General features: G+C 42.1%; 84 protein-coding genes, 1 rRNA gene, 1 pseudogene and 2 CRISPR repeat arrays. Of the genes and pseudogenes, 43 read left to right on the forward strand and 43 right to left on the reverse strand.

The genetic code is table 11. From position 1 onward, the window contains the following. Nucleotides 1–475 (forward strand): zinc ribbon domain-containing protein (locus H6G32_RS12615; RefSeq protein WP_190458678.1); only part of this gene is annotated, 475 nt, incomplete at its 5' end. A 13-nt stretch (nt 476–488) separates the two neighbouring features. On the opposite strand, the gene H6G32_RS12620 is transcribed toward H6G32_RS12615, so the two are convergent. Next, nucleotides 489–719 carry a hypothetical protein gene (locus H6G32_RS12620; RefSeq protein WP_190458680.1) on the reverse strand — a complete coding sequence of 77 codons (231 nt, stop codon included), beginning with the start codon at nt 717–719 and terminating at the stop codon, nt 489–491. An 80-nt stretch (nt 720–799) separates the two neighbouring features. Here H6G32_RS12620 and H6G32_RS12625 point away from each other — a divergent pair, with 80 nt between their 5' ends. Beyond that, on the forward strand, nt 800–1972 hold the full coding sequence (locus H6G32_RS12625; RefSeq protein WP_190458682.1) for a sigma-70 family RNA polymerase sigma factor: 1173 nt from the start codon (nt 800–802) through the stop codon (nt 1970–1972). Between the two features lie 77 nt (nt 1973–2049). After that, the gene (locus H6G32_RS12630) at nt 2050–3195 is read left to right on the forward strand and encodes a DUF1822 family protein (protein ID WP_190458684.1); all 1146 of its coding nucleotides are present in this window, start codon (nt 2050–2052) and stop codon (nt 3193–3195) included. 189 nt (nt 3196–3384) lie between these two features. On the opposite strand, the gene trpC is transcribed toward H6G32_RS12630, so the two are convergent. After that, nucleotides 3385–4260, reverse strand: a complete 876-nt coding sequence (trpC, locus tag H6G32_RS12635; protein WP_190458686.1) for an indole-3-glycerol phosphate synthase TrpC — start codon at nt 4258–4260, stop codon at nt 3385–3387. A gap of 127 nt (nt 4261–4387) precedes the next feature. Next, nucleotides 4388–4666 carry a HetP family heterocyst commitment protein gene (locus H6G32_RS12640; RefSeq protein WP_190458688.1) on the reverse strand — a complete coding sequence of 93 codons (279 nt, stop codon included), beginning with the start codon at nt 4664–4666 and terminating at the stop codon, nt 4388–4390. 1509 nt (nt 4667–6175) lie between these two features. Between H6G32_RS12640 and H6G32_RS12645 the strand changes: the two genes are divergently transcribed. Both H6G32_RS12645 and H6G32_RS12650 read left to right on the forward strand, forming a co-directional pair. Beyond that, the gene (locus H6G32_RS12645) at nt 6176–7354 is read left to right on the forward strand and encodes a sensor histidine kinase (RefSeq protein WP_190458690.1); all 1179 of its coding nucleotides are present in this window, start codon (nt 6176–6178) and stop codon (nt 7352–7354) included. A 96-nt stretch (nt 7355–7450) separates the two neighbouring features. Beyond that, nucleotides 7451–8320 carry a response regulator transcription factor gene (locus tag H6G32_RS12650; protein ID WP_190458692.1) on the forward strand — a complete coding sequence of 290 codons (870 nt, stop codon included), beginning with the start codon at nt 7451–7453 and terminating at the stop codon, nt 8318–8320. Nucleotides 8321–8332: 12 nt separating this feature from the next. Here H6G32_RS12650 and H6G32_RS12655 read toward each other — a convergent pair whose 3' ends face one another. The 4 genes from H6G32_RS12655 to H6G32_RS12670 form a co-directional block, all read right to left on the reverse strand. Further along, complete coding sequence (locus tag H6G32_RS12655) at nt 8333–8713, reverse strand: DUF3082 domain-containing protein (RefSeq protein WP_242046576.1); 381 nt, start codon at nt 8711–8713, stop codon at nt 8333–8335. 13 nt (nt 8714–8726) lie between these two features. Continuing rightward, nucleotides 8727–9677: a 4-(cytidine 5'-diphospho)-2-C-methyl-D-erythritol kinase gene (gene ispE, locus H6G32_RS12660; RefSeq protein WP_190458694.1), complete on the reverse strand. Its 951-nt coding sequence runs from the start codon at nt 9675–9677 to the stop codon at nt 8727–8729. A 19-nt stretch (nt 9678–9696) separates the two neighbouring features. Further along, on the reverse strand, nt 9697–10512 hold the full coding sequence (rsmA, locus tag H6G32_RS12665) for a 16S rRNA (adenine(1518)-N(6)/adenine(1519)-N(6))-dimethyltransferase RsmA (RefSeq protein ID WP_190458697.1): 816 nt from the start codon (nt 10510–10512) through the stop codon (nt 9697–9699). Nucleotides 10513–10653: 141 nt separating this feature from the next. Continuing rightward, nucleotides 10654–14277 carry an NB-ARC domain-containing protein gene (locus H6G32_RS12670; protein WP_190458699.1) on the reverse strand — a complete coding sequence of 1208 codons (3624 nt, stop codon included), beginning with the start codon at nt 14275–14277 and terminating at the stop codon, nt 10654–10656. Nucleotides 14278–14575: 298 nt separating this feature from the next. Here H6G32_RS12670 and H6G32_RS12675 point away from each other — a divergent pair, with 298 nt between their 5' ends. Continuing rightward, nucleotides 14576–15142: a hypothetical protein gene (locus H6G32_RS12675; RefSeq protein ID WP_190458701.1), complete on the forward strand. Its 567-nt coding sequence runs from the start codon at nt 14576–14578 to the stop codon at nt 15140–15142. Nucleotides 15143–15415: 273 nt separating this feature from the next. Here H6G32_RS12675 and H6G32_RS12680 read toward each other — a convergent pair whose 3' ends face one another. Then, nucleotides 15416–17656 (reverse strand): PAS domain-containing sensor histidine kinase, encoded by a 2241-nt coding sequence (locus H6G32_RS12680; protein ID WP_375539798.1) that lies wholly within the window; start codon nt 17654–17656, stop codon nt 15416–15418. 407 nt (nt 17657–18063) lie between these two features. Between H6G32_RS12680 and H6G32_RS27275 the strand changes: the two genes are divergently transcribed. Continuing rightward, nucleotides 18064–18195 carry a hypothetical protein gene (locus tag H6G32_RS27275; protein ID WP_309232585.1) on the forward strand — a complete coding sequence of 44 codons (132 nt, stop codon included), beginning with the start codon at nt 18064–18066 and terminating at the stop codon, nt 18193–18195. 68 nt (nt 18196–18263) lie between these two features. Further along, the gene (locus tag H6G32_RS27280) at nt 18264–18599 is read left to right on the forward strand and encodes a hypothetical protein (protein ID WP_309232586.1); all 336 of its coding nucleotides are present in this window, start codon (nt 18264–18266) and stop codon (nt 18597–18599) included. 196 nt (nt 18600–18795) lie between these two features. Here the strand turns inward: H6G32_RS27280 and H6G32_RS12690 are convergent. The 3 genes and pseudogenes from H6G32_RS12690 to H6G32_RS12700 all read right to left on the reverse strand — a co-directional run bounded on the left by H6G32_RS12690 (nt 18796) and on the right by H6G32_RS12700 (nt 21281). After that, nucleotides 18796–19260, reverse strand: a pseudogene (locus tag H6G32_RS12690) (AAA family ATPase). A gap of 45 nt (nt 19261–19305) precedes the next feature. Then, nucleotides 19306–20595 carry a glucose-1-phosphate adenylyltransferase gene (locus tag H6G32_RS12695; RefSeq protein ID WP_190458706.1) on the reverse strand — a complete coding sequence of 430 codons (1290 nt, stop codon included), beginning with the start codon at nt 20593–20595 and terminating at the stop codon, nt 19306–19308. 233 nt (nt 20596–20828) lie between these two features. Beyond that, a complete protein-coding gene (locus H6G32_RS12700) occupies nt 20829–21281 on the reverse strand; it encodes a DUF29 domain-containing protein (RefSeq protein WP_190458830.1) in 453 nt (150 codons plus the stop codon). A 580-nt stretch (nt 21282–21861) separates the two neighbouring features. On the opposite strand from H6G32_RS12700, the gene H6G32_RS12710 reads away from it, so the two are divergent. Together H6G32_RS12710 and H6G32_RS12715 are read left to right on the forward strand one after the other, a co-directional pair. Beyond that, nucleotides 21862–23028: an ATP-binding protein gene (locus tag H6G32_RS12710; RefSeq protein ID WP_190458710.1), complete on the forward strand. Its 1167-nt coding sequence runs from the start codon at nt 21862–21864 to the stop codon at nt 23026–23028. Next, a complete protein-coding gene (locus H6G32_RS12715; protein ID WP_190458712.1) occupies nt 23025–23717 on the forward strand; it encodes a DUF4276 family protein in 693 nt (230 codons plus the stop codon). The genes H6G32_RS12710 and H6G32_RS12715 overlap by 4 nt, the downstream gene beginning before the upstream one ends. Before the next feature lie 15 nt (nt 23718–23732). On the opposite strand, the gene H6G32_RS12720 is transcribed toward H6G32_RS12715, so the two are convergent. Continuing rightward, nucleotides 23733–24074, reverse strand: coding sequence for a XisI protein (locus H6G32_RS12720; RefSeq protein ID WP_190458713.1), 342 nt, complete (start codon nt 24072–24074; stop codon nt 23733–23735). Between the two features lie 125 nt (nt 24075–24199). Here H6G32_RS12720 and H6G32_RS12725 point away from each other — a divergent pair, with 125 nt between their 5' ends. Together H6G32_RS12725 and H6G32_RS12730 are read left to right on the forward strand one after the other, a co-directional pair. Then, the gene (locus tag H6G32_RS12725) at nt 24200–25624 is read left to right on the forward strand and encodes a glycoside hydrolase family 13 protein (protein WP_190458714.1); all 1425 of its coding nucleotides are present in this window, start codon (nt 24200–24202) and stop codon (nt 25622–25624) included. A 199-nt stretch (nt 25625–25823) separates the two neighbouring features. Continuing rightward, the gene (locus H6G32_RS12730; protein ID WP_242046577.1) at nt 25824–26189 is read left to right on the forward strand and encodes a hypothetical protein; all 366 of its coding nucleotides are present in this window, start codon (nt 25824–25826) and stop codon (nt 26187–26189) included. 27 nt (nt 26190–26216) lie between these two features. Here H6G32_RS12730 and H6G32_RS12735 read toward each other — a convergent pair whose 3' ends face one another. The 8 genes from H6G32_RS12735 to H6G32_RS12770 all read right to left on the reverse strand — a co-directional run bounded on the left by H6G32_RS12735 (nt 26217) and on the right by H6G32_RS12770 (nt 34631). Continuing rightward, nucleotides 26217–28763 (reverse strand): U32 family peptidase, encoded by a 2547-nt coding sequence (locus tag H6G32_RS12735; protein ID WP_190458719.1) that lies wholly within the window; start codon nt 28761–28763, stop codon nt 26217–26219. Nucleotides 28764–28853: 90 nt separating this feature from the next. Next, complete coding sequence (locus H6G32_RS12740) at nt 28854–29501, reverse strand: DUF3226 domain-containing protein (protein WP_190458721.1); 648 nt, start codon at nt 29499–29501, stop codon at nt 28854–28856. A 2-nt stretch (nt 29502–29503) separates the two neighbouring features. After that, entirely contained in the window at nt 29504–30649 is a 1146-nt protein-coding gene (locus H6G32_RS12745) for an AAA family ATPase (protein WP_190458723.1), read from the reverse strand. Between the two features lie 152 nt (nt 30650–30801). Beyond that, nucleotides 30802–31347 carry a hypothetical protein gene (locus H6G32_RS12750; protein WP_190458725.1) on the reverse strand — a complete coding sequence of 182 codons (546 nt, stop codon included), beginning with the start codon at nt 31345–31347 and terminating at the stop codon, nt 30802–30804. Between the two features lie 257 nt (nt 31348–31604). Then, nucleotides 31605–31898: a hypothetical protein gene (locus H6G32_RS26775; RefSeq protein ID WP_242046578.1), complete on the reverse strand. Its 294-nt coding sequence runs from the start codon at nt 31896–31898 to the stop codon at nt 31605–31607. A 240-nt stretch (nt 31899–32138) separates the two neighbouring features. Beyond that, nucleotides 32139–32756, reverse strand: a complete 618-nt coding sequence (locus H6G32_RS12760) for a Uma2 family endonuclease (RefSeq protein WP_190458727.1) — start codon at nt 32754–32756, stop codon at nt 32139–32141. Between the two features lie 92 nt (nt 32757–32848). Beyond that, nucleotides 32849–33979 (reverse strand): aldo/keto reductase, encoded by a 1131-nt coding sequence (locus H6G32_RS12765; RefSeq protein WP_190458729.1) that lies wholly within the window; start codon nt 33977–33979, stop codon nt 32849–32851. 154 nt (nt 33980–34133) lie between these two features. Continuing rightward, a complete protein-coding gene (locus tag H6G32_RS12770) occupies nt 34134–34631 on the reverse strand; it encodes a bifunctional nuclease family protein (protein WP_015208932.1) in 498 nt (165 codons plus the stop codon). Nucleotides 34632–34972: 341 nt separating this feature from the next. Between H6G32_RS12770 and H6G32_RS12775 the strand changes: the two genes are divergently transcribed. Next, the gene (locus H6G32_RS12775; protein ID WP_190458732.1) at nt 34973–35653 is read left to right on the forward strand and encodes a riboflavin synthase; all 681 of its coding nucleotides are present in this window, start codon (nt 34973–34975) and stop codon (nt 35651–35653) included. A 143-nt stretch (nt 35654–35796) separates the two neighbouring features. On the opposite strand, the gene H6G32_RS12780 is transcribed toward H6G32_RS12775, so the two are convergent. Next, on the reverse strand, nt 35797–37419 hold the full coding sequence (locus H6G32_RS12780; protein ID WP_190458734.1) for a M23 family metallopeptidase: 1623 nt from the start codon (nt 37417–37419) through the stop codon (nt 35797–35799). A gap of 91 nt (nt 37420–37510) precedes the next feature. Next, nucleotides 37511–38347 (reverse strand): biotin--[acetyl-CoA-carboxylase] ligase, encoded by an 837-nt coding sequence (locus H6G32_RS12785; protein ID WP_190458736.1) that lies wholly within the window; start codon nt 38345–38347, stop codon nt 37511–37513. A 74-nt stretch (nt 38348–38421) separates the two neighbouring features. Between H6G32_RS12785 and pgeF the strand changes: the two genes are divergently transcribed. Continuing rightward, nucleotides 38422–39198 (forward strand): peptidoglycan editing factor PgeF, encoded by a 777-nt coding sequence (gene pgeF, locus H6G32_RS12790; RefSeq protein WP_190458738.1) that lies wholly within the window; start codon nt 38422–38424, stop codon nt 39196–39198. 139 nt (nt 39199–39337) lie between these two features. Here pgeF and H6G32_RS12795 read toward each other — a convergent pair whose 3' ends face one another. Then, nucleotides 39338–40201: a class I SAM-dependent DNA methyltransferase gene (locus H6G32_RS12795; protein ID WP_190458740.1), complete on the reverse strand. Its 864-nt coding sequence runs from the start codon at nt 40199–40201 to the stop codon at nt 39338–39340. A gap of 538 nt (nt 40202–40739) precedes the next feature. On the opposite strand from H6G32_RS12795, the gene H6G32_RS12800 reads away from it, so the two are divergent. Beyond that, the gene (locus tag H6G32_RS12800) at nt 40740–41144 is read left to right on the forward strand and encodes a diadenylate cyclase (RefSeq protein WP_190458742.1); all 405 of its coding nucleotides are present in this window, start codon (nt 40740–40742) and stop codon (nt 41142–41144) included. Between the two features lie 427 nt (nt 41145–41571). Here H6G32_RS12800 and csaB read toward each other — a convergent pair whose 3' ends face one another. Beyond that, entirely contained in the window at nt 41572–42615 is a 1044-nt protein-coding gene (gene csaB, locus H6G32_RS12805) for a polysaccharide pyruvyl transferase CsaB (protein WP_190458744.1), read from the reverse strand. Nucleotides 42616–42670: 55 nt separating this feature from the next. On the opposite strand from csaB, the gene H6G32_RS12810 reads away from it, so the two are divergent. From H6G32_RS12810 to hisA, 3 genes are all read left to right on the forward strand, one after another. Further along, nucleotides 42671–43009 (forward strand): DUF2499 domain-containing protein, encoded by a 339-nt coding sequence (locus tag H6G32_RS12810; protein ID WP_190458746.1) that lies wholly within the window; start codon nt 42671–42673, stop codon nt 43007–43009. Continuing rightward, nucleotides 43006–43299 (forward strand): DUF3593 domain-containing protein, encoded by a 294-nt coding sequence (locus H6G32_RS12815; RefSeq protein WP_190458748.1) that lies wholly within the window; start codon nt 43006–43008, stop codon nt 43297–43299. Before H6G32_RS12810 ends, H6G32_RS12815 begins: the two co-directional genes overlap by 4 nt. Before the next feature lie 71 nt (nt 43300–43370). Further along, nucleotides 43371–44144, forward strand: a complete 774-nt coding sequence (gene hisA, locus H6G32_RS12820; RefSeq protein WP_190458750.1) for a 1-(5-phosphoribosyl)-5-[(5-phosphoribosylamino)methylideneamino]imidazole-4-carboxamide isomerase — start codon at nt 43371–43373, stop codon at nt 44142–44144. A gap of 379 nt (nt 44145–44523) precedes the next feature. After that, a CRISPR array of direct repeats spans nt 44524–46447; the repeat unit is 37 nt; unit sequence GTTTCAATCCCTAATAGGGATTTTGATGAATTGCAAC. A 493-nt stretch (nt 46448–46940) separates the two neighbouring features. Here the strand turns inward: hisA and H6G32_RS12825 are convergent. Continuing rightward, nucleotides 46941–48020, reverse strand: a complete 1080-nt coding sequence (locus H6G32_RS12825) for a hypothetical protein (RefSeq protein ID WP_190458752.1) — start codon at nt 48018–48020, stop codon at nt 46941–46943. A gap of 64 nt (nt 48021–48084) precedes the next feature. Beyond that, nucleotides 48085–49068, reverse strand: coding sequence for a hypothetical protein (locus H6G32_RS12830; RefSeq protein WP_190458754.1), 984 nt, complete (start codon nt 49066–49068; stop codon nt 48085–48087). A 430-nt stretch (nt 49069–49498) separates the two neighbouring features. On the opposite strand from H6G32_RS12830, the gene H6G32_RS12835 reads away from it, so the two are divergent. The 5 genes from H6G32_RS12835 (at nt 49499) to H6G32_RS12855 (ending at nt 55155) form a co-directional block, all read left to right on the forward strand. Continuing rightward, the gene (locus H6G32_RS12835) at nt 49499–50251 is read left to right on the forward strand and encodes a response regulator transcription factor (protein WP_190458832.1); all 753 of its coding nucleotides are present in this window, start codon (nt 49499–49501) and stop codon (nt 50249–50251) included. A 54-nt stretch (nt 50252–50305) separates the two neighbouring features. Beyond that, entirely contained in the window at nt 50306–51637 is a 1332-nt protein-coding gene (locus H6G32_RS12840; RefSeq protein WP_190458755.1) for a sensor histidine kinase, read from the forward strand. A 29-nt stretch (nt 51638–51666) separates the two neighbouring features. Next, complete coding sequence (gene phoU / locus H6G32_RS12845) at nt 51667–52335, forward strand: phosphate signaling complex protein PhoU (protein ID WP_190458757.1); 669 nt, start codon at nt 51667–51669, stop codon at nt 52333–52335. A 498-nt stretch (nt 52336–52833) separates the two neighbouring features. Next, on the forward strand, nt 52834–53442 hold the full coding sequence (locus tag H6G32_RS12850; RefSeq protein ID WP_190458759.1) for a Crp/Fnr family transcriptional regulator: 609 nt from the start codon (nt 52834–52836) through the stop codon (nt 53440–53442). A 135-nt stretch (nt 53443–53577) separates the two neighbouring features. Then, nucleotides 53578–55155 (forward strand): iron uptake porin, encoded by a 1578-nt coding sequence (locus H6G32_RS12855; RefSeq protein WP_190458761.1) that lies wholly within the window; start codon nt 53578–53580, stop codon nt 55153–55155. 71 nt (nt 55156–55226) lie between these two features. On the opposite strand, the gene H6G32_RS12860 is transcribed toward H6G32_RS12855, so the two are convergent. Next, nucleotides 55227–55487, reverse strand: a complete 261-nt coding sequence (locus H6G32_RS12860) for a hypothetical protein (RefSeq protein ID WP_190458762.1) — start codon at nt 55485–55487, stop codon at nt 55227–55229. A 209-nt stretch (nt 55488–55696) separates the two neighbouring features. Here H6G32_RS12860 and H6G32_RS12865 point away from each other — a divergent pair, with 209 nt between their 5' ends. The 4 genes from H6G32_RS12865 to H6G32_RS12880 all read left to right on the forward strand — a co-directional run bounded on the left by H6G32_RS12865 (nt 55697) and on the right by H6G32_RS12880 (nt 60616). Beyond that, nucleotides 55697–56299 carry a DUF3318 domain-containing protein gene (locus H6G32_RS12865; protein WP_190458763.1) on the forward strand — a complete coding sequence of 201 codons (603 nt, stop codon included), beginning with the start codon at nt 55697–55699 and terminating at the stop codon, nt 56297–56299. 8 nt (nt 56300–56307) lie between these two features. Beyond that, nucleotides 56308–57471, forward strand: coding sequence for a pyridoxal phosphate-dependent aminotransferase (locus H6G32_RS12870; RefSeq protein WP_190458765.1), 1164 nt, complete (start codon nt 56308–56310; stop codon nt 57469–57471). A gap of 676 nt (nt 57472–58147) precedes the next feature. Then, nucleotides 58148–59941: a WD40 repeat domain-containing protein gene (locus H6G32_RS12875; protein WP_190458767.1), complete on the forward strand. Its 1794-nt coding sequence runs from the start codon at nt 58148–58150 to the stop codon at nt 59939–59941. Nucleotides 59942–60055: 114 nt separating this feature from the next. Next, complete coding sequence (locus H6G32_RS12880; RefSeq protein ID WP_190458769.1) at nt 60056–60616, forward strand: Uma2 family endonuclease; 561 nt, start codon at nt 60056–60058, stop codon at nt 60614–60616. Nucleotides 60617–60688: 72 nt separating this feature from the next. Here the strand turns inward: H6G32_RS12880 and ftsH are convergent, their stop codons facing one another. Further along, a complete protein-coding gene (gene ftsH / locus H6G32_RS12885) occupies nt 60689–62626 on the reverse strand; it encodes an ATP-dependent zinc metalloprotease FtsH (protein WP_190458771.1) in 1938 nt (645 codons plus the stop codon). Between the two features lie 74 nt (nt 62627–62700). Then, a complete protein-coding gene (locus H6G32_RS12890; RefSeq protein ID WP_190458774.1) occupies nt 62701–63369 on the reverse strand; it encodes a DUF1614 domain-containing protein in 669 nt (222 codons plus the stop codon). A gap of 278 nt (nt 63370–63647) precedes the next feature. On the opposite strand from H6G32_RS12890, the gene H6G32_RS12895 reads away from it, so the two are divergent. The 3 genes from H6G32_RS12895 to H6G32_RS12905 all read left to right on the forward strand — a co-directional run bounded on the left by H6G32_RS12895 (nt 63648) and on the right by H6G32_RS12905 (nt 66238). After that, a complete protein-coding gene (locus H6G32_RS12895; RefSeq protein ID WP_190458834.1) occupies nt 63648–63839 on the forward strand; it encodes a hypothetical protein in 192 nt (63 codons plus the stop codon). A gap of 95 nt (nt 63840–63934) precedes the next feature. Next, entirely contained in the window at nt 63935–65068 is a 1134-nt protein-coding gene (locus H6G32_RS12900) for an AI-2E family transporter (RefSeq protein ID WP_190458775.1), read from the forward strand. A 423-nt stretch (nt 65069–65491) separates the two neighbouring features. Then, on the forward strand, nt 65492–66238 hold the full coding sequence (locus H6G32_RS12905) for a DUF7873 family protein (RefSeq protein WP_190458777.1): 747 nt from the start codon (nt 65492–65494) through the stop codon (nt 66236–66238). Nucleotides 66239–66867: 629 nt separating this feature from the next. On the opposite strand, the gene H6G32_RS12910 is transcribed toward H6G32_RS12905, so the two are convergent. Then, the gene (locus tag H6G32_RS12910; protein ID WP_190458779.1) at nt 66868–67869 is read right to left on the reverse strand and encodes an AlbA family DNA-binding domain-containing protein; all 1002 of its coding nucleotides are present in this window, start codon (nt 67867–67869) and stop codon (nt 66868–66870) included. Nucleotides 67870–68114: 245 nt separating this feature from the next. Here H6G32_RS12910 and H6G32_RS12915 point away from each other — a divergent pair, with 245 nt between their 5' ends. The 3 genes from H6G32_RS12915 to H6G32_RS12925 all read left to right on the forward strand — a co-directional run bounded on the left by H6G32_RS12915 (nt 68115) and on the right by H6G32_RS12925 (nt 70897). Beyond that, complete coding sequence (locus H6G32_RS12915; RefSeq protein ID WP_190458781.1) at nt 68115–68750, forward strand: type I restriction endonuclease subunit R; 636 nt, start codon at nt 68115–68117, stop codon at nt 68748–68750. Nucleotides 68751–68798: 48 nt separating this feature from the next. Further along, entirely contained in the window at nt 68799–69626 is an 828-nt protein-coding gene (locus tag H6G32_RS12920; RefSeq protein WP_190458784.1) for a DUF4351 domain-containing protein, read from the forward strand. A gap of 101 nt (nt 69627–69727) precedes the next feature. Further along, nucleotides 69728–70897: a homocysteine biosynthesis protein gene (locus tag H6G32_RS12925; protein WP_190458786.1), complete on the forward strand. Its 1170-nt coding sequence runs from the start codon at nt 69728–69730 to the stop codon at nt 70895–70897. An 82-nt stretch (nt 70898–70979) separates the two neighbouring features. On the opposite strand, the gene H6G32_RS12930 is transcribed toward H6G32_RS12925, so the two are convergent. Next, the gene (locus H6G32_RS12930) at nt 70980–72023 is read right to left on the reverse strand and encodes a hypothetical protein (RefSeq protein WP_190458788.1); all 1044 of its coding nucleotides are present in this window, start codon (nt 72021–72023) and stop codon (nt 70980–70982) included. Between the two features lie 379 nt (nt 72024–72402). Between H6G32_RS12930 and H6G32_RS12935 the strand changes: the two genes are divergently transcribed. Continuing rightward, a complete protein-coding gene (locus H6G32_RS12935; RefSeq protein WP_190458790.1) occupies nt 72403–73329 on the forward strand; it encodes a tetratricopeptide repeat protein in 927 nt (308 codons plus the stop codon). Between the two features lie 16 nt (nt 73330–73345). Here the strand turns inward: H6G32_RS12935 and H6G32_RS12940 are convergent, their stop codons facing one another. Continuing rightward, the gene (locus tag H6G32_RS12940; protein ID WP_190458792.1) at nt 73346–73966 is read right to left on the reverse strand and encodes a TMEM165/GDT1 family protein; all 621 of its coding nucleotides are present in this window, start codon (nt 73964–73966) and stop codon (nt 73346–73348) included. Between the two features lie 462 nt (nt 73967–74428). After that, a complete protein-coding gene (locus H6G32_RS12945) occupies nt 74429–75268 on the reverse strand; it encodes a prephenate/arogenate dehydrogenase (protein WP_190458794.1) in 840 nt (279 codons plus the stop codon). A gap of 81 nt (nt 75269–75349) precedes the next feature. Between H6G32_RS12945 and H6G32_RS12950 the strand changes: the two genes are divergently transcribed. From H6G32_RS12950 to H6G32_RS12960, 3 genes are all read left to right on the forward strand, one after another. Next, on the forward strand, nt 75350–76912 hold the full coding sequence (locus H6G32_RS12950) for a pentapeptide repeat-containing protein (protein WP_190458796.1): 1563 nt from the start codon (nt 75350–75352) through the stop codon (nt 76910–76912). Nucleotides 76913–76984: 72 nt separating this feature from the next. Next, on the forward strand, nt 76985–77578 hold the full coding sequence (locus H6G32_RS12955) for a DUF1517 domain-containing protein (RefSeq protein WP_190458798.1): 594 nt from the start codon (nt 76985–76987) through the stop codon (nt 77576–77578). Between the two features lie 70 nt (nt 77579–77648). Beyond that, the gene (locus H6G32_RS12960; protein WP_190458800.1) at nt 77649–78530 is read left to right on the forward strand and encodes a hypothetical protein; all 882 of its coding nucleotides are present in this window, start codon (nt 77649–77651) and stop codon (nt 78528–78530) included. Between the two features lie 195 nt (nt 78531–78725). Next, nucleotides 78726–80159: direct repeats of the CRISPR family, unit length 37 nt; unit sequence GTTTCAATCCCTAATAGGGATTTGGATGAATTGCAAC. Nucleotides 80160–80475: 316 nt separating this feature from the next. Here H6G32_RS12960 and aroF read toward each other — a convergent pair. The 5 genes from aroF to H6G32_RS12985 all read right to left on the reverse strand — a co-directional run bounded on the left by aroF (nt 80476) and on the right by H6G32_RS12985 (nt 84400). Beyond that, entirely contained in the window at nt 80476–81534 is a 1059-nt protein-coding gene (aroF, locus tag H6G32_RS12965) for a 3-deoxy-7-phosphoheptulonate synthase (RefSeq protein WP_190458802.1), read from the reverse strand. 376 nt (nt 81535–81910) lie between these two features. Next, nucleotides 81911–82381, reverse strand: a complete 471-nt coding sequence (locus tag H6G32_RS12970) for a PAM68 family protein (RefSeq protein WP_190458804.1) — start codon at nt 82379–82381, stop codon at nt 81911–81913. 12 nt (nt 82382–82393) lie between these two features. Then, nucleotides 82394–82663, reverse strand: coding sequence for a 30S ribosomal protein S15 (gene rpsO, locus H6G32_RS12975; protein WP_015208748.1), 270 nt, complete (start codon nt 82661–82663; stop codon nt 82394–82396). 281 nt (nt 82664–82944) lie between these two features. Continuing rightward, entirely contained in the window at nt 82945–83799 is an 855-nt protein-coding gene (locus H6G32_RS12980; RefSeq protein WP_190458806.1) for a cyanophycinase, read from the reverse strand. Between the two features lie 397 nt (nt 83800–84196). Next, the gene (locus tag H6G32_RS12985) at nt 84197–84400 is read right to left on the reverse strand and encodes a hypothetical protein (RefSeq protein WP_190458808.1); all 204 of its coding nucleotides are present in this window, start codon (nt 84398–84400) and stop codon (nt 84197–84199) included. 325 nt (nt 84401–84725) lie between these two features. Here H6G32_RS12985 and H6G32_RS12990 point away from each other — a divergent pair, with 325 nt between their 5' ends. Next, nucleotides 84726–86636 carry an acetate--CoA ligase family protein gene (locus tag H6G32_RS12990; protein WP_190458810.1) on the forward strand — a complete coding sequence of 637 codons (1911 nt, stop codon included), beginning with the start codon at nt 84726–84728 and terminating at the stop codon, nt 86634–86636. Nucleotides 86637–86718: 82 nt separating this feature from the next. Here the strand turns inward: H6G32_RS12990 and H6G32_RS12995 are convergent, their stop codons facing one another. From H6G32_RS12995 to H6G32_RS13005, 3 genes are all read right to left on the reverse strand, one after another. Next, nucleotides 86719–87759 carry a 3-deoxy-7-phosphoheptulonate synthase gene (locus H6G32_RS12995; protein WP_190458813.1) on the reverse strand — a complete coding sequence of 347 codons (1041 nt, stop codon included), beginning with the start codon at nt 87757–87759 and terminating at the stop codon, nt 86719–86721. A gap of 398 nt (nt 87760–88157) precedes the next feature. Beyond that, complete coding sequence (locus H6G32_RS13000) at nt 88158–89816, reverse strand: alpha-amylase family glycosyl hydrolase (RefSeq protein ID WP_190458815.1); 1659 nt, start codon at nt 89814–89816, stop codon at nt 88158–88160. A gap of 572 nt (nt 89817–90388) precedes the next feature. Continuing rightward, entirely contained in the window at nt 90389–90766 is a 378-nt protein-coding gene (locus tag H6G32_RS13005) for a DUF1823 family protein (protein WP_190458818.1), read from the reverse strand. A gap of 298 nt (nt 90767–91064) precedes the next feature. Between H6G32_RS13005 and H6G32_RS13010 the strand changes: the two genes are divergently transcribed. Then, nucleotides 91065–91361: an acylphosphatase gene (locus H6G32_RS13010; protein WP_190458836.1), complete on the forward strand. Its 297-nt coding sequence runs from the start codon at nt 91065–91067 to the stop codon at nt 91359–91361. Here H6G32_RS13010 and H6G32_RS13015 read toward each other — a convergent pair. Further along, the gene (locus H6G32_RS13015; RefSeq protein WP_190458820.1) at nt 91351–92343 is read right to left on the reverse strand and encodes a zinc-dependent alcohol dehydrogenase family protein; all 993 of its coding nucleotides are present in this window, start codon (nt 92341–92343) and stop codon (nt 91351–91353) included. The genes H6G32_RS13010 and H6G32_RS13015 overlap by 11 nt on opposite strands. 94 nt (nt 92344–92437) lie before the next feature. Between H6G32_RS13015 and H6G32_RS13020 the strand changes: the two genes are divergently transcribed. Next, complete coding sequence (locus tag H6G32_RS13020) at nt 92438–92605, forward strand: hypothetical protein (RefSeq protein WP_190458822.1); 168 nt, start codon at nt 92438–92440, stop codon at nt 92603–92605. 93 nt (nt 92606–92698) lie between these two features. Here H6G32_RS13020 and H6G32_RS13025 read toward each other — a convergent pair whose 3' ends face one another. Continuing rightward, entirely contained in the window at nt 92699–93484 is a 786-nt protein-coding gene (locus tag H6G32_RS13025) for a dienelactone hydrolase family protein (RefSeq protein ID WP_190458824.1), read from the reverse strand. 233 nt (nt 93485–93717) lie between these two features. Here H6G32_RS13025 and H6G32_RS13030 point away from each other — a divergent pair, with 233 nt between their 5' ends. From H6G32_RS13030 to H6G32_RS13040, 3 genes are all read left to right on the forward strand, one after another. Further along, nucleotides 93718–94317: a tRNA-(ms[2]io[6]A)-hydroxylase gene (locus tag H6G32_RS13030; protein WP_190458826.1), complete on the forward strand. Its 600-nt coding sequence runs from the start codon at nt 93718–93720 to the stop codon at nt 94315–94317. Nucleotides 94318–94337: 20 nt separating this feature from the next. Beyond that, nucleotides 94338–94742: a VOC family protein gene (locus tag H6G32_RS13035; protein ID WP_190458828.1), complete on the forward strand. Its 405-nt coding sequence runs from the start codon at nt 94338–94340 to the stop codon at nt 94740–94742. Between the two features lie 544 nt (nt 94743–95286). Continuing rightward, nucleotides 95287–95398, forward strand: a 16S ribosomal RNA gene (locus H6G32_RS13040); the annotation flags it as partial.

Here is a 95398-nt window from a genome sequence, read left to right on the forward strand (position 1 = left end):
ACATCAAATTGGTGTAGTGGTATTTGGGTGGAATCAGGGACAAAGACAAGAAGCGCAGTTAGGTAGAACAACGCAATCATTTGTGCAGATACCAACCGCCAAACTCAAAAAACGAGTTAAACAGTTATGCGAGTACCACGGCATCAAATTTGTAGAAACTGAAGAATCCTATACCAGTAAAACTAGTTTTTTAGATGGTGATTTTCTACCTACTTTCGGCGCAAAACCTGAAGGGTGGAAACCAAGTGGAAAACGAGTAAAACGCGGTATGTTCCGCACAGGAAAAGGACTATTTATTAACGCTGATTTAAATGGTGCAGCGAATATACTTCGCAAGGTAGAGACACAATTAGGACTCGTCCTAGTCAAGGTCTGTAGGCAAGTTTTGACCCTTGCTACCAGATTTCGTATCTGGGAAACCAAAACTAAAAAGCGAAGTGGTACGGCTTCAGCCTACGACGTAGCATCAGTTTAGAATCCCCGTGTCTTTAGACCGGGGAGAGGTCAACTTCACTAAATTTAACGCAGCGAATCCCCAAGCCAGCACGCTTATCTAGGGGTTTCACAATGTAGGTACGAAGATGAGAACCACAACTAAAGCTTGGTGCTTGAACTAGTTGCAAATTTTGTAATTTTGGGACTTGGGCAAAAACACTAGTGCCAGCAGTTAGGGCAAGCATACTACCAATTGCAGCGGATTTGATTGTTAGGCTAAACATAATAATCTTTCAGTGTAGTAAAGTTTGTGGAGGCGTCATAAATGCCTTCTTTTCTTCTATAGGTAGGCTGTCAATTTTTTATGCACCCCCGGAAAAATATCATTGAAATTTTTTCGACTTTTATGCAATTTGCTGGAGACCGCTTCAGTAATTGGGCGACTGAATCTAGGTTGCGTCGCAGTATCCAAAGTTGTATCACCCGGACTCCACAAGAGACTTCGGAATATTTTTGGGTGTTATATTGGTATAAGTTTTCCCAAGTAAGGGAAACTCAGTCTCTGGCTCAAGAACATCTGACTGCTTACTTACAGGAGACCTGTTATTGGGCATCACAAAAAACTGTTCTTGGTTTGGCTAGCACTCAATACCAAATATCAGACTGTTTTCAGATTGCGATCGCTAAAGTTGATAAAATCCTCAAAAATTTTAACCCCAATCAAGGCTTTAGCCTGAAAAGCTATGCTAGCGCGATCTTTGGTAGTGTAGTCCGCGAAACTCTGCGTCAACGCCATGAAGTTGATATCTGTACAGATTGGGGACTGTTACGAAAGATAACTAAAAAGCGCTTGGTAGAGTCTTTGCAAACTTTGGGTTTATCTCCAAGGGAGATTGAGGCTTATGTCCTCACTTGGAACTGTTTTAAAACCCTTTATATCCCCACTACAACTGGTACTTCTCGCCAACTTTCTCGCCCAGATGAGGAAATTTGGAATGCGATCGCCAAAGCTTACAATACACAAAGTCATCAGCAAGTAAACTCCCAAACCCTAGAAAAATGGCTGCTAAATGCTGCCAAAGCTGTACGCAAGTATCTTTATCCCACCCTAGCTTCTCTAAACACCCCCAAAGGTGCAGATGACTCATCGGAGTGGATGGATAATCTACCGGGGATAGAAGAGTCTCTAGTCAATGAAATCATCGCCCAAGAAGAAGCAGAAACTAGAACTTCTCAGCAAACTGAGATTAACCAGATTTTAATTGGGGCGATCGCCCAACTAGAGCCAGAATTACAGCAAATTTTGCAACTATACTACTCTCAGGAGCTAACTCAAGACAAAATCGCCAAACAACTACAAATGCAGCAGTATACTGTCTCCCGGCGGTTGAAAAAAGCCCAAGAAACATTACTCCGGTGTTTAGCGAACTGGAGTCGAGACAAGCTGCATATTTCCATTACCCCAGACCTACTCAAAAGCATTAGTACAGTGATGGAGGAATGGCTGAACAATTACTACAGTTCATCTTCTCACTAAAACAGATATTCCTGTCTGTTGTGCCGGGGATTCTGTTCTGTTTTTAGCCCTGGTGAACCCCTTTCCCCGAAGTACCTATGACCGTATTTACTTTTGCTAACCCCACTGATCTAATTTTAGAAATCCCCTCCATCACCCAAAATCAAGCTTTTTCTGGGGCACATTCTCGTTATCAAGCCTATATTAATCAACTTTGCCTTTTGGCTGTTTTGCCGTGGTTCCAAGAGGAATTGACGCCGCAAGTCAAAGTCTGGCCAAGTACCGCGGCTTTATCCAGTTTTTGGGAATTAGTAAATGGAAGCGCTCTGATATTAGATGCAACTCGATTTGTCTTGGTTCCTAGTGAAGACATTGATTTGGGCGAATTGCGAGTACCTCAAGAATGGGTAGATATTCCCGGTTGGGCGGGTGATTATTATTTAGGGGTGCAAGTAGAACCTGATGATGGCTTTGTCAGGGTTTGGGGCTACTGCACCCATGGACAGCTGAAGACTCAGGGCAGTTATGATTCTAGCGATCGCACTTATTGCCTAGATGCTAGTGAGATGATCAACGACATTAATGTTTTAACCGTGGGTTTACAACTTTGCCCAGATGCCGCTACACGTAACCCTATTGAACAAATACCACCCTTACTACAACCACAAGCCCAAAACCTAATTACCCGGTTAGGAAATCCAGAAATCATCACACCCCGTCTAGCTATTCCTGGGACATTATGGTTGGGGTTAATGGCACATGGGGGCTGGCGACAAAGCTTATATCAACGACGCTTGGGACTTCCAGAACAATGGTCAGTGATGCAATGGTTGCAAAGTGGTGTTTCCCAAGTTGCAGACACTGTTGGTTGGGGACGCTTAAATTGGCAACAGACTGCTGCTGGGGCGCGGAGTGTGTCAGAAGTTGAAATCAGACATCCCCTGTTTCGCCAAATAGCGATCGCTGGTCAGTTATATGAAATGCTGATTACACCACTTGCTGAACCAGAAGCAGGGGTTTGGCGCTTTGAATTGCGTCACGTCACTGTAGGTGCGGTGATTCCTGGTGGTTTTAAACTCAGACTACTCACCGAAGATTTACAACCCTTCCCCAACAACGAAGCTATTGCTACAACAGCCGTAGATGCACTTTTCATAGAAGTTGCTTTAGAATTAGGCGAAGGCATAGTTTGGGAAATAGAACCCCTACCGGAAAACTATGACCGCGAAATTCTCAAATTTTAATAGAATAGGACTTACGCACTGTACTCTCTTTACCCTCTTTTCAAGCTTTTTCGATGGGTCTCTTTACGCATCCTAGGCGTAGTGTGCGTTCCCTAACGCACAATTTATAGGACTTTCAATGAATAAAATCGATAAACATATTTACCATTTTTTGTCAATGCGTAAGTTCACTAGAATTAGAAAGAAAAACTAACTGGCCTTCATTCCTTTTTTCAAGAGCTCCGGGGAATCAGGTTTTAATAGACTACGCACAGCCTGCTCTAAATCCTGTTGTTGCAGCAAAGGCTCTCCTATCACCACTGCATTTATTCCAGCCTCAGCCATTAGGGATAAATCAGCTGGTGTATGCAGCCCAGATTCGCTGACTACAAGAATACCCAAGTTTTTTAGTTGCGATCGCCTAGCTGCCATCAATTGCTGAGTAATGCTAATATCAATGCTTAAGTCTCCGAGACGACGGTTGTTAATTCCTATTAAGCGTACGTCTTCCAGTTTGAGCAACCGATCCATTTCAGCCAAGCTATGGACTTCAATCAGAGCATTCATCCCCAAATAGTGAATCACACGCAAAAAGTTTTGGATTTCCCGATCTGTGAGAATAGCAGCGATTAACAACACCGCATCTGCCCCCGCAGCCCGTGCTAAATAGATTTGGCAGGGATCAAGGATAAAATCTTTACACAGTAACGGTAATGCCACCCGATGGCGAATCACACGCAGATGATCAAAACCACCCTGAAAGAATTTTTGGTCAGTAAAAACAGATATACAAGTCGCCCCACCACGATCATAAGCTTGTGCGATCGCTACAGGATCAAAGTCTGCCCTAATAATTCCTTGGTTTGGTGATGCTTTTTTAACCTCTGCAATCAGGCTAGGTTGGTAAGGACTCTGCTGCAAAGCAGTGAAAAAATCTCTTACAGTTGGGGCAGCAGTTAACTGGCGTTGTAAAGAGGCCAAAGACATCTCTTGCTGTATTTGTGCAACTTCTTGCTTTTTCTGCCACACAATCTCTTTGAGGATGGGTTGCAGACTAGCATTAGGGATAGTAATTGGGTAAGTCATAAGCTACTAGGGGTGGGGCAAATTATGAATTATGAATTATGAATTATGAATTATGAATTACGAAATTTCATCCTTCATTCTTTCCTTATGGAACTTTGTAAGCAACTTCCTCAATTATTGGTACTTTTCATAAACGCAGCCAGTTTGGCTTGAGATCAAAAATTTTCACCTTCTTAGTATCAGTTTGATTTAACTTAGAACTCTCAACTAGACAGTTACTTTTAACTAATCGGATGTAGGTGCGGTAGGGTATATAGTCCATAGGATTATAGCCACCAAAACGGAGAATTAATACACAGGCCCAGGAGTACTTACCAGCGATAATAGCTTTGATGATTTGTTCTATTTCTTCAGTATTATTTTTCTTACCGAGTTGTGGTTCATAACCAGTAATGTTTTGAGTCATAGTATGCACTCCTTTCTAGTAAATTAAAATCAGTTAATGTCTTGCTTTCTTTTCTCCTTTGTTTCTGGGATATAGCAAAAAGAAAATTTTTCCACCATAGCACACTTAAAGAAGCATAAGACACAGCTTAGACAAGTATCTGCTTTTACATAGACAAATTAAAGAATTCTTCCCGGTTTATGTTTGTTTATGTTGAAAGTAGGGGTAGGTTTAACTAGCTAGTGCAGCATTTTCATTTGCCTAATAGATATCTAGTCAAACCCACCCATACAGATTAACCGTATTGCAGAAGCAGCTTCTTCGTTAAGCCTACTCAAAGTTCAGGTGCGGATATATGAACTATTTTTTGCTATATATATCTATTCTTTCGCTCTTGAGCTTTTTTTGCCCGTTAACTCCCAGAGCCTCCTCCCAAATGGTAGTCAGATAAGCGTGAACTCCACTTACCAAGAAAAGGTTTAAAGTAATCCTGATATTTTTTTCGGTCAAAAAATAATCAAGTATGTTTTTTAGCAAATAACTGATAGAAGATGATGCCACATTGGCAATCACAAATATTAGAATATGGCTGTTATATTTTTTACCTTTGTTGTACTCATTGCTTACCTATTTAGTTAAGTTGATCAATCTATATCTAGAGACAGTTGCGCTGGAAAACACTAACAGATTTACTGGTACATATTATTTAAATAAAAGTATAAAATACTGCAATATTTTCAGGTGGGGTCTTGAGACTAAACCTGCCTCAACTATAGCTTTCGTGTTGTTTAACACATGAAGTCTTAACCGTTTATCTTCCTTTTGGTAGATGACTCAGTATTATCCAGGTAATGTCTAAAATAAATGTATTTCTTTTGACGGATGACTCAGCATATTCTTCTGTAGTTAAATCCCTGAAAGAGCAAATTCAGGAAAGTTAAGTTAATAAATCATGGTTTGCCTATTAAAGCCAGGAGTAGGCAGCAAAATCCATCTAAATCAGAATTGACAAAATGAATTAAGTCTGAATAAAAGCGTGAATAATCTTGATGGTCTTGACTACATTAGATTGAAAAGCTTATTAGTTATGTGCTGGAACAAAATCTTGAGAGGCAAATTACGTAATTATCCGGTGAAAATCTTCTAGTGCCAAATGAATCAAAGCTAAAATGAGCATATTTTCTGAAGTTATCAAAGGGTTAATAATACAGGTATAACAGTAGATTAAATAACATATTTAGCCTATAAAATCAGGGCTAAATTCTTAGAGAACAAGGGTTTAAGTCCGTTGCTTAAAGCTAGATTTTGATATCTATAATAAACTGCTTTAGTTGACAAAAAATACCACTAATGTTTCTATGCAACCAAAGTGAAAATCTTCACTTTTTATTGGTAGAATCAATTTTATTGAAATCTGATTTAATTTAATTACATTTTTTATGTATTAGCACAATAATGATTTTAAGCAGTTGTGATTATCATCTCAACAATAGCTATAGTGCCGATTGATTACTAGGAGTGATTAGGGATATGAATTCTGACGACTATACGTTAGTTCAATCCAACTCTCAATTGGCGCCACAGCCAGAAGTAGAGTTGAAATTTTCTGAGTTCCTGATCAATCAAGCTGTAGATGCTGCCTTCTGCTTGGGAGCAAATGGGAGGTTTCTTTATGTCAATGATGCTACCTGTCAAATGACGGAATATTCCCGTCAGGAATTACTTTCCATGACGTTGCCTGACATAGATATAGACTTTTTGCTACAGGATTGGTCAGAAAAATGGCGATATCTAGTGACCAATAAATCACAGAGTTCCCTCACCTTTAAATCTCGCTATCAGACAAAGAGAAAGCGGATATTGTTTGTGGAAGTAGTCATTACCTATGTAGAAGCTCAGGGTAGACAATTTAGCTGTGCTTTTGCCCGTGAAAAAAATATTGATCTTACCAATTACAAACAGTCAGAATCAGAACTGCACCAAGCTTTAGAACAAGAAAAACAACTAAGCGAACACAGAGCACATTTTGTTGCTATGGTCTGCCATCAATTCCGCACACCACTGAATATTGTTTCTTTTTCTAATAGCTTACTTAAACGAGATATCGACGAATGGAGTGAGGAAAAAATCCGACCATTACTAGATCACATTCAAACAGCTGTCGAACAACTCAGTCAGATGTTGGATGATATTTTATTTTTAACGAAAGCAGAAGCTGTCAAACTCTATTTTGAGCCAAAGCCGCTTGATTTGCTTCAATTCTGCGATGATTTACTGGCACAAATACGGATGAGCAGTAGCCATAGCTCTATCAAATTTATCAATTTAGGTAACTGTTTAATAGCCTGGATGGATAAAAAACTGCTGGAACCTATTTTGAATAACTTGCTTGACAATGCAATTAAGTATTCTCCCCTCGGCAGTGTGATTGAGTTAAAACTTGCTTGTGAGCATGGGAAAGTAATTTTCCAGGTGAAAGATCCGGGGATTGGTATTCCCGCTGTAGATCAACAAAGACTTTTTGAACCATTTTATCGGGGTAGCAATATTGCTCATATTCCTGGTATTGGACTAGGACTATCGATTGTCAAAACTCTTGTGGATTTACATGGCGGTCAAATTACCGTGGCAAGTGAAGTTGGTGTAGGCACTACGTTTACTGTAATGCTGCCATCAATTAAATCAACTTCTAGTAGTTATGAGTCTTAAGTTGTCACAACTATGGTGATGCTCATTATGCTTCTAATTAATACTCAGCACAGACTTTGGTAATCATTAAGAGCCAAAAAATCTAGTGATGGAAAAATGATGCACGAATCGTCGAAAAAAATTCTTGTAATTGAAGATGATGCTGTTACCCGCAATCTCTTCTTAGACTGTCTTCAAGCTGAGGGTTTCGACGCCATAGGCGCCGAAAATGGTCTAGTTGGTATTCAGCAAGCACAGGTGCATTTACCTGATTTGGTGATTTGCGATATTCTGATGCCGGATTTGGATGGTTATAGCGTTCTGAATATACTGCGGCAAGATCCGCTAACAGCAATTATTCCCTTTATTTTCTTGACTGGCAGCAATGCTAAGGCAGCTGTTCGCAAAGGTATGGAGTTGGGAGCTGATGACTATCTTACCAAACCCGCTACTGTAGATGAGTTGCTCAGAGCGATCGCTATCCGATTAGAAAAGCAATCTCTTCTCAGGTACTGGTATGCTACTACTTCTCATCAAGCATTAGAACCACTAATCTCATCGGTAACTCCAGAGTTAATTTTTCCATCAGTTCCCCACCTCAAAGAAGTTTTTAACTTTATTGAAGCTCATTATCACCAAGGAATTACTTTGTCTGATGTGGCTGAAGCTGTGGGTTATTCACCAGCTTACTTGACTAACCACGTGGCTAAACAAACGGGAGATACTGTAAATGGCTGGATCGTCAAGCGTCGAATGGCAGCAGCACGCCCTTTACTCATCAGTACTAACCAAACAATCGAGCAAATCGCTACAAAACTGGGCTATCAAAATGCCTGTCATTTCTCCCGTCAGTTTCGTCAACACCACGGGCTATCCCCGAAAATTTGGCGAAAGCAGCAACTGCTTCAAGTTGGCATCAGCCCCAAAATGCAATTGATTAAAAGTCGCTCTCAGCTGGTAAACCCTGTACCTTTAAGTCAGGCTTAATTTTCACCACGCCTAAGAAAGTTCGTTTGTGGATTCTTCAGCAATCCCCGTGTCTTTAGACCGGGGAAGGTTAATGCTCTTAGGCTTGTTTAACTGTTGCAGTAACAATTGTACCGCCAAGGCTAACAAACCAACAGCAACTAGACCAAATATCCCAGTACCTAAGGCCACTACGCCCACAACTAGGGTACGCACCGCAGAGCCAATATTAACCACCATTGGGTTATTTGAATGGATGGGTTTGGTAGCAAAAGTTGTGGCGATCGCAATCATCAGAGAATACATGGCAAATCCTAGCCCCCCAGAAAATGCTGCCCCAGTTACACAGCGTAAAGGAGTTGGTGGCACTTGTCCGGAAGTATCTGTTTGTGGGGTTGTGTTGAGTTCACTCATATAAATTTAGATTTTAGCTTGATGCCAGGTGAATTCCATCTGTAGTCGTCCGCGTCACAAACAATTCTAAATCCTCGTCGGGAATTGCCTGGCGTACATTTAGCTTGATTGCTTCTGCTTGTTGTATCGATTCGGCGATCGCAAACACTGTCGGCCCGGAACCAGACATCATTGTTCCTAAAACCCCTGGTTGAGTGGCAAATAATTCCCGTAGTTGCAAGACTTGGGGATAAGCTGGCAATACGACCCGCTCTAAATCATTGTGTAGTTTTTGGGCGATTTCTGCCACGTCTTGATGGAGGATTGCTTTGACGATCTCTCCTGAATGGACTGCACTGGCACGGGCTGCCAAACTGTCGCTATCTCTAATATAAGTGCTGCCAAACTGCTGCCGATAGGTTTTGTACGCCCAAGGAGTGGAAACTTCCAGGCTACGGTATTTTGCCAATACTATATATATGGGAGCTAAATTTGGCAGGGGAGAAAGTTGTTCACCTCTACCTGTAGCGATCGCCGTTCCCCCAGCGATACAAAATGGCACATCTGAACCGAGAGTAGCACCCAGTTCTTCTAGTTCTGGCTGAGTTAATCCTAGTTGCCAGAGTAAATCTATCCCCACCAATACGGCTGCGGCATTTGTCGAACCTCCAGCCAACCCAGCAGCAACCGGAATTTGCTTTTTGATGGTAATCTCTACACCGCCATAATTGCTAAAGGCGTCAGGAAATTGCTTTGCCATGAGTTCGGCTGCCCGGTATGCCAGATTACTTTTATCTGCCGGTACTTGGGGGTGGTTGCAGTAGACGCGGATATTGTCAGTGCTGAGGGAACGCAATTCAATTTGGTCGGCAAGGTCGATGCTTTGGAGTATCATCACTAACTCATGATATCCATCGGAGCGATCGCCAATGATTTCCAAGTACAAGTTGATTTTAGCAGGGGCAATTAAACTGTAAGAACGCATTTGCAGTGCTGGGTGATAGTTACTCACAGGTGAGTAAATTAGCGAGAGTTACCCATTGGTTAACGCTGAGGTCTTCAGCGCGTACCTGGGGATTGATTTCTAATTGTTCCAGTAATTGAGTCAGGCGATCGCGATCAACAATCGATTGCAAATTATTTCGTAACATTTTCCGTTTAGCCCCAAACCCCAACTTAACTAAATTCTCGAATTTTTTGGGATCATGGGCGGGAATTTCGATAGTTTGGGGACGCAAGCGCACCACTGCGGAATCAACTTTTGGTGGTGGTTGGAATGCAGCTGCGGGGACTGTGCAAATGAACTCGCATTTTGCCAAATATTGCACCCGCACCGACAGCGCCCCAAAGCTTCTTGACCCTGGGTTAGCATATAACCTTTCGGCTACTTCTTTTTGCACCAGCAGCACTATAGAATCATAAGGCTCTGGGTTGGGATGAGCGATCGTACCCAGCAGTTTTTCGATAATCGGCCCGGTGATATTGTAGGGAATATTCGCAACAACTTTATTTTGCTTGTGGAAATTGGGGAATGCTGCTAAGTGAGAAGCTAAATCTAGGGTGAGAAAGTCTCCTTGTAGGAGTAAAAAATTTTCTGTCTTACCTAGTTGCTTGGCTAATAGTTTGCACAAGTCATAGTCAATTTCTACAGCAACCAGAGATTTCACCGCTGGTAGTAACCGCCGAGTGAGAATACCAGTACCCGGCCCTATTTCCAAAACGCCATCATCTTTTGTACACTCTGCTGCCTTAATAATTGCATCGAGTGCCTTTTCACTTTTGAGCCAATGTTGAGCAAATTGCTTACGCGGTTGAACCATCTATATCTCTATTTTTTAGCTGTTTATCAAAATCCGTTTCTTCTGTTTTATATCATGTCCGGCTAATTAGTTATGATTCCTACATCTGTGCAAAAACAGGGTTTCCCCCTGCAAGAAAGCAAGAAAGCAAGAACTGTGGTCTTAATGATAAGTCTTTAACTGGACACGATATGATGCCCCCAAAGCTTTTAAAGTTGCTACCTCTGCTTCAGTCAATCCTGTCACCCCATTAATCATCATGCCTTCGTATGGACGGGCAGGTCTCAAAGTTTGCCGAGATTCTCCTGTAGTCATATCCCAACAGTTGATTGTTTCATCCCAACTACCACTGAGGAGATTTTGAGCATCTGGGGACAGATTAAGCGACCAGACCCAATGGAGATGATTTTGTAGTGTCGTCAGGCAGTCTCCAGAATCTACATTCCAAATTTTGATGGTGCGATCGCTACTACTGCTAATCATCTGGCTGCCATCGGTGGTGAACAGAATACAGAGTACCTGGCTGGCATGACCAGAGAATGTACGCAAACACTGCCCTGTGTCGATATCCCACAGTTTGACTGACGTGTCATCACCACCAGTGGCAAGGTACTGATTATCTGGACTGACGGCAACTGCCCAAACGCGGTTGGAGTCTGCCTCCCAAGTATGAAGACATTTGCCTGTTTCTATATCCCAGCGTTTAACTATCTTTTCATAGCCACTGCTGAAGAGAGTTTTTCCGTCATGGCTAAAGGTGACTCCCAGCACAGAACCAGGATGTCCCAGCAATGTTTGTAAACATTCACCAGAATGCACATCCCATATCTTGATTGTATGGTCGTAGCTGGCACTGGCAAGAATGTTACCATCTGGACTGAAAGCAACTGCCCAGACCCAACTCCCATGACCATACAAAGTGTTGAGGCATTGTCCTGTATGGGGATTCCAAAGTTTAATAGTGCGATCTCCACTGGCACTGGCAAGAAACTGTCCATTGGGACTAAAGGCAACAGAGAAGACACGATTGCTGTGTCCATGTAATACGCGAAAAGGCTGGAGGTCAGCTGTTAAGTTTTGGGCGGCATTGAGATTTAGATCCCAGAGTTTAATTGTCTGGTCTTCGTGTCCACTGGCAAGTAAGTTTTGCTGGCAACTGTGGGTGATGCCTGCGGCGAGGAAAGCTAAGGCATAAATAGCATTGCTGTGTCCTTGGAAGGTTTTGGTACACTGTCCCGTCTGAAGTTCCCAAACTCTAGCCGCGTGGTCATCTCCACCACTAGCAATTAAGTTTCCTTGAGGGTGAAAAGCAACTGACCAAATTCGATTTGTATGTTTTTCTAGGGTATCTACACATGAACCAGTGTCTATGTCCCAAATCTTCACGGTTTGGTCATAGCTACCACTTGCCAGCAGATTATCCTTAGGGCTGAAGGCTACTGAAGTCACGACTCCTGAGTGTCCCTGCAAGGTCTTCAAACAGATTCCAGTATGTAGATCCCACAATTTCACGGTTTGATCAAAACTGCCACTTGCTAAGATTTGCCCTGTGGGACTAAAGGCGATCGCTTTTACCCAGTGCTGATGTTCCTCCAAGGTTTGCACACAGCATCCAGTTGGCAACTCCCATAACTTGATGGTGTTATCTTCACCAGCCGTTGCTAAGATTTGACCTGTGGGATGAAAAGCGACACTCCACACACAAGCATGATGTCCGAACAGAGTTTGCACACATTTGTCTGTGGCTAGATGCCAGACTTTAACTGTGTGGTCATAGCTACTACTAGCAAGGAATTGACCATCAGGACTAAAGGCGATCGCTGTAACAATGCTACTGTGTCCATACAGCGTTTTGAGACATTCTCCTGTGGCAGTATTCCAAAGTTTAATTGTATGATCCTGACCGCAACTAGCTAAAACTGGATGCACAGGGCTAAAAGCCAGATTCCAGACCCAACTGTTGTGTTCTTTACAGCTAAGGAGTTGTTTACCGTTGCTGATATCCCAAATATGAATATCACCATTTGTATCACTGGTAGCAAGGCAGCGCCAATCTGAACTGAAGACAACGCTAGTAATGCCACCAAAGGTTGCAGCAAAAACACAATCTCGAAACCTGGCTTGGGTAAAGTTGACCTGATGTAAATTGAGCGATCGCAAATCGCAGTTACGGATATTGAGACGCGAAAAGTCATACCCAGTTAAATCGGTTTCTAATTGTGCCAGTAAATTCAGCAGATTGCCGCCACCATACCCAACTGGATCTATAGGTTTATTTTGGAGCTTTCTAATTAGTTTGCCGACTTTATCCTCAAGCTGATGGGTAGAGCCAAAGGTTATTTGTAGTTGATCTAAGATAGGCCGCACAATCAGATCAATTTGACTGTCGCGGATGTATTCTTTGGCCTGGGCTGGCATCAAAGCATGGGTCAGCAGGTATTGCGGTGATTCTGTCACTATTTCCTGGCAGACTTGTTCAATAAAGCAGTCTGTTACGTATTCCATTACAACAGGTTGCTGTGTAAATGCCGAAGTATTGCTTTCTATCAAGCTACGCCAGAGTAAAGACTCTAGCACTTCCATTAAGTTAGACTTGGGCATTGTTGGTGTAAAGGCTGTTTGTAACTCTGCTACAGAAACCTTCTCCCGGTTAATTGCCAGCCAGTACATCACTTGCTGCTCTGAGGTGGAGAGTGTTTTGAATTGCTGCTCTAAAAGATTGCCAATGCCTTTAAATACGGTTGTGCCTTCAGTAAAAAAACGGGTGATGTTGCCTTCATGTAAGTCACGAATAGAGGTGGCGGCAATTTTCAAAGCTAGTGGATTACCACGGTAACACTCAACCAGTTGGCGGGTTTCATTTTCAGTGCCTAATAGCCCTTTGAGTGTGAGAATTGTTTGTCCGGCTGCGACTTCTAATCCTGATAAAGCAAGGGTACGAACTGGCAAACCATCACCTTCCAAGGCAGCGATTTCATCAGGTTTTTCCCGGCTGGTGAGCAGAAGACAGCTTTGATGTTGAGTTTCTCCTAATCGCCACAGGAGTTCGCTGTAGGGTTCGTAACCTTCACGGTAACAGCCTGTCCGTTTACCTTGCTGTAATAGCGTGTCGAAATTATCCAAAATTACCAAGCATCGAAATTTGCGGAGGTACTCGATTAAATAAGTAATTTGCTCATGAGAGTCAGCGGGCAATGTGGTAACTTGCTGATGAGAAAGAATTTTGATGCAGTCCGTCACCTTGTCGTGAAAAAAAGGAGCGTGACGCAGCGATCGCCAGATGACATATTCAAATTTTCCCTGCAATTGTTCTGCTAGCTTTACCGAGAGTGCGGTTTTGCCCATACCACCCATACCCAGCAGTGTCACCACACGACAGCGATTTTTAACAATCCATTGGCTAAGGGTTTCTAATTCACTAGTACGTCCACAGAATTGAGAAACGTCGATAGCTTCTCCCCAGTTGGTGTAGTTCGTCAAGGGTTGAAGGTTTAAGGTTGAGGAGGCGTTTGTGTCCTTTTGTGGCTGTAGGGTTCGCTGTAGGGTTCGCTTCAGTATTCCATGCAAATTATTTTTGGTTACTTTTTCGCCCAAAGCTTGAGAGAGCGATCGCCACAGGGAAGAGCCAACGTCTTTGATGTGACCGGGGTCGTAATCAGATTCTACAGCCATTTCTAAGTACGTCTGTCCTGCCCAAGATTGACGAAACACAATCTCTTGAACTTTTGTTAAGCGTCCCCGTTGTAATAATTCCTCGACTAGTGCGATCGCTTCTTCAACCGTCATTTATCCACGTAGAACTAAATTAACTATGATATTGGCATCATCAGCTTTGTTTATTAAAAAAGTTTACGTAAATCTATCAAAAAGATCCGACCTTTCTCCGACTTTTTCCGACCGTCAAATTTTCTACTAAGCAGTAGAGTATTGAGATAAGCAGTATTCATGTCCCCAACTTCTTAGAGAGGATATGGGAGAAGCAATCGCTTTCACTAACTAATAACTTGGTAATTCACAGTATTTTCGGAAAAACAAGCATATGAAATTTTTAAGAACTTTTGCAACTGTTGGAGTTGTTTCTCTAATGGCAACTACAGCAGTAGTGGCTTTACCAAATAGTACTTCTGCTTTAGGGCAAGCTACACTTGGAGTTGACATATTACGTTCTAATTTTTCTAGTCTTCAACTCACAGACAACATACTCACAAGTTCACGTCGTGAAAAATTATTACTAGCACAAAGTCAGCGTTTTCCACTGCGCGGCTCTAGGTTCACAGAGCTTGGCGATCATCGTCGAATGGAGACTCAAATTACAATTTCCAATAACGGTCGCATAGATGGTGTGACCAGAATTTGGACTGACAAACAGTGGAAAGGATTTACTGGTTCTGTTGTTGTTGCCATCACTGATAGCGCTGGAAATCGTTTATATATAACTAATCCTCAAAGTTGGGGTGTAGATTGTAAGCGTTGTCCTGGACCAAGTAATCGAACTCAGGGATGGGCTGATACTATTCCTTCCAATGTTCTTAAAAAGGTAGGTGGTTATGCTATTATCCACGCTACTAGTCCAAGAGATAGATGGCGGTCTTGGCTAAGTAGTGCCAAAGAAGCTGTAACAGAAATTAAAGGTATTTACAGTCAGTTTTAGAGCCAGTTGAGCAACACAGTAATGTAGGTTGGTTAGAGCGATCAGACTTTTGATAACAGGATTATTTTAGGCGATCGCAATGATTTCGAGTTGAAGTGCAATAGATGAGTCTTCAGATCCCCGACTTCTTGAAGAAGTCGGGGATTTAGGGGAAGCGCAGTTGATATTTGATATGGAAGTTTTAACTAATTTGGGGTCTACCGATACTTTTATACAAAAACCGGGAAAGCTTTATCCTTAAAGGTTTTTTTAAACTGACATACTTTTTTGATATTACTTGTGAACTACTGACTGAGTAATGGGAATCTCAATCACAAACATTGCTCCTTCTCCAGGTTTCGAGTGACAATATAATTTACCACAATGTTTGTCCACGACAATCTGGTAACTGATAGAAAGTCCCAGTCCTGTGCCTTTGCCCACATCTTTAGTAGTAAAGAAAGGGTCAAATAGTTTGGAAATTACTTCTTTGCTAATCCCTACACCATTATCCGATATTTTGATTGATATCCAGTTGTCATTGAAAACTTCAGTTTGAATATAAATTTGTCTTTTGCCCTCCAGACATAGCTCTTCCAAAGCTTCAATAGCATTGCTTATAAGATTCATAAATACCTGATTTAGTTGACCAGGATAGCAATCAACAGGGGGAAGTTTGCCATACTCTTTAATCACCGAAATTTCTGGATGGTTTGGTTTAGCTTTCAAGCGGTTTTGTAGAATCATTAAAGTACTGTCAATACCTTCATGGATGTCCACCCGCTTGAAATCAGCTTCATCTAAGCGGGAGAAATTCCGCAGTGACAGGACAATTGCCCGAATGCGATCAGTTCCTACGCACATAGACTGAATAAGTTTGATTAGATCCTCTTTGAGAAAATCAAGGTCGATAGCTGCGATTTCTGCTTTAATCTCTTCTGGGGGATTGGGATAGTATTTTTGATAGAGTTCGACTAGTCTCAACAAATCTCTGGTATATTCACTGGCTGGAACCAGATTGCCATGAATGAAATTGACTGGATTATTAATCTCATGGGCAACACCTGCAACCATACTACCTACTGAAGACATTTTTTCACTTTGAATCAGTTGAGCTTGGGTCTGTTGCAGTTCACGCAGAGTACGCTCTAAATTCTGGGCTTGTTGTTGCAATTGAATTTCGGCTTTCTTGCGGTCAGTAATATCAGTTGACACACCAAGAATTTGCCTGATATTTCCGTCATCAGTGCGGCTGAACACAGTCTCCCGACTGTAGAACCAGCACCATTCACCATTTGCTTGTCTCACCCGAAATTCAAGCTCAAAAATCTCACCATCCTTGGCAGTAATAAATTTTTGTTGGTGAATTAGAATTTTTTCTTCATCATCTGGATGAGTAATATTGGCAAGAATTTGTGGCCCCATGTATTGAATTTCTTTATCAGAATAGCCGAGAACAGTGCCAAGTTGATGATTCGCGTAAACGTTGCACTGTTCTTGTAGGTCGAAGATGTAGAGAATATTTGGAGAAGAGTCGGCAATACGTTGAACAAAGTGCTGGCTTTGTTTGAGTGCTTCTTCTGCTTGTTTACGTTCTGTAATATTAAATGTTGTCCCCACCAGTCGATAAATTTGACCCGCGCTGTTTTTTAGGGGATTTATTTTAGTCATCCACCAAGTATCTTGACCACGGAAAGGTAAACATTCTTCATAGGTAATGCTTACACCGGCTTCTATGCAGCTTTTGTATCGCTGTATTACTGATGCACCGCCAACAGATCCTTGCACATCTACAGGAGTTTTACCAATGGCTTCTTCTTTACTAACTCCTGTTGCTTCCTCTGCCGATGTGTTCCAGCCAGAATAACAAAATTCACCATTTTCCAAAACATCGACCACGAATATTACTTGAGCAAAACCATCATAAATACTGCGGAAGAACTGCTCTTGCTCTTCAAGGTGAGCTTCAGGGAGTTGGCGTTGGCCTAGGGCAGCTTGCTGTTCAGTAATATCAAACAAATGATATGCTTTGGCTTCTAGCTCGTCATTCAGTGGTTTTATTGCTGTTTCTGCCGGTTTGCAAGGGGTAATTACTTCGGTCAAAATGATGATCCCGCCGATTTCACCAGACTTTTCATACCAAGGATTGATCTCCCACTTCACCGAATCAGTTGTTCCGTCTCTACGAGAAAAGGTATCTTCTTCAGATTTTTCGATGGCTCCCGCCAAACAGCGTTGGTGAATGTCCCGCCAATACTGGGAAATCTCCGGAAAAACTTCATAATGAGAGCGACCGATAAAGTCTTCCTCACCCAAGCCGTAATCTTGCTTCCAGCGGCGACTCGCCAAGATGTAGCGCATTTGACAGTCAAATATAGCGATCGCAGCAGGGGTGTATTCTATGAATAAGCCCATCTGCTCTTGGTCATATTTCAGGGTGGTCGAGGTCTTGGTCTCACCTAAACTGCTAACTAGCTGACGTAGTTCTACCAGTTCTTGTTGAAGAGACTCGTAAGTATTTTTATCTAGAGTCATGAGATCACTATCCATAGTTTCGTCGTTTACCCACCAGGGATCTGAAGTTGACAGCAGTTATATTTTTCCCCATGACTTCCAGTAACCAACATTAATAGCTGAGGCGCACTTAAAAATGGGATGCTCCCCAACTTAACTCAATGATGTGGATGGCATAGAGGAATTTAAGTTCTATATATATTGGTTTTGGAAATAGCCTGTATATATAAATAAACAAGTAGAGTTTCGCAAAAATTAGACAAATTTTAAAATTTTTTGCCGAATTGATAGCGGCAACACTAAAGCTGATACCATAAGCATTATTTTTAACAAAATTATGAACACACACAAAAGATACATATCATATTTTTTTATTGTGACACTTTTTGCTGGACTGGGCAGTTGCAGTTCTAGCCCTACCTCTCCTAATGTTGACAGCGAAGCACTTGCGCCTGCAACAACACCAAACAGCTTATCCTCACCAAGCCCAAGTCCAAGCCCAAGCCCAAGTCCAAGCCCAAGTCCAAGCCCAAGTCAAAAAGCAACCATACCTCAACTGAGGGCTAAATCTGCCCAGCAAAATACACTTTCTGCATCTACTCAAGCTACTAGTAGCAAAACTACAAATGTGACTTTATATACAAGCGATACTCAATGTCAAGAACTAATTCCACAGCAAGCTTCAGTGCCAGCGGAGGAACCCATAAAAGCTACAGTGGTTAAAATCTTAGAGCAACGAGACACAAGCGATTTTAGCTTGTCTGGGTATCGTGTCAATGTCAAAAAAGGCGTAGCTACAGTAGATTTACGAGTATCTCCTGAATCAAAGCGGCAATTAGCTTCTCTTTCTAGTTGTGAGCAGTTTGCTCTGTTTGGTAGTCTGCGCAAAACTCTCACAAGTAATGTCCAATGGAATATTAAAGAGGTGAATTTCACCGAGGGAGGCAAAGAAATTACTTTTTAAGTTTTTGAGATATCGGTATGAGAAAAGCTGGAAACATATTGCCATCCTTACAAGAATCTAATGAATGGTAGTTATCAGGATTTAAATTATATCAAGGGCATAGGCGCTCATGCTGCACCTGCTCTTCGGCCAATTGTGAATATCCCTGGGGAAGTTGTGCAGATCCTCCGTTTTTTAATTGTTTGTACTAAATTAGCTAGCTACAGTGAAGGTGAATCAGGCTGTCTAGTCCTTCTTCCAGACTGGGGGGAGCATCCTGGAGTTGGCGATGCATTCGCCAGATAATTTCTTCAGGAACCTGGCGAACACGCCTTTGATTGCGTGCCAAACACAGCCAAACTGGCGTTCTCACCCACACCCCCGTAATATCAGTAAAGCCGAAATCGCGGGCTAAGGTGATGAGTTGACGGCGATAGCGCCTTTGGGCGTTGGTGGCGTCAAAAATTGCTGGTCTACCTGCGGTGATAACTTGCTGAAATTGCCGCTCTATTTCCCGTCAAATCAGTAGCCATGAACCCTGAATAGCTTCTGAACCGAACAGCTGCCCCCGAATGACATCTGTAGAAATTAGCTGCATTTGGGGGCATTCTGCCAGTAATTGTTTTGTCAAAGTTGACTTACCGCTACCAGGAAGACCAATCAGCAATAGGAGTTTAGTCATTTGTCCTTTGTCCTTAACTAATGACTAATGACTAATAACTAATGACTAAATGATGGTTCCATCGGGGATTACAGCATTTTTCAGCACAACGACAATGCCACTGCGAATGTAAAAACCTTGACTTTCGCGTTCGGCTTCTTGCACGTTATCTTTATTGATGATTTTGACATCATGACCGATGCGGGCATTTTTATCGATGATGGCACGGCGAATTAGAGTATCCGTACCGATGCCTACAGGAATGTCATTTTTTTCTATGCTGCACTGGCGTTCTACAGAGGGTTGGTAAAAATCTGCTCCCATAAGTAGGGATTCTTCGATAATACAGCCAGATTCAATTCGCGATCGCACTCCCAAAACAGAATGCTGAATGCGGCAATTTTTCAAAATGCAACCTTCGCCAATAATCGATTCTGTAATCTGGCACTCTAACAGCTTAGTCGGCGGTAAGTACCGTGGGCGGGTGTAAATTGGTGCTTCTTCATCGTAGAAGCTAAAAGGTGGTAGGGGTTGCTGAGTCAGTGCTAAATTTGCATCATAAAATGCTTCGATAGTACCTATGTCTTCCCAGTAGTCATTAAACAAGTACGCTTGAACGTTGTAATCCTTGGCAGCATCAGGAATAATTTCCTTACCAAAATCAGTCCGTTCTAAAGATTCTTTCAACAATTTGATCAAAACATCTTTTTTAAAGACATAAATCCCCATCGAGGCGATGTAGGGCTGCTGTTCGGCTTGTTCTGGGGTCAAACCCAACACAGTCGTATCAACCCGCATTTTGTCTAAAGCTTCGCCTTTGGGTTTTTCGCTAAAGTCGATTACCCTACCAGACTCATTGATTTTCATCAAGCCAAAATCTGAGGCGCGGCGATTGTCTATGGGGATGACTGAGAGAGTAATATCAGCATTGGTTTCCCTGTGACGCTGGATAAACAGGCGGTAGTCCATGCGGTACAGGTGATCACCTGAGAGGATCAGAAATTCGTCTATATCCCAATCCTGCAACATCCAGATATACTGACGCACAGCATCGGCTGTACCTTGGAACCAGTTGGGATTTTCTGGTGTTTGTTGTGCAGCTAAAATTTCCACAAACCCCTCGCTGAAGCCGCTAAAGTTGTAAGTACGGGCGATGTGGCGATTTAGGGAAGCTGAGTTAAACTGTGTCAGAACGTAGATTTTGAAAATTTCTGAATTGATGCAGTTGCTAACAGGGATATCTATCAAGCGGTACTTTCCTGCCACTGGGACTGCTGGTTTAGCACGGAGTTTGGTTAGCGGATAAAGCCGAGTACCCGCACCCCCACCAAGAATGATTGATAATACTTTTTTCACAAAATTTCTCCCGACTGCCTTTCAACTCTCCCCTTCAGTTTAGGACTGTATGTGGCAGCTGATAAGGGGGGATCAAAGATTCTCAGGGATGAATTTTCCAGAATACTGCTGGTGATGAACAGCGCTGCTAATAAGTCAGAATATAGAACATTTGTATTAATTGCTAGAAAAAATGGGGTGTGCTTACCCTGAGTGCGGGGGCTTTGCGCGATATCGCTAGTCTAAGAGAGGGTTTACTGAGGTAAAAGCTCATCATTTATGACGAATGGCACATCGTATGGACAAATCAGCGGAAAGGACTCCACTGGTAAACCAGTTTCAGCTTTTGCTTGCTTAACCGCTTGTGTATAACACTCTGTAAAGACGCTCTCCAGATAAGATTTAAGACTAGGAGAATCACCGAGAGCTTCTTGGACACGTCTACGATGTTCAATGATGCTTCCTTCCCAACTACCGCTTCTCTTCTCAGGCTGAAACTGCCATTTAAGCAAATGCACCAGAATGACAATAAGATTACTCTTCAGACTCTTGCGCTCACTCCTTCCCATATCGGCAATTTCTTCGATGAGGTTCTCCCAGTCCACATTTGCGTAGTCCTGACTTTGCAATTTTGCCACAGTTGTTTCTATCCATTGCAAGTAGTCAGTTTCATATAGGGTTTGGGAATGCGTCTTTAGGGAAGACATGGCAGTTTCTATAGGTTTTACTTTGATTCTAGTTCTAGCGAGTGCGATCGCTCCACAAATCATAACGCTGATGAAGTTGGGTATCCCTGTACTCAACTTACTAGCTTATCTATAAGTGCGGGGTGGGGGAATCGAACCCCCAGCGTTGACTCTTGGCTTGTTGGTAAGGAACCTCTTTTAGACCTAACGGTGTTCCCAGTACACTTGGAGTTAAGTCACCAGACCTCCGCAGCAACGCTACCCCGCATGAACCGACAATCGTATAGGTAGCAGGTACAATCATAAGAACTTCCTTAATGTTCACGACGAACAAGTCCCAATACTGCACTGCTGAAACACCCTTGAGTACCTGTAGAAGAACCCTCAGACCCAAGATAGTTGGAAGGCATAGACACCATCCACCCACATATAGTAAAAAATTTTATCATGGGAGTTAGGTTTGGGCAAATGTTCCGATTAGAATGGCGATCGCTACCCAAACATACTAATGCTTTCCCATAGCATTAGAATTAGTATGATTATTGCTAATGGGCTGTACTAAGCTCTAGTAACCTTAATTCAGCGTAATCAGTAAAACTATATGAAATTAGATTTTGTAGAATATTGTGAAGATAAAGGTAAGCCAAGCGAGTGGCGTTTAGAAGGTTGTCAATTAGGTAATGTAAACTTAATTGTTGGGAAAAATGCCTCTGGTAAATCAAGAATTCTTAAAGCTATCAACTTTCTATCAATTTTGCTATCTCGTGACGTATTTATTTTTCCTAGCTGTAAGTTCAGTGAGTGGATATTAACTTTCGATTCTCATAATCAGGAAAGTAAGAAAGTTTATAAATTGGTACTTAATAACGGTCAGGTAATCGAAGAGAGTTTTAGTATTGGCTCTAAGAATTACCTGGATAGAAAAGAATCGGGTGAGGGCAAAGTTTGGGCTGAAAAATTAGGTCAATATATCGATTTTCAAACTCCTGTTGATGGAGTCACTGCTTTCAAACGGAGAGATTCTATCCAACATCCTTTTTTTGATGAAATTTATAATTGGTCTAATTCATTAAGATACTATCAGTTTGGCACATATTTAGGGAAAAATTATTTTCTTTCTAACTCTAATAGAGACGAGATGGAATTAGAATTAAAAGACCAAGATAGAGTAATTGATATATTCAATTTAGGAAAAAAAGAGATAGGATTAGATTTTATTGAAGCGATAAAATCAGATATGTTATCCGTGGGTTATAATATATCTGAAATTGAAACCGAATGTGATCAAGCAGATAAAGTATCTCACCCAGATATGAAATCCCAATATATTTATGTTCAGGAAAGTGACCTAAAAGATAAAACTGCACAAGGATTAATATCTCAAGGTATGTTTAGAGCATTATCTCTAATCATTCAAGTAAACTACTCTCTTTTATCTAAAAGAACTAGTTGCATCTTGATAGACGATATTGGGGAAGGACTTGATTTTGAAAGAGCATCAGCAATAATTAAATTACTTATTGGTAAAGCTCAGAGTGGCTTAATTCAGCTAATTATGACTACGAATGATCGCTTTATTATGAATGGTGTTCCTTTAGAGTATTGGTTAGTTATTGAGAGAAAACCAGGATTAGCTAAACTTCACAATATACATAATTCAAAACAAATATTTGAGGATTTTAAATTCACTGGTCTAAACAATTTTGACTTTTTTGCGACTCAATTCTATATGGAGGGATTTGGCAATGAGGAGCAGATAGAACAGTGAAAAAGCTAGCTATTTTTGTAGAGGGTAAAACAGAACAAATTTTCGTCAAGAAATTACTTAGAGAAATTGCCGGCAGAAGTAATATTTCCATAGAAATCCAATCTAAGGAAGGGCATAAAATTGCTACTTTAATAATGAAAGATTCTGTCACTTCCGCAACAAAGTTTTATGTTTTAATTTATAACTCAGGTGGTGACAGTAAAGTTGTTTCAGATATGAAAGATCAGTATAATTCTCTAACCGCATCTGGCTATGAGACAATAATAGGATTAAGAGACGTTTATCCAATACCCATATCTCAAAAATCTAGACTGCAAAATGGCTTACATTCTTCCTTACCAAAAGGAGTAATTCCTGTAGACATAGTTCTTGCTGTTATGGAAGTAGAAGCGTGGTTTTTAGCAGAATGGAATCATTTTTTTAAAATAGATATAAGTCTCACACCAGAGAGAATTCAAACAGAGTTAGGATTTAATCCTCAAACTGACGATATGGAACAAAGACCTCATCCTGCTGAGGATATGGAACAGATTTATAACCTTGTAGGAAAATATTATAATAAAAGCGAGAAACAACTCAATAGACTTGCATCTAATCTAGATTACGAATTTCTATATATAAAACTTGCCAAGAATGTTCCTAGCCTGGGAGAATTTATTGGATATATTAATCAATTCATGACTCCTTAGTCAACATTTACACCATTAAGTCACTGCAAAATCTGTATACTCCCGCATCTTGGGTTCATGAAATGCCAAAACAATATCTTCCTTGGGAACACCAGCGCTAACTAAATCTGTAGCAATACCCTCTTCTGTCCAATCTTCCTCAATCCAGAATTTACCATCGTGCAGACGAACGTAGACAGTCATTCCAGTAATTCTTTCGCCATTTTGCCAACCAAGATTCATCCAGATGTAATGACATTTTTCTTCATCTACAATCAAGAATGTTTCTATATCTTTTTGTGGATGGCGATGGCACAATTCTACGTATTCCGTCAAAATTTGCTTGATTAGTTTGGGATATTCAGTTAATTTATCCATTGTTTAATTTCCTCTGTATCTATATCTACAACAATGAGTAGAATATAAAAAACTCAGCGTACCTCTGCGCTTATCTTAGCGTACCTTTGCGTTTAAAAAGTCCACAGTTCCTAAAAACTAAACTCATGCAAATTCAAACACCAGACTGGGTTAAACACGCCGTATTCTATCAAATCTTCCCCGACAGATTCGCTAAAAGCAAACAACCGCGCAAGCGATTGTTACATAACGCTAGTTGGGAAGATTGGGAAGCAATGCCAACACTCCAAGGCTATAAAGGAGGCGATTTATGGGGCATTTTGGAAGAATTAGATTATATTCAAAGTTTAGGAATTAACGCCATTTACTTTACACCTATTTTTCAATCAGCGAGTAATCACCGCTATCACACCCATGATTATTATCAGGTTGACCCAATTTTAGGGGGTAACGAAGCTTTTAAAGAATTGCTAGATGCAGCACATCAACGAGATATTAAAGTTGTTCTTGATGGAGTATTTAATCATTCCAGTCGCGGATTTTTCTTTTTTCATGACGTTTTAGAAAATGGACCCAATTCCCCTTGGGTAAATTGGTTTAAAATTCACGGCTGGCCCTTAGCACCATACACCGGCGAGTTACCTGCAAACTATGAGGGTTGGGCCGGACTTCGGTCTTTACCTGTATTTAACCACAATAACCCAGAAGTGCGGGAATACATTATGGATATTGCCGAATATTGGATTAAATTCGGCATCGATGGTTGGCGTTTAGATGTACCATTTGAAATTAAAACTCCTGGTTTTTGGCAAGAGTTTAGACAGCGAGTTAAAGCGATTAATCCTGATGCTTATATTGTGGGTGAAGTTTGGGGTGATTCCCGTGAGTGGCTGGATGGAACCCAATTTGATGGGGTGATGAATTATCTATTTGCTGGGCCGACTATTGCTTTTACAGCAGGCGATCGCGTAGATTTAAAACAAGTGCAAGGCCGCGACTATCAACCCTCCCCACCCTTGTTTGCTGCTGAGTACGCTGTCAAAATGCAAGAATTACTGCAACTATACCCATGGGAAATTCAGCTAACGCAACTAAATTTGTTAGCAAGTCATGATACAGCTAGGTTAATAACCATTGCTGGAGGTGATAAAGCCAGCGCCGAATTAGCAACTTTACTATTACTCACCTTTCCCGGTGCGCCTAGTATCTATTATGGTGATGAAGTAGGTTTACCTGGTGCTTTAGATCCAGATTCTCGGCGGGGTTTTCCGTTAGAATCTAACTGGGATAGAGAAATTCTCAATACTCACAAACAACTAATTGCCCTTCGCCAAAATTACCCAGCTTTGCGAACAGGTGATTACCAAGTACTGTTTGCACAAGGGGAATTATACATCTTTGCGCGAACTTTGGGAACTGAAAAATTGATTATTGCTGTTAATGCTGGTACAGCGTCAGCAAAAGCGCATTTAGATATTAACAAATTGCAATTGTTATATGGTACTGCCGAGTGGAATAGTGAGCAATCGTCTTTAAGTCTTCCCCCTCGTACTGGTTGCATTTTGGGTTAAGGTTTAAAACCTGCGTAGAGACGTTTTATGAAACGTCTCTACAATAGACCTAAGTTTTCAACCGAACACCATATAACAACGTCAGGAATAGCAATTACTCTAGTGCTGATGATAGACAAGACTTACAACCCCCTGAACAAGAAAGCACTGATAAGTAGAGCGTAAGTGTGATAGCCTGCTATACACATCCATCTATGCAATGCCACAAGTAAAAGCCGAAAATTTGGAAATAAATATGCAAACCGTAGAAACACGAGAACTAACGATAGAGAGGGTAAATCAAGCCGTTGATGCAATTCTTAATGTTTTGGGTAATCCCGAAAATGATTTACACACCCAAGCCTATACAGCGTTTAGTGCTGGTGATTATCAGACGGTGAAGCGCCTGGCCTCGACTAATTTATCCGATTACTACTGTAAAGCATTGGGATATCTAGGAGGTGCGCTAAAATTGACACCTAACACCGATACAATCTTAGCAGAGTCAGCACGGGCAGCAGCGGATTTTGCCAAAGAAAAAGTATTGCTACAACTAGGGGATGCGATCGCTAAGGCGCTTAATTAAGCTAAATTATCAACTCGCCAAATTATGTTAATTTGAGTATTTCTCACCCATCGGCCCACGAGTTACACCTAGTTGATTTTGCAACTTCAACTCTCGCCAAAGTTGGGAACCTGTGATTTCACCTTGCAGTAGTTGCTGGTAGCGATGTATGATTTTGCTTACCTGCTCTGGCGTCTCATTTACAAATTCGATGCGGAAGTTCGGTAAACCAAGGTCTATCAGTCGCTGTACGTATTCGGCTCCTGTTTGGGCAGTGCCATTAAATACTGTGTTGCGGCAGCCGGCGTCAGCTTTGAGGACGTGTTCGCTACCCACTCTGTCGCGCAATTTCACTTCCTGCTTTTCACATGGTCTGCCACAGTTGGTGTAGTCTGTACCTGTGGAGAGGAAGGCACAAAATACGCAGTGTTCCATGTGGAACATTGGCATATGTTGATGAATTGTCACTTCAAACCACTGGGGAGGACAATTTGTGAGTAAATCTTCCAGTTGGGTAATATTCAAGTCATAAGATGCTGTTACCCGTTCTAAACCACAGTGTTGCTGAAAGTAATCTGCTGTTAAAGGGTTGGCAACATTGAGAGAAAAATCACCAATACATCTTTCTGTAGCAAAAAATTGCAATTGGTCATAATTCCTGACTATATAACCATCTGCCTCAGAAGCGCGGACTTGTTGCAAAATCCAGTTTTCGCCTGGTTTGGTAATTCGAGGTGGTGCAACCCAAATGGTGGGAACTGCTGAATGTTGACGTACCATTTGCACAGCTTCTGTGTAGGTGCGGATGTCTTCAAATTCACAGTAAAGGGTCTGAATTCCGGCTTGGAGTGCGGCTTGCAGTTGTTTGAGGTTGCGCACCAAAACAATGAGAGATGGGGAAACTTGGACTGTGGGAGACGGTGAAGGGAGTAAGTTTTGCCAAGAAATATCAGAATGCAATTCCCAGCGTTTGGGTTGACTTCGCAATTCTTCTAACTGTGTGACGATTTCCCGCCGCATCCGGTTTAATTCGCTAACGGGTAACATGGCATCACATTTAAGGTGATTTGTCAAGGTTCCCAAAGAAAAAGGTGTATTACCAAGACGACCGAATTGTTCTTGTAAGCGTTCGGTGGTGAGGGGCTTGGTGTGTGCCTCAGTTAGGGAAATTGCCGAATCCACCTGAACGATGTTACCAAATTCATCACGGGCGATCGCAATTAACGCCTGTCCAATTTCACCATAAACCTCTAAATTAATGGGGCGCTGAAATTGGGGGTTTTCGCCAGCAAAGCTTTGACGCAACTGTTTATCTAGTTCTGGGTCGCTGGTTTTCCAAACTTTATCACCCAAATGTACCCGATGCAGATTTACGTCGTTTCTGCCAAAAGTTAATACAGTGTCTTTCCCTTTTTGTTCCACTGCATATATGCGTCCCCCTTCTTCTTTCGCTTCTGGATGTCCGCAGTCAAACACAATTCCGTCTCCTGGTTTGACTCGTGCTTCTAGCTTGAGTGTCACCTGTTCGTTACGGATGCGGGTAACTTCACCTAGGTAAACTCCGCGTTTTTTGCCAAATCGGGCATGAACCAATTCTTGATTATTAATTCCGCCAAACCAGCCGGTGTAAATGCCGCGAGAGAATGCCATTTCTAGGTTGTAGTGATCTCTCGCTGAAGAAGACATTGGTTGTAGAGACGTTCCATGGAACGTCTCTACATTTGTATTTGTCGAAGTTTCCACAACCCGATCTAGGGCTTGGCGATAAACACGGGTGACGTTAGCAACATACTCTGGGGCTTTGAGGCGTCCTTCTATTTTCAGAGAAGTTACTCCAGATTTAACTAATTCTGGCAGGACTTCTAACCCTGCTAAATCTTGGGGACTGAGTAAGTATTTGCGATCGCCTAAATCGACAATTTCCCCATCTGCTATTAAATCGTAGGGCATCCGGCAAGCTTGGGCACATTCGCCCCGGTTAGCTGAACGTCCTCCTAGTGCTTCGCTGGTTAAACATTGTCCAGAATAAGCGACGCACAATGCACCGTGTACAAAGACTTCGAGAGGTAGGGAAGTCTTTTGTTTAATTTTGTTAATTTCTGCGATGGAACATTCCCGCGCCAAAACCACCAACTGACAACCGAGGGATTTGGCAAATTCTACCCCTGCTGCACTGGTGATGGTCATTTGGGTTGATGCGTGAATGGGAAAATCGGGGGAAAGATGACGGATGAGGCGACAAATGCCGACATCTTGGACGATTACCGCATCTACACCCGCAGAGATAATTGTGCGGAGATATTGCTGTGCTTCTCTTAGTTCTTGGGGAAATATTAGTGTATTGAGGGTGACATAGCCTTTAACGCCCCGCAGGTGGAGAAATTGCATTAATTTGGGTAAGTCTGCTGGGGTGAAGTTTTGCGATCGCATTCTGGCGTTAAATTTATCCAACCCGAAGTAAATCGCATCCGCGCCATTTTCTACTGCTGCTTTGGCGCATTCCCAGTTACCAGCGGGGGCTAGGAGTTCGGGACGTTGGGGGGAAGGGCTGGATGTGCGATCGCGCCAGCGCTGACTTGTCAGTTCGCTTTTCATTGGATTTAGTCAGGGTTAGGTGTCACCATAGCGATTTTATCTAAGTTATTCGGGGTTTGTGGGGGCTTGTTTATTCAAAACAGCATCAGCTTATAAATCGTATAAAGTCTTAAACCAGGTTATGAATCCCTGCACCTTGGGATTTTGCGGATTTAAAATATTGTACTTGATAGCTTGATGTATTTGTCTACCTGGTTCATCTTGCCATGCTAACCAAGTGTAAATTTCAGCTTTATCAAGATATGAATCTTTGAATGTTGCTCCTTTCTTTTTTGCCTCTCTTGCTACTTCCTGTGCATATTGCCAAATATATTCTCCCTGTTCAGGAATCATATAACCTAAAAAAGTCTCTAACATACCTTGTATGATATTATCTGGCATAATCCAAACACCAAACTTTTTTCCATCTGTACTAATAATTAATCCTGTTTCTGGTATTTGCTCAGGAAGATTACCAATATTTGGCAAACAAGCCATTCTGATACTTTGCCAACGTAAAGACGCGTCATCATCCGCATCTACCATCAAACCTAAATGTGTGCGTCCTCTAGTTTGTAATTCTGTATATATGAGGTCAGAAGTAATATTTTCATAACCTCCACATTCTTGAATTGATATAATTGCTTCCTTTTTATTTTCACCCCAAGTAATTCCATTTTTTTCAATTAGTTCTGGTATAACTCTCTCATCATCCTTACCTTCAACTAACAGTTTTTTCGGCCCATCAGTTTTTGCCATTGCTAACGTATCTCCAGTTCTCTTTCAACAGCAATGGCAATTTGGTTTTCAGTAAAAACTATACTTTTTTCTTTACCTTTTTCAATTCTGTGAATCCTAATACCATCATCAGATACATCTTCTTGTTTTGCAATATCAGCTAAACTTTGCCAACAATCATTATTATGTGTAGTTGCAAAAACCTGTACATTTAATCTTTTAGCTGTATCCCAAATCATTTTCCACATATTGGACATCGCAGTAAAATGAAGTCCTGTATCAATTTCATCTACAAATAAATATCCGTCTTTAGCAGACACAATAGCCAGTGCTAATCCTAAAATGCGCCAAATACCATCCCCCATACTGCCGATTGGTACACGCTTTCCATCAGAAAGAAGTACAAGAAAACCACCCCGCGAATCTGAGGAATACATCAATTTTTGAGAACTTACTGGAGCGATACGTTTAATTTTCGAGTCTATTTTATTAAGTGCCTGTTCTATAAGTGTTTCGTCAGGTGTTAGTACTACCTGCCCAAATAGCTCAATCATTTCCCCTATTTTTAAAGAAGATGATGCAATAAATTTTGTTTTTGGAATACTACTTAAAGCCAAACCCTTTCTGTAGCGGAACAATCTGATAGAGTTTAGAGGAAGACCACAATCGGATGATATATATAATGACAATTTCTCTTGTTGTTGCCCGTTACGCATCCATTGTACAATGAAATTGAGCTTCTTTAACTCTTGCAAATCTTCATTAGTAGAACCAACTTCTTCTCTATCAATATGAGCTTCATCATGACCATAACTGCTATTATTTTGACGCAGCATTGCTATCGATACATCCAGGCTCTCCAGAGTTTTATCATCAAGACCTGATATAGAAAACTTGCTTCCAGGTTCAATCTCGTGGCCATAAAAAAGGTGGCGAATATCAAGCTGACGATCTTCTTTACCCTCATCACTCCTTAAATCTTCACCTCGGTTAGTCATAACATCCGCAAGTGGATCAAGATCAGTCCGTGAGCATAAAAGTTGAATAGCTTCTAGTATTGATGTTTTACCGCTATTATTTTCACCCACTAGCAGATTAATTCTACCTAGCTGCTGAAGCTCGAAAGACTTGAAACATCGAAAATTCTCTATTTTTACGCTTTTCAACATAATATTGCTAGCCAGAGACAACAGAGAAACAAAGACTGGTATTAGTATAAGCAGTCTTGATACCTCTCATTTTAGCAAAAAGGGTAAACTAAAATTAAATTTAGGGATATTTATTACTATTTCCCAGAACTTAAAACAAGTTAGACAATTATTTAAACTGTAGGTGCAACAGCAACAGATGATAAAAAATTAATCAAATCCTGTATTAATGGGTGTTGTTGCAAAATCTTAATGTCATCATCGCTGATATTGCTCAATATTGTGTCAATAACTGGCGTATCTTTGCCAAAAACTTCTGCTAGAAATCTTTTTGGCTGACTCTGGGCAAATTGCCATTCTAAATTAGTAAAACTGCGTTTAGCTATTTTCTCAATTAATGATTTATCTTGTAATAAAATAATTTCTATTTCTGGAACTGCTAGGGAAACTTGAAAGGGAATACCATGAAATACTTGATGTAAAAGAGATTTAACTAAATCAGATTTTTCCGAAATCTGAGATTCATCTTCTGTATCTGCATCTATCACAAGAGCAACAGGGGTTGACCTAGTAGCCATCAGTGAACTAGCTAAAGAACGCGCTCCATAAGAGCCTACACCTTCTACAATTTTAGTATCTTTAAGAAGATGTTGCGGAAGCAATCGCTGTAATATTTCTCTGTCTGTTTTACCTTCTGTAATGATATAAGCTAGAGTCATGGCACAGCCTCAATTGTGATGTTGTAATTAGGAAGACCTTGCTCAACGCAGAACCGATATTTTTTAATTAATGACTTACGTATACATTTATTTTGCAGTGAGTAATCAATTTCAGAGCCTGTCCATAGTAAAACATTTTGAGGGCGACTAGATACTGCTAAAGTTTCAGCCGCTGCTGTAAAGCCATTTCGACTAAACACACTAGCAATAGTTGATGTAGGTCTGCGTTCTAGCTGTTTTTGTAGCTTTGCTATGGGTTAAATCTTAATTTCTTCTGCTGTATCTTTACATTCTATAAGACAAGCTAAACCATCTACATAAACTACTCCATCAATTTGCTCTAGTTGTTTTCCATCCATATACACACTATAAGGCCAGGTTACATCAGCGCCATCAAGTTGAAATGCACGTACAACTAAATACTCTAATGCTTTACCTGTGCCCCAACCAAGAGCCTTAGTATTACCTGACTCGATTTCTGACCATAGGTTGATTAAATCATCCCAGTTATAGCTTGCAATCTTGGCTTCGTACTCTGCGCCTGTAGGCATGATTTCATTTTATAGCGTTTCCTAGTCTGCTGAGGTACAAATCTCTGCGTACCTCTGCGCTTTACTTTGCGTCCCTTTGCGTTTCAAAATATTATCTGTACCTCACGTAACTCTTAATCGCTATAGGTATTTTATTGCTGTTATGTTCAGATAGTTAGAGAAGATTTTAGCGTATTGCAGTAACGCGAATCACAAAACAATAAATAATAAGTAGGTTATAAAAATTAGGGCTTCACGCTTTTACACTAATCCCTTTACATCAGGTTTTTCACCTTGGGACTCTACAATTTCAAACTTCACCTTGTTGTATAAATCTTGCAGGAAAATCTCAAAAGGCACTGAGGATAATGCGATCGCCACATCTTCTTCGTCATACTCACACAACGTCCATCGCTTCTTCCCACTTTTAGAAAATTGCTCTACATGAATCCTGTTTTGGTCAATTAACAGATATTCTTGGAAAGTAGGAATTGTGCGGTAAGCCTCAAATTTATCCTCACGATCATAAGCTTTGGTAGATTTAGACAAAACCTCAATAATTACCTGTGGGTTCATAATTATATCTTGGCGGTTATTGAAAAATTCTGGTTCACCCGCCACAATCATCACATCTGGATAAGTGTAGATTCGCTTGTGGGGTATCCACAAACGGACATCAGCTATACAAACATGGTAGTTCTGCTTTTTGAAAGCAAAATTCAACTCACCGCTTAAGTTGAGTGCTATTTGGTTGTGATTTAATGTTCCACCCGCCATAGGAATAATTTGACCGTCAATATATTCGCTTTTGTATTCAGCAGCTTCTTCTAGTTCCAGATATTGTTCTGCGGTGTAATATCGCTGTTCTGTTATTTGCATATTTTTACCTGAAAGCGATGCCTAAAAGCATATTAACATATTTGGTAATGATTATTTCCTCAATCTGTTTTGAATTTTTAATTTTGAATTACTTAACCCCACAATCTTCTGCCTGTTTTCCCGTTTAATCGCTCATGAGTATCTTTTAACAAAGCTGGAATATCTAAACTTTCTGGACATTTCGGTAAACAGTCGCCGCATTCTGTGCAGCGGCTTGCTTTCATTCCTGGGAACCAATGACCGGCATTTTCAAACATCCCATAACGATATTGCCCATAATCTTTCATATCGTAAGCTACAGCCAAATTTCTCAACCGCAAAACTTCGGGAATATTAATATTTTCAGGACAGGGTAAACAAGCATAACATTGACTACATTTATCAGTTGCTAAAGCTGTTTTTTGCTGATTTTCTAAATTATCAAAAATACATTTCTCTGCTGATGTTAAATCGTCGTCACTGTCAGCAACTCTCAACGGTTCGATTAATTCCTCTGGGTTTGCTGGCCCGACACTTAGGGTAGTAATGCGGTTGTCACTCAGCAAAAATCGATAGTTTAACTCTAGAGGTGAATATGGCTGACACAAGTCTTTCAGGGTTTGGGGTGGTGTGTAAAGCCTTCCTCCCTTGTCAGCGGGAGAAATGATAAAAACACCCATATCCTTGTCAGCTGCTAGCTGAATTGCTGGGGTGTGCCGTTGGAAAAAATAGTAATAATGCAGATTGACAAATTCAAATAAATCTGTATTGATTGCTGCCAAAATTATCTCTAATGGCCCGTGGGTAGAAAAACCAACGTGTCGCACCCGACCATCGCTAACAGCTTCCTGAACTGCTTGCATACAGCCACCTTTGGCTTGTACCCACTGCAAATGTTGCCAAGTATTCAAGCCATGAATGCCCAAGCAATCTAGATAATTTAGATTTAATCGTTCGAAAGATTCATCGATATACCGACGCATCGTGTCAGCATCCGCTGTCGGGGGGATTTTGGAGGTGATGTGAAGCTCCGTTCGGGGTACTGACAAACCACCTTTTAGCACCCCACCAAGATACTCCTCGCTTTTGCCGTAACCCCTGGCTGTTTCTAGATGATTAATTCCTAAAGACAAGGCTTTGGCAATAGTCTTTTGAGCGTTTTCGGCATCGGCCAAGAAGCGCATTGTTCCCAAGGAAAAAACCGAGAGACGGAGATTCGTTTTTCCAAAACGTCGGTATTGCATGATTTAAGTTTTGAGTGCTGAGTGAAGAATTAAGATTAAATAATGAAGAAATTGTGGTAACTTCTTCATTATTAATTATTTAATTCTTTATTGTTTCTTCTTTGTTTTTTAGCACTCAGCACCCACTACTTGACAACCATTGTTCAACACTTTTTTAGCTGTCACCATTACCAAAGCGCTTGATTAAATCCTCTGGACGGATATTGGAAATAAATTCGCGGAAGGCTTCTTGTTCAGCTTCATCAGCATCGCGATCAACGGGGATCGAAGCATCAGCCACCACTTCTTCCATTACCCAAATGGGGGTATTTGTACGGAGAGCTACGGCGATCGCATCGCTAGGACGGGCGTCAATTTCTTTTTTGACATCGCCTTGCTGGACAATCAACGCTGCATAAAATGTATCTTTTTGCAGGGAATGAATGATAACCCGCTCTAGAGTCATGTTCCATGTCTCTAAAATATTCATAATCAGGTCATGGGTTAAGGGCCGGGGCGGCTTCTGGTTTTCTAGCGCGCCCATAATTGCCCTAGCCTGTTCTTGACCGATATAAATTGGCAAAGCGCGACGATCTGAAGCATCCTTCAAAAGTACAATCGGGCTGCGGGTTATGGCATCTAATGCTATGCCAGCAACTTTCATTTCAATCATTGGCTATGCCTCTACAATCCTTTGAGCGATTGGGCGCTATGTAACAAATAATACCATCGACTGGCTGTTTTTGGGACAGGAATAAACATAGGCTTTTATTCTCTATAATTGCTTCTATTAAACTCCTTTCCTTGAGGTGAACACCAGAGTAAATCAAATTGGTTTACGGCGGCAATCACCTTCTTACCCAAGTATGCCTTGTGAATGATGCTAATGTGTTAATGTCCCCATATTTAAAAAAGTTGGAAATTATACTGGGAATTTTTAGATTATTTGTGAGAATTACCAATTGATTTCATGCTTAATTAGGCAATAAATAGAGTTAGTTTGACAAAAAAGCCGTGTTTACAGGATTAATCCAAGCATTAGGTACTATGCAACCCTTAGGGGGCGATTCTTGGCAAATTACTTGTGTCAGCCAGTCATCAGAGTTAATAACACAGGATTTAGCTTATGGCGATAGTGTGGCAGTAGATGGTGTTTGTCTGACCGTGGAAGAAGTTTTAGAAGATGGGTTTATCGCCACTGCTTCACCGGAAACCCTGCGCCGCACCACTTTAGGATCTGAGCAAAGCCCAGAGAAATATGTCAATTTAGAAACGTCGCTGCGGGTGGGAGGCAAAGTTGGCGGTCATTTTGTGATGGGCCATGTAGACGGCATTGGTAAATTGCTTTCGGCGGAACAAACAGCTAGTTCTTGGGAAATGACATTTGCTGCACCGGATGCGATCGCCCGCTATATTGTCCCCAAAGGTAGCATCGCCGTCAATGGCATCAGCCTCACCGTAGCCACACATCAGCCAGAAACCTCCCAGTTCACTGTAGCGGTCATTCCCCTCACCTATGCCGAGACAAATCTCAGCCATTTAGTTCCTGGCAGTTGGGTGAATTTAGAAGGAGATATTCTCGGTAAATATGTGGAAAAATTTCTTACCCCTGGCAATCGATGCCACGAAGAGACCAATGATTACAGTTTAGATGCAATTACACCTGCATTTTTAACAGAAAACGGATATTTGTAAATTGGTAATTGGTAATAGGTAATAGGTAATGGGTAATAGGTAATTGGTAATGGGTAATTGGTAAAATTGGTAATGGGTAATTGGGGAAGAGGTGATTAACTTCTGTTACCCATTAGCCATTAGCCATTACCCATTAGCCATTCTTAACTGTCTGGTTTCTGAGATACCTGGGCTGTTTGTAAAGATTGAACCAATTGGCTCAGTCCGCTTTGTAATTGCACCCCTGGATCAGCAGCCACCCACCCATCTTGTGTCAGGTGACGGACTTCAAAGTGCAGGTGGGGCCCTGTAGAGTTGCCAGTGCTACCAACCCGCCCAATCACAGTTCCTGGTTCTACCTGCTGTCCGGGTTGTACAAAGATTTCTGACATGTGAGCATAGAGGGTTTGTTGAGCCGAATTGTGGTTAATGACAACGGCTAAACCGTAACCACCCATCCAGTCAGCAGTTTCCACTTGACCCTTAGCAGCTGCCAAAACTGGAGTTCCTGTAGGCGCACCCAAATCTGTACCAGCATGGAAACGGCGATCGCCTGTAATCGGATGAACGCGCCAGCCAAACAGAGAAGTAATGGGAGCAGGAACAGAAAGCGGAAACACCATTCCGGCACCACCACCACGGTAAGCGATCGCGCCAGTATAGGGAATTTGCGGCAAGACTGATGCTAGAGAGAACTCGTAAGAGACAGTGCTAGGGCGGGGTGCAACGTTACCATCTGCCATTGGAGCGGGTAGTGTACCACCACTAGGGGCGATGGGAGAAGCACTCACCGTGGTGGTAGCGAATTCCCTAGGGTTAGGAATAAATCGATTAGGGTGATATGCGCTCTTGGTGGTACCACCAGAACCAATCCGAGAACCACGCCAGCCGCCGTTGCCACTGCTAACACTGCTAACATTGCTAACACTGCTAACACTGCTAACATTGCTAACATTAGCTGCTAGTTGCCGGACTGGTGACACCTTAGATAAACTAGCGTTTTCACTTCTTCTCAGCCAACTGGGGGCTGATTTGCCCTCAGAATTAGCTACACGGGTACGAGTTGTTTCGGGTGCTTTGGCGCAAGCACCACCTGATACACCTTGCCCTGAAGATAAAATAGTTCGACAACCACTAGAGCGTTCTGTCAGTACCACAGAATTAGGCGCTTGATAGTTACCTGTAGAAGCACTATTGTAATCCGTGGGGTCAATATAGGCGTTATTATAATCCTTGTTTTTCCCCGCCGTAGCTCTGACAATGCTGTTGGAGTCGTTTACTGGTTGGGCAACTTCTGGGAGTTTCTCAGGTAAGGTGCGAGCAGGAGCTTTCGGTTTTGCTTCTCGATGGCTGCTAGGAGCAACCCGTGAAGTTTCTACACGGGGTCTGGAGAATATCACCACGGGTCCAGGCTCTTCAGGGGCGATTTTGGGTTTAGACGCCCTGACTGGTGCTGTTGATTGGGAAACATTTGCCCGGCTGAGTCTCTTTTTGAGTCTGGCTCGTCGTTCAGAAAAATCCGACTGCGGTGTCGCCGCTTCTGGCGCAGCAGTATGTTTGATTACTGGAATTTTAACTGCTGTTGGTTGGGAATTTTCAATAGTTGGAACAATGTTGTCTATTGATGTATCCGCTTGAGCAAAGACGAAGCCGCCACTTAGGAGGCTGAAGCCGCTCAACCAACAGAGACTCTGGGCTGGTAATGTGGACGCAAAGCGTCTTGCCATGAAACCTCGCGGTGATGAATAATAGAAACTTTTATGGGCAAATTTATTGTGCTGCGTCATTTGTTCTCTCAGTTGTGTGTAATAAGCCTAAAGAGATGATGCCAGTGGTTTGCTGTGCCCAAAGAGCGAAATTTTGAACAAACCTAAAAAGTTAAACAGAAACTTTGTGGTAACCCAAACTGATTGTACCGGGTTCAATAGAAATTTCTGGGGTTACTAGTTTGTTTGTATCATAAGCTGCGATTCTTAATCGGAGATGCCCCTGAGTTGTCACTCCAACTACAGTGCCTGAAAGATGATTGACATCTACTTGATCACCCATGTTTGTGAGCAAATCGACATAGCGAGACAAGAGTATGCTTATTCCTTCTTGGGAAAGGCACTCGATACCGGATTCTATTCCTAGTAAAACTGTGGAGGTTAGCATTTCCAGACAAGAGATCGGTCGAGAATGATGGGAACCTTGCCACGATTCCAGATTGATTCCGGTTTCTGGTACTGGGTTGGCCCAGTTAATGCCAACGCCAATCACTGCTTGGGTGATTTGTCCTTTGTTGACTTTGGTTTCAGTCAAGATGCCGCCTAGTTTGCGACCATTTAAGATTAAATCATTGGGCCACTTTATGCCCACATCGACGCCGCACTTTCGCAATTGTGCCGCGATGCCCCAAGCACTAGCTAAAGTTAGCTGGTAGCTGTTGGTTGCATCTAGTTTAGGAGCGATGGGCAAAGCCCCGCCGAAGGCGATCGCCACCGAAAGATATAATCCCCCAGTATGAGAAATCCACTGATGTCCCCATTGCCCCCGTCCAGCGGTTTGCTGACTGGCAATAACTACACATCCTGGTTTCTCACCTTGGTTGAGCAAGTCCCAGAGGGTTTGATTTGTTGAACAAAGGCTGTCAAAAATGTGTAGAGAAAATGGTAAATATGGATACTCACGTCCTGCTTTCAGAGCATCTACCACGAGTTGCTGATCAAATCTCACACCAGTTCCCCCAAATCCCATTGTTCAAGTTAGCATTAATTGGATTTTGATTTTCTGTTTAGGTTTGGTTGAAGATGCACACTTGGCACTGGCGCAATGGCGAAGAACTGCCCTACCTGACTTGTAGTCTCTTAGAGCTTTGGCCTCACGGCTTCTTTACCCAGCAGTTTTGGCCTCGATCACCACATGAGTTAACAAAAGTGTTGCGACCAGAGGCTTCAGTTTATCGTTTGCAACAGGTACATGGCAATACTGTTCTCACTCCTCAAGAAGTTGACAGAGTGTTAAGCACAGGTGAGAATGATTTGGCCTTGGCTGATGGTTTAATCAGCGAACAGTCTCTACAAGCTTTGTGGGTAGCTTCTGCCGATTGTACACCTGTGCTGATTGGGGATGTGAAAACCGGACAGGTGGCAGCTCTACACGCGGGATGGCGGGGTACAGCAGCAAAGATTGTCCCTCAAGCGATCGCTCGGTTGCAAGCTCAAGGCAGTAAATTGGATGATTTACGCATCGCTATGGGCCCTGCCATTGCTGGTGAGGTTTACCAAGTTTCTGTAGAAGTGGCTGGGGAAATTGGAAACAGTATTATACCAGAAAGTGACCATCAAAAGATGATCGCTGCTTTACATAATTTACCCAATTCACCGTTGCTAGCAGATAGTGAACCGGGAAAGGTGCGCTTAGATGTGCGACAGGTTAATGCTTTGCAAATAGATATGCTGGGAATTAGTGCCCAACAAGTAGCGATCGCCCCTTATTGTACTTTCCAAACTCCAGAGCATTTCTTTTCTTACCGTCGGGAAAAAGAGAAAAAAGTGCAATGGTCTGGAATTGTCAGCTTGGCTTAATTCAATAGACAGCGACCGAATTTAAATATGTCTGATCCAGAAACCTTGTAGAGACATTCCATAGAACGCCTCTACATTCTTTTCCACCAAATGTCTAATGATCGATTAGCTGCTGTCTCCAGACTTGACACAAATTGGCTCATTTACCAGTTTCTGACAACTGCCAGAGTTGGATTTGATAACAAAGATGGCGGTCAAAAATTTTGCGTGCTGTTAATCCCTCAGCAATTGGCTTTTCTAACCAGCGTTTAAACAGCCAACCGCCGAGTCGGTGTATCGGTGGAACTGCGATCGCCACCAGATCAGCTATATATTTAATTGTAGTCAGCCCAAAAGTTTGGAAAATGTCAAGACACAAGTCAATCGTCGGTGCGATCGCTTTTGAGATATCCTCAGACTTAATTAACTTGAACCCTGCTTGTTCTAACGCTGTCTCCAGTTCTTGGGAAACATGACAATTAGAAAAAATCCCCTCTTTGTATTCAGCATCAGAGCGCATCATATCGGCCAGCAGCAGGTAGCCACCACTATTCAACAGACGTGCTGCACCCTGAGCTAAATCTTCAGCCGCAAGATATTGGCTACTTTCACTGAACAAAATTAGATCATGGGATTTATCTGAGCGAAAATCTTCAAATATCGTTAAGTGGAAAGGTGCTTTACCATTAGTATTCTGGATGAATCTCTCTTGCTGGAGCGGATCAGGTGCTATTCCCTCAATGGTGAAGCCACGATCAAGTAAGTACACTGCATTGCCACCGATGCCACAACCCACATCAAGAATGGTGTTTGTACCCCCTGGAATGAAACTCAGCAGCTTGGCTGCATAAGCCTCCTGTGCCGCACGCAGGCGAGTTAGAGTCAATTCCTCTCCCGGCTTCGGTAGCGGCTCCCAATACCCGTAATGGAGGTAGCAGGAACCTGTCAGCCCCATATAGTAATCTATCGCTGCATTTTGGTAACGCGTCGGTTTGGGAATCTGGATTGATTTTGGCTTTGGCATTGAGTAATTATGGTGAGACTTGGTAAAATTCAGGATTAATATTTATCGGTTGTCAGCTACATTTACTTTTACAGCACTTTGCAAATAAATGAAGTACAAATATTATCTTGTTATCTCGTTAAGAGTCTCCGACTGAGAATGCATTCATTGCGGCTCTGCCGCTTATACGGAAAGCAGCAGCCTTGGAGTAGGCATTCCCGGACAGAGGACTACGGTGTACACACAAGTTATCTGATTACCCAAAAGCCTTGAAAAACCTCAAAGAGTCCTGACGGACATCCCTCTCCTTCGCAAGGAGAGGGACAGGTATTGCGTAGCATAACCAGGGTGAGGTTTTGTTTCCTGTGTTCGCACAACCATTGCATTGAGAGAGACTTGTCTGTACACCGTAGGATAGAGGCTGGGAACGAGATTTTAAAAGGGTTTCGCTTGTTCTTGGCTAAGGAACAGAATTGTTTACTTTTCTTAATGCCTCTTGACGTGTCAGGTATTGATTAGACACACGCTCAAATACCATTTCACCGTAAGTTTGACGAGTTTGGCTAGTGAAATAGTTACCATTGGTTTTGGAGGGGAAGTGAAAGTTAAAGATGATATTGATTCAAAAAAGTTTAAGTATTTTGAATATAAAGTAAAAACTGACTTTAATACTCCTTTGATTAATCAAAATATACCTAATGATATAAATGAGCTTTTGGGGAGAAAAAAATTAATCGAACTTTTGTTAGAACCAAATTATTTAAAATCACTCGATGAAAACCCTAATGCAAACAAATGGGAATCGAAGGAATATGGTACAAGGCATCGTTCTGCTGCTAGACTCTGCACTGTACCTGAGTTGAATGCATTTGTTTTTGTTGTCTCACAAACCGGAGCAGTGAGGGAATTTATGTATCTGGCAGAAAACAAGGTTCTTGTTTTAGGTCCTTTAACGCCTTTATAATGCAATCAGGGCTATTTGATTCTCAACAACCGCGACTTCCAGCACCAAACGATTAAAATCGCGGCTACCAGAACAAAGCCTGGCGACCCAGGCTCGAAAACCCCTATTTTATTAGTCCAGGTCGGTGGACTATCCCTACGGGACGCTACGCGAACGTTTGTGTAGCCAAGCCACTGCGTTGGGCGGCTCCGCCGACTTGAAGCATGTGGCGCGCGACTTCCAGTCGTTAGGGCTAGGTGCAAGATACAGAATATTTCATCTGAGTTAGGTACACAAGGGCGGGCAAGATGCCCACCCCACAAGATTTATAATATTAAGATGTATACTTTATTTACTTGTGAATTTCTGTATCTTCAAAAACACAACCGTTTCTTACTTTTTGACTGATTCAGTCGTGGAAATGTTGGGTTTCGTTCCTCAACCCAACCTAACTTAGACTCAACGCTTCTTTCAACAATTCACGATGCATCAAAGCCCTATCTACTAAAGATTGTATTTGCTCAGGTGATAACGGCTCACCATTGGCGTAATGTTCCATCCAAGTCGTACTAATTAAATTGGCGTCATCTGGTAAATTCGCTAAATCCCAACCAGGCATCGCTAAATCTTCCATCAAGCGATTTACTTTAGGATCATAACTGAGGGCAAAACAGCGACAACCTTCAGCAGCAGCCATAATTAAACTGTGTAGACGCATGCCGATCGCCATTTCAACACCACGAAACACACCTTTTAAAAGCTGCGGATCTTCTAAACACAAAATTTTGCTGACATCTTTTAATTGGGGTTGAATCGCTTCAGCAATGCTTAAATCTTCACTTTTTTGAAACGGCAATAGTAAAATAAAAGTCTGCGTCGCTTTTTGGAAATCTACTAAGGCGCGAGTTAGATTTGCTAAACGGGTTGGGGTGAGTTGGGGATGCGATCGCAATATTACAGCAACTCTCGGAGCCGGCAAATCCCACAATCCCGGTACTGGCTTCGATTCTAGCGCCCAAACTGGGTCAGGTGCAAGCAAAAAAGGAATTCCCCAATCAGCTAATAAAGCAGCACTGGCGCGATCGCGTACACTAACCTTAGTACAACCGCCAAAAGTCCGCTTTGCTAAAATGCGAGTAGGCGATCGCCGCAAAGGCCCAATACCCTGTCCCCAAGCCACAGTTTTCAAACCCATTACCTGGGCTAAAGCCATCAACCCCCCATAATAAAAAGGGCTAATAGTACTAGTCACATCTTGAATTAAACTCCCACCACCCCAAATAAAAGCATCACAAGAACGCAAAGATTGCAGCACAGGTAAAAAAGCCATGCGGTTATAGCTTTCCACACCGTAACACCGCTGGGTTTCCTCAGGATTACCCGAAAGCACCACAGGCGTTACATGAGGTGGTAGCATTTGCAAAAGCGTCGCCAACAAAGCCTCGTCACCCCCATTACCCTTGCCATAATACCCAGACAATAACGCCCGCATCTTTCCCATATTGAATCTTGAATTTTGAATTTTGAATTTTGAATTTTGAATTATTATGCACGCCCTTTCAATTCCCACCTGGATTATTCATATTTCTAGCGTCATTGAGTGGATAGCCGCCATTTGGTTAATCTGGACTTACGGTGAACTCACTAACAACCGCAGTTGGTGGGCATTGTCCCTAGCCATGTTACCAGCTTTAATCAGCGCCATGTGTGCTTGTACCTGGCATTACTTCGACAACCCAGAATCACTAGAATGGATGGTAACACTGCAAGCAACCATGACCTTAGTTGGTAATTTTACCCTTTGGGCAGCAGCGGTGTGGATTTGGCGTTCCACCAAGTCAGACAAAGATGCCATTAAGCCAAAACCTATCAAATCAGAGTCATGATATCAAAAGAAACCCTCTTTGCCCTTTCCTTATTTCCCTACTTGGGTTTCTTGTGGTTTATTAGCCGCAGTCCACAAATGCCGCGTTTAGCCCTATATGGATTTTACGGTACTCTCGTTTTTGTCGCCGTCACCATTCCCGCAGGAATTTATGCCCTAGTCCATTACGGAGAGTCTTTAGCAAATGTTGATTGGTTACATGGTAGCGCCGAAGTATTTTTAACCCTTTCTAACATCTTAATTGTGGTGGGTTTTCGTCAAGCTGTGCAACAACTAAAAACCAAAAATTAATGATTCTTGCGTTCTTCTTTGCGCCTTTGCGCCTTTGCGTGAGATAAAAAATTATTCTCAGGAAAAAATAAATGGACGTAATACCAGCAATTGATTTACTAGAAGGTCGTTGTGTGCGACTCTATCAGGGAGACTATGAAAAATCCCAAGTATTCAGCGAAAACCCAGTTGATATTGCTAAAGCATGGGTAGATCAGGGTGCTACCAGACTGCACGTAGTAGATTTAGATGGGGCAAAAGCCGGTAAGATAGTTAACGTTGGGGCAATTGAAGCGATCGCCAAATCTGTAACAGTACCCATTGAAGTAGGCGGGGGATTGCGCGATCGCTCTAGCATACAACAATTATTTGATCTTGGCATCCAATGGGGCATACTCGGCACCGTCGCCGTAGAACAACCCCAACTAGTACAAGAACTCTGCCAAGAATTCCCCGGACAAATTATTATCGGCATAGATGCCCGTAACGGACTAGTAGCAACCCGTGGTTGGTTAGAAACCTCAGAAGTTTTAGCCACTCAACTAGCAGTCCAAATGCAAGAATTAGGCGCAGCCGCCATCATTTACACCGACATCAACCGTGACGGTACCCTCTCAGGCCCCAACTTAGACGCCTTGCGAGAACTCGCTGGCGCCATTTCCATCCCTGTAATCGCTTCTGGTGGCGTCAGTTCTGTCACCGATTTGTTAAGTCTGTTGGCATTAGAACCCCAAGGAGTCACAGGTGTAATTGTCGGTAAAGCCTTGTACACTGGTGATATTGCCCTCACCGAAGCATTACGTGCAGTAGGTCCAGGGCGAATTCAAGATATTCCCCCCAATCTAGATTTTTCTGCCTTCGCTTAGGGATTTCCAATTCAAAAAATATCCAACTTGTAGTGGCGTGACACGCCTTAAATGTTGCTTTAGAAAAATGCTCGAAACTTGATTGAACAAGAACAAAGACCGAAAATCTATTGCACTATTTTAGCCTTGTCACGCCAGTAGGGTGCGTTATGCCTCTGGCTAATGCACCGTTTCTCATTTATTATCGTCCAGTTTCAATCCCTAATAACCCAAGTTGCGGGTAATAGGTAATTGGTGATTAAATCCCAGTTTTCATCCTGTTCATCCTTTAATCCTGGACATCCTAATTCTGACAGTTTTCCTAACTAGCAACTTACGTTAATAGGGATTTTGATGAATTGCAACTTGTCATAGCTATTTTAGCTACAATATCATGCGAGTTTCAATCCCTAATAGGGATTTTGATGAATTGCAACAGCTTGGAAAAACGACTGGGAAAAAGAGATAGGGGTTTCAATCCCTAATAGGGATTTTGATGAATTGCAACCCTAAGGTAATTGTATCGGCTGGTTTTTCCTTGCTGTTTCAATCCCTAATAGGGATTTTGATGAATTGCAACAAGCGCCACAAGTGGTACTCAGGTGATAATGGGTGAGTTTCAATCCCTAATAGGGATTTTGATGAATTGCAACATAACAACCTTTTAGATGCATTCAATACAGGAAGTGTTTCAATCCCTAATAGGGATTTTGATGAATTGCAACAATATGAGGGATTGTTGAGTACGTTCAACCGTCCTTCAGTTTCAATCCCTAATAGGGATTTTGATGAATTGCAACTTTGGAATATATTCCCAAAGCACCAGAGGTAACAGTTTCAATCCCTAATAGGGATTTTGATGAATTGCAACGATCCGCCACTATTAATTCCTCCCATACCTCATACGTTTCAATCCCTAATAGGGATTTTGATGAATTGCAACCCAACTGAAACCGGCCCAAGCTGGGGGCGAGATCGTTTCAATCCCTAATAGGGATTTTGATGAATTGCAACAATCGCATGTTGTCAGGACTTTGGGGAAGAAAATTGTTTCAATCCCTAATAGGGATTTTGATGAATTGCAACGTAGACATAACCAAGGTTTACGATCGCTGTCTAAAGTTTCAATCCCTAATAGGGATTTTGATGAATTGCAACGGCGTCGTACCACTAGCGCGAATTTCCATAGGCAGTTTCAATCCCTAATAGGGATTTTGATGAATTGCAACGTAAATGCACCGGGGCTTCTACTTGTAGCGCCGATGTTGTTTCAATCCCTAATAGGGATTTTGATGAATTGCAACACGCCAGGGGCTTCATCTTCATTGCAGATTTTGTTTCAATCCCTAATAGGGATTTTGATGAATTGCAACCGATACCCAGCTAATTTAAAAACAGTTTCTAAAGTTTCAATCCCTAATAGGGATTTTGATGAATTGCAACCGATCGCGAACAGTCCATAATTCAGTTTTGGATGGTTTCAATCCCTAATAGGGATTTTGATGAATTGCAACTTGTACGGAAAATTAACTTATCAGGAAAAAAAATCATGTTTCAATCCCTAATAGGGATTTTGATGAATTGCAACATTTACTTTACCTACTTTAGTAACTATCCAACCTTTGGTTTCAATCCCTAATAGGGATTTTGATGAATTGCAACGGAGACTTCCAGGCGTCCATATCTCTGCACTATCCGGTTTCAATCCCTAATAGGGATTTTGATGAATTGCAACTTCCTTAATTCTCCTTAACTTTTGACTTTTGATTAAGTTTCAATCCCTAATAGGGATTTTGATGAATTGCAACAAGGAAGAAGAATTAATAATTGGGGCCATTGTGTTGGTTTCAATCCCTAATAGGGATTTTGATGAATTGCAACAGTTGTAATTTTCTTTTTCTTTCCGCTACGGTAGCGTTTCAATCCCTAATAGGGATTTTGATGAATTGCAACAATTGAGGTTGATTACTTTGTTCTATAAACTGCCCTTGTTTCAATCCCTAATAGGGATTTTGATGAATTGCAACTTTCTTGATAGCAAATCGGATTCTTTCTTGGTGTTGCGTTGGGTTTCAATCCCTAATAGGGATTTTGATGAATTGCAACACTAAAGTCTCACCAAGATTGCCGAATAATCCTTGGTTTCAATCCCTAATAGGGATTTTGATGAATTGCAACTCCTGGCTTATGATAAACGGTTGGTATCGGTTCAGGTTTCAATCCCTAATAGGGATTTTGATGAATTGCAACGCCCCTTTGATAAAGTTTCTTTTTTGGAGCGGGTGCAGTTTCAATCCCTAATAGGGATTTTGATGAATTGCAACCGCGCGGGTCTGGAACCCAAGCTATATTTAGTTTTCAAGGTGCAGTTGCGCGAATCGATCATAAATATACCATTCCAGAGATCGTTTGAAAAGAGGGGTGAGAATAAAAAACGCTAAAACCCTTATCTATCAAGCATTTCCAGGTTTGCGCGGATCGAAATTCAGTAAAAATCCTGGAAACCCTTACGGGAATTGGAATACAGGCACTTTTTTTCGCCATTGATTTTGTACACCTACCCATCCGCGCAAATAACGCCCAAAAACCCTTCTAGAAGCGGATTTGCAAAAAAGTTACTAATAGTTTTTAGATAAGTAAGTAGGCGAAAAGAAATCAAACTATGTTAAGCAAAGTAAAAAGTATTGAAATTTGCTCGTAGTGAGGGCTTTAGCCCTACTTTGTTCGCGTAGCATCTCGTTCGCCGAGCGTCTCCGACAGGAGATAGAGAGGGCTAAAGCCCTCACTACCAACCTTGAATTATTTACGCCCACCTACTTATTTATTCTTCACCTGACTTTTTGCCTGTTCCAAAGCTATTTCTTTAATAGCTTGATAGGAATTCACATTTGCAGTACCCTCAATTGCCTTAACAGCCAAATCCTGAACTTGCTTAAGTGCAGAATCCAATTGTTTCGAGAGATTGACAAGCCGTGTTTCCTGATTAGTAATAGTTTGTTCTAGAGATTGCAATCTCTGTTCATAAAAACGCTTTTGTCCTTCCACTTCCTTACCATACAAATCAGATTTTGTCTTGGCTTGGTAGTGAGCAATCCCTTTACCTTCTTCCGTAGCTTTTTTGATAGCTGCTTCCTTCTCTTTAGGAAAAGCCTCTACCTTAGCTTTAGATTCTTCAAATAGCTTTTCTCGTTCAGCAATCACCTTTTCCCGTTCAGCCCAAACTTTCTCTGTTTCTTGTTGAATTTCTTCCAGTTGTTTATATAATCCTTTTTGCTGTTGTTCGTATTCATCAGCTGCCAATTGGCGCTGGAGTTCTAAATCATATTTATATTCTGCTGTATCCCGTTGCCGAGTTTTGTTAAGCGCTTCATTCCGTTCTTTAATTGTTCGTTGGTGTTCTTGCTGTTCTTTTTCCCAAGTATTCTTTTGCTCTAAGATTTCTTGAGATAATACTTCATACCGCTGACTATACTCTTCCTGATAAGCTTTATCATTATCTTCATAAGATTGAATTAGAGTATCTAAGGTATCTCCAGAAATCTCCAAATTATGCAATTGTGCTAATTGCTGAACTTCAGTTTCTACAGCTTGCCTAATTTCTTCTAATTTAGAAGCTTTAGTAGTTAGCTGTTCCGATAATTCATTAGCTGCACTACCAAAGCCTAACTGAATTTTGGCTAGACTTTCAATAGTATTATTCATCTTTTGCTGAACGGTAGAAGACTGAGTCATAACTGTTTTTTGTTCTACTTTCGGCTGTTCCTTAGCTACAGGCTGAGTATCTTTCAGTGCTTGATCAAGTTGAGATTTGAGAGCGGCTTTCTCTTTTGCTAACTCCTCATAAGCCTGAAGAATTTCTACTTTTGTACTTTTATCAGTTGGTTTTTTCACTGCCATAACAAACCTCGAAAATCCAAAATTAAAAATCTAAATTTTTTTGACCTATTCCCTAGGGGAATAACTATCTAGCGGTAGAACTATCAAAGGCTCTCATTGCTAAATCTTGCGCTTGTTTCAATGCGGTTTGTAGTTGAGCAGAAATACCTTCTATTTGTTCAGTTTGTTTCCTAATTGTCTCTTCCAAAGATTGAACTCTTAATTCATAATTTTGTTTACTAGATTCCCATTCTTTTTCAAACAAATCAGCCTCAATTTTAGCTTTTTGGCTGGTTTCTTTAATCGCTTCTTCCCTAGCTTTCTTAACTGCTTCTTCTAATTCAGTGGGGAATGCTGCTAATTTTTGTTGATTTTCAGTAAATAATGGTTGGCGTTCGGCAAGTATCTTTTCTCGTTCTGTCCAGTCTTTATCTTTGTGTTGAGTCTTTTCTAAAATTTCTCTCTCTTGATTGCGCTTTATGCTCTCATAGGCATCTGCATTTAGTTTGCTAGCAGTTTCTAATTTATATTGATATTCTTCTTGTTCTTGCTGACGTTCTTTGGTTAATAACTCATTATATATTTGCAGTTTTTCTTCATATTCGGCTTGTTCTTTTTGCCACTCTTTTCGCCTAATTGTGAGTTCTTTTTCTAGTGCTTCCCGCTTGTTAGCAGTATCTTGTTCAAGGATTTTTAACTTTTCTTGATGCTCTTGAGTTAAGATATCTAAAGTATCGGCGACAATTCTGATTTTTTGAAGTTCTTGCAGGCGTTGAGTTTCAACTTCTATAGCCTGGAGTAGTTCATCTAATTTGGAGTTTTCTTTAGCTAATTTTTCTGATAAGGCATTGACAATGCTGCCAAATTCCAATTGCAAATCAGCTAAACCTTTAACAATACTATCAACAGTGTAGGTAGAGGCTGCTGCTAGAATTTCTTGGTTTTTTAGTTTATCTGCTTCTTCTTGTTTGGTAGCTATTTTTGAGTCTAGTTTTTTTCTTTCGGCGCGAATTTGTTGAAATGCTTGTAATAGTTGTTGTTTGCTGTCTTTGACTGCAATTGTAGTCATTTTGTAACTCCCTCCAATAGGCTATGATTAACCAGATAGTAAGCCATACCAAAAGCTCCCCAATGCAGACATCAGGGTAGCTTTTAAAGCAGCGTTGCTAACACAGTGTAAATACGGAAAATATCAGACACTTAGATAACTTTGTGGCGACGTTTACCGTCTAGTAAAGTATGTCCTGTTTTGTAACTAGATAGTACCCTTGTACTAAATGAGCATACTCAACAGGTCAACTCTTGTCAAGATAGAATCACAAGTATTCACAAATAAATCTGCATAGCTCCCAGAAACATAGTGAATGTGATTTCTAATATATTAATTTTGTGATATATATTACATATCAGCCATAAAATATCCACAAAATCAGCGTGGATGGACTAACTTCAGATAAAAGTTATCGATACAAGCACATCCCCAAAATTTTATGTTGTCAATGTATGCTAGTGACTTGACCAAGTACTCTACCAGGGCAGATATCGGACAAACGAGCCGAATTCTCGTAGTAGAAGACGATGAACTCATCCGGGAAATGCTAGTTGTGGCCTTGGAAGAAGAAGGTTATGGCGTCATAGCTGCCCCTGATGGGCGTTCGGCTATAGAATATCTCAAAAGTTGTGAATCAACCAGTGGGGAATTGCCTTTTGATTTAGTTCTTCTGGATTTGATGTTACCGCAGATTAATGGACTAGATATTTGCCGCTTGCTGCGTCATCAGGGAAACCCTGTACCAATTTTGATGCTTAGTGCTAAGGGTAGCGAAACTGACCGTGTTTTGGGTTTAGAGGTAGGTGCAGATGATTACTTAACTAAACCCTTTAGTATGCGGGAATTAGTGGCTCGGTGTCGGGCACTACTGCGCCGCCAACGTTTAAGCACTTTGCCACAACTACCAGTATTAAATCATAAAGATGTTACTTTAAATACCCAAGAGTGCCGCGTTTTAGTTCGTGGTCAAGAGGTAAATCTGTCACCTAAAGAGTTCCGCTTGTTGGAACTGTTTATGAGTTATGCTCGCCGGGTATGGTCACGGGAGCAATTGTTGGATCAGGTTTGGGGGCCAGATTTTGTTGGGGATAGCAAAACTGTGGATGTTCATATTCGTTGGTTGCGCGAAAAATTAGAGGAAGATCCCAGTCATCCAGAATATATTGTGACTGTACGGGGTTTTGGCTATCGATTCGGATAATGGGTGGGGATAGTTGTTAGTTTTTAGTAGAGACAATAGCAACTAACAACTCAAATGTTCTTATTGGGATTTTTTCTGGGTTTGGCGGTAGGTATTGGGTTTTGGGTTTGGCAACAGGTTCAACTTAACCGCTACCTGGGGCGCGTACTCCAACCGTTGACTGCTCATTCTTATAAGGTGGTATTGCCGCTGATTCCTCACTTGCGGCAGGAAATTGCCATGGTGAAGCAGCAACGGCAAGATTTAGAGCAATCGCTGCAAACCTACCAAGACCTGCTAGATTTTGCTCCTCTGGGATATTTGCAGGTGGATGAAGAAAGTCAACTGCTGTGGTGCAATCAGCAGTCGCGGGAAATGTTGCAGTTGCAAAGGTGGCAACGAGGACAGGTGCGCTTGTTACTGGAGTTGGTACGGTCTTATGAGCTTGATCAGTTAATTGAGCAAACTCGCGATCGCCAAAAGCCCCAAATCCGGGAGTGGGTTTTTCATCCCTCTTGCGAAAATGCCACAGAAATGTTAAGCATGAAATCTGTGACTTTGCGGGCGTCCAGCTTGCCTTTACCTCAAGGACAAGTGGGAGTATTTCTCGAAAATCGCCAACCTTTGTTGGATATGAATCAAGCGCGCGATCGCTCTTTTTCTGATTTAGCTCACGAACTGAGAACGCCCCTCACCTCGATTCGTTTGGTTGTAGAAACTCTGCAACACCGCTTGGAACCACCTCTAGATCGCTGGGTTAACCGCCTCATGCAGGAAGTTGACCGACTGATTAATTTGGTACAAAGTTGGTTAGAACTGACCCAAATGGAAACTAACCCCACCATGCAATTGCATTTTGAAGCGGTGGAAGTGCGATCGCTCATTGCATCTGTGTGGGAAAACTTAGAACCATTGGCACAGAGGCAGCATCTAACCCTCAGCTATTCAGAAACAGAAAATCTGTGGATTAAAGCTGATCGCTTCCGCATTTATCAAGTATTTCTCAACTTGCTAGACAATTGCATCAAATACAGCCCCCCTGATACAACTATTCACATTGAAGCTAAAATTATACATATTTCAGATGCTTACCCGGATAATACTAGTTCCCAGCAGATGGAAATTAATATTATTGACTCTGGAGTTGGTTTTTCACCAACAGATTTGCCCCATATTTTTGAGCGCTTTTATCGGGGAGATCAAGCGCGGACTCGTTCCCCATTACCAGAGAGTAATTCAACAACAGCCATTATTGGTAGTGGTCTAGGTTTAGCGATCGTCAAACAAATAATTATCGCCCACGGCGGTATAATCAAGGCTATGAACCATCCAGAAACTGGTGGCGCTTGGATGCAAGTCCAACTCCCAAAAGTTGTGTCAAACACCCCAAGCCAAGACTATAGTTAAACAATATATTTACGTTTAAGAATACAAGTGTGAAAGCTGTCCTTCATAATCCCAATCCTGACAGATCCCAGCTAGCACGTGCTATTCGGCGCCTAGAGAGGGATGTATTACGCATGGGAGCTTTGGTAGAACAATCATTTCGCCTCAGTCACCAAGCGTTATTCGTCCGCGACTTAACAGCAGCTGAGGAGATTCCCCGATTAGATAAAAAAATAGATCGTTTTTATAGACAAATAGAATCAGATTGTACGGCAATTATGACCCTGCAAGCTCCTACGGCTCAAGATTTGCGCTGCTTGAGTGCTTTTATGCAGCTGGTGCGAGATTTAGAACGGATTGGGGATTACGCTAAGGATTTAGCTAAGATTGCAATTAAAATATTTCCCTATCCCCCTCATGCTTCTTTGCCAGATATTGCAGTCATGTCTCACCATGCACAGGCAATGTTAGCAACTAGCTTGGTGGCTTTGGCAGATTTGGATGCCGCCGGCGGACGGGGTTTAAAGCACCTAGACGACACCGTAGACAATGCCTACGATCGCGTTTATCAAACTTTAGCCCAGCAACGGGATTTTCCTGGGGTGATCGAGCCAATTCTGCTCCTAGCGTTAGCAATTCGTTGTCTGGAACGCATGGCAGATCACGCTACTAATATTGGTCAACGAGTGGCATACATCGTTACCGGTCAACGTAATTAACTAACGAGCCGCCATTAAGGCAGGCTCTCTTTACCCATCCTATGTAGTGTGCGTTCCCTAACGCACCTTTTTAGCACTTTTAATCACTGCAACCATACCTCATATTTGCTATTTACTCGGTAAGTGTAGCCCGTCGAAGTTGTCAAGGCGTAAGTCCTTTAGATAATAAAAAAATTGGCGTTGCTGATTGAGAATATGAATTTGTTTCGCGCAGAGGCGCAAAGGCTCAAAGCTACGAAGAAAAAGAAGGGTAATTTTGGCATTTCATACTTTGATTCAGCAACGCCAAAAAATTTCTTAACTAACTCAAATTTCACTAAAAGCTTACCTGCTCTTAAACTTTGCCGATTAAAGTAGATAACTATCTAGTCGAATCTGTCTTTGGGGTTAACTTTGCACTGGTATTACATCATCCTGGGTCAATTCAACTAAGGCATACCCCCTCCTGGTGAATTTTCAGGATACATCCGGTAAATTTTCAATCAATCAAACTCTGCAATGACCTATCCCACAAGTCGCGCCCCAAACTCCAATACACTAAGCACCTCAGCCTTAAATGGAAAATTGCCCCAACGGCTATTTTCCCGTCGGGAAGTGATTCAGCCAGGGGACGACATACTCTGGCGCGTCGAACGCGGAGTAGTTCGCACCTTAACCTGGAGTGAAGAAGGAACATTCATCACTTTGGGATATTGGGGAGCAGGGGATTTAATCGGCTATCCCTTGTCCCGAATCAATCCCTACCAAATTGAATGTCTGACAAGCGTAGAAGTGACCGCTGTCCCACCCCGTCTCTGGGGGCAAGAAGTCAATGCTTTACTATCCCACATTCAACAGGCAGAGGAGCTCTTAAGCGTAGTACACCGTAAACCTATTTCTCTACGTTTATGGCAGTTTTTGGTATGGTTAGGTGAAAAATTTGGTCGGGATGTGGAACAGGGTAGACTGATTGATTTACATATTACTCATCAGGAAATGGCAGAAGTACTAAATACAACTAGGGTAACTATTACAAGGTTACTACACCAGTTTGTAGAAGAAGGTACATTATTACGTCACAAACGTAGTTTGATTCTGCGTTTACCAAATGCATTAATCAGCCAATAGTTGAAAAATTCAGTTATTGACTTGTGTAAAGTATCGTAAATATTGTACAATCTATTCTGGATATATGTGTAAATTCCCTTAACAAAAGGGACTTGATCATAGTTGAATTAGTCTGGTGTGAGTGAGATTAAAAGCATGATAAAACTATTCTGGAATGTTCTCAAAGTCAGTCCAGTTGTTGTTGCCGCTACATTTTTCGTTGCTAACAACGCCTTAGCTGGTGAAACCAACGAGGAACTAACAACTGTTGCTCAGTTGTCCCAAGATGCTAACAACATGGGTCAGGTAACATCCGTTTCTCAATTTTCGGATGTGCAACCTACAGACTGGGCATTTCAAGCTTTGCAGTCTTTGGTTGAACGCTACGGCTGTATTGCTGGTTATCCTAACGGCACCTACCGTGGTAACCGTGCATTGACCCGTCATGAATTTGCTGCTGGTTTGAATGCTTGTTTAGATAGAGTTAACGAACTAATTGCCACAGCTAGTGCTGACCTGGTAAACAAAGAAGATTTAGCTACCTTACAGCGGTTACAAGAAGAATATTCTGCTGAACTGGCAACTCTGCGCGGTCGTGTGGATGCTTTAGAAGCCCGCACCTCTGAATTGGAAGCCAATCAATTCTCTACCACCACCAAGCTTAAGGGTGAAGCTATTTTTGCTCTGTCTGACGCTTTCGGTGATCAGAGAGCAGGTGGTGGAAGTTTGGAAAGCAACACCACATTTTCTGACCGCGTTCGGTTGACCTTAGAAAGCAGCTTCACTGGTAAAGACAAGTTGCAAATCCGGTTGAATGCTGGCAATTTCGTCCAAAATGAGGCCGTAACGGGTACAAGAATGACCCGCTTAGGCTTTGCCGAAGCAACTGATAACGGAGTTGAAATAGATAAAATCAACTATGCCTTCAACTTGGGCCCAGCACGTGTCCAGGTTGACGCTAGTGGTGCTGAGTTGTACGACAACGTCAACGTCTTCAACCCTGATTTCAAAAGCAGTGGTTCAGGTGCTATCTCCCGTTACGGACGTTTCAGCCCCATCTATCGCCAAGGGGCTGGTGGTAGTGGTTTGACGGTGGAATTAAACCCCCAAGGCGCTTTAACCTTAAGTGCAGCCTATCTCGCATCGGAAGCTAACGACCCCACTGATGGTAACGGTGTATTCGATGGCAATAATACTATCTTCGGTCAGTTAGCATTCAAGCCCAATAAGGCTTTCAGCGCAGCTTTAACCTACGCTCACACTTATCAAGGTGCTGGTGGTAGGCTTTTTGAAAGTACAGGAGGTGATAATGCTAATAGACCATTTGGTGCTAATAATGCTGCCTCATCGAACAACTACGGTCTACAAGCCTCCTTCCAACCCAGTTCTAAGTTGACTCTTGGTGGTTGGGTAGGTTATACTACTGCTCAATCTGAAACCAGCAATCAGGACGCTGATATTTGGTACTGGGCTGCTACCCTTGGTGTAAAAGATTTGGGTAGAGAAGGCAACGTCTTAGGTGTGATCTTCGGTCAACCACCCAAAGTCACTGGCGGTAGTAATATTACTACTGAAGACTCTGACACCTCTTATCATCTAGAGGGTCTCTACAAGGTCAAGGTTACCGATAATATTGCTGTCACTCCTGGTTTGTTGGTGATATTCAATCCTGAACACAATAACAATAACGATACTATTTACGTAGGTACTCTGCGTACAACCTTCACTTTCTAAGATTGGTTGTGGTTTAGTAGTAAAAGCGAAAGCCCGTCTTTTGGCGGGCTTTTGTTTGGGAAAAATTTAGCTTATGTGGGATGATTATCTGGTTGATTCGACAAATTTGTTGGGGGACGATCGCAACTCCACGCCCACCAGACATAACCACAGTGACAATGGTAAAATTCCTGCCATTTGCGGCGATGGTTTTCTGTGATCACAGGCGATCGCCGATTGAGCCAAACTGCTACAGATTCTCGACTACTTGAGTGGCAGCTAGGACAGTAAAATTGGTATGCGTGAATTGCTTTATTCGTCCATTCAGGCGGGTTGGGAGCAAAGGCGTCCATGTAAATATTAAGTGTAGTTCAAATAATCAGCCAGGGCGGACTCCAACAAAACCAAGGTTTTAATAACTTGGATTGGCTGGTAAAGTCTCCTGTGGATGAGGTTTTAACCGCCTGTTTAGTCTTTAAGTTGAGATAAAAAATTTGTTATTGTATCTCACAAACTAAAGGTTAGCATGAAAAATTGATCATTATGACTAATAATTAAAATTATGGAGCAAAATGTTGAAATTCGCCGTTTACTAGATGTGATGCCTGCTTCTGGTCGGATGACGACAAAAATAGTCAGCAAGCCGGAGCAGAAAAAGGTGATGGACGCAGTCTTTCCCCTACCCTGGAATCAAGAGCGACCTATATATATTAACTTCGATTTGTGGCGTCGCTTGACTAAGCCACAACGGGACTTACTGCTGTTGCAGATGGTGAGCTGGTTGACAGGGGTACAGTGGTTTAAACCAGATGTTTATCAAGGTGTGTTGTTGGTGGCACTGGTGGGCGGATTAGTTGAATCTGCACAGTCTGATGTGGTGGGTGTGGCGATCGCATTGGGGTTAAGTGCGATCTCTGCTTTTAGTGTCTGGCGCAATAACCAATCTTTAGAGTCAGAGTTAAACGCCGACGCAGCAGCAATTCGCATCGCCCAGCGGCGGGGTTACTTAGAAATAGAAGCCGCCCAGCATTTGTTGACTGGAATTGAGGCGATCGCCAAAATTGAAGGGCGTTCTGGTTTAAATTTTAGCGAGTTGATTCGTTGCCAAAATTTACGGGCGATAGCCGGTTTGTCACCAGTGGGTGTCCCCGAAAACTATAAATAGATATAGATATGAAATCTTTCACCTCCCGAATGCAGGACGTACAGTCGCCGATCATTCCTGTTGTCGGGGAACTGATTAAAAACTCTCCCGGAACCATCTCCCTAGGGCAGGGTGTTGTATATTACAGCCCGCCACCAGAAGCATTAGAGATGTTGCCCAAATTCCTCGCTGAACCAGGGAATCATCTCTACAAAGCAGTTGAAGGCATACCCCCATTATTGACAGCACTGGCGGCGAAATTGTCAGCCTTCAATGGCATAGAAATCAATCAAGAAAATTGCATCATCGTCACAGCGGGAAGCAACATGGGGTTTATGAACGCCATTTTGGCGATCACCTCCCCAGGGGATGAAATTATTTTGAATACGCCCTACTATTTCAATCATGAAATGGCGATTACAATGGCTGGTTGTCATCCGGTGTTAGTGGCGACAGATGAATATTACCAATTGCGTCCTGATGCTCTAGCCCAAGCCATTACCCCCAAAACCCGCGCCATAGTCACAATTTCCCCCAACAATCCCACCGGGGTAGTGTATTCAGCAACGGCATTGCACCAAGTTAATCAAATTTGTGGCGATCGCGGCATCTACCATATTAGCGATGAAGCTTATGAATACTTTACGTACAACGGGGTAAAACACACCTCCCCTGGTGCATTTGGTGGCAGTAGTGAATATACAATTTCCCTCTATAGCCTTTCCAAAGCCTACGGTTTCGCTAGTTGGCGCATTGGCTATATGGTGATTCCCCAACATCTGTTTACCGCCGTCAAAAAAGTCCAAGATACGATTTTGATTTGTCCGCCAGTAGTCTCACAGTATGCTGCTTGCGGGGCATTGCAGGCAAAAAGCGACTACTTAAAACAACATATTAGTGCGATCGCTCAAGTGCGGCAACTAGTACTAAATTCACTCAATCGCCTCCAAGACTTATGTAGCATCGTCCCCGCCGATGGCGCCTTCTATTTTTTCTTAAAAGTGCATACCAAAATGAATGCTTTTGATTTAGTTAAACGACTGATTCAAGAACATCAAATTGCAGTGATTCCTGGTACAACCTTTGGTATAGAAGACGGATGTTCTCTGCGTGTTGCTTATGGTGCGCTGGAAAAAGAAACAGCAAAAGCAGGTATAGAAAGATTAGTCCAAGGTCTGCAAGCGATATTATAAATAGTGCACCCTAACAACTAATCTAAACTCAATTCCACAAACTCTGGTTGTCCGGGACATACCATATTACGGTCTACTGCAGACAATATTTTATTATTAACGTAAGTTGCTAGTTAGGAAAACTGTCAGAATCAGGATGTCCAGGATTAAAGGATGAACAGGATGAAAACTGGGATTTAATCACCAATTACCTATTGCCCATTACCTATTACCCGCAACTTGGGTTATTGGCACTGTCAGAAATTAAACAGCCGACAACCACTTGGGCAACATCTGCGCGATGTATAATCTCGTTTTCATACAAGATATTGGGTGATGCCGCCAAAAAGCTCCGAGTTTACCCATCTAACGAATAGATTTTAGATCAGGAACCGCCAATGAAAGGATAACTTTAACGAAACCCCTCCATTGCAGCGAGAACTGTTTCTCTAGAGACAGTATCTTGTTTTTCTCTTTCGTTACAATTGACAGACATCATTTAAATCTCTATAACCCAGCCCCATCAGTTGATCAAATGCCAGAATATTACCGAGGTGCATCTTTACTGCAAATGTAACCAGGTTCTTGTGTTCTATTAGACTAATAGAATTACTGAATTGTTTATAAACTAAAAGTTATGACTTGAGGAATTACATTAGTATGACTTACCGTAGGTATGCAATAATTTGCCGCTCTCATGCAGATGGATTGGATTAGCTTACTCAAAGCTCAACAAGCTGACTTCCTTCAACGTGTGAAAAAACCCAAGACTTGCGACTTATCTTTATTGTCAAGTCAAGTCAAAGGTTGCCACAGTGAAATTATGGCATTTTGGGGCGAGGCTTTGGCAAAAATACTGGATGTTACACGCCAACAGGCTGAGATTCTTGCCAAAAATCCGCCACCAACACCGCCAGAATATCCTGAACCCCCCGATTGGGCGATACCCTTTCCCAAATACTTCCAGCGACAAGCAGAAGATTACTTTTTGCGAGAGCAAATCGTTGAGCGGGTGATGACAGAACGCCTGGGCAAGTTGGTGAAAAAAGTGCCACAAGACACCACAGAAAACATGGTGTTAGATGATGAGGGAAATTTGTGCGGTGAAAGTAAATTTCTTTACTTGCTAGCGAATAACCCCAAGTTGAGTATTAAAGTTTATGTTACCGATGGAGAAAGTTTTAACGGTATTAAGAAAGATAAAATCCGGTGGTCAGTAACTCAAGAAGATTTGCGAAATCACCAAGTATTAATTTTTCTGTGTCTGTTTTTTCCTTTTACTGGTAAATTAGGATATGAAAAACAAGCGGTAATTACTGGGTTTTTGCCTACAAATCAACTTGAGTTTATAGATCCAAAGCTGTACATCACTCCGAGTAATTTGTTGTACGCGGGAGGATTAAGTTGGTATTTAGAATCACTGATTACCATTAAAGATCCGCCCTTGGTAGTTAATGAAAAAATCATGGTAGAGACGATTCAGACTTTGCCACCAGACCATCCCCACAAGAGCATTATCGGTGACTGGGAATACTGGCAAACTTTGAAAGGGCACACTAGAGGTATTAACTGCCTAGCCTATTCTTCGAGAACGCTGACGGCGAATAGTTCAGGCTGTAAGCATGAGACAACTGTGCCTATATTGGCCAGTGGTAGCCGTGGAGAGACGAAGTTATGGGATTTAGCTAAGGGTGAATTAATTGAGACTTTATCAGAATATCCTTGGGTGGTATCTGGGCTAGTGGATGAAGTTAATTCTCTGGCTTTTAGTTCAGATGGACAAACGTTAGTGAGTGGTGGTGCAGACTCGACGATTAAGATTTGGCATACTGGGGCATTAGATTTAATAGATATTCTGCACAAGCATCATGGGGTAGTGAGGTGTGTGGCTTTTTCCCCAGATGGCAGTATGTTAGCAACTGGGGGGGATGACAGAAAAATTCTGTTTTGGGATTTGCGCCAACGTCAGGTAAAGATTGCTTTGTCTTTAGATGATACAGCGGCACATTCTTTGGTTTTGAGCCAAGATGGACAAATTTTGATTACGGGTAGCTACCGCAAAATTAAGGTTTGGCGCACTTCATGCCAAGAGGGAAATATAATTTTACAGGATACACAACCGCTGCATACTCTCATGGGTCATTCTCATATTGTTAGTTCTTTAGCAATCAGTGCTGATGCTAAATTGCTTGTGAGTGGTAGCCGGGATAAGATGATTAAAATTTGGCAGTTGGAGACTGGGGAGTTGCTTCACACTCTCAAGGGGCATGGGGATGCTGTAGCCGCGATCGCACTTAGTCCAGATGGGCAAATTATCGCCAGTGGTAGCGCTGATAAAACTATCAAGTTGTGGCATCTACAAACAGGCTCACTGCTGGGTACTTTTACTGGTCATGCCAACACAGTTACAGCCTTGGCTTTCACCGCTTCCGGGGATATGTTGGTGAGTGGCAGTTTGGATAAGACGATTAAGATTTGGCAAAAAAGTTAATAAATTGCAAATAGACAAAGAACGCGAAGAGTTCTTCTCTTGGCGTTATTGTTTGTGCGATCGCTTCACAGATAATAAAATTAGCCTGCAAAACTGTCACTGGACAAATAACCTATGACTGTAGCTATTCAACCCCAACTAATGTTGGCAGAATTTATCAAACAGCCAGAAACTGAGCCAGCATCAGAATTTATCAATGCTGAAATTACACAAAAGCCTATGCCACAGGGAGAACATAGCCGAATACAGATTAAATCTTGTACTGTTATCAACCAGATAACTGAGCCAAAAAAAATTGCTTACGCTTTCTCAGAACTACGCTGCACCTTTGGTGGTGCTTCTATCGTTCCCGATGTAGCTGTGTTTCGCTGGGACAGAATCCCTAAAACGACTTCTGGAAGAATTGCTAACCGCTTTGAAATTCCCCCTGATTGGGCAATTGAGATTCTTTCTCCAGACCAAAAACAAACAAAAGTGCTGGCTAAATTGTTGCATTGTTCACGAAATGGTACTGAGTTGGGCTGGTTGATCAACTCAGAAGAGGAAAGTATTCTGGCTGTGTTTCCTGGTCAAAAAGTGGAATTATATGAGGGTGCTGATAAATTACCAATACTTGCGGGTATTGAGTTGGAATTGACGGTTAATGATGTTTTTGGCTGGTTGAGTTTTGATTGAGTTTAAACGCAAAGGGGCGCTAAGGAAAACGCAAAGGGACGCGAAGGAATTACGCTGGGTTTACAAAAGTTTCTAAACTAAGAGTGTTTGTAACAAGGGTTTGTCTTCAGATAATTTACCTGTTCGCAACCATTCTGCCATTTCTGCTGGTGCTTGCGCTTGTTGGAGGTGTTCCCGTAGTTGTTTACCTTCGAGGATTTCTGTTTGCAACAGTTGCTGTGCGGTTTTTTCGAGTAAGTCGCGGTTATGTTGCAGAATACTCAAGGCGATGTGGTGGGCATGATCGACAATTTGCTTGACTTCGTGGTCAATTTCTTCAGCTACTTGGGGACTGATAGCCCGTCGGGGATTAGGATAACCTTCGAGAAACTGCTGTTGAATTTTTTCAAAGGCTATGGGCCCGAGGCGATCGCTCATTCCATAAATTGTTACTACCCGTTCTGCTAAATCTGTGGCTTTTTGGATATCGTCAGCAGCACCAGTAGACACCTTACCAAATATAATTTCTTCGGCAGAACGTCCACCTAACAAAGTGGCAATCCGTCCGCGAATTTCATCTTCTACCATCAAAAAACGGTCTTCTTCTGGCATCTGAATTGTGTAACCTAAAGCTCCCACACCGCGGGGAACAACAGAGATTTTTTCGACTTTACCACCACCAGGCATCAAAACAGCAATGATGGCATGACCAACTTCGTGATAGGCTACGGTTTTTTTCTCGGTTTCATTCAGTACGCGAGAGCGTTTTTCTAAACCAGCAACTAGGCGCTCAATAGCTTCGTTGAAATCTGCCATTGTTACTGCTTGGCGATTTTGCCGCGCTGCTAACAGTGCAGCTTCATTTACGAGGTTGGCTAAATCTGCCCCAGCAAAGCCAGGAGTCCTAATGGCAATAGTTCCCAAGTTGACATCTTCCGCCAATTTAACGCTTCTCGCATGAACTTTGAGAATTGCTTCCCGACCGATTTTATCAGGGCGATCAACCAAAATTTGGCGGTCAAAGCGACCGGGACGGCGCAAGGCGGGATCGAGAATTTCGGGGCGGTTGGTGGCGGCGATAATGATCACCCCGGTGTTGGCATCAAAGCCATCCATTTCTGTGAGTAACTGGTTGAGGGTTTGTTCTCGTTCATCGTTGCCGCCCATAATTGGCCCAGCACCACCACGAGACTTACCCAGGGCGTCTAATTCATCGATAAAGACGATACAGGGAGCTTGTTGTTTGGCTTGTTCAAATAAGTCGCGGACTCTTGCAGCACCAACACCAACGAACAATTCGATAAATTCTGAACCAGAGATGCTGAAGAAGGGAACGCTAGCTTCACCTGCGATCGCTTTTGCTAGCATTGTTTTACCTGTTCCTGGAGGCCCAATCAGCAGCACACCTTTGGGAATTTTTGCCCCTAAATTGGTGTATTTAGTCGCATTTTTGAGAAAATCGATGATTTCTTCAAGTTCAACTTTGGCTTCATCTACCCCAGCTACATCTGTAAATTTAACGCCAGTACTGCCTTCAGAGTAGATCCGCGCTTTGCTTTTACCTACCGTTAGCGCCGCCGGGCCACCACCCTGACGACTGAATAAAAAAGCCCAAATCCCAAAGAAAATTAACGGCGGTGCCACCCAGCTAAGTAAAGTGCCAATCCAGTTATTTGGATTTGGTGGTGGTGCGGCAAACTCTACATTATGTTCACGGAGTATCTTCGGTAAATCTAAATCGATAGCTACTGGTGTGGTAGTGAATACCTTTTCTGCGGGTTTGCCATCGGGAGTTTCGGTTTTAATCGAGTATTGAATGCGATCGCTCCCGACAATCGCCCGAACTACTTTACCCGCTTCAACCTCAGCCAAAAAGGTGCTATAAGCAACTTCTGGTAACCGCCGCCCAAAAAAGCTCGGTACAATTAGGTTAAGCAGTAACAACAGAGTTAGCAAAATTAAAAAGCTGCCGCCAAACTGCCGAACTTTCGGTGGTTTAAGCTGCTGATTATTATTAGTTTCTACAGGCATTTTGGTGAACCCTCAATTCAAATTTTTTATTAGTTATTAGTCAGTTGATTTTTATTTTTAAAACCTGACAGCAATCAGGTTAATAACAGAGCAAATAGACCACACAAAGCAATGCCATCAAACACACCAGCACCACCAATACTCAATACCCCCGGAATCATCGCTTGAATATCTTTTAGATGCAGCAAATCAGCACCAATTAGAGTCCCAAGAACACCACCGGCAAAGGCCACAGGAGCCGCATGGGGTGAGGCAACTAACATTGCAGATACAGCAGCAGTTAAGGGAGCCAGCAACGGATTCATTTGGATACCTATTCCCGGTACCACCTGGGCCGCAAAGTAGCTCACAATAGTAACAATGGCAGTAACTAGCAAAATCAAGAAAGCATTTGCCTGAGAAAATTGGTACAGTGCCAACACGACCGGAATTAAGCCACCGCCCACGTTTAGAGCTATCACAGTTGAGCGAGGCACTTTCTTTAAAGGCAGACCCCAAAATTCTCCTACCCACAGCGCCGCGAAATCATCTGCTAATTGGATGGGAGCTTCTATACGGTATAAAGGTATATTAATAGTGCTGGTGAGAATAATTAGTACCAGCAATAAAAAGGCAATGTTAGAATAAATTCCCAATTTGGCAACGGCAATTTCTACCAAATCTACTGCCACAGTAAACCAAATAAATGGTAGTAGCAGCAATAACACCAGAAATAAAAGTAATGAAACTGGTAGATAGATCATGGGGATTGGTAAATCAAATTATTTTATCGCTCACCCAAATCTGGTTAGAAGGATCACCCACATTCAATTTTTAGGGAGATAGATATAAGACACTAAGAAAAAAGATGAGGATTCTTCTCTAAGTTAAGTAGTCAAAAGCAAGAAATAACACAACTGCTTAAGCCATGATGTTGATGTTAGCGATTGTGGCAGTTGCTGGTGATGTCTATTGTAGATATTAGACAGTACAGTCAAAATTCGTGTCTACCCTACAAAAAAATGTGTATTGCCGTACTTTTATGGAAAATCAAATGGGATTTATTTTGAAACTGCTTCTACTTTCAGCTGTGCTATCGCTATTAATTAAATATGCAGCACCGAGTTTATTGATTCCGGCGACAGCCACGAACGCGCTAATTATAGTTCTGTTACCTACTGTAATTATGGCGATCGCACTACTTTGGCGAATCCCCAGACAAACACAAAACTAAATACAATCATCAAGGCGGAAGTTGGTAGAATCAGCTAACCTAGCTGCACTGCACTAGAAAATTATTGCATCTCGCCAAGTGTTGGGAGTCCGCCTGTGAACCTCGGTCAATGGATCGGTCTAATCGCGCTAGTACTGTCTTTATACATATTGTGGCAAATTCGGGAAGTACTCTTACTGATGTTTGCCGCAGTCGTATTAGCAACTACCTTAAATCGCTTGGCGCGACGCTTTCAGCGCTCAGGTCTGCGTCGTGGATTGGCCGTTATACTAGCAGTGACTCTGTTTTTTGCTGGTGTCATTGGTTTTTTCTGGCTGATAGTGCCGCCTTTTGCCCAGCAATTTCGAGAACTAACCTATCGCGTTCCCCAAGGTTTTGGGCGCTTTAATACTGGGCTTGATGAACTGAGAACTCATATTCCTATCGAATTACTGCCCTACATCCCCGATCTTAACAGTCTGAGCGAACAAGCACAGCCTTTAATTAATCGGGCTTTAGGAAACTCCTTCGCCTTTGTCTCCGGTTCTTTAGAAGTTGTCCTCAAGGTTTTGCTAGTGTTGGTTTTAACAGGGATGTTTTTAGCCAACCCGGACGCTTACCGCAAAGTATTTGTCCGGCTGTTTCCCTCATTTTATCGGCGACGGGTGGATGGGATTTTAGAGAAATGTGAAGTCTCATTAGAAGGCTGGATCACAGGCGCTGCCATCGGTGTCTCTGTAGTGGGTTTGATGAGTATGGTTGGCTTGTCAGTCTTGCACGTCAAGGCAGCCCTAGCACTAGGGGTTTTGGCAGGCTTTATGAACTTGATTCCCAACTTGGGGCCAACCATCAGCGTCATACCCGCAATGGCGATCGCACTTTTGGATGCTCCCTGGAAAGTCCTTGCTGTCTTTATTCTCTACTTCTTCATTCAACAAGCTGAGAGCAACTTCATCACCCCCATCGTCATGGAGAAGCAAGTTTCACTACTCCCAGCAGTAACCTTAATTTCTCAGCTATTTTTCGTCACCTTCTTTGGCTTTTTAGGATTATTTCTCGCCCTACCTCTAACCGTTGTCGCTAAAATTTGGGTGCAAGAAGTATTAATTAAAGACGTTTTGGATCAATGGGGGGATAATCATCAACCAGCTACAGAGTTGGTGATAGTTTCAGAATCTCCTAGATTTGAGGATGCAGCTAAAGGAAATGATCAGAGAGAAGCAGAAATTACAAATAGTGATGATGAATAGTGTATCATCTCGCCCTAGTCCTCTTCCTCTTGCAAATTACACCCCAAACCTACCTTATTCAGCCGATTTAGGTAAATCACCCAAATAAATCACCCCGTAGGACAGGCATCTTGCCTGTCCAGCAATCAAGATTAATGCAAATTACACTCCAAACCTACCTTATTAAGCCGATTTAGGTAAATCACCCAAATAAATCACACCGTAGGACAGGCAAGATGCCTGTCCAGCAATCAAGATTAAAGTCCCAATAGCGCCTGCTTGCCATGTTGTCTACTATATTGTAGTATGTATATTACAAATATAAAACACACCTAACCTCCTAGCTCCCTTACCAAAATACTAAGGGGAGTTTAGATATGTTGCATGCAACGTCTCTACATTAGTAGGAGACAGATTTTACATTTATATATAGGAGGGTAAAAGTTGAAACTTAATCAAGTCATAGCAATTCTTCAAACAGTTAAAGCCAACACCGCAAAAGCTAAAACATCTGTTTATCAACTAATTCAAAAGAGTGCCCTATTTCAGGGGATTTCGCGAACATTTCAGCCAGTAGCTGAAGATGGTTTTGTCTATCCCCCAGAAAATCAGACATTGCAAATGAAAGCAGAGGATTTGCTAACTCAATTTGAGCAAGCTTGCACAGAATTATTTAACTTGTGTGCAACCCAAGATTGGGCTAATGCTCAAGCCAAAGCAGATATAGTAGTTGATGGAACAACAATCTTACGGGAAGTACCTGTTTCTTATCTGCTATTTTTAGAAAAGCAGTTAACTGACATGAAAACCTTCATCTCCACACTACCCGTCTTAGATAATAGCGAATCTTGGATTTATGATCAGCAACAAGCGTGCTTTGCTACAGAAGCCAAATACACCACTAAAACCAAACGAATAGTTAAACCGGTGGTATTGTATGAAGCCACAAAAGAGCATCCCGCACAAGTGAAAGAATCCTCTGAAGATGTGCCGGAAGGAACTTGGCGCACAGTTAAATTTTCTGGGGCGATTTCCCAAGCAAGGCAAAATGAATTGCTACGGCGCGTAGACAGACTAACCCAAGAAGTTATTTTTGCTAGAGAACAGGCAAACGGTTTAGAAGTTACCGAACAAAATCAAGTTGCCAGATCAATTTTTGGTTACTTGTTTGCACCGTCAAATTTCAGGTAGAATAATATTGGAGCGCAAGTTTAGTTTCAGTGTCTATAGGAGAATTTGTAGGTTCGATTCCTACTCCCTCGACTTCATTAAACCGGGGGATAGCCAAATGGTAAAGGCACTCCTGACACAATAAATCTCAGAATTAGTTTTAGGCTATTGCTCCAATCTAAACTTAAAAATTCACCTTCTGCATCGACCTCTGTAAACAAATGTCAGTGGGACACAAGTTCAAATCTTGTCCGGTCCTCCAAAATTTTGGGCTGGTAGTTTAGCGGTAAAACACCACGACTTAAAGATTAAATTTACAGTAACCGGAAATTAACTAGGCGGAAGTAGTGAAACAAAGCACCTAAAAGCTGATAACTTTTAGTTACCACCCCCAGGCAAGGAAAGCGCCTGGGGGATTTTAAATTTCAGCCATTTTCAGCTAAATAAACCCACGGGTTATGGACACAGCAATGCTGTGTCCCTACGATAGATGTAGTTCAAATAAATCAAACCTGCTGTAGTCAGAAAATTGTAGGTTGGGGAGCCACTCACATACGGGGGTTCCAAGAGTTGAGTGAAGTGGCATTTGAGCAAAGCGAAACCCAACAAATACCCTGTTAGTATTAAGTTTCGTCCCTCAATCAAACCTACTAACTGTGATTTGACTCTTCATGGTAATTGTTGTTATCCTCAACTCCACCCCAGCGGTTTTTAGAATATTCAATTGCTTCTTTAGCATCTAATTGCCGACTAGAATTTCCAGTGCGGATATATAATTCTGATGCTTGTCCATTTTTAACATAAGCGGTCTCTTTAGAAGGCTTAACAATAATTCGGCAAATCTCTTTACTTTCTATTTGATGGAACGTTATACTAATAAAAGAAATAAATTGATGACCAAAATTGTTTGTAAGCAATAGATCATGCAAGAGTAGTTCATAACTATCTCTATCCTTATTTTTAGCTGTTAGATAGTCATTTTCAAGCCCTAAAATATGACCATCATCTGCTACACCAATTAATAAAGTTCCACCTTGAAAATTCAAGAAAGCGGCAACAGTTTTAACTATAGCTTTCTCCAGGGCTCTATTTTCAGAATTTTGCTTTATGTCCCAACGTACAGAAGATTTAAACTCCAAATAATGACCTTCTCCTTGAGAAATTAACTCGATAATCTCCCGATCTATAGAAGATGCAGCAAGTTCATCTTTTATTCCTAGCTTTTTTAATTTATTTTGCCTTTCAAGTTCTGAGTTTAATGCCTTTAATTGCCTAAGTTGTTCGGCATTCTGACGTTTTCGATCTATTGAAAGCCTACGTTCTTCATTTTGTTGTTTTTTAGACTGCCTCTCTATTTCTTGAGCAAGCCTTTCTTCATTACGTGTTAATTCACACCTTTTACCGAAGAGCTTTCTGCTGATATTAGCTTCTGAGTTTTCAATTGCTGATAATTTGCTAGTGATTTGTGCTATTTGTGTTTCTTTAGAACTAATTAACTTGGGATTTGGATTACTTGTAATACTTTGTCTAATACTTGCAATTTGTCCTATCAATTGAGCCTTTTTATTTGATTCTTGACTAGCTTTTGCTTGAAGTTCAGCTACTTGTTTAGTCAACCGAGAAATATTTTGTTTGTAGATAGATAATGACATAACACACCTTGATTAGGTTTTTGTTTTTAGAGTTATTGTATTAATTACGAAAGTGTATCCAGCCGCGATTGCTAATACTTTTATTAATATACAATTAATACGTGTATATGACAAGTAGCATCATGTTATCAAGGACAAATTTAGTTTATTAAGTATCATTGCTATCCTTCCCAATACCATATCATTTAATTATTTGGTATACAGGATCGCAGATAATGAAGATAGACTGATCACTAGGTTAATAAATGGTTTCCAGCGTTGGCATTACTGACACCATTAAAAGCTTGAGCGATTTACAAACACGCTGTAATTTGCGTCAAGCAGAAGATGAGCGCTTTTTTAGCGAATGGATTGAAGACTTACCCCAACTTAATCAGCAAGAACAAGCGGGTGTGACTCGCATCAAGCAGCGTTATGACTACCATCGCGTTGATGGTCTGCTGTTGGAAGGTACAATTAATCTCTTAGTAGTTTCGCCATTATTGGAACTTGCAGGTTTTCTAGATCCACCTTACCGAATTCGCTCACCTTATGGCATTGCTTTAGAAATCGAAGAACCTGAAGAAACAATTCGCGGTTTTATTGATACGCTAGTTGTGCAAGAAAAACTTTGGATTTTTGTTGTTGAATCTAAACGAAACAGCATTCCAGTTTTAGCAGCATTACCGCAGTTATTAGCCTATATGCTAACTACTACCCAAACTGATAAACCAGTATTTGGTATGGCGACAAACGGTGATGAATTTATATTTCTGAAACTAACTCTCTCAGATACACCTCAATACGACGTATCACGCACATTTTCGCTATTTCCTCGGCGTCATGAATTAGCAGAAGTTTTGCAAATTTTAAAGCGATTAGGACAAGCAGCACTAAAATGAGGGAATGTATGATATCTCTATTCAAAATTACTCAAAATAATTTCACCCTTGGCTTACGATAATAGCTGCAAATATCTCGCCGAAAACTACCCCGCTGAATTTGCTAAATGGTTACTTTCGGCTGACACGGACGATATCCAAGTACTAAAAACAGAACTCAGCTTAGAACCAATTCGCGCTGATGCTGTCACATTTTTGCAAGTCTCTAACCAAATCCTGCATCTGGAATTTCAAACTCAACCCAAATCCAAAACTCCAATAGACTTTCGGATGCTGGATTATTACACCCGATTAAAACGCCAATATTGGTGTGAAATCGAGCAGGTAATTATTTTTCTTCAACCCAGCACCTCAGAAATTGTCTTTAATACTCAGTATGTAGACACCAAAACTAGACATGAGTATCGAGTTATTCGTTTATGGGAAGAAGATCCTGCGCCATTATTGGTAAATCCTGCTCTTTTACCATTGGCGACTTTAGCTAGAAGCGATTCACCCAATGCCTTATTAGAGCAAGTAGCCGCCCAAGTCGATATGATCGAAGAAAGCGATAAGCGAACAAATATATCGGCTTGTATACAGGTTTTGGCTGGTTTGCGTTTTAACAAAGATTTGATTCAACAACTATTCCGAGAGGAAATTATGCAAGAATCTGTGATTTATCAAGATATTCTCCAAAAAGGAGAGCAACGCGGAAAACAACAAGGAGAGGTGACGTTAGTTTTACGTCTGCTGAATCGTCGGGTTGGTGTCATTGGCTCTGACGTAGAACAGAGGATTAATGGATTATCCACCAATCAACTAGAAAATTTGGCAGAAGCACTGTTAGATTTTTCCACTCAAGCTGATTTAATTAGCTGGTTAGACAGTCATTAGAATAAACTAATTTGAGGGCTGAAGCCCTCACTACAAACCTTTAATTATTTACGTTGCTCTACTTAGTCCGATAATTAAGATGTCAATCCGCTACTTTTAAAATGCGAACTATTGCGGAAATTAATGAAAAAATCAGCCGTAAACGTGCGGTGGTGTTGACGGCTGAAGAGTTAAAAGCACGAGTTGCCGAAATTGGTGTTACTAAAACGGCTAAAGAAGTTGATGTGATTACGACCGGCACCTTTGAGCCGATGGAGTCAAGTGGGGCAATTATTAATCTCGGACACACTGATCCACCGATCAAAATTCGCCGTTGCTGGTTGGATGGTGTGCCTGCATACCCTGGTTTTGGGGCGGTAGATTTATACTTGGGTGCTAGTTGTGCGGTGGAGGTGATGGATGGGGAAGAAGTGCGGGAACGGGGCGGTGGTCATGTTATAGAAGATTTGATTGCGGGGAAACCTGTATCAGTACGGGCGTTAGGACAGGTTACAGATTGTTATCCACGGGCGAGTTTTGAAACCACAGTTAGCAAGGAAACGATCAATCAGTTTTATTTATTTAATCCGCGCAATCTTTACCAAAATTTTATTGTGGGAGTGAATGGAGGCGATCGCCCTCTCTTCACCTATCTCGGACCTTTACAACCCCGTCTGGGGAATGCGGTTTACTCTAACCCTGGCGCGATTTCCCCCCTACTCAATGACCCCGATTTGCAACTCGTCGGCATTGGGACAAGAATTTTTTTAGGCGGTGGTATTGGCTATGTTGCTTGGGAAGGCACGCAGCACTTCCCTTTACAAAAACGTTTAGCGAACCATACACCTATTGGCCCGGCTGCCACCTTGGCTTTAATTGGTGATGCCAAGCAAATGGATGCTCGGTGGGTGCGGGGTTGTTACTTTAAAAGTTATGGCCCTTCATTAATGTTGGGCGTAGGTGTACCACTTCCTGTATTAAATGAAGCAGTAGTTGAACGTTGTGCTGTAGTAGATAAGGACTTAGTCGCGCCGATAGTGGACTTTTCTATTCCCCGGCGCGTTCGTCCTACATTTGGTTTGGTGAGTTACGCCCAACTTAAATCTGGACGTATCACCATTGAGGGTAAAACAGTGCGAGTCGCCCCTTTAGCCAGTTTATTTCTTTCCAGGCAAGTCGCCCTAGAGTTGAAACAATGGATTGAAGCAGGCACTTTTACCCTCACAGAAGCTGTTGCGCCGATTCCAATGGAGCGTTCTTTTTTACCCCAAGACCGCTGGACAGATTTTTAATCTTGGTAATGGGTAATGGGTAATGGGTAATGGGTAAGAGTTTTACCTATTACCAATCCCCAATTACCAATTACTTATTAACCTACTCTTGGGTTGGTTTTGGTCGCTTGATGATGGGTTTAGGCGCGGGTGGTTTTGGTATAGGTTTAGATACCGCAGAGGGTTCGCCGCCTGTTTTCTTGATTGGTAGTGGTGGAGTTTCCCCAGCCCGTCTGGGGGGGAATGGTCTTCTTCCACCACCACCGCCACCGCCACTGCCACCACCACGGGGCCCGCCTTTGAATGGTGGTTTGCGTTTTTTGGGCAAGTCAGCGATCGCATCAGCTTTTTCTACAACTAATATGTCAGCTTCTCGCTTGACTTTGAAATCCCAGAACTTGCCTACAGCTTTGGTGGTCAGCACGCCCCTCAGTTTCAACTTAAAATACTTAGGTTTATCAGTTGGTTTACGTGGAGCCTGCTTAATTTTGACTACCAAGCTCTTAGCATCAAAAGACTGGTAAACTACCTCACCACGCACGGAAAAACCACCATCGGGAATGTCTGAGGAGGGTGTGAGGGTGTCTGTAGTTTCTTGGGAGTTCTCGGCTAAAACTTCATCTTCGGTCTGCAACTCTTGCGAACCCGAATCTTCGTTGTCCTCCTCTATGAAATTTTTAGCCAGATTTTCTGGCTCCCAAACTCCGACAATTTGGAGGTGCAACGTGTCATTTTCTTGCCTTGTGCGGGGGTAAACTACCCAGAGATGTTCTTTTTCTAAGTCCAAGTGATTCTTGACTAAACTCATAATTCGACCAAGAAGGACGGCATTGAGTTCTACATCATCTGTTGTCAGCAGTGTCCCTTGAGTAAATTGTTCACTGCTGGCATGGTAGCGACCCCGAACTAACCCGATGGCTCGGTACTGCATCGGTTCACTGGGAGGTGGAATCGGCTGCTGTCGATTGCTTAAGTTCCCATTGGAGTCAGTATCGCTAGGGTTAACCGAGGAATTTTCTAGCTTAGAGGCTTCAGCTGCTACTGTGGGAACATTAGCGACTGCTTCTGTCTTAGTTTGGTTAGTCTGGGCCTGGTTAGAGGCAGAAAGGTTAGTGGATTCAGGAGACGGCATCAGGTCGGAATTCATAAAAACTCCTTGCGGCGGAGACACATCCCATTGTGGGATTTTACAAAGGCAGATGAAAAGAGCGTTTGTGCGGCTAATAAAAGTATATTTCCTTTCAATAAAGCCACTTCAGCGCACCCTGTGAGAACAAAAAAGACGCGAAATGTTGCATTTATACACTAAATGTGTAATTTAACGTCTTTAGACTAATTTCGGAAGCATATCATAGGTACAATTCTGACGGCTCCTCCTAAAGTCATCACTTACTTTAGCAGTGTGGATAGTTATTTGTTATAAAATTCACAGTCTATGGACGGTATTCCGCAAAGTTTTGGAATTTTTTAACTTTGGGATTTGTGTAAATATTAATCTCATTAGAGTTCAGGAGGATGACAAAATTGTGTCTCAACCACGCAATCGCTGGATAGTTCGGGTCGTGTTGGCTCTGGCTGTTATTGCTTTCATTGGGGTTTCGGTCATGCCCATAATTGGAGCATTGAATGATCAGCAATCCCCAACCCAGAATACTGCTAGTACCAATGGCAGTTTGCCTTCCTCTGACCAAAAATCAAAATTGGATGATCAAGTCCGGGGTTATGAATTGGTTTTGCAAAAGGAACCAGAAAATCAAACCGCACTCAAGGGAGTGTTAGAGGCAAGGCTACAATTACTGAGTCAAAAAGGCAGGGGTGAGATTAAACCAGCAGACATTCAAGCGGTAATTGAACCCCTAGAAAAGCTGGCTAAACTGAATCCAGACAAGTCAGAATACGCTGTGCTTTTGGCACAAGCAAAGCAGCAAATTGGCGACAAGGAAGGAGCCGCAGTCGCTTATCGTTCAATTTTAGCAACGAGACCCGGTGATCTGAAAGCTCTGCAAGGAATGGTGACTCTCCAGATTAATGAGCAACGCCCCGAAGCGGCTATTGGCTTGCTGCAAGAGACTCTGTCTAATGCTGCCCAGGCAAATACAATTCAGCCTGGAAGTGTTGATATAGTGGCTGTGCAGGTGCTGTTGGGCAGTGTCCACGCCTTCCAGAAAAATTATCCGCAAGCTATTTCTGTCTATGACCAAGCAATTAAGAAAGATCCCCAAGATTTTCGCCCTATTTTAGCAAAGGGGATGCTACTGAAGGAACAGGGCAAAGTGGAAGAAGCAAAACCTTTGTTTGATAGTGCCTCGGCTTTAGCACCTGCTCAGTACAAAGACGAAATCAAAAAAGCAGCAGCAGCAGCCCCTACTCCTACCCCTGCTGTTTCCCCTGCTCCTACCCCTGCACCATCGCCGGCAAGCTCACCTACCCCTGGAAGCACACCTAGCCCATGATGAGGAGGGGAAAGCTTTAAGCTCCTTCTATGATGGCGATCGCCCCAAAGATCAGAAACAGACACCCACCAATGAAGGTGATTTGCCGCTCAGAAATGCGTCCGGCAATTAATTTGCCCCCAATAACTGCGATCGCCGCGCATAAGGCGTGTCCTAAAATAGCCCCCAAAGTTACGCCAATGGGGTTATTACTGGCAGCTAGGGCAATGGTGGCTATTTGTGTGCGATCGCCCCACTCTGCCATAAATGTTAAAACAAAGGCTTCTAATACAATTCCCCAGTCGCTCTTTTGCTTTGGTTGCTGCGATTCTGCCTGTTCTACCGCAGCTTTTGCCTCATCTATCACTTCTGTATTACCAGCAGAACCAGGCATCCGACTAGCATCATACAGCAGCTTAATCCCAAAACCAATAAACAAAGCTATTTCGGCGTTATGAATTATTCCCTTTGGCAACAAAGAAACCAATCTTCCGAAGATTACAGAAAGGATTGTCATCGCCGCCAAAGCCGCTGTCACACCGATAAATACCAGTTTTCGCGAGTGACGCATTGCCAAAATTACAGCAATAAAAAAGGTTTTATCGCCTAGCTCAGAAATCGAAATTAGTAATAAACCTGCTGTAAATGCTGTTAACACTCTCTCAAGCTCCTGAAGGATTTTTTACCTGTGTGAGCTTGATGAGAGCGGCTAAACTTCACCAGGCTCACACTTTTTTTGTGTGAACTCAGTGAAGGTCTCGCTTTCAAATATTAATTACTTGCCACCTGAACCAGGCTCATCGCCAGTATGTTGACTCAGATGTACTGGCTTTTTGACTTTTTGCCAGCAGCTACTCCCCTTCTATCTGCTACCAATTATACATTAGTCTCTGGTAGGGGTCAAGACAGTCGGGCTATTTTTTCACCTTTACCGCTTTAAAAAGTACAGCCATTTTCAGGTAAATGAACCACACATCAGAAATTCAAACCTCTGTAGAGACCTTGGATGTAACGTCTCTACAGTGTGGTTTAATTAATTGAAAATTGCTGTAATGACCAAATGTTAGATTTTAAATTTTGGATAATGAAATTAAATAATTCAAAATCCAATCTGGGCTAATTAATCAACAAAATTAGGTCGGGCTTGTTGATTTGATCGTAACTTGTTTTCTAGCAGTGCCCAATTTTCCTGCTCAATCAGGTGAATCAATTCATCGAGCTTATGGCGATATTGTTGCAGTGAACCCAGTAATGCTTGACGATTATACTGCGCCATCATCACTCCTAACTCTGGATTGCCACCACCTACACGACTGGTATCCCGAAAGCCGGAACTAGCAAAATTTTGGGCTAATTGCAACACGTCGGGGTCAGTTTCACTAATGCAAGCAGCAATTAATGAACCGCTAACCATTACGGGTAAATGGGAAATCCAACTCACAGCGCGGTCATGTTGCTCTGGGTGACAATGGTAGATAATTGCTCCAAGCGATCGCACAATTTCCTCTACCACTGTAATAGCAACCCTTGGTGTTGTATCTACTGGTGTGAGGACATAAGGTCGAGCAAAAAATAAATTCCGCTGTGCAGCTTCTATACCACTATCGGTTGTGCCCGCCATGGGGTGACCGCCGATAAAGTGTTCCCACAGGGGGGAAAGTGCTTGGACTATGGGCGCTTTCACCGAACCAACATCAGTCACGACTGTACCGGGAGACAAATGAGCGATCAACTGTTGAACTTGGGGAACAATAAGCCCTATGGGTGTGCAAATAAATACCACCTCTGTATCTGCCAACAGACTAAGTTCAACTGATGCCTGATCGACATTGCCGAGAGCGATCGCTTTTTGGCAGGTTGATTCCTGGCGACTAACGCCTAAAACATCATGTCCTTGCGATCGCAAATCAAAACCCAAAGATCCGCCTATCAGCCCCAGACCTAAAATACCAATTTTCATTTTTGATTCTGACCTACTATCTTTATATTTATTTTCTGCATACTTTCAACTATTAAAGTAGGCATCTGAGGAATCGCATTCATGACTGTAGAGGAATTGCTAGAAAAATATGCCGCAGGAGTCTTAGACTTTAGGGGCGTTAATCTCTCTGAAGCTAACCTGAGTGGCATCAAACTAAGTGGCGTCAATCTGAGCAAAGCTAATTTGAGTGTAGTTAACCTGAGTGGAGCAAATCTGGGGGAATCGGACTTCAGCTATGCTCAGATGAATGTGGCCAGACTGAGCGGCGCCTATCTTGTCGGCGCCATTCTCAACAACTCCAGTCTCAACGTTGCTAATTTAATTCGAGCCGATCTCAGTCGCGCCCAACTCCGAGGCGCTTCCCTGATTCGCGCCGAGTTAATTCGTACTAACTTTAGTCGTGCTGACTTGTTCGAGGCTAACCTCACCAGCGCCGATTTGCGACAAGCTACACTGCGACAAGCAAACCTTCGTCGCGCCAACTTGAGCCAAGCCAACTTGAGAGGCTGTACTCTGATAGAAGCAAACTTAGAGATGGCTAATTTAAACGCCACAGAGATGAGTTCCAGTGACCTCAGTGGTGCAAATTTACGAGATAGCGAACTTAAACAGGCTAATCTCAGCCTTGCTAACCTCAGTGGAGCAGATTTAAGTGGGGCAAACCTCCGTTGGGCGGATTTAAGCGGGGCAAATCTCACCTGGGCAGATTTAAGCGGGGCAAAACTGAGCGGCGCGAATTTAATTGGGGCAGACTTAAGCAACGCCAATTTAACAAATGCGAGTTTAGTACACGCCAATTTAACTCAAGCAAAATTCATTCAAGCAGAATGGACTGGTGCGGACTTATCGGGAGCAATGTTAACTGGGGCCAAACTTTATGCCACCTCTCGGTTTGGTTTAAAAACTGAAGGTATAACTTGCGAATGGGTTGACCTCTCTCCCACAGGCGATCGCACCATCATTCAAAAGTTTGATGCTGAAGACTCACGTGACTTTTTTAATGCCACCTCGCCGACAATCCGGATTGTGATTGATGCACCACTAGAACATGAAGCAAACTTTGCTCTGGCTGGGGCTTATTACCAAATTGCTCAGGAATACTGGGGACTCAAACAACCCCCAACAATGGAAAGCGGGCCTCGCCGGACTGTTTTCACCTTCCGCGTAGATAGTGATGAAGCTTTATTCCCGACAGCTTACATCACAATTCTTCCCTTTCAAGATGGCGTCACCACCCAAAAGAATATTTATGCGATCGCCGAAATCATCAAGAGCGAACTTCATACTCCCGAAGACAAAAAATCTCCCCATCTGGTGAAACAATTAACCCTGCTGATAGAAGAAGCTATCAGTAAAGCCAACATCATTAAACAAACGAAAAAAAATCTGGAGATAGCAGCAAAATTAAACTTTGTCAAAGTCCCTACCCAGACAATATTAACAAACTCTAGCGCTCAGACTCTGATGGTGTATGACAATCCCTATTTTGGGAAGCGATTGATTAACCACTCTGCTCTTAGCCCTTTAGTTTATAATGAGATATCTAGTGAATCTACAAATAACATCCTGCCATCGTCAAATATGATTATGGATTTTCTCAGAGGTTTTCACCCAATCAGTTAGTAGAAGATGCACAATTAACCATGTTGTTTTTCTATACTTACTAAAGTAAAAACCAATTTATGGAGCATAAAAATGCGAGATACCTTTAATCGGATGATAGGTCGAACCCGCTATGTAGTCTTTCGCCTGTTTCTACATTTATCAGGAAGCGAGGTAGCACCCATTTTGGGAACTTTAAATCGTGCGGCCAGGGAAGCAATTGATTCTGATGGCGAGTTGGAAGTATTGGGAGAAGGATTAGTTGAAATCGGTGAAACCTTATTGCGATTTGATGAATACTGGTTCTCTGCTGCCAATGAAGGCGATGTATTTTGGGACGAAGGCGAGGCTGGAGATTATGTGAATGAATTATTTAACGACTCCGCCGAAAGATACGGCGCTGAACCAGATTTTAGTTCTGCCTCTCGTGGTGATGAACCTCTTTCTATCCCTGTGACACGCAACGTCATTGTGATGATTACAGTGGCTTATAACGGAGAAGTACCAGAATTAGAAACTGACCTTTCTAACGTCCAGGCGCTGAAAGAAGGGTTGAAAGCTTTAATAAATTTGCACTACAAACATAAACTCCGGGCCATCCAAGTACATTACTCACCAGCCCAGTTAGGTGATGAACTCACTAACGATCAGCTGTTGCAGTATTATCCGGAATTGATTCCCTTGTAACTTGTTGGGTAGTCTGTAATTAATACCCACATTCAGAACTTTTTCAGCTACTAGATAGAACAGTAATGCAATGATCATGACCATAGTACGTAAATTCACAGTCGTTTTTTTAGCTTTGACTTTGTGCTTGACAACTGTCGCCTGTGGGGGAGGAAACGAAACTAACTCTTCAGCGAAAAATGTTAGCCAAACCTCCACTACCACCAAGCTAAGTGATGGTCAGTATCAAGTGCAGCAAGCTACTTATGATGATGGAACGGGGGAGTATACAGTATTTTTACTTAGCAATAAACCCCCAACCTTCACAACCGAAAATTTGCAAATGGCACGGCTGACTGATGATGAAATTAAGGAGGGTAAGAAAACTTATCTAAAAGTGGATAAGGGACAGCCGATTTTGTACCTGACAGAAGACTTTAAAATCGAGTACGTCCACAACGTTACCGAAAACAAAACTAATCCCCAAACCGGACAGCAGGAAACCGTGGTAGTGCGCCGAGAAAATAGTTTCTGGGCGCCCTTTGCTGGTTCTTTAGTTGGTAGCGTCGCGGGACAGGCGATCGGTAGTATGTTATTTAGACCCCAGTATTATGTACCCCCTGTCTATCAACCAGGAGGGATAATGACTGGCTACGGTGGCTATGGCTCCAACTATGGTCAAGCAGTTGAAAGATACCAAACTCGCTACAATGCACCACCCGCAGCTGTGAGGAATCGTACTGCTTTCCGCAGTACAGGCTCCATTAGAAGATCATATCCGGGAAGTTCAACTGTCCAGACTGCACCAACCACCAATACCGGTAGCCGCGCCACTGGTTCCGGCTATGGTAGCAGCACACTCAGACCTTCTGGTAACTCTAGTTCAACTAGACGCAATTCTGGTAGTGGTTTTGGTAGTGGGGGCCGTTCTTCCAGCCGCCGCTCATCTGGTTTTGGCAGCAGACGACGTTAGACGATTCAAAAATGCAGGGGCACGACAATGTACTACCCCTGCATTACAAATACAGCAAATTGCAGGTAAATGAGGTACAAATATAAATAATAAAACTCTTGTAGGGTAGGCATCTTGCCTGCCCTTGTGTATTTCACTCAGATGAAATGCGCTGTATTTGTCTACTTCTGCCAATTTATACTCGACCGCTAAAATATTTCAATCCCTAATAGGGATTTGGATGAATTGCAACCTTTAAAATCCTTGAGCCACGGTGCTTCAGCTTCGTTTCAATCCCTAATAGGGATTTGGATGAATTGCAACCAGATTTTTGGTTTCGCTGGCTACAGCGGAACGGTTTCAATCCCTAATAGGGATTTGGATGAATTGCAACTAGCATTAGTCTCCCCAGTTGCAGACACCCAAGCATTAAGTTTCAATCCCTAATAGGGATTTGGATGAATTGCAACCTGCAATTCCTAAGTCGGTGAGTTTGGCTGCATAACCTTGTGTTTCAATCCCTAATAGGGATTTGGATGAATTGCAACATAAACTTTGCTGATTACGGCATACCCCAGCTAGGTTTCAATCCCTAATAGGGATTTGGATGAATTGCAACAAGAAAAAGCTTGAGCAAGAGAAAAAGCTTGTGGTTTCAATCCCTAATAGGGATTTGGATGAATTGCAACTAGGGATCTATCCAAAAAGAGTCTAATGATTGATTGTCAATGTTTCAATCCCTAATAGGGATTTGGATGAATTGCAACCAATGTTATGGACGCTCTCGAATTACAAGCAGTTTCAATCCCTAATAGGGATTTGGATGAATTGCAACAACCGCATCTCTGCAAATCTTCCAGTGACACCCAGCGAACATGTTTCAATCCCTAATAGGGATTTGGATGAATTGCAACACATCTCACCAGTTATTATGTTTTTACCTCTTGGATATAAGTTTCAATCCCTAATAGGGATTTGGATGAATTGCAACCTAGGATCGATGTCTTGGTACGAATTAGATCCTGAGTTTCAATCCCTAATAGGGATTTGGATGAATTGCAACAATACCCTATCTTTCCACGCATCAGGGATATTTTCATGAGTTTCAATCCCTAATAGGGATTTGGATGAATTGCAACCATCATCCAGCGAGTGTAATCACAATGCGCTGCGTTTCAATCCCTAATAGGGATTTGGATGAATTGCAACCAAAAGTGCTAGAAAATCATTTGATTTACGCCGTTCTAAGTTTCAATCCCTAATAGGGATTTGGATGAATTGCAACGCATAGGTCATCTCACGCTCACCGCCAGCGGGGGGTTTCAATCCCTAATAGGGATTTGGATGAATTGCAACTATTTTGATTTCCGCTGTTTCTGATTTAGTTCTGTTGTTTCAATCCCTAATAGGGATTTGGATGAATTGCAACTATAGATGGTATTAAAGTAGCTATTGCTTTCAGTGTTTCAATCCCTAATAGGGATTTGGATGAATTGCAACTTGAATTAAATCCAGTGTTAGCATTTTTAGCTTTACCGTTTCAATCCCTAATAGGGATTTGGATGAATTGCAACCTCTGGGTGATTAACAGCTATCACATTAAAATTACTTGAGTTTCAATCCCTAATAGGGATTTGGATGAATTGCAACCGCTGGGGTCTGGAAGGCTTACCATATTTGGTTTTCAAGGTGCGGTTGCGCGGATCGATCATCAATATACCATTACAGCCGTTGGTTTGAAAATAGGGGTCAGAAAAAAAAGGCTGAAACCCTTTTAGGTTAAGGCTTTCAGCGATTGCGCGGATCGAAATTGGGCGATCTGAGGCTGAAACCCTTACAGTGATTGAGATACAAGCATTTTTTTCCAGCATCGAAATTCTACACCTACCCATCCGCGCAACTAGCATCCTGAAATCCAGCTATAAGGGGGAAAAATTCAAAACTTCTCCCCTCCGAGAAGAAAGGCTTAAACTAAGGCAACGGCTGGTTGCTGCCAACGTCCCAACGCTTTAGCAATTACTGCTAATTCTGGCATCAACTTATCGAAACCGTCTGGTGTCAAAGATTGTGGCCCGTCAGATAAAGCTTTAGCAGGGTTGGGGTGCACTTCAATCATTAGGGAATCTGTACCAGCTGCGATCGCCGCCATAGCCATTGAAGGCACATAATCAGACCAACCGGTGCCGTGGCTAGGGTCAATCATAATTGGTAGGTGAGTTAATTTTCGCAGCACTGGCACCACCGATAAATCTAGAGTATTCCGAGTATACTGGCGGTCAAAGGTACGGATTCCCCGTTCACACAAAATCACATTTGCATTCCCTGCTGCCAAAATATACTCAGCCGCCATCAACCAATCTTCGATGGTAGCAGCCATACCCCGTTTCAACAGAATTGGTTTCCCTTGCGCCCCGACCTTCTTTAGCAGCGAGAAATTCTGCATATTCCTAGCACCCACCTGAATCACATCAGCGACTTCCGCGATTTTATCCAAATCAGCAGCATCCATCACTTCTGTAATTATGCCCAGTCCGCTTACTTCCCTTGCCCTTGCCAACAATTCCAAAGCACTCTCACCATGTCCTTGAAAAGCGTAAGGTGAAGTCCGGGGTTTGAATGCCCCACCACGCAAAAACTTGGCTCCAGATGCCTTAACTCGCCGCGCCGTCTCGACAATCATCTCTTCATTTTCTACAGAGCAGGGGCCAGCAACAACTACCAAGGGGTGGTGTTCCCCAAACACAACTGGCCCATTGGGAGTATTTACCACCACCTCAGAAGCTTCCCCATGACGGAACTGGCGGCTAGCCCGTTTGTAAGGTAACTCTACCCGCAACACTAGCTCAATCCAGGGGCTAATTTCCTGAATTTGCAGGGGGTCTAAGTCAGCAGTCTCACCCACTAGACCAATCACCACCTTGTGCCTACCCACAATTTTTTCTGGTGTCAGCCCCCAGCTAGTTAGTTCCTCATTAATACGGTTTATTTCCGCCTCTGGCGAACCACTTTTTATGACAACAATCATTATGAAAGTTCCTGTTTCTTTGTGTAAATTATTCAATAAATAGATGTGGCTTGATTGTTACCTATGTGCCCAATTAAGTAGGTTGGTGTAAATAATTCAAGGTTGGTAGTGAGGGCTTCAGCCCTGACTACGAGCAAATTTCACTAGTTTTTACTTTGCTTAACATAGTTTGATTTCTTTTCGCCTACTTACTAATTAATTAATCAAGAGAATATATTTAAAAAATACAGCGCTCAGTTGTGTACTTCTAAATATTGGGTATAAAAAAAGTGATATAAATTTTTTATTAGCAATGTTGAAGTGAGAATATTTCAACTTCAACATTTATACTAGAATCTACCCAATACCTTGTCAGTCAATACCTGAGCGCTGATCATCATAGGTTTTTTTGCCGAGTTTCGCGCCAAACCTCAACCATGCGTCCCCAATTGATGCGGAACTCATCGAAACCCAATAGAGTTCCAGGTTTTTCCTCATCCCAAGAGGCAGAAAGAACACCATAAGTTATCCCCAAAACCCCCAAACCAAAGAATCCCATGTTCACCAATAACACAGCGATAGGAGGTAGTTGAATCTCAGTAAAGCTAGCAAGCAGATAGCTACTAACCAGGGTGGTAATTCCCAAAGCTGTTGGTATCCCACAGAATGCAGCTAATCGTTTGATCATCCGCTGGTTCACAACTTGGGGAATGGCCATCTCTTCTTTAGTGAAAGATGGCTTTTTTTCAGCCGGTTTATCAGATTCCTGTGGCTTTACTATTGGTTTATTCGTAGCTTTTGCGGGTTTTTGGCGCTTTTTGGTTGGTTCAAAGGGCAAATGACTACGTTCTGATTCTTCAGCAGGCATAAGCAATAATTCCTAACCACGAATACCGAGGCGAGCAATCAAAGCTTGATATTTTTCCCGGCTTCCTTCTTGAATATAAGATAGAAGACGCTTGCGCTGACCGATCATCTTTAACAGTCCCCGGCGGGAAGAGTGGTCTTTCTTGTTTGCCTGGAGATGTTCGCTAAGACGGTTAATGCGGTCAGTTAGCATTGCCACCTGGACATCGGCGGAGCCGGTATCGGTTTCGTGAACTTGAAAGTTGGAAATGAGTTCTTGTTTGCGCTGTTGCGTCAGAGCCATGATCGATTCAAGTTTTATTTTTTCTAGTGTATGCAGCAGTCTCCAATGATATCACAGCCATCAAGCTGTGCGCTGAATTAGCTCTGCCACCCTTGTTAAATGAAGATTTTGGCTATATGGCTTGACTTTTGGGCAACTAAACAAGTGCGATTCCTTTCCCGTACCCCTTGGCGATCGCCACATCTTGATCCCTTAGAGAGCGATCGCTTTCTTAGTCCCTAGCAATTCCACAACCACTCTTGTGGGTAGGGTATAGAGCTTTTTCCGTTTTAGCTCAAAATTTAGATATCTCTTGAACCGACAGGGACAGAGACATTTGCCGCCGACCGATTACTCAGGATAGGCTGGCGAGTTTTTAGATCAAATTTAAACCCATGGGGCAAAATATGCAGCTTCGCACCGAAAACAGCCAAAGGCTCATCCTTCAAAATTTCACCCAGATTATTATATGTAGCTTCTGATTCTTCCACAATCGTCACAGCACCTTCCCCAATCACTTCAATTTGGTTCTCGGTGACTACCATCGCCGTATTCTCATCAATCCCAAATCCCAAAACCGCAGGCTGTTGCACCAAAGCAGAAATTAAGCGTCCCAAACGTCCGCGTTGGGAAAAATGCTGATCAATCACCACCCCAGGTAGAAAACCAAGACCAGGCCCCATTTCCACAACTTCAATCCGGGGGTTTGTCTGGGAGTCACCTTCAACAATCATTTGATCTGGCATCACAGCAGCTCCGGCACTAGTACCTGCTATAACTATGCCTTCAGAAAAACGTTGGTGAATCGCTTGATCGATTTCAGTATCTTTGAGAATGCCGGTGATCCGAGCTTGGTCTCCCCCAGTAAAAAATATCCCAGTTGCCTTACTAATTGCCTCTAATGCCGTAGATGAAGATGCATCTTCACGAGTTTCCGTGTCTATAATGCGAACATCCGCAGCTCCTAAACGAGTAAAAACTTTAATATAATTCTCTCCTACTTCTCTTGGTAATTCCGTCGCCGCTGTCATAATCACAACATTCGCCTTTATACCCCCCGAACGACGCACAAACTCCCGCAAGACTTGGGAATCCCCATCTCTATCTTCAGCTCCGCCAATAATCACTAGCTGCCGTGTGATTTCATTCTCAGCCATGATGTCTCCTCATTTAAGTTAATTTAATTAAACTCAGTAAAACGTGGCATCTAAAATTATCCCTTTGGTAGATGGCTCTAAAAAATTGAAGATACATTAGGCTTGATAATCTTGAATATGCAAAGATACGCAATTAGAAAATTGTTAAACAAAAAAAACTCTTTCTACCACCTCCACTAGAAATTATCACCAAATGCATATAGACCTTGTAGGCAATAATTCTCTAGAGGGATTGTCTATAAATTTTGTTGAATTTTTGAGACTTTCGCTAATAGATAACATTCGTGGCAAAGTAACCCATGCCCTGCTCCCAAAGTCATTTTTGGGACTACATTTGGGCATTAACTCCAGCCACGTGCAATTGGATATAGGCAGCTATATCTTTAACTGAGAACCTTTAATGAATCCGACTTCTGTAGAGCAAGTTAATTAAGAAAAACCTTGCTTGTTCTAGTGGCAGATGCCTGGGTTTTCCCTGGTAGACAATTTGGTATTCTTTGTTGTCTGGGCCATCTCCATGTCCAGAAATCAGCTTACGCTGAAAAGCTTCTTCAGCCAGTTGTCGAACTTCACTTCTCAGAGCAACTTGCATGCTATTCATACTCTGCTGTCTCCTTAATGCCATACTTTGCCATACTTTACTTATATCAATTTTGGCAAGGTCTTGCACCTTTCAAAGGTTATATTTTTTTTCATTTATATATAACTCGATAGAGACAGATTTTTCTTTTGTACTGATAAATGGGATGCTCATAAAATTTATTTTATGAAAATTATGCCCTGGGATAGCTGCAAATGCCAAGCAATAGCGTTAAGCTCAAGCCTAAGCCACCTCCAATAATGTCAATTAACTGTCAATAAATAAGTCTGATTAACTGCCAATCAGATTCCAGAGTTCAGGGTGTCTAACCAAAGGTTTATAATCAATGCTTCAAGAACAAATCACCGATGTAATCCGCATCAATGCCAGAAAAACGGATGTCTTCGATATTTTCGACTATAAGCATTACATTGGCCCGAACCCCTATTTAGATACAGGGTCTCTAGTGTTTAATTTTTCTCTAACTGAATATCGAAAGCCGTTACCCATAGAGGATTATGTCTCAATTATTAGCACACGCTATTTGCACATAGGCGATCAGACATACGAATCCTACGCTCATTTATTCGCTCGCCTTGTCTCAGAAGTAGGCAAGCTAGACATGGGTTTACACCTCAACCGTTGGAGCCTCAAGGCATATCCACATTATGTGCGAATTAGCCTCCAATCCTTACATGCACGTACAACTAAAGCAGTAGTTTACTTTGTCTGGGATTGGTTGGAAGCCATTACTCAAGGTGAAGACTTCTTGTTTGATGAACAGCTAGTGAGGCTTCAGAACAGATTCCGGTTATCTGTCTACGGTGGCCCCACAGTTTACGCCTTATTGCGAACCGCCTATGAAAAAGGTATACCCGCCTTTTATTTGTGGGAAGAAGGATTGATGCAATATGGCTACGGAAAAAAACTAGTCCGGGGAGTAGCGACGACATTTGATTGTGATAGCCATGTAGATTCAGAATTCACCACCCGCAAGGATGACTGCAAAGTTTTTTTAAAAGCCTTGGGTTTTCCAGTTCCTGAGGGTGATATCGTCGTTTCCGCAAAAGAAGCCTTTGCGGTAGCCAGAGAAATTGGCTACCCGGTAGCAGTTAAGCCTGTCATCGGTCATAAAGGAATTGGCGTCACAGCTGAGGTGCAAGACGCAAAAGAATTGGAATCTGCCTACAATAGAGCACTAGTAGCAATTCCAGAAGAGCAGCCAACAAGAATAATTGTAGAAAAAAGCATATCTGGAAAGGATTTTCGCTTACTGTGTGTCAATGGCAGATTTGTCGCCGCCACAGAACGCCGTCCAGCATCCGTTGTGGGTGATGGATACTTAACGATTGAAGAGTTAATTCATCGAGAAAACCGTAAACCTGCACGTCTGGACTCACCAACCTCGCCGATGAGCAAGATTCAGATTGATGAAGCGATGGAACTTTACTTAGAAGAACAAGGTTTATCCTTAGACAGCGTCATTAGCAAAGATCGTACCATTTATCTCCGCAAAGTTGCTAATCTTTCATCTGGTGGCTTGAGTATTGATGCAACACAGACAATTCACCATGACAATATTATCCTAGCCCAAGATATTGCCCAATACTTTCGCCTAACTTGTCTTGGCATTGATGTCATTGCTAAAAATCTTTCAGAATCTTGGAAATCCAGTAACTTTGCCATTCTAGAAATCAATGCTGCACCAGGCATTTTGATGCATCTTAACCCGGCAATAGGTGAAAGTGTTGATGTACCTGCTCATATTTTGGAAACCTTTTTTGAGTCGGGTATAAATGCTAGGATACCAGTAATTACCTTTAATAAAATATCCATTCACGAACTGCAAACTACAATTGATCATATTCTTTTACAACATCCTGAATGGACAATTGGTGCAGTTTGTCGTGATGCAGTTTTTATCAATCGATCACCGAAAGTATTGAACCAAGATTACAACAGCAATGTGCAATTTTTGCTGCGTCATCCTAAGCTAGATTTGCTGATTACTGAATACACAGGAGATATCCTAGAGGATGAGGGGATGTTTTACCAGGGGAGTAATATTGTAGTTTTGGATAATCCTAGCGAAACTGAGATGATGTTAATACGGGATGTCTTCGATGGTTCAAGTGTGGTGATTAAGAAAGGCAAAGACATTTCTATTAGACGTCAGGGGTTAATTGAAGACTATACCTTGAATGAAGAAGAACCATTTACACGGGTTTATTTGAAGGAAATTAGCACAATTTTGTGATTTTTTTTTACTGGAATAAACGCTGATTTAGCACAGAGGATATATAGAGAAATAAATCTACATATCCTCTATGTCTAAATTCCTATAGTTTTGCGTGGGCGGCCAAAATAATTTTTTCTGTTTCTTCCCAGTTAATACATTTGTCAGTTACCGAAACACCATATTTTAATTCCTCGCGTTTCCCAATAATCGGTTGATTACCTTCATACAAATTGGATTCCAGCATCATGCCTACAATTGAAGTATTACCTTCCACTATTTGTTGAATAACATTTTCCAATACAGCAGATTGTAATTTGTAGTCTTTATTTGTATTACCGTGGCTACAGTCTATGACAATCCTCGATTCTAAATTTGCCTCCTTTAATTTTTCTTCGACGACTTTGACATTTGCTGCATCAAAGTTGGGCTGATTACCTCCACGTAAAATTACATGGCCATAGACATTACCTCTAGTTTGAAATACGCTTACCTGTCCTTTTTGATTAATTCCCAGAAAATTATGCGGGCTTTTCGCTGATTGTAGGGCATTTAAAGCTACTTGAATATTGCCATCAGTACCGTTTTTAAAACCCACAGGCATAGAAAGTCCACTGGCAATTTCTCGGTGAGTTTGTGATTCAGTTGTGCGTGCGCCAATTGCTGACCAAGAAATCAATTCACTGATATACTGAGGAATGATTGGATCAAGTGCTTCTGTGGCAGCAGGTAATCCCAATTCCGTAATTTTTAACAACAGGCTACGGGCAATTAATAAACCATTCTCCACATGGAAAGAATCATCCATATCCGGATCATTAATTAATCCTTTCCAACCCACGGTTGTTCTGGGTTTTTCAAAATACACCCTCATGATGAGCAGTAGTTTATCCTTAACTCGTTCCGCCAGGATTTTCAACCTTTCAGAATATTCTAGTGCAGCATTAGGATCATGAATTGAGCATGGGCCAAGTACGATAAATTTTCTGCTGTCTTTAAAATCTAGAATATTTTCTATTTCCTGCCGAAATTTTAAAACTGTCTGTTCAGCCGGCTTTGTTAAAGGTAATCTTGACTTGATTTCATGGGGAGTTAATAAGACATGAGAACTCTTGATGTTAGTGTTAATTAATTTATTGAGCATAGAGCGAATTTCTTGATTTGTGATATGCTTATGAGCAAAAAAATAATATACATAGTTTTACTCAAAAATACAAGATAAGCTCATATAAGTTTAAAAAGTTAGTTTTTCCCTCAACAAATTTATAATTAGTTTTGATTAGAGTCATAGCTATCGATAATAACTTACCTACTGCTTATCGCTTCAATAGGGGAAAAGCTGTCCAAAATTGGTCAGCCAACGCTAGTTGGCGGCTTTAAGAACCTCGTTTTCACACAATATCTTGGTTGAAGCCGCCAAAAAGCACCGAGTTTACCCATCTAACCAGTAGATTTTGGATAAGACTGACCAATTTTGCATAACTTTAATGAAACCCCTATTGAAGCTTTACTTAGCTGTTATCTCAATATCAGCATATTTCATTACTGCCAAACAAACACTTTGGCTTCGTATGGGCCCAAGTCAGTCATGATACTATCATCACCAGATTCGACATCGTAATTACCTGTCCATTCATGCCATGTACCACCGCAGGGGAAGTTATCAATCTGATAACCAGCCAGGAAGTTTTCAGAAAAATTCGCTACAACAACTACACGAGATCCTTCCTCATTCCAACGGCTGTAAGCTAACACCTTTGTCTCCATATTTTCATGGATAAAATCAATATTTTCTGTGTAAAGAGCATGATTTTGTTTACGCAAATTAATCAAGCCTTTGTAGTATGCAAATAAGCCTTGATTTAGATGATTTCCTAGCAAACTCCACTCAATTTTAGATGATTCTGATTGTTTGGGTTTGTACTCGCCAAATTCTTCCCCCATCCAAATCAAAGGTACGCCAACAGATGTCATGAGAATAGCTGCTCCCAATTTAGCCCGCGTAAAGGCTTCTTCATTAAAAATATTCCGATTAGCCAGTTCTACCATGATATGGTCATGGTCATGGTTGGTGAGGTAATTCACCACATTGGTTGCACCCATAAAGCCTTGGCGTTTGGCATCAATGGCATCTTTGAGGCTTTCTACATCAAAGGTATCACCGCAAATATGTACCGTAATTGTATGGCGGAAACTATCATGCCAGCAACCATCCATTGGCCCGTCTACATTAGTGATGCTGGTAGTTTCTGGAATATGTTCAGCAATGTTGTAAAAAGGTTTAGCACCAGCAGTTTTTTTAGCTTCCTGAACAACCCAATGCATGAAATCGTAGTTGGCGATTTGTCTGGCTGCATCATAGCGAATACCATCTATATGATATTCTTCAATCCAAAAACGGATTGTATCGCCAATAAATTTCCGCGCTGGATAGATGTCTAATTTTTCGTCGTAATGTTCGTAATTAAACTCTGGCCCCCAGTTATTATCAGGGTCACGGGGAGAGTGGTGATACCAATAATCATGGTCAATTTGGGTTAAGGGACTGCTAGCTTCTGAGTGGTTAAAAATACCATCCATAATGATGCGAATGCCTCTACTATGACACTCGTCAATCAAGTTTTTCAACTCGGATGTAGAACCATAACTAGATTCTGTAGCAAAAAAATAGCGGGGGTTGTAACCCCAGCTATAACTGCCTGGATATTCTTTGATGGGCATCAATTCAATAGCATTGATGCCCAAATCACATAAATAATCCAATTTTTCAATTACATGTTTATACTTACCTCTTGCATAGGGGTCATCTTCACCACCAGAAAAATCTCCAACATGTAATTCATAAATTACTAATTCTTTGTCGGCCGATAAAGGTTGATCATCATGTTTCCAAACGTAGGTGTCGGTGATTTTTTCGCCATCTTTAACCAGTAAAATAGCGTTATCTTTTCCGCTCAATTCATCAATATCGGTTGCATAGGGGTCTGTGACATCAACCCATTGCCCTGGTTCAAAAAACCATGAGTTAGATTGAACACGGAATTTATATTTATAAACCCCGTCTTCTAAGTTCACTATTCTTTGAAAGTATCCATCACCATCTTTTTCCATTTCAATTTCTTGCCAATCGGAAAAAGAACCAATTAATTTTGCTCCTTGATTATAAGGGGCAAATAACTTAAACTCAATTGGTTTTGCCATAATTAAAAATATTTTACATGGAGAATTACTAGCTGAGTTATTCTCTGATAGTTAATTTAACTTTGTCAATCATTCTAGGGAAATAGATTATATATAGATAAATATTATCTCTATCTTTCGACAGAATTTGTGAATTTTAATTGCTTTTTTTTTGATTTTTGACTATTTTGTAATTTACGCATTTGAACTTAATTCTTTAATTCTGTAAGCGTTCCCGAAGGTGGCTTTTTGGCAGGGTACGTAGGTTTAGCGGTGCGATCGCCTTCAGGGGTTCCCGTTTAGCAAAGCTGTAGCCGAATGCTATGGTAAAATATCAGAGATGTTTAGCTACAAGGGTTTGCGCTCAATATGACAAAAAAATATTTGCTTAAGTCCTGTATTTGCAGCAGTTTTTAATTGGCTGTCATCCTAATTTAGTATGAGGTGGGCATTGCTTACTCTACTGGATACAAAACGTATTGCATTTAATTACAAGCTTTTATTAATCAATAGATTATCTTTTAATGGGAAAGCAGTAGATATTTGGTTGGTAGAAAAAATAAGAATACCTACCAAATATCTGTTGCTGGATTTTACTCTATTTTACCAGTAGTTTCTTGCAGATAACTTAATAACCAATTTGCTGCTGTTGCTCTGCGAGTTTGTCGAGGTCCAAATTCACCAATTTTATAACCTTTAAAACCCAGTTTTTGTTTCATTATTTGTTTATTGTCTTGGGGAATAGAACGGGTTAACTTGACTGTGGCAGGGCGAGAATCAATAAAATCTGGTGGTTGTGGGTACTCATCCCGCCATGCTGGTGCCACTTCGCTATTATCCCATTTTTCTGTTGAGGAGTCATAGCGATAGCCTAAGTAGTACCATAGCAATTGGTTGACGGTGGCATCATCAATTTTTTCGTTGACGATAGCCCAAATAGTTTCTGTATTGAGAGGTGGCAGGTTGGACATAAGCAATTCAAAAAATGTCAGTTGTTAGCGGCAAAATAATTACTACTGTTTCGTGGTTATGTATACCAGTTAAATAGGTAGTGAAAATTAATCAATCACTACCCTGGTAGATTTCTCAACACAAGGATAATTTTATCCTTTTATAAATTAACTAAAAGAGTTATCTGTAACAACTGAAGCTTGAATGCACAGATATTAGGAGAAGGATCATAAAAATAAAGATTTTTAGTTGCAGTTAAAAACTTGGTTATGCATTCACAAACTAGGTAGACTGGAAATGTCAATGATATATCAGTCTATGCAAAATCCCAGACCAATGCCCAAACTAATCCGTGCTCATCTGTTCATTGCTGGCCGGGTTCAAGGCGTAGGCTATCGGTATGCCACTGTGGATACAGCTAGCCAGTTGGGGTTAACTGGTTGGGTGCGGAATCTCCCCGACAACCGTGTGGAGGCAGTTTTTGAGGGGGTGCAGGATGTTGTGGAAGAGATGATTCGCTGGTGTCACTCTGGTCCACCTGCTGCTGTGGTGCAGGAAGTTGTGGTTGAGTATGAAAATCCAGAAGGGTTGCGGGGGTTTGAGGTTAGATGCTAGATAGTACCAACACGGCAGACCCTTGAATTTTGCCATTACGCAGGGTATCTAGTGCCTCATTTGCTTGAGTTAAGGGGAAGGGATTTACTTCTGTGCGGATGGGAACTTTGGGTGCTAAGGCGAGAAACTCTTCTCCATCTTTGCGAGTCAAGTTGGCTACAGACCGCAAAACCCTTTCTTCCCAAAGAATATCATAGGGAAAACTTGGGATATCACTCATGTGAATGCCTGCACAAATTACCACACCGCCTTTAGCAACTGCACGCAAAGCAGCGGGTACAAGTTTCCCGACTGGCGCAAATATAATCGCTGCATCTAAGGTTTGTGGGGGTAATGTGTCTGAGTCACCAACCCAAGTTGCACCCAATTGACGAGGGAATTCTTGCCCTTTAACATCGCCAGCACGGGTAAAAGCATATACTTGACGCCTTTGATAACGCGCCAGTTGAATTAAAATATGGGCAGCCGAACCAAAGCCATAAAAACCGATTTTTTCGGCATTAGCAGTCATTTTGTAAGCGCGATAACCAATTAATCCGCCACATAGTAGGGGTGCAGCTTGCAAGTCAGGATAGCTAGGGTCTAGGGTAAAGCAAAAACGGTGATCGGCTACAGTGTATTCTGCATAGCCCCCGTCAAGATTGTAACCTGTAAACTCCGCGCGATCGCATAAGTTTTCACGTCCAGAAAGACAATAACCACAGCGATCGCATGTATGACCTAGCCAGGGAACGCCGACACGCTGACCAATACTAAATTTATTAACACCCTCGCCCATCTTCTCAATAGTACCCACAATTTGATGTCCAAGTACCAGGGGGAATTTAGGGTGTGCCAATTCCCCATCAACTATATGTAAATCTGTGCGGCAAACAGCGCAAGCATGAACGCGAATCAGTACTTGATCTGGATTGGGTTTTGGTATTGGCAAATCAGCTAGCCGCAAAGGCTGATATGGTGCCTCTAAAATCATCGCCTGCATAAGCAATTTATAATTTGTTCGTTCAGAATTTTTTAACTCACCCCTCCCCCACTTCTATAGTAATAAACTACTCAGCCCTACTTCGTGCAACTGTTTGGCGATATCCGTCGTCTTGTCTGACTATAGGGTAGCTTCAAACAATCACGCCCTTCCCTTTTACGTCAAGGTGGTTGGCTACTCCATCGACCTAAAGGTAGTCGCCAAAAGTGGCAACAGCAACTTACATTTGAGTCTACCTGCTGTTAAAAATGCGATCGCCTAAACCAAATCTATAAATTCAAGCGATCCACCAAAATGTAAACTACTGACGGCTGGTTCTAGCAATGTCAGTCATTGAGTCAGCCGTCAAACCTTTTTAGCGAAAAATCTCAGCAAAAAACTGCCGCATAGCTAGCCAAGAACGCTGATCTGCTAGTTGATTATAAGCTGCTCCCTTAGGGTCGTTTTTGTATACTGGGTTGGTAAAGGCGTGTAGTACACCACCGTAGGATATTAATTGCCAGTCTACATTTGCCTGTCTCATCTCAGTTTCAAATGCTTTTACTTGCTCCTCTGGCACAAAGGGGTCATCTGCACCATGCAATACCAATACTTTAGCTTTGATATTTTTGGCATCATTGGGGTTAGGGGTATCAAGGTTGCCATGAAAACTCACCACACCTGCTATATTTGCGCCGCTGCGTGCTAGTTCCAAGACTGTACCACCACCAAAGCAGTAACCAATTGCCGCAATGCGTTTAGCATCGGTGAGCGGGTTGTTTTGTAAAACTTTTAACCCAGCATTAGCGCGATCGCGCAATAATTTTCTATCCTGACGATAAAATGTCGCCTGTACACCTGACTCTTGCTGGTTTTTCGGTCTGATTCCTTTGCCATAGATATCGGCAGCAAAAGCAACATACCCTAAGCCAGCTAATTGCTCTGTGCGTTTTTTAACATAAGACTGTAAGCCATTCCATTCGTGAACCACTAACACCCCAGGACGCTTTACCTTAATGGCGTCATCGTATGCCAGATATCCTTCTAAAACTGTATTTCCTTGTTTATACTCGATAGTCTTAGTTTGAATGGCTGCCAGTCCATGAGTAGAACTTAACAACACAACCACAGGTGTAATCAGAACAGAAAGCAGAAATTTCATAACCCTGTAACTCTAAAATGCTGATTTATGATGATTATCGCTGCAAACCTGGCAAAAAATAACTGTAGCCATCGTCCTTTGTACTTAGCAGAGACTGATTACCTGCGCCACACTTGTCTCACTGAGAACCTGACAATCTGGTGACAGCAAATATCAGTTGGCTCAATCGCCAATTACAATCTATTTGCTGGGATTACTCAGCTAAATTGAAAAACCTAAAATCTACTTAGCCTGTGCTTAGTTCTGTGTTACCAACAATTAATGCTCTCAAACAACCTACTAGTGATGCTTGGGTCGAACAAGCGATCGCTAACTTAGATATTATTTTACTTGACCACTCCCACTGTGAACGCAAAGCGGCAGGTGTAGCCTTAAACATGATGTTTCGCTACCCTTCCAATACTAAAATGGTACGGGAGTTAACAGCGATCGCCCGTGAAGAACTAGAGCATTTTGAACTAGTTAATCAATGGCTAGAACGCCGGCAGATTCCCCTAGCTCCCCTACCACCACCTCCCTACGGTGCCGGTTTAAAAGCCGCTGTTCGTCCTCAAGAACCTCAGCGATTTTTAGATTCATTACTAGTTACTGGCTTAATCGAAGCTCGCAGTCACGAACGCTTGGGATTGTTAGCTACTCACTGTCCAGAGCCAGAATTAGCCAAATTCTATCGCTGTTTAATGGCATCAGAAGCGCGACACTTTGGCATATACTGGGTTTTAGCTGATACATACTTTGATCGCGAAGTTGTAAGACAACGGCTTGATGAATTAGCATTTGTTGAAAGTGAGTTGCTGGCAACTCTGCACCCAGAACCTAGAATTCATAGTTAGTAGACCAACACACAGAGATTATGAAATTTCAGCTAACACATCTAAGACTGCTTGTTGCCAACTACAAAGATTCTTTTCGTTTCTACCGAGATTTACTAGGATTTGATGTTGATTGGGGTGACGAAAATACTGGATACGCTGAGTTTAATACCGGATCTATCCAGCTAGCTGTATTCAAAAGAGAGTTCATGGCTGAAGCAGTTACAAGCTCCCAACAGCCGTCATCTGTCACCATCCAAGACAAAATATCTTTAATTTTCGCCGTTGATAACGTCGATGAGATATATCAGCAACTACAAGATAATAATGTCATAGTTGTGACACCACCTTTAGACCGTCCAGACTGGGGAATCCGAACATCTCATTTTCGCGATCCTGATGACAATCTAATCGAAATCTACACTAATTTGGGTAGTAGAAATTAGAACTTCGTCGCCAGCCAGTGCCCAATATCTGAACTACAGCCCAACTAGAACCAGATTAAAGGCAGACTACTTAGAACTGTCCTATCCCGTCATCAATGGTGTTCAAGCCAGAGTAAAAAGAGGCAACTACAGCACAGAACCTACTTCGATTTCACTCTAATCGCTCTACTTACTTTTAAACTTTTACGCCAACCTACCTACTTAGTAGAGCAATCTCCCTTACACTCGTGGCTTCCTAAACTGACTGTGAAACCTTATGGCTTTTGCTCTGTCTGCGTTGTAGCCTCCATTTTTCCCCTTAGGTTGCTACTCCAGAAAAAAAATAGTTTAACCCCTTGACGAAACCGAAAACATCCTGCTATATTAATTGAGGTGGAGGGCAAGCGCCCCGAACTACTGAACCGCGAAAAAATAATACTTTGAAAGTTTAAAGACAATCATACCTCGTCAAAAGATTTAAATTTTGGGTTTACCCAAAACGGAATCAAAGAAATAGAGGATTCCGAAACATAAAGTTTTCGGAGCCACAAACTCGAGTCACAACAAAACGGAGAGTTTGATCCTGGCTCAGGATGAACGCTGGCGGTATGCTTAACACATGCAAGTCGAACGGTCTCTTCGGAGATAGTGGCGGACGGGTGAGTAACGCGTGAGAA

Origin of the sequence: Cylindrospermum sp. FACHB-282 (assembly GCF_014697195.1) — a bacterium.
In the GTDB taxonomy this organism is placed as follows: Bacteria; Cyanobacteriota; Cyanobacteriia; order Cyanobacteriales; family Nostocaceae; genus Cylindrospermum.

Coding starts and splice junctions, on each gene's coding strand:
- H6G32_RS26775 (WP_242046578.1), bottom strand. CDS start 31,898: ATGCCTACAGGCGCAGAGTACGAAGCCAAGATTGCAAGCTATAACTGG.
- H6G32_RS12640 (WP_190458688.1), bottom strand. CDS start 4,666: ATGACTCAAAACATTACTGGTTATGAACCACAACTCGGTAAGAAAAAT.
- H6G32_RS12620 (WP_190458680.1), bottom strand. CDS start 719: ATGTTTAGCCTAACAATCAAATCCGCTGCAATTGGTAGTATGCTTGCC.
- H6G32_RS12865 (WP_190458763.1), top strand. CDS start 55,697: ATGGAGCAAAATGTTGAAATTCGCCGTTTACTAGATGTGATGCCTGCT.
- H6G32_RS12945 (WP_190458794.1), bottom strand. CDS start 75,268: ATGAAAATTGGTATTTTAGGTCTGGGGCTGATAGGCGGATCTTTGGGT.
- H6G32_RS13010 (WP_190458836.1), top strand. CDS start 91,065: ATGCAAAATCCCAGACCAATGCCCAAACTAATCCGTGCTCATCTGTTC.
- H6G32_RS12950 (WP_190458796.1), top strand. CDS start 75,350: ATGACTGTAGAGGAATTGCTAGAAAAATATGCCGCAGGAGTCTTAGAC.
- H6G32_RS13015 (WP_190458820.1), bottom strand. CDS start 92,343: ATGCAGGCGATGATTTTAGAGGCACCATATCAGCCTTTGCGGCTAGCT.
- H6G32_RS12650 (WP_190458692.1), top strand. CDS start 7,451: ATGATGCACGAATCGTCGAAAAAAATTCTTGTAATTGAAGATGATGCT.
- H6G32_RS12860 (WP_190458762.1), bottom strand. CDS start 55,487: ATGGACGCCTTTGCTCCCAACCCGCCTGAATGGACGAATAAAGCAATT.
- H6G32_RS12780 (WP_190458734.1), bottom strand. CDS start 37,419: ATGACGCAGCACAATAAATTTGCCCATAAAAGTTTCTATTATTCATCA.
- H6G32_RS12735 (WP_190458719.1), bottom strand. CDS start 28,763: ATGAAAAGCGAACTGACAAGTCAGCGCTGGCGCGATCGCACATCCAGC.
- H6G32_RS12855 (WP_190458761.1), top strand. CDS start 53,578: ATGATAAAACTATTCTGGAATGTTCTCAAAGTCAGTCCAGTTGTTGTT.
- H6G32_RS13000 (WP_190458815.1), bottom strand. CDS start 89,816: ATGGCAAAACCAATTGAGTTTAAGTTATTTGCCCCTTATAATCAAGGA.
- H6G32_RS12630 (WP_190458684.1), top strand. CDS start 2,050: ATGACCGTATTTACTTTTGCTAACCCCACTGATCTAATTTTAGAAATC.
- H6G32_RS12835 (WP_190458832.1), top strand. CDS start 49,499: ATGTATGCTAGTGACTTGACCAAGTACTCTACCAGGGCAGATATCGGA.
- H6G32_RS12725 (WP_190458714.1), top strand. CDS start 24,200: ATGCAAATTCAAACACCAGACTGGGTTAAACACGCCGTATTCTATCAA.
- aroF (WP_190458802.1), bottom strand. CDS start 81,534: ATGATTGTTGTCATAAAAAGTGGTTCGCCAGAGGCGGAAATAAACCGT.
- H6G32_RS12850 (WP_190458759.1), top strand. CDS start 52,834: ATGACCTATCCCACAAGTCGCGCCCCAAACTCCAATACACTAAGCACC.
- rpsO (WP_015208748.1), bottom strand. CDS start 82,663: ATGGCTCTGACGCAACAGCGCAAACAAGAACTCATTTCCAACTTTCAA.
- H6G32_RS12750 (WP_190458725.1), bottom strand. CDS start 31,347: ATGACTCTAGCTTATATCATTACAGAAGGTAAAACAGACAGAGAAATA.
- pgeF (WP_190458738.1), top strand. CDS start 38,422: ATGCACACTTGGCACTGGCGCAATGGCGAAGAACTGCCCTACCTGACT.
- H6G32_RS13035 (WP_190458828.1), top strand. CDS start 94,338: ATGAAATTTCAGCTAACACATCTAAGACTGCTTGTTGCCAACTACAAA.
- H6G32_RS12680 (WP_375539798.1), bottom strand. CDS start 17,656: ATGACTCTAGATAAAAATACTTACGAGTCTCTTCAACAAGAACTGGTA.
- H6G32_RS12670 (WP_190458699.1), bottom strand. CDS start 14,277: ATGACGGTTGAAGAAGCGATCGCACTAGTCGAGGAATTATTACAACGG.
- ftsH (WP_190458771.1), bottom strand. CDS start 62,626: ATGCCTGTAGAAACTAATAATAATCAGCAGCTTAAACCACCGAAAGTT.
- H6G32_RS12760 (WP_190458727.1), bottom strand. CDS start 32,756: ATGCAAATAACAGAACAGCGATATTACACCGCAGAACAATATCTGGAA.
- H6G32_RS12700 (WP_190458830.1), bottom strand. CDS start 21,281: ATGTCTTCCCTAAAGACGCATTCCCAAACCCTATATGAAACTGACTAC.
- rsmA (WP_190458697.1), bottom strand. CDS start 10,512: ATGGTTCAACCGCGTAAGCAATTTGCTCAACATTGGCTCAAAAGTGAA.
- trpC (WP_190458686.1), bottom strand. CDS start 4,260: ATGACTTACCCAATTACTATCCCTAATGCTAGTCTGCAACCCATCCTC.
- hisA (WP_190458750.1), top strand. CDS start 43,371: ATGGACGTAATACCAGCAATTGATTTACTAGAAGGTCGTTGTGTGCGA.
- H6G32_RS12915 (WP_190458781.1), top strand. CDS start 68,115: ATGGTTTCCAGCGTTGGCATTACTGACACCATTAAAAGCTTGAGCGAT.
- H6G32_RS12770 (WP_015208932.1), bottom strand. CDS start 34,631: ATGATTGAAATGAAAGTTGCTGGCATAGCATTAGATGCCATAACCCGC.
- H6G32_RS12720 (WP_190458713.1), bottom strand. CDS start 24,074: ATGGATAAATTAACTGAATATCCCAAACTAATCAAGCAAATTTTGACG.
- csaB (WP_190458744.1), bottom strand. CDS start 42,615: ATGCGGGCGTTATTGTCTGGGTATTATGGCAAGGGTAATGGGGGTGAC.
- H6G32_RS12740 (WP_190458721.1), bottom strand. CDS start 29,501: ATGGCAAAAACTGATGGGCCGAAAAAACTGTTAGTTGAAGGTAAGGAT.
- H6G32_RS12815 (WP_190458748.1), top strand. CDS start 43,006: ATGATATCAAAAGAAACCCTCTTTGCCCTTTCCTTATTTCCCTACTTG.
- H6G32_RS12825 (WP_190458752.1), bottom strand. CDS start 48,020: ATGGCAGTGAAAAAACCAACTGATAAAAGTACAAAAGTAGAAATTCTT.
- H6G32_RS13005 (WP_190458818.1), bottom strand. CDS start 90,766: ATGTCCAACCTGCCACCTCTCAATACAGAAACTATTTGGGCTATCGTC.
- H6G32_RS12795 (WP_190458740.1), bottom strand. CDS start 40,201: ATGCCAAAGCCAAAATCAATCCAGATTCCCAAACCGACGCGTTACCAA.
- H6G32_RS12710 (WP_190458710.1), top strand. CDS start 21,862: ATGAAATTAGATTTTGTAGAATATTGTGAAGATAAAGGTAAGCCAAGC.
- H6G32_RS12870 (WP_190458765.1), top strand. CDS start 56,308: ATGAAATCTTTCACCTCCCGAATGCAGGACGTACAGTCGCCGATCATT.
- H6G32_RS12960 (WP_190458800.1), top strand. CDS start 77,649: ATGATCATGACCATAGTACGTAAATTCACAGTCGTTTTTTTAGCTTTG.
- H6G32_RS12995 (WP_190458813.1), bottom strand. CDS start 87,759: ATGCTCAATAAATTAATTAACACTAACATCAAGAGTTCTCATGTCTTA.
- H6G32_RS27275 (WP_309232585.1), top strand. CDS start 18,064: ATGTTGACAGCGAAGCACTTGCGCCTGCAACAACACCAAACAGCTTAT.
- H6G32_RS12925 (WP_190458786.1), top strand. CDS start 69,728: ATGCGAACTATTGCGGAAATTAATGAAAAAATCAGCCGTAAACGTGCG.
- H6G32_RS12830 (WP_190458754.1), bottom strand. CDS start 49,068: ATGACTACAATTGCAGTCAAAGACAGCAAACAACAACTATTACAAGCA.
- H6G32_RS12745 (WP_190458723.1), bottom strand. CDS start 30,649: ATGTTGAAAAGCGTAAAAATAGAGAATTTTCGATGTTTCAAGTCTTTC.
- H6G32_RS12880 (WP_190458769.1), top strand. CDS start 60,056: ATGACTGTAGCTATTCAACCCCAACTAATGTTGGCAGAATTTATCAAA.
- H6G32_RS12810 (WP_190458746.1), top strand. CDS start 42,671: ATGCACGCCCTTTCAATTCCCACCTGGATTATTCATATTTCTAGCGTC.
- H6G32_RS12910 (WP_190458779.1), bottom strand. CDS start 67,869: ATGTCATTATCTATCTACAAACAAAATATTTCTCGGTTGACTAAACAA.
- H6G32_RS12955 (WP_190458798.1), top strand. CDS start 76,985: ATGCGAGATACCTTTAATCGGATGATAGGTCGAACCCGCTATGTAGTC.
- H6G32_RS12980 (WP_190458806.1), bottom strand. CDS start 83,799: ATGGCTGAGAATGAAATCACACGGCAGCTAGTGATTATTGGCGGAGCT.
- H6G32_RS12890 (WP_190458774.1), bottom strand. CDS start 63,369: ATGATCTATCTACCAGTTTCATTACTTTTATTTCTGGTGTTATTGCTG.
- H6G32_RS12930 (WP_190458788.1), bottom strand. CDS start 72,023: ATGAATTCCGACCTGATGCCGTCTCCTGAATCCACTAACCTTTCTGCC.
- H6G32_RS12625 (WP_190458682.1), top strand. CDS start 800: ATGCACCCCCGGAAAAATATCATTGAAATTTTTTCGACTTTTATGCAA.
- H6G32_RS13025 (WP_190458824.1), bottom strand. CDS start 93,484: ATGAAATTTCTGCTTTCTGTTCTGATTACACCTGTGGTTGTGTTGTTA.
- H6G32_RS12990 (WP_190458810.1), top strand. CDS start 84,726: ATGCTTCAAGAACAAATCACCGATGTAATCCGCATCAATGCCAGAAAA.
- H6G32_RS12875 (WP_190458767.1), top strand. CDS start 58,148: ATGCAGATGGATTGGATTAGCTTACTCAAAGCTCAACAAGCTGACTTC.
- ispE (WP_190458694.1), bottom strand. CDS start 9,677: ATGCGTTCTTACAGTTTAATTGCCCCTGCTAAAATCAACTTGTACTTG.
- H6G32_RS12895 (WP_190458834.1), top strand. CDS start 63,648: ATGGAAAATCAAATGGGATTTATTTTGAAACTGCTTCTACTTTCAGCT.
- H6G32_RS12675 (WP_190458701.1), top strand. CDS start 14,576: ATGGCAACTACAGCAGTAGTGGCTTTACCAAATAGTACTTCTGCTTTA.
- H6G32_RS12765 (WP_190458729.1), bottom strand. CDS start 33,979: ATGCAATACCGACGTTTTGGAAAAACGAATCTCCGTCTCTCGGTTTTT.
- H6G32_RS12985 (WP_190458808.1), bottom strand. CDS start 84,400: ATGAATAGCATGCAAGTTGCTCTGAGAAGTGAAGTTCGACAACTGGCT.
- H6G32_RS12645 (WP_190458690.1), top strand. CDS start 6,176: ATGAATTCTGACGACTATACGTTAGTTCAATCCAACTCTCAATTGGCG.
- H6G32_RS12730 (WP_242046577.1), top strand. CDS start 25,824: ATGCCACAAGTAAAAGCCGAAAATTTGGAAATAAATATGCAAACCGTA.
- H6G32_RS12840 (WP_190458755.1), top strand. CDS start 50,306: ATGTTCTTATTGGGATTTTTTCTGGGTTTGGCGGTAGGTATTGGGTTT.
- H6G32_RS12970 (WP_190458804.1), bottom strand. CDS start 82,381: ATGCCTGCTGAAGAATCAGAACGTAGTCATTTGCCCTTTGAACCAACC.
- H6G32_RS12655 (WP_242046576.1), bottom strand. CDS start 8,713: ATGAGTGAACTCAACACAACCCCACAAACAGATACTTCCGGACAAGTG.